The organism is Vogesella sp. XCS3 (assembly GCF_020616155.1).
Classification (GTDB): Bacteria; Pseudomonadota; Gammaproteobacteria; order Burkholderiales; family Chromobacteriaceae; genus Vogesella.
Window position 1 is genome coordinate 2247858 of the sequence record NZ_CP085530.1, and the last position, 114308, is coordinate 2362165.

Below are 114308 nucleotides of genomic sequence, written 5' to 3' on the forward strand. Positions count from 1 at the left end.
AAAGCGATACGCGGCACTTTGTACTTGTTAGCCTGACGCCATACGGTTTCAGACTGAGGCTGTACGCCACCTACCGCGCAGTAAACCATTACCGCGCCATCCAGAACACGCATGGAACGCTCAACTTCGATAGTGAAGTCAACGTGCCCCGGGGTGTCGATGATGTTGAAGCGGTGTTCCGGGAACTGCAGGCCCATACCTTTCCAGAAGGTAGTGGTTGCAGCGGAAGTGATGGTAATACCGCGCTCTTGCTCTTGCTCCATCCAGTCCATGGTGGCTGCGCCATCATGCACTTCACCGATCTTGTGGTTTACACCGGTGTAGAACAGGATACGTTCGGTGGTAGTGGTCTTACCAGCATCAATGTGAGCAGAGATACCAATGTTACGGTAGCGCTCAATGGGGGTTTTCCTAGCCATGGCCAGAATCCTTTCGCAGGATGAATATTAGAAGCGGAAGTGCGAGAACGCCTTGTTGGCTTCTGCCATACGGTGAACTTCGTCACGCTTCTTCATCGCGCCGCCACGGCCTTCAGCTGCATCGATCAGCTCACCAGCCAGACGCAGGTCCATGGATTTTTCGCCACGCTTACGCGCAGCATCACGCAGCCAGCGCATTGCCAGCGCCAGACGACGGGAAGGACGTACTTCAACAGGAACTTGATAGTTTGCACCACCTACGCGGCGGCTTTTTACTTCAACGATCGGCTTGGCGTTGGAGATAGCAGTGTTGAACACTTCTACCGCGTTTTTGCCGGTCTTTTTCTCGATTTGAGCGAGAGCGCCGTAAATGATGCGTTCAGCAACAGACTTCTTGCCGTCGATCATTACAACGTTCATGAATTTGGTCAGATCCTGGCTACCAAACTTCGGATCCGGCAGGATGTCGCGCTTAGGCACTTCTCTGCGTCTTGGCATTTCAATTCCTTCACTATATTCAGTTGAGCTTATGCTCGCGACTACTCAACAAAGCAGCCACTTACTCGACGGACGTATCCGCCGCTTAATGCCCTAAAATTACTTAGGACGCTTCGCGCCGTACTTGGAGCGAGCTTGCTTACGGTCTTTAACGCCAGCAGTATCCAGCGAACCGCGAACAGTGTGGTAACGCACACCTGGCAAGTCTTTTACACGACCGCCACGGATCAGCACTACGGAGTGTTCCTGCAGGTTGTGGCCTTCACCACCGATGTAGGAAATCACTTCGAAGCCATTGGTCAGACGAACCTTGCACACTTTACGCAGAGCGGAGTTCGGTTTCTTCGGGGTAGTGGTGTATACACGGGTGCACACGCCACGCTTCTGCGGGCAGGCCTCCAGTGCAGGCACCTTGCTCTTCGACAGAACCGCAGTGCGGCCTTTGCGAACGAGTTGGTTAATAGTTGGCATTACTATCAGTTCCTAGTTGATTCTCTTGGCGGCACCATACCACCAAGAAAGACGTGGATTATATTTTAGTCAACCACTTAGCGTCAATGAAATAACGCTGCCCTACCAACGTTAGACGTTGATAGGACAGCGTTTTTTGGGTTTAGTACAACTTAGTGTGTACTAGAGCCAGCGTCGATCTGCTCTTCCAGCGGTGCAAACTCGACATTCAGATCACCTGTGGCGTTCTGACGGCGACGGTTGCGGTGGTAAGCCAGACCCGTACCTGCCGGGATCAGACGGCCAACGATCACGTTTTCTTTCAGACCACGCAGATCGTCTTTCTTGCCCATGATCGCCGCTTCGGTCAGCACGCGGGTGGTTTCCTGGAAGGAAGCCGCCGAGATGAAGGAGTCGGTGGACAGCGATGCTTTGGTAATACCCAGCAGTACGTTGTCGTACTGTGCCGGGATCTTGCCTTCGGCAGCCATCTGGTCGTTGGTCTCCAGCACTTCTGCGCGCTCTACCTGTTCGCCGGTGATGAAATCGGTATCGCCGGAATCGGTGATCACCACACGACGCAGCATCTGGCGAACAATCACCTCGATGTGCTTGTCGTTAATCTTCACGCCCTGCAGACGGTACACTTCTTGCACTTCCTGGCCAATGTAGCGGGCCAACGCTTCGATACCCTGCAGACGCAGGATGTCGTGCGGGTCGACAGCGCCGTCGACGATCAATTCGCCGCGGTTTACTACCTGACCATCGTGCACCAGTACGTGTTTGTCTTTCGGGATCAGGCTCTCGTAGGCATTGCCGTCCAGATCGGTAATGATCAGACGTTGCTTGCCCTTGGTGTCCTTACCGAAGGAAACAGTACCCGTTACCTCTGCCAGCATGCCGGCATCTTTCGGCGAGCGGGCTTCGAACAGCTCGGCCACACGTGGCAGACCACCGGTAATATCGCGAGTCTTGGACGATTCTTGCGGAATACGTGCCAGCACTTCACCCTTACCGACTTCCTGACCGTCACGCACGGTAATGATCGCGCCAACCTGGAAGGTAATCGATACGGATGCATCGGAACCAGCCAGTTTCACTTCGTTGCCGTTCTCGTCCAGCAGCTTCACCAACGGGCGCAGCATTTTGGACTGTGCACTGGCGCGACGCTTGTTGTCGATCACCACCAGGGTGGACAGACCGGTTACTTCGTCGGTCTGCTTGGCAACAGTTGCGCCCTCTTCCACGTTTTCGAACTTCACGCGGCCAGAGTACTCGGTGATGATCGGACGAGTGTGCGGATCCCATGTTGCCAGCACTGCACCGGCCTTGATGGTCAGACCGTCGGTCACCATCAGGGTCGCGCCGTACGGCACTTTATGGCGTTCGCGCTCGCGGCCAACGTCATCGTGAATCACCACTTCACCGGAACGGCTGATCACGATCAGCTCTTCCTTGTTGTTCTTCACATAACGCATCTGGCTGGAGAAGCGTACGGTACCGTTGGACTTACCTTCTACCTGGCTGGCAGCGGCATTTCGCGAGGCTGCACCACCAATGTGGAAGGTACGCATGGTCAGCTGGGTACCCGGCTCACCAATCGACTGCGCAGCGATCACGCCGACAGCTTCACCAGCGTTAACACGCTTACCACGCGCGAGGTCGCGGCCGTAGCACTGTGCGCACAAGCCGTAGCGGGTGTCGCAAGTGATGGCGGTACGCACTTTGACTTCGTCGATACCACGCTCGTCGATCAGGTCTACCAGTGCTTCGTCCAGCAGGGTGCCGGCTTCGATCACCGTTTCGCTGGTGGACGGATCCACGACATCGCTAGCAGTCACACGGCCCAGAATACGGTCGCGCAGGGCTTCGATTACGTCACCACCCTGAACCACGGCCTTCATCACGAAGCCATTGGAGGTGCCGCAATCGTCCTCGATCACCACCAGATCCTGCGTCACGTCTACCAGACGACGAGTCAGGTAACCGGAGTTGGCGGTCTTCAGTGCCGTATCCGCCAGACCCTTACGTGCACCGTGGGTGGAGATAAAGTACTGCAGAACCGTCAGGCCTTCGCGGAAGTTGGCGGTAATTGGTGTTTCGATAATGGAGCCATCAGGCTTGGCCATCAGACCACGCATACCGGCCAGCTGTTTGATCTGCGCTGCGGAACCCCGAGCGCCCGAGTCGGCCATCATGTAAATGGAGTTGAACGACTCTTGATCGACTTCCTTGCCTTCGCGGTCGATAACCTTCTGCTTGGACAGCTCGTCCATCATGGCCTTGGCGATCTTGTCGCCGGTACGGCCCCAGATATCCACTACCTTGTTATAGCGTTCGCCCTGGGTAACCAGACCTTGACGGTATTGCTCTTCGATCTCTTTGACTTCTTTCTGTGCTTCGCCCAGCAGGTCGAATTTCTTCGCCGGGATTTGCATGTCGTCCACGCAGATGGAAATACCACCACGGGTAGAGTAGGCAAAACCGGTGTACATCAGCTGGTCAGCAAAGATCACCGTGTCGCGGATACCGCAACGACGGAAGGAGCCGTTGATCAGACGGGAAATTTCTTTCTTCTTCAACGCACGGTTGATGAACTCGAACGGCAGGCCTTTTGGCAGGATCTCGGACAGGATCGCGCGGCCAACAGTGGTGTTGTAACGCTTGGTTACGGCCACGAATTCGCCTTGATCGTCCTTTTCCCACTCTTTCAGGCGCACGGTAATACGTGTACCCAGTTCCACCTGACGGGTTTCGTAGGCGCGATGCACTTCAGCGGTGTCAGCGAAAGCCATGCCTTCGTTGCGGCCGTTGATCTTGTCGCGGGTCATGTAGTACAGACCCAATACGATATCCTGGGAAGGAACGATGATCGGCTCGCCGTTAGCTGGGGACAGCACGTTGTTGGTAGCCAGCATCAGGGTGCGGGCTTCCATCTGCGCTTCCAGCGACAGCGGCACGTGAACAGCCATCTGGTCACCATCAAAGTCGGCGTTAAATGCCGCGCAGACCAGCGGGTGCAGCTGAATGGCCTTGCCTTCGATCAGCAGTGGTTCGAAAGCCTGGATACCCAGACGGTGCAGTGTAGGTGCACGGTTCAGCAGTACCGGATGCTCGCGGATCACGTCTTCCAGGATGTCCCATACTTCCGGCACTTCCTGCTCTACCAGCTTCTTGGCAGCCTTGATGGTGGAGGCCAGGCCCAGCACTTCCAGTTTGTGGAAGATGAAAGGCTTGAACAGCTCCAGTGCCATTTTCTTCGGCAGACCGCACTGATGCAGACGCAGGGTCGGGCCTACGGTAATCACGGAACGACCGGAGTAGTCCACGCGCTTACCCAGCAAGTTCTGACGGAAACGACCGCCCTTGCCCTTGATCATGTCGGCCAGCGACTTCAGCGGGCGCTTGTTGGCGCCAGTCATGGCCTTGCCGCGACGGCCGTTATCCAGCAGCGAGTCAACCGATTCCTGCAGCATGCGCTTTTCGTTGCGCACGATGATGTCCGGGGCGCGCAGCTCAAGCAGGCGCTTCAGACGGTTGTTACGGTTGATCACGCGGCGGTACAGGTCGTTCAGGTCGGACGTGGCGAAGCGGCCACCATCCAGCGGCACCAGCGGGCGCAGCTCGGGCGGCAGTACCGGCAGCACTTCCATGATCATCCATTCCGGCTTCATGCCGGAACGCTGGAAGGCCTCAAGCACTTTTAGGCGCTTGGCGATCTTCTTGATCTTGGTGTCAGAGCTGGTAGCTTCCAGTTCGCGACGCAGGGTCTCGATTTCGGAAGTCAGGTCCAGCTTTTTCAGCAGTTCGCGCACGGCTTCGGCACCCATCAGGGCAACGAACTCTTCACCGTACTCGTCCAGCTTGTCCAGGTAGTCTTCTTCGGTCAGCAGCTGACGTGGTTGCAGGCTGGTCAGACCAGGCTCGGTCACCACGAATGCTTCGAAGTACAGCACGCGTTCGATGTCACGCAGGGTCATGTCCAGCACCATACCCAGACGGGACGGCAGGGACTTCAGGAACCAGATGTGCGCAACAGGCGACGCCAGTTCGATGTGACCCATGCGCTCGCGGCGCACTTTGGACAGGGTAACTTCCACGCCGCACTTCTCGCAGATCACACCGCGATGCTTCAGGCGTTTGTACTTACCGCACAGGCATTCGTAGTCCTTTACCGGGCCAAAAATGCGTGCGCAGAACAGGCCATCACGTTCCGGCTTGAATGTCCGGTAGTTGATGGTTTCTGGCTTTTTAACTTCACCGAACGACCAGGAACGGATCTTGTCCGGGGAGGCGATGCCGATCTTAATCGCATCAAACTCTTCTTCTTGCGTAACTTGCTTAAAGAGATCGAGCAGAGCTTTCATTGCGTCTCCATTCAGGAGGAAGCCTGCGGCCAACGTTGGCCGCAGACTGCCTTACCTAATTAATAACGTTCCAGGTCGATATCCAGGCCCAGCGAACGGATTTCCTTCACCAGCACGTTGAAGGATTCCGGCATGCCGGCATCGATCTTGTGTTCGCCCTTGACGATGTTCTCGTAGATCTTGGTACGACCGGTCACATCGTCCGACTTCACAGTCAGCATTTCCTGCAGGGTGTAGGCGGCACCGTAAGCTTCCAGTGCCCACACTTCCATCTCACCGAAACGCTGGCCACCGAACTGCGCCTTACCACCCAGCGGCTGCTGGGTAACCAGCGAGTACGGGCCGGTGGAACGGGCGTGCATCTTGTCGTCTACCAAGTGATGCAGCTTCAGGTAGTGCATGACACCCACGGTAACCTTGCGGTCGAAGGCTTCGCCGGAGCGGCCATCGTACAGGGTCATCTGGGTTTTGCTGCCATTGAAACCCAGCTGCTCGGTATGCGGATCTTCGCTTGGGTAAGCCAGATTCAGCATGTGCATGATTTCCGACTCTTTGGCACCGTCAAATACCGGTGTCGCGAAAGTCATACCCTTGCGCAGGTTTTCTGCCAGCAGTTTCACTTCAGCATCGGACATATCCACCAGCTCGACTTTCTTGCCGGTGTCGTTGTAGATGCGTTCCAGGTAGCTGCGCAGTGCTTCCATGCCTTGCTGTTGCTTCAGCATACGGTCGATACGTTCGCCGATACCTTTGGCAGCCCAGCCCAGGTGCACTTCCAGAATCTGACCGATGTTCATACGCGACGGTACACCCAGCGGGTTCAGCACGATATCTACCGGGCGACCATCTGCCATGTACGGCATGTCTTCCACTGGCAGAATGCGCGATACCACACCCTTGTTACCGTGACGACCGGCCATCTTGTCACCGGCTTGCAGGCGACGTTTCACGGCGATGTACACCTTGACCATCTTCTGCACGCCCGGTGGCAACTCATCGCCCTGGGTCAGCTTGCGCTTCTTGTCGTCGAACTTCAGGTCAAACTCTTCGCGTTTCTGCGACAGGCTTTCCTTGATCAGTTCCAGCTGCTTGGCGATGTCTTCATCAGCCATGCGGATATCGAACCAGTCGTGCTTGGTCGGCAGGCCGGCCAGGTACTCGGTGTCGATCTCGGTGCCTTTGGCCAGACGCTTAGGACCGCCGTTGGCCACCTTGCCCACGATCAGACGTTCGATACGGCTGAAGGCATCGTTGTCGAAAATACGCAGCTGGTCGTTCAGGTCCAGGCGATAGCGCTTCAGTTCGGCATCAATGATGGACTGGGCACGCTTGTCGCGCTCGATACCTTCGCGGGTAAACACCTGCACGTCGATCACGGTGCCAGTCATGCCGGTAGGCACGCGCAGCGAGGTGTCTTTAACGTCCGAGGCTTTCTCACCGAAGATGGCGCGCAGCAGCTTCTCTTCCGGTGTCAGCTGGGTTTCACCCTTCGGTGTTACCTTGCCCACCAGCACGTCGCCAGCTGTCACTTCTGCACCGATGTACACGATACCGGCGTCGTCCAGACGGCCAGCCATACGCTCGGACAGGTTCGGGATATCGCGGGAGATTTCTTCCGGCCCCAGCTTGGTGTCACGGGCAACAACCGACAGCTCTTCGATGTGAATCGAGGTGTAGCGGTCGTCAGCTACGACTTTTTCGGAGATCAAAATCGAATCTTCGAAGTTGTAGCCGTTCCACGGCATAAAGGCGATGGTCATGTTCTGACCCAGTGCCAATTCGCCGATATCGGTCGAGGCGCCGTCAGCCACCACATCACCGCGGGCAATCAGGTCACCTACCTTCACGATAGGACGCTGGTTGATGTTGGTGTTCTGGTTGGAGCGGGTAAATTTGGTCAGGTTGTAGATATCTACACCGACTTCACCGGCCATGGCTTCTTCGTCGTTCACACGCACCACAACACGGTTTGCGTCAACGTAATCCACCACACCACCACGACGTGCGATCACGGTAGTACCCGAATCGACAGCCACATCGCGCTCGATACCGGTACCCACGAACGGTTTTTCCGGACGCAGGCAAGGCACGGCCTGACGTTGCATGTTGGCGCCCATCAAGGCACGGTTTGCATCGTCATGCTCCAGGAACGGAATCAGCGAGGCCGCAACCGATACCACCTGGCCGGTAGCCACGTCCATGTACTGTACGCGGTCTGGGGTGGCCAGAATGGTTTCGCCTTTTTCGCGGCAGGTAACCAGCTCGTCGATCAGGTTGCCGGCTTCGTCCAGCTCGGCGTTAGCCTGAGCAATCACGTAGCGGCCTTCTTCGATAGCAGACAGATAGTCAATCTCGTTGGTTACCTTGCTGTCGATCACCTTGCGGTACGGGGTTTCCAGGAAACCGAACTCGTTGGTACGTGCGTACACGGACAGCGAGTTGATCAGACCGATGTTCGGACCTTCCGGTGTTTCGATCGGGCACACCCGGCCGTAGTGGGTCGGGTGTACGTCACGCACTTCGAAGCCGGCGCGTTCGCGTGTCAGACCACCAGGACCCAGGGCCGATACACGGCGCTTGTGGGTCACTTCGGACAGCGGGTTGGTCTGGTCCATGAACTGCGACAGCTGGCTGGAGCCGAAGAATTCCTTGATCGCTGCCGAAACCGGTTTGGCGTTGATCAGGTCATGCGGCATCAGGTTGTCGGATTCAGCCTGGTTCAGACGCTCTTTCACGGCACGCTCAACACGTACCAGACCAGCGCGGAACTGGTTCTCGGCCAGCTCGCCTACCGAACGCACACGACGGTTACCCAAGTGATCGATATCGTCCACTTCGCCACGGCCGTTACGCAGTTCGCACAGGATGGCAATCACGGAAACGATATCTTCGGTCGCCAGCACGCCATCGGTTACATCACGACGGTGGCCGAACTTTTCACCGACCAGGGTCTTGAACCACTCTGGCGATTTTTCGTCGAATTTGTACTGGAAGGTACGGGTGTTGAACTTCATGCGGCCAACACGGGACAGGTCGTAGCTGTCCTCGTTGAAGAACAGGCGCTGGAACAGCTGCTCGACTGCGTCTTCTGTTGGCGGCTCGCCTGGGCGCATCATGCGGTAGATGGCCACGCGCGCGGACAGCTGGTCGGCAGTATCGTCACCACGCAGGGTTTGCGAGATGTATGCACCGTGGTCCAGGTCATTGGTATACAGCACGTCCACTTCGGAAACGTCCTGGATATCCATTTTGGCCAGCAGATCGTCGGTGATTTCCTCGTTGGCACGGGCGATGATCTCGCCGGTTTCCGGGTTCACTACGTTGTTGGCCAGCACTTTGCCTACCAGCACGTCAAACGGTACTTCGATACGGTCCAGGTTGGCCGCAACGATGTCGCGAATGTGCTTGGCAGTAATGCGCTTGTCTTTGGCAACGATCAGTTTGCCGTCTTCGCCCACGATATCGAACTTGGCCACTTCGCCTTTCAGGCGCTCGGCAACCACTTTCATGAACACGCCGTTGCCGGTGAGGTAGAAAGTATCGGTATTGTAGAACTCGGACAGAATGCGTTCGTTGGTGTAGCCCAGTGCCTTCAGCAGGATGGACACCGGCATCTTGCGACGACGGTCAATACGGAAGAACAGCTGATCCTTGGCATCGAACTCGAAGTCCAGCCAGGAGCCGCGGTAAGGAATCACGCGAGCGGAGAACAGCAGTTTACCGGAAGAATGCGTTTTACCGCGATCGTGCTCGAAGAACACGCCCGGGGAACGGTGCAGCTGGGAAACGATGACACGCTCGGTCCCGTTGATAATGAACGACCCGTTCGAAGTCATCAGGGGGATTTCACCCATGTACACTTCGTTTTCGCGCACTTCTTTTACAACAGGCTTGGACGATTCTTTGTCCAGAATGGTCAGGCGGATACGTGCACGCAGTGGCGATGCGAAGGTAATGCCGCGCAGCTGGCATTCCTGAACATCGAACGGCGGGTCGCCCAGTACGTAATGCACAAAGTCCAGACGTGCAAAACCATTGTGACTGTTGATCGGGAAGATCGACTTGAATGCAGCCTGCAGGCCTACATCCTTGCGCTGATCAAACGGCACACCCAGCTGGAGAAACTCGGTGTACGAATCGATCTGGGTCGCCAACAGGAATGGGACGTCGAGAACAGTATTACGCTTCGCAAAACTTTTACGAATACGCTTCTTCTCAGTAAACGAATAACTCATAGAGTCTCCATCATGGGGGGGTGGCGCAAGAAACCAAACGTCAGCAACCACGCACAACTTGAATGCTGACCTTTGCCATCTTGCAAAGCATCACAAGCGCAACAAGGCTGGCGGATTACTCCGCCAGCCTGACTAATCTTCCCTAAGGAAGATTATTTTACTTCAGCCTTAGCACCGGCTTCGGTCAGTTGCTTCAGAACGTCTTCAGCTTCAGCTTTGGAAACGCCTTCTTTAACTGCTTTAGGAGCGCCGTCTACCAGGTCTTTGGCTTCTTTCAGGCCCAGACCGGTGATAGCACGAACAACCTTGATCACGTTAACTTTGTTGTCGCCAGCAGCGGACAGGATAACGTCGAATTCGGTTTTCTCTTCAGCAGCAGCAGCGCCAGCAGCCGGGCCAGCAACGGCAACAGCAGCAGCGGATACGCCGAACTTCTCTTCAAACGCCTTTACCAGGTCGTTCAGTTCCATAACAGTCAGACCAGCAACTGCGTCGAGGATATCTTCTTTAGTGATAGCCATTTGTATAACTCCTGAATACTATTGATTTCGAATGAATTAAGCGGCTTCGGATTGCTTTTGCTCGGCCAGAGCGGCCAGAGCGCGGGCAAAACCGGATACCGGAGCCTGCATAACGAACAGCAGCTTGGACAGCAGCTCTTCGCGGCTCGGGATAGATGCCAGTTCGGCTACTTCGGCAGCATTCAGCAGCTTGCCGTTGTAGGAACCTGCCTTGACAACAATCTTGTTGTCTTCTTTGGCAAACTGGTGCAACACCTTGGCAGCAGCTACCGGGTCAACAGATACACCGTATACCAGCGGGCCAACCATTTGGTCAGCCAGCGCTTCGAACTGGGTACCAGCAACCGCACGGCGTACCAGCGTGTTCTTCAGAACACGCAGGTACACGCCATTCTCACGCGCTTTAGCGCGGAGTTTGGTCATGCTGCTAACCTCGATGCCCCGATATTCAGCGATAACGAGAGTCTGTGCATCTGCCAGTTGAGCAGATACTTCAGCTACGACCGCCTTTTTATCTTCGATATTGAGACTCAAGGTCCACCTCCTAGACTGAAATGAAGCAGGAAATCCTGCCCCTCTTTGCAGCGGCGACCTAATCAGGAGACATAACAAACGGATGGTGCTCATGGGCGGAATTGAACCGCCGACCTCTCCCTTACCAAGGGAGTGCTCTACCCCTGAGCTACATGAGCGTAAACGTTGAAAAGCCTTCTAAGGGTACACCATCTGCGTAGGCTACTCTTGCGAGCATTAAGTTATGCACACCTACGGTCTTTGATAATCTGGCGAGCCGAAGCCCGCCAGCCCAAAGCTTGGTGCTCATGGGCGGAATTGAACCGCCGACCTCTCCCTTACCAAGGGAGTGCTCTACCCCTGAGCTACATGAGCGTGTGCACTACCACCGGCAATTAAGCCTGAGCAGCAGCCACATCTACGCGTACACCAACACCCATGGTGCTGGATACGGCGATTTTCTTCAGATACTGACCTTTGGCAGCGGCCGGCTTGGCTTTCACCAAGGCATCTACCAGAGCAGCAAAGTTTTCACGCAGGGCTTCAACTTCGAAAGAAGCGCGGCCGATGGTAGCGTGAATGATACCTGCCTTGTCGGTACGGTACTGAACCTGACCAGCTTTAGCGTTTTTCACAGCTTCAGCTACGTTAGGGGTAACGGTACCAACTTTCGGGTTAGGCATCAGGCCACGAGGACCCAGAATCTGACCCAGTTGACCTACAACGCGCATTGCATCCGGGGAGGCAATCACTACGTCGAAGTTCAGGTTACCAGCTTTAACTTGCTCGGCCAGGTCGTCGAAGCCGACAACTTCAGCACCAGCAGCTTTAGCTGCTTCGGCGTTAGCACCTTGAGCAAATACAGCAACACGTACCGACTTACCGGTGCCGCGTGGCAGCACTACGGAGCCACGAACAACCTGGTCGGATTTACGTGGATCCACACCCAGGTTAACGGCGATATCGATCGACTCGTCGAACTTGGCAGTAGCAGCACCTTTAACCATCGAAATCGCTTCTTCAACTGCGTACAGTTTGTTGCGATCTACTTGAGCTTTCAGCGCTTGAACGCGCTTGGACAGCTTAGGCATTTACACACCCTCCACTTCGAGACCCATGGAACGGGCGGAACCGGCGATAGTACGCACGGCTGCGTCCAGATCGGCAGCGGTCAGGTCAGGAGCTTTGGTTTTAGCGATTTCTTCCAGCTGGGCGCGGGTCACTTTACCAACTTTGTCCACGTGAGCTTTAGCACTACCGGACTTGATGCCAGCGGCTTTTTTCAGCAGGATAGTTGCTGGCGGGGTCTTCATCACGAAAGTGAAGGACTTGTCCGCGTAAGCAGTGATCACCACAGGAATCGGCAGACCTGGCTCAACGCCTTGAGTCTGGGCGTTGAACGCCTTGCAGAATTCCATGATGTTCAGACCGCGCTGACCAAGAGCCGGGCCGATTGGCGGCGACGGGTTGGCTTTACCAGCGGGCACTTGCAGCTTGATATAGCCTACAATTTTCTTTGCCACGATTTAGCTCCTAGATTTGGGTATAACGCACTGCACATGCAGCGCTTCCCACACGAAGGGCGTAAGTATACGCAAAACCTTCTTTAAAAACAATAGTTACAGCTTCTCGACCTGGGAAAAATCCAGCTCAACCGGCGTATCACGACCAAAAATCTGCACAGAAACACGCAGCTTGTTACGCTCGTAATTGACCTCATCCACCGAACCATTAAAGTCGGTAAACGGACCTTCATTCACACGAACGCGCTCGCCTACTTCAAACAGCACTTTTGGCTTCGGCTTTTCCACGCCATCCTGCATCTGCTGCATGATGGACTCCACCTCTTTGGCAGAGATAGGCGCCGGACGATTGGCCGTACCACCCACAAAACCGGTAACTTTAGGCGTGCTCTTCACCAAGTGCCAAGTGTCGTCGGTCATTTCCATCTCGACCAACACATAACCCGGGAAGAACTTGCGCTCGGAAATGGAGCGCTTGCCATTCTTGATATCCACCACCTCTTCGACCGGCACCAATACCTGACCAAAGAGATCTTGCATGCTTTCGCGCTCGATACGCTCTTTCAATGCCTTCTGCACACTCTTCTCGAAACCCGAGTAGGCGTGCACTACATACCAACGCTTAGCCATTATCAACCTCGACGAAGCAATACATCATAGAAGAGCCAGGACAACGACGAGTCAACCAGCCACATAAACAAGGCAAGCACGAATACAAAGACAAACACCATCATGGTCATTTGACTTGTCTCTTTACGCGTCGGCCAAACCACTTTGCGAGCCTCTACAATCGACTCTTGCGCATACGCCACAAACTCGCGCCCTGGTGCAGAAAACCAGAATACCCCAGCCGCAGCCAAAACAGCAGCAACAAAAACCAGCGCACGCAGCATGCCCTGGGTTTCCGGCAGCAGATAAAAGCCGACAACACCTGCAATAACCAGCAGAGCAACCAAGCCGAGCTTAAGCTTATCTTGCATTTCCATATGAATTCTCGCGTTGCTTATACGTGAAAAGACTAACCGGCGTAAACGCCGGTTAGTCTTATTTGGCAGGCCAGGAGGGTCTCGAACCCCCAACCCTCGGTTTTGGAGACCGATACTCTACCAATTGAGCTACTGGCCTAAAACCTTCATCAAGCGATAATTTTTGCTACCACGCCGGCGCCAACAGTGCGGCCACCTTCGCGGATCGCGAAACGCAGACCTTCTTCCATAGCGATCGGAGCGATCAGTTCTACGGTGATTTCTACGTTATCGCCTGGCATAACCATTTCCACGCCTTCTGACAGGCTAACAGCACCAGTCACGTCAGTAGTACGGAAGTAGAACTGTGGGCGATAGTTAGCGAAGAACGGAGTGTGACGGCCGCCTTCGTCTTTGCTCAGTACGTATACGGAAGCAGAGAACTTGGTGTGCGGGGTGATGGAACCCGGCTTGGCCAGAACCTGACCACGCTCAACGTCTTCTCGCTTGGTGCCACGCAGCAGCACGCCAACGTTATCGCCAGCTTGACCTTGGTCCAGCAGCTTACGGAACATTTCCACGCCGGTGCAGGTGGTTTTTACGGTGGCTTTCAGGCCAACGATTTCCAGTTCTTCACCAACTTTAACGATACCGCGCTCTACACGACCGGTAACCACAGTGCCGCGGCCGGAGATGGAGAATACGTCTTCGATCGGCAGCAGGAACGGCTTGTCGATAGCACGTTCTGGAGTCGGGATGTAGGAATCCAGGGCATCAGCCAGACGGAAGATGGCTGGTTCGCCGTATTCGGATTGGTCGCCCTCCAGTGCCAGACGAGCGGAACCGGTAACGATCGGAGTGTCATCGCCTGGGAAGTCGTAGGAAGACAGCAGATCGCGCACTTCCATTTCAACCAGCTCCAGCAGCTCAGCGTCATCCACCAGGTCAGCCTTGTTCAGGAAGACGATGATGTAAGGAACGCCAACCTGACGGGACAGCAGGATGTGTTCGCGAGTCTGTGGCATTGGGCCGTCAGCTGCGGAGCAAACCAGAATAGCGCCGTCCATCTGGGCAGCACCGGTAATCATGTTTTTAACGTAGTCGGCGTGACCTGGGCAGTCTACGTGAGCGTAGTGACGTGCTTCGGTTTCGTATTCTACGTGAGCGGTGTTAATGGTAATACCGCGAGCTTTTTCTTCTGGCGCGCTGTCGATCTGGGAGTAGTCTTTAGCTTCGCCGCCGAATTTCTTGGACAGAATGGTGGTGATAGCTGCAGTCAGAGTGGTCTTACCATGGTCCACGTGACCGATGGTGCCAACGTTTACGTGCGGCTTGGTCCGCGCAAACTTTTCTTTTGCCATGGCAAATTCCCTGATAACGAATAAAGTCTACATTTAAATGATGGTGCTCATGGGCGGAATTGAACCGCCGACCTCTCCCTTACCAAGGGAGTGCTCTACCCCTGAGCTACATGAGCTTCACATACAAACCATTCAACAACTTGGAGCGGGTGAAGGGAATCGAACCCTCGTCGTAAGCTTGGAAGGCTTCTGCTCTACCATTGAGCTACACCCGCCTACGATCCGGACGACTTCACAATCTTGCCGCCAAGATGCATAGCAACTGGTGGGGGGAGAAGGATTCGAACCTTCGAAGGCTGAGCCGTCAGATTTACAGTCTGATCCCTTTGACCGCTCGGGAATCCCCCCGTGAAGAAGCCCGAATAGTATAGACACCTTGCCAATGCGTCAATAGCTTTTTCGAGAATTTTTCTAGTTTTCCAAGAAAAAGCCCCGCATGGCGCGGGGCTTTGTTGCAAATCAGTCACTTAGCTTTAGGCCTTGCCTGTGATGATCAGGTATTTTTTATGCAGCTCTTCCTGAGTTTCCGGGCGATCCGGGTCCAGCGGGATGCAATCGACCGGACAGACTTGCTGGCACTGCGGCTCGTCATAGTGACCAACGCACTGCGTGCACAGGTTCGGGTCGATCTGGTAGATCTCCTCGCCCTGCGAGATCGCGTTATTCGGGCATTCCGGCTCGCAAACATCACAGTTGATGCACTCGTCGGTAATAATCAAAGCCATAGTAATTTCCTCAAGTATTCCACATTGTGAATTCTGTCACTCACCCCTCGCACAAGCAAGTTCGCGGGGTTATATCTTTATTCGTGCGATTCTGCACGCAACAACCATGAGTGCACCTTGCCCGCGCGCAAGCTACGCTCGATCTGCCAGCCTGGGAAGTCGCACGACTGCGGGGTTTCGATGTACAGCTTGCCACCAGGCGCCAGAATGGCGGCCAACTGCGGCAAGACCTGCTCGAGCAGTGCACTCTGGTAAGGCGGGTCAACAAAGATAACGTCGAACTGCTCGCGGCAGTTCTTCAAATACGTCAGCGCATCCTGCACCAGAATCTCGATCTCATTGGCAGCCAATAGCTGCTTGTTCTTTTGCAGGATGGCAGCAACCGGGCGCATCTTTTCAACCAGCACGACACGTGGCGCCTCGCGCGAGGCGGCCTCGAAGCCCAGCGCACCGCTGCCGGCAAACAGATCCAGACAACGCTTGCCGTACAACTCCTGCCCCAGCCAGTTAAACAACGTCTCACGCACGCGATCAGGGGTTGGCCGCAAACCTTCTGCTTCTGGCACATCCAGCAAGCGTCTGCGGTATTTTCCACCAATGATACGAACCTTGTTGCGCTGCTGCGTCATGCATCCTCCTGAATTCAAGGGCAGAATTCTACATCGTCAACGTCGTGCCGTCCCAACTGTTGATGCAGCAGCCCGCTTCCGATTTATTCCTTATATATAGATTCTGGCGTTTTGCTATTTGTTGACACTTCATTCCCCCGTACACAATGGTTTTAAGGCTACAATCTGGCTTTATTTTGTGTGCAGATTCAATAAGCATGTTCAGCTTCTTCAAGAAAAAGACTCCGCCAGCCGAGACCACCACTACCGAGAAGGTAGCGGAACCTGTTGCCATCGAACCCAGCGCCCCTATCGCGCCACCAGCACCGGAGGCACAGGCGGATGTTGCAGTCGCCCCCCACGCAGCTGCTGAGCCGCCACGCAAAGCTAGCTGGACCGAGCGCCTGAAAGCCGGCTTGTCCAAAACCCGCGACAAGCTAGGCAAGCAATTGGCCACGCTGTTCGGTGGCGGCAAGATCGATGAAGATCTGTACGAAGAGCTGGAAACGGTACTGCTGACCGCCGATATGGGCGTGGATGCTACCAACCACCTGCTTAAAGATGTACGTGATCGCGTAAGCCTGGGCGGCCTAAAGGACGCCAGCGAGCTGAAGGGCGCACTGAAGTCGTCGCTGGGCGAGCTAATCGGCCCGCTGGAAGTGCCACTGGATACCGCAGGCAAGAAACCATTCGTGATCATGATGGTGGGCGTGAACGGCGCCGGCAAAACCACGTCTATCGGCAAACTCGCCAAGTACTTCCAGAGCCAGGGCAAGAGTGTGCTGCTAGCCGCTGGGGATACTTTCCGTGCTGCTGCTCGCGAGCAACTGATGGCCTGGGGTGAGCGCAATAACGTGACCGTTATTGCCCAACAGAGCGGTGATGCCGCAGCAGTCTGTTACGACGCCATCCAGGCAGCCACGGCGCGTGGTATTGATATCGTGCTGGCGGATACCGCCGGCCGCCTGCCCACGCAGCTGCACCTGATGGAAGAAATCAAAAAGGTAAAGCGCGTTATCCAGAAAGCCATTCCGGATGGCCCGCATGAAGTCATGCTGGTACTGGATGCCAATATCGGCCAGAACGCCATTAACCAGGTAGTCGCGTTTGATGATGCGCTGGGTCTGACTGGCCTGGTGCTCACCAAGCTGGATGGCACCGCCAAAGGGGGTGTCATTGCAGCCATCGCCAAGCAGCGCCCGGTACCGCTGCGCTTTATTGGCGTGGGCGAAAGCATCGATGACCTGCGCCCGTTCCAGGCCGGCCCGTACATCGACGCGCTGTTTGACTAGTCACCCGCTTGCTGCGGCCAACCTTTGCCCTTGATGAGGAGGCGCAATGATCCAGTTTGAACAGGTGAGCAAACGCTACCCGGGCGGGCACGATGCGCTCAAGAACCTGTCGTTCACCATAGATAGTGGCGAAATGCTGTTCCTGGCCGGCCATTCCGGCGCAGGTAAAAGTACCCTGCTGAAGCTGATTTCCGGTATAGAACGCGCCACCAGCGGCAATGTACTGGTGAACGACCAAAACCTGAGCCGCCTGCGCCCCAGCCAGCTACCCTATGTGCGCCAACACATCGGCATCGTGTTTCAAGACCACAAGATCCTGTTCGATCGCAGCGTATTCGACAATGTAATGTTGCCGCTGGACATTATCGGCTTTGACCGCCGCGATGCTGCGCGCCGCGTACGCGCAGCACTGGACAAGGTAGGCTTGCTGGGCAAAGAAAAGGTGATGCCGGTACGGCTATCCGGCGGTGAGCAGCAGCGGCTATGCATCGCCCGGGCCGTAGTGCACCGCCCCAGCATCCTGCTGGCTGACGAGCCGTCGGCAAACCTTGACCGCGCTTACGCACTGGACATCATGGAGCTGTTCAAATCGTTTCATCAGGTAGGCGTCACCGTCATTGTGTCTGCACACGATGAAACCCTGATGGAAGACTACGGTCGCCGCATTATCCGCCTGCGCGAGGGCCAGTTTGCCTCATGAAACACTACTTCTACCTGCACTGGCAGGATGCCCGCCTTGCCCTGCTGAAAATGCTGCGCCAACCCGTGGGCAGCTTGCTGAACCTGCTGATGCTGGCCATTGCCCTGTCGCTGCCTGTTTCGCTATACCTGGCAGCAACCAGTGTGCAAACGTGGGTGGGCAAGCTTACCGCCACACCACAAATCACGCTGTTCATGGAGCTGTCCACCGAACAAGCCGACCTGGCTGCCGTACAAGCCAGCCTGCAAACCCACCCGCGCGTGGCCAGCTTCAGCTTTGTCTCGAAGGATGCCGCCTTGCAACAGCTGGAGCAGCGCAGCGGTATGAGCGGTATTGGTGAAGGCCTGGGCAGCAACCCCCTGCCCCACGCCTTTGTGGTGCAACCCAAAGCCGATGCCACACCAGAAGCACTGGAAATGCTGCAACGCGAGCTCTCCGGCCTTCCCATGGTAGAGCAGGCCCAGTTTGATGCCGCCTGGGCCAAACGCCTGCACGGTTTACTGGAGCTGGCCATGCAGCTGGCCTGGTTTCTGAGCATCAGCTTTGGCCTGGCGCTGGTGCTGATTACCCACAACAGCATACGCATGCAAATACTGGCGCGGCAGGAAGAGATCGAAGTCGCCAAACTGATTGGCGCGACTGATAGCTTTATCCGCCGTCCTTTTATGTATTACGCCGTATGGCAAGGCCTGCTCAGCACCCTGTGCTGCTGGGCACTATGCAGTGTGTTTGTTGCCCAAGCCGCGCCAGCATTAAACGGTTTTGCCCAGCTCTACAGCGAAAGTATTATGCTGCGTAGCCTGCTGCCGACCGAGCTGCTGATGTTGGCCGCAGCCAGTATTGGCCTGGGCATTGTCGGCGCCCGCCTGGCGGCAGACCACTACCTGCGCAAACTGCGCGCCCGCTAAGCCGCTATCACCATCATAAATAAATGCCATCGCCGGGAACCTGTGCACTTCTGGCACTCTCCTACCGGGAGTGCTAAGATCAGCTCAGGTTTCCACAAGGATAATCAGCGTATGACCACGATTGCTTTGCCCGTACTCTCTGCCAACGGCAGCCTGGAACAGTATATCCAGACCGTCAACAGCATCCCCATGCTCACGCCGGAAGAAGAGTTCGAGCTTGCCACGCGCCAGCAGGAACAAGGCGACCTGGAGGCAGCCAAGCGCCTGGTGCTATCGCATCTGCGCGTAGTGGTATCGATTGCCCGCGGCTACTCTGGCTATGGCCTGCCGCAAGCCGACCTGATTCAGGAAGGCAATATCGGCCTGATGAAAGCGGTAAAACGTTTTGAACCTACCCGCGGTGTACGCCTGTTCTCGTTTGCCGTGCACTGGATCAAGGCCGAGATTCACGAGTTCATTCTGCGCAACTGGCGCCTGGTGCGCATTGCCACAACCAAGCCACAACGTAAACTGTTCTTCAACCTGCGCAGCATGAAGCAGGGGTTTTCTGCCTTGTCAGAAAAAGAGGCGCAAGCCATTGCCGAACAGCTGGGTGTCAAACCGGAAGAAGTGCGCGAAATGGAAACGCGCATGAGCGGCCAGGATATGGCGCTACTAGCGGATGAAGGTGACGACGAAGGCTTTGCACCCATCGACTGGCTGGCTGACAGCCACCACGAGCCGACCCGCGCCATGGAACGCCGCGCGCTGGACACGCTGCAAGGTGAAGGCATCGAACACGCGTTGGCCACGCTGGATCCGCGCAGCCGCCGCATTATCGAAGCACGCTGGCTGGCCGATGACAGCGGCGCCACATTGCACGACTTGGCTGCCGAATTTGGCGTATCTGCAGAACGCATCCGCCAGATCGAAGCCAAAGCGCTAGGCAAAATGAAAACCGCGCTGAGCCACGGTGTTGTAATAGACGCCTGATCTCTCTCGGAGAGCTAGGCAAAACAAAGCCCGCTTGCATCACAAGCGGGCTTTCTCATTTGCAGCAGGCCACCTCACGCCAGCTGGGCTTTTTTTCGCTAGCGGTACTGCGGCGGCAGCTTGTCTGTAGCCGCCTGTGCCATGGCGCGCAGGCGAGCCCAGGCCGGCTCGCCTTCGTCCAGCTCGGCCAGAAAATCCGGCGCGTATGTCGGGAATGACGCCAAAGCCAGGCTAAAGGTATGCGCCGCCTTTTCCTGCTCGCCAGCCAGTGCTTCCATCTGTGCCTTGCGCCGCAGCACATCCGGGTAAGGGCGGAACGCTGCCATCAGCTCCAGCCAATGCCGCTGCGTTTTCAGTGCCTGCGGCGTCGGTGTAATGACATCATCCAGCAAACCAAGCGCGTGGGAGGCGAACATCGGTTCATGGCGGATAATCTGCTCCAGACGCTGCTGCTGGCGCTGGGTCGTCGGGTAATACAGCCCTTGCATCTCGCGATAACGCCAGCTGCCATACGCCGCCAAAACCAGCAATGCAATAGCCAGCACCGTATACAGCGGCGTTAGCCAAACGATGGGTGCCTCATCCGCCTCGGGTGCCAGCGCCAGCATCATCACCATCACGGCGGGAAAGTACAGGTACCACAGCGGGTACTCCAGCATGCTATGGATCAGCGTCACCGCCATGATGGCCAGCGGCACCAGATGTACCGGCTCGACGCGACGGCCAAAGTAAGGCCAGGCCGCCCAGGTAAAACCCAGCACCGCACACAATGTACCAACCAGCCCCATTTCGGCCAGCAGCTGAAACACCAGATTATGGGCATTGGCAAACAGCCCGCTATTGACGCCGGCATTGGCAAACTGCGGCAGCATCTGCAAGCGCACACTCTCGGAGGCATATTGATACCAGCCAAATCCGTAGCCCGGATGCTCGGTAAACACGATCCAGGCTTTGCCCCATTCCGCCAAGCGCCGCGCGCCCATGCCATCACTGTTTGCGGCCAACCTTTCCAGGCCACTCGCAGCAACCGGCCCATGCAGAAGGGGGGCGAGCAGCTTCTCTGCCAACGGCAAGGCAAACTGCATCGCCACAATCAGTGCCACAGCCAGCCACATCACACGCATCATTTTTGCCGACTGCGACACGCGCAAGCGCCAATGCCACCAGCCTGCCATGATCGCCAGCGCAAACGCATACAACAGCACGGTACGGGAACCGGCAAAGGCAATGGACAAGGAAAGCCAGGCGATAGCGCCCCAGAGCCAGCGTCGCGCCGGTTGGCCACTCACCAATAGCCACGCAGCCGCAATTACCCCCCAAGTCAGGTAATGCGCGTACTGGTTACGTTGGCCGATATGACCGAATACATTGGTCGTTGGGTGGCTACTGTCGTAGAACAGCACACCACCCATGACCTGCGCCAGACCAGTGACTTGCGCCAAACCGATCAGGGATTGCAGTAGCGTGCCGATCAGGATCGCTTTGCACAAATAGGTAATCAGCGCTTCCGCTCCCCAGCGCAGACGCAAGCGTATGACAACAAGCGCCAACACCGACAAGGCAACAAAGGCCAATGCCGTGGCCTGATTCAGGCCAGGGAATAACACGGGTAGGAACCACGGCTGCAATGCCCACACCAGTGCCAAGACCATCATCCAGATGCTGGCCCTTGGCCACGCCGAAGGGGTGCCGGGCAACAACAAGCCGGCTAGCGCGGCGCAGCAAACCACGGTGATTTCGCCCCACCACTGCGGCAAAGGCAGAAAGTGGAAACGCGACAGAAAAGGAAAAATAGTGATCGCGGCCAACAGCAAGGCAGCAATACGGACACGCTTGGTGTCATCCATCAGAGAAGCAGACATGAATCACGCTCACAGGCGCTAGCAAAGGCCGAAGCATAGCCGATGCCAGGCCAGCGAGCAAAAACAGCTAGTTAAAGTGCGGTAAGCGCGGCGGGCGCACTGGTAAACCGGTGGTAACCTGGCGTACCAAGGCTGCATCGCCCTGACGCTGTTGTGTTACAGCCCCCATAGCCGCTTTATCCAGTAGTGGCTGTAGGCGAGTATCGCTACTACTGGCAATCACCATGGCACAACGCGGTGCATCGTACGGATACGCAGCTTGCAACATACGCAAACTCTCTTGCGCTGCAACGGGCTGGCCAGACCACTGGCGCAGCATGGCCAGCTTGCACAGCAGCATGGGGTAAGGCCGGTAAGCAACCAACTCCTCGTGGTGGCGCAGTTTGATCGCCAGCTGGCTAGGCGACGGCACCAGGAAGTTGCTCAACATCAGCTCGGACTCGAAACGCCAGAAAGGGTTGGCCGACAGGCTAATAAGCTGCTCGATCTGCTGCTGGTTCTGCTTGATATCGCGCGATGGGTTCTGGCTAGCTACCAGCAGCGGGAACACCATGGCACCCTTGGCAACATACAACAGCGTGGCCACACCCAGGATGACAGCGCCCACCCTGCGCATACTGGCACGCAGCGCCAGCTCTACCCCTGCTTTCGGCGACAATGCCAACACCACAAAAAAGGCAAACAGAAATGGGAGATACCATAGCGGGTACTCAAACATCGAGTGCCCCAGTGTAATCGCCCCCATCAAGAGCAAGAATGCATTCTCGGCTGTAGCATGCTGGCGCTGCAGGTAGGGCCATAAGGCTGCGGCGGCGACGCTCGCAGCCAACAGCGTAGCCGGGATGCCCGTTTCTGCGGCCAACTGCGTGATAAGGTTATGGCTGTGGGTAAACAGGCTGCTTTCCGGTACCTTGGTCAAACCGCCAAATGTCTCCAGCCAGACCGACTGATAGCCATAGCCGCCATAACCGGTACCCAGCCAAGGATACGCCTGCACGATCTCCCAACACTTAGCCCATTCCACGCGGCGGCGGGCACCAAAACCGGCATCACCAAGGCGGTCCAGGCCAGAGCCAATGTCCAGCCCAAACAGCCACAGCGCCAAAGGCTTACCGGCTAACTGAGAAAGTACCACCACCACCGCAGCCCATAGCAAAGCCTGACCGATACGCAACTGCGGCTCGCGGCGGTGCCATAAGGCCCCAACCACCAACATTGCACCCGCATAAGCCAGCGGCAAACGTCCACTAGACCAAGCTGCAAGTAGTGACAAAAACATCACCAGTACGACAGCCAGGCCAACGTGCAACCGCTGCCGGCTCCACAGGTAGGCAGCAGCCACTACGCCCCAGCTCAGCACGTGGGCAAACTGGTTACGCTGGCCGGCATTACCCATCACTTCGCGCCCACCAAATACCACCCACCCCTTGGCCAATGGCGCCCAGCCTGCTATCTGCACCACGCCGATCAACGCTTGCAACAAGGCACCGGCCAGCACCGCATAAGCCAGCCAAGCAACCAGCCGCTCCCGCCCCCAGCGGTCTTGCTGCGCAGCCAGTAAGCTGGCTCCGAGTACTACCAGCAACACGCCAAACAGCTCGAACGGCAACATCCCCGCACTATGCTGCTGATAACGCCACAAGCTGCCAAGCCATAGCAGCAGCCACCACATGGCAAAACCCGGCAAGAACCATGGCACAGTGGTAAAGCGGGCTTGATCACGACGCGCCTGCCAGCTGGCCAGTAGCAAGGGAACCGCCACCAGCACCAACGTGAGCGCATTCGTCCACCAGTCCTGTACCGGGCTGTAGCGGGCAAAATTCAACAACGGCAGAATGTAGACCAGCAGGAGAGGAAGCAGAATCGCGGTAGGTAGCATGGGCTTTGGTAATGAAAAAAGGAGTGTTTGCACACTCCTTTAATTAAATCAGACTGCTGTATTAGCGGCAGTTGGACGGTACGTATTTGGCGTCAACGTTTGCAGCAGAATCCAGCTTGGTAACACCAGTTGTTGGTGCAGAAGCGCATGTCCATTGCAGGGATCCGTTATTAATAGTTGGGTTCAGCCAAATTGCAGAACCGCTGGTTACTTTAGCATTATAGGTAATCTGCACTACACCACTAGCAAGTACAGACACTTTATCAACCGCATTACCTTTGATATCAGTATTTGTTGCCACACCGTATGAAGCATTAAGCGGAGCAGTACCTGTAACAAATGCATTATTAGTAGCGTAGTACTCAGTCACGGCAGTCTTTGCCGCTGCTGCCAGTGTCAAACCTTCCGAGACGTGAGCCCGCTTGGTGTAGTCCTGATAAGCCGGGATAGCGATAGCAGCCAGGATACCGATAATAGCTACAACAATCATCAGTTCGATCAGGGTAAAGCCCTGTTGTACACGTTTCATAATGAACACTCCATGGTTATATACAAGGCTATGCCTTGAAAGATAGCCGCCTATTAACGGCAGTTAGATGGGACATACTTGGCATCAACGTTAGCTGCACTATCAAGCTTTGTTACACCAGAGGTCGGCGCTGCAGCACACTTCCATTGCAACGAGCCATTATTAATGCTTGGATTAAGCCATATGGCAGAGCCACTAGTCACTTTGGAGTTGTAAGTAATTTGTACCACACCATTAGCAAGTACAGATACTTTGTCGACAGCATTGCCCTTAATGTCAGTATTTGTTGCCACACCGTAAGAAGCGTTAAGCGGGGCCGTACCACTGACAAAAGCGTTATTAGTAGCATAGTACTCGGTTACTGCGGTTTTAGCTGCAGCTGCTAGAGTCAAGCCTTCCGACACGTGTGCTCGTTTGGTGTAGTCCTGATAAGCCGGAATAGCGATCGCGGCAAGGATACCGATGATGGCCACAACAATCATCAGTTCGATCAGGGTAAAACCCTGTTGTACACGCTTCATAGTGAACGCTCCATAGTTATAAACATGTCTAGGCTTTGGTGGGTTACTGCTACTCAATTACGGCAGTTGGATGGCAACAGCCGCGTCAAATCGCTATCGCCACTGCACACCCAGCGGTAACTGCCGGAGGCTGTGGTTTGCGGAGTCAGCCACACGCGGGCCCCGCTAAAAATCTTGCTGCTGACTTCTACGCTGATGACGCTCACCGAACCAGAAGCCTGCACATCCAGACGGGCGATACTTCCACCGCGCGAGGCGGTGGCATCGGCAATGCCGGCACTGGTGTTACTGGCTGGCCAGCTACCGTTGGCCGCATGGTATTCCTCTACAGCAGTTTTAGCGGCGCTGGCAGCTACCAGCACCTCGCTGATGTAAGCGCGCCGGGTGTAATCCTGGTAAGCCGGGATAGCGATCGCCGCCAAGATGCCAGTGATGGCCACTACGATCATCAGTTCGATCAGCGTAAAGCCGGACTGTCTGTTCTGCATTTCATACTCGCTGCGCACTGTATCGCAGCAAGTTAGAGCAATATTCAGGCCAGCCAAGCAACGATCATGCCAATAAAATTTAAAATGGCAGTTTCCTTTATTATCAACATCATGGCACCACTGAAAACCACATTCTGCCAAACTAGTACTGACCATTTTTTGTCATAAGTGACAATTTTTGTCAGTTCGATAGCGCACTCTCAGTCGTGCTAGCATCTGCTCTATATTTCCGAGCAGACCTTACCATGACGCAACACTCCCAGGACTGGCTGGCCCGCAGCCGAGCCGCCGTTTGGCACCCTTGTACTCAAATGAAACGCCACGAAACCCTACCCATTGTGCCTATCGCGCGGGCGGATGGCATCTGGCTGGAAGATTTTGACGGCAAGCGTTACATCGATGCCGTGAGCTCCTGGTGGGTAAACCTGTTTGGCCACAACCAGCCCCGTATCAAGCAGGCCATCAAAGACCAGCTCGACACATTGGAACACGTGATCCTGGCGGGTTTTACCCATCAGCCGGTCGTGGCACTGTCTGAAAAGCTGGCAGCGCTGTCTGGCCTGGGGCATGCGTTTTATGGCTCGGATGGGGCCAGTGCGACTGAAATCGCCCTGAAGATGAGCTTTCACTACTGGCGCAATATCGGCCAAACCGGCAAGCAGCGCTTTGTCAGCCTGGAGAACAGCTACCACGGTGAAACTGCCGGCGCGCTGGCAGTCACCGATGTGCCACTGTTTTCCACCACCTATGCCCCGCTGCTGAAAGAAAACTACCGCGCGCCCAGCCCGGACAGCAGGTTGGCCGCAGCAGGTGAAAGCGCAGAAGACGTGGCGCTGCGCGCCGCGGATGCCCTGGCCGCCTTGCTGCACGAAAAACACCATGAAATTGCCGCCCTGATCGTCGAGCCGCTGGTACAAGGCGCTGCGGGCATGGCCATGTACCACCCGGCGTATCTGCAGCGTGCGCGCGCCCTGTGCGATCAATACCAGATACACCTGATTGCCGACGAGATTGCGGTAGGCTTTGGCCGTACCGGTACGCTTTTTGCCTACCAGCAAGCAGGTATCACGCCGGACTTTCTGTGCCTGTCCAAGGGCATAACCGGGGGCTATTTACCGTTATCGTGTGTCCTTACCACCAACACGGTCTATCAGGCTTTTTACGATGACGACGTCACCCGTGGTTTTCTGCACTCGCACAGCTATACCGGCAACCCTCTGGCATGCCGTGCCGCGCTGGAGGTGTTAGCCATCTTTGAAGAAGAGTCGGTACTGACCCGCAATCGCGATACCGCAGCGCGTTTCAGCCAGTACCTGGCACGCGTGGCGGCCCACCCTGCCGTGCGGCATTTCCGCCATCAGGGCATGATTTGGGCCTTCGACGTTGACTGCACGCGACACGACTTCGCCGTGGCATTTTTCAGCGGCATGCTCTCGCGCGGCTGCCTGGTGCGGCCTATTGGCAAAACGGTGTACTTCATGCCGCCTTACATTATCGAGGAGGCGCATATGCTGCAGCTGGTCGAGAGTACCTGCACCGTGCTGGACGATATCCTTGCGGGTACCGACGCCTACGAACGACAAGAAAGCCCGCTACCGTAAATGTTGCTGGCGGTACAACTGATCAGTTCAATATACTTACGTCATTAATATAGGGGCTATACTGCTTTAATAATGTTGAACCTGTCGCTCAATACGCCGCACCTTGACCCGGTCATGGTCATGTGTGACCCCGATCAGCTAGAGGCCTGGCTTCACCACCTGCCCTATGCCCAGCCTTTTGACTGTGCACAGCTGATTCGCGACGCCCTGGCGCAGCTCAACTGTATCAAGCTCCCCCCGGCTACCCGCCTGCAGCTGCTTCGGCTCTACCTGCTGGCGCAAGACAAACTATTGCCCGTACTGGAGGCAGAGGCACGCCCCGGCGACCTCACCAGCTACAGCCGGGCACGCGGTGCTGCCCTGCTTGCCCAGCACTTGTCCATCCTGATTCACAATGGTTTCAAGCGTGTCCTGCTCGACCGCAGCCAGGAACACGGGCTGTTTGCCCTGGACCGGCACAAGCTGGAGGCACTGAACCTCGCCATGCTCAGCGCCCGCCAGCTAGCCTTGCTGTATGCCAGAACCTACACGCCGCTTCCGGCCGGCTTCTGGCACGACTGCCACCAGATCTTTCTTTATGTGTTACAGCAGGGTTGGGACAGCAAAGCGCTCAACGACAAAGAAGACAGCCTGGGTTCCCTGTACCGCCAGCTACTGCTCCTGGGGCTCACCGCCTGCAACCGCATGGAGCCAGCGCTCATCGATTACACCCTGCTGCTGATACGCAAATACGCCAAATGCCTGCACCTGGTACAGATAGATCGTTTACCAGAGCGCCATGGCGCATTTCTGTACCAGCCAGAAGCCGACAGCCCACCGCGCTTTCACAGCGAGCTGCCCGCCAGCCAGATGCCATCGCACTGGTGGGTTATTGATACACAGGCACTACAGCACGAGCTGATGGAAAAACTGCTCAGCCTGCAGCGACTGGCGCAAAGCCATAACGAAGATACCCGGCTGGCCGAGGAAATCCGCCGTGTCTTGCACCTGATGCAAGCTTGGCAGAGCGCCCCGCAGCGCCGCCATGCCCGGCATGACAGCCAGCAACAAGTCGAGCTGGTTACCCTGCTCCCCACCTGCTGGTTTATTGCCAACCAGGCCAGCTGGGACTTCGCCACCCCGGCAGAAGCAGCGTTGCCGCCACTGGCTAACCACACAGATGGCGTAGAAGTGCATGGCTCAGATGAGAGCAATAGCACAGCGGCCAAACACACCAGGCCGCTGCCACCAGCCCCGGCGACGGTCACCATGCATAACCTCAGCGCCTCGGGCATGCTGCTGCGTGGCGAATCGCCGCAACACCCGCTGCGTACCGGCGAGCTAGCCATGCTGCGCCTGCCAGGCAAGCTGTGGCACCTGGCGGTGATCCGCTGGGTAAACCTGCGCGGCGAGGGCATGGAGGCCGAATGCGGGCTGGAGCAGCTCGGCCCGATACCGGACGCAGTGATGCTGATGCCGGTGATTACCCACCCCAACGACCACTTCCAGATGGCGCTGCACTTGCCTGCCCTGCCGCGCAGTGGCCGCGCTGCCATGCTGGTGATACCCGGGCGTCAATACCAGAAGCTACGCGAGTTCCGCATGCTGACCGCCCAGGGCGAGCAACTGATTCGCACCACTACGCTGGACTCGCAAACCGCCTATTACCAGTTTGTCGAATACCGCCCCAGCAGCGACTTCTGACGCAGCGCACCATCCGCACGGAATGCGTTACACTGGCACTCCGTTTTTTGTCGAACAGGAAGCAGTGCGGATGCAATCGGTGATTCATACAGCCACGCGTATCGTGGTGAAAGTGGGCTCCAGCCTGGTAACCAACGACGGCAAAGGCCTGGACCACGCCGCACTGGCGCGCTGGGCCGCCGAGATCGCCGAGCTGCGCCGCCGTGGCAAACAGGTGGTGCTGGTTTCCAGTGGCGCCATTGCCGAAGGCTGCCAGCGTCTGGGCTGGGCCAAGCGCCCGAAAGCGGTACACGAGCTGCAAGCTGCGGCCGCCGTAGGCCAGATGGGCTTGTGCCAGGCCTATGAAAGCGCGTTTCGCGAGTACGGCCTGCAAACGGCGCAGGTACTGCTGACCCACGAAGACCTGTCCGACCGCCTGCGTTACCTCAACGCCCGCACCACGCTATCCACGCTACTAACGCTGGGCGTGGTGCCCATCATCAACGAAAACGACACCGTGGTGACCAGCGAGATCCGCTTTGGCGATAACGACACGCTGGGCGCGCTGGTGACCAACCTGATCGAAGCCGACGCGCTGGTCATCCTCACCGACCAGCGCGGCCTGTACAGCGCCGACCCGCGCAAACACCCCGACGCCGAGTTCATCCACGACGCCGAAGCCGGCAACCCGGCGCTGGAAGCCATGGCCGGCGGCGCCGGCTCCAGCGTGGGCACCGGCGGCATGTACACCAAGATCATCGCTGCCAAGCGCGCCGCGCGCAGCGGTGCCGCCACCGTGATTGCCAGCGGCCGCGAAGCCAGCGTGCTGTCGCGCCTGGCCGACGGTGAAGGCATCGGCACCCAGCTGAATGCGCCCACCACCCGCCTGGCCGCGCGCAAGCAATGGCTGGCCGACCACCTGCAGCTGTCCGGCAAGCTGGTGCTGGACGCCGGCGCCGCGCTGGCGGTACGCGAAAAAGGCACCAGCCTGCTGCCGATCGGCGTTATCGCAGTAGAGGGCAGCTTCCTGCGCGGCGACGCCGTAGCCTGCGTGGACGAGCAGGGCCAGGAAGTGGCACGCGGGCTGGTGAACTACAGCTCGGAAGAAGCCCGCCTGATCATGCGCAAGGCCACCCGCGATATCGAAGGCGTGCTGGGCTATCTGGTAGAGCCAGAGCTGGTCCACCGTGACAATATGGTGACGCTGTAAGCGCCAGGGGGCAGCCGTTGCGGCCAACCTTGATGCCGTCCCCCTCGCGGGGGGCGGCATTTTTCATAGCCGTCTCTACAGGCTGTCCACGTCCTGCAAATAGGCCTCGGCCTGCGCCAACAACGCCTGGCGGGCACCCTCGTCCATCTTGCGCCAGCTGGCGTACGGCATCGCCAGCCGGGGGTTGGCCGCAAGCTTGGCCTCGTGCCGCGCCAGAAAGTGCCAGTACAGGCTGTTGAACGGGCAGGCACCGGGGCCGGTTTTCTGCTTTACCACGTAGCGGCACTGCGCACAGTGGTCGCCCATGCGTGCCAGGTACGCACCGCCCGACACGTACGGTTTGCTGGCCATGAAGCCGCCGTCCGCCCACTGGCTCATGCCACGCGTATTGGGCTGCTCCACCCACTCGAAGGCATCGATGTAGATGCCCAGGTACCAGGCGTCTACCTCGTCCGGATGGCAACCCAGCAGCAGCGCGATATTGCCGGTGACCATCAGGCGCTGGATATGGTGGGCGTAAGCGTGCTGCAGGCTACCCTGCACTGCCTGCGCCACGCAGGCCATGCCGGTATCGCCGTCCCAGAACCAACGCGGCAGCGGCCGCTGATGCTGCAGCGCATTAACGCTACCGAAATCCGGTCGTGCCCAATACACGCCGCGTACGTATTCACGCCAGCCCAGAATCTGGCGGATAAAACCCTCTACGCTAGAGAGCGGCAGCGTCGGGTCGCTACGCCAGGCGGCTTCCGCGGCGTGTACCACCTCGTGCGGTGACAGCATTTTGGTATTCAGCACAAAGCTCAGCCCGCTGTGAAACAGCCAGGCCTCGCCGTGCACCAGCGCGTCCTGGTAGCGGCCAAAATGGCGCAGCCGCTGCTGGAGGAAATCGGCCAGCCAGGCGCGCGCCTCGCGCCGTGTCAGCGGCCACGGCAAGGCGTCTGGCCGGGGGGCACCTAGCGTCTGCACGCCGGCATCGACCATCTCTTGCCACAACGCGCTCAGGTCATGGGCGGCAAACGGCCACGGTGCCAGCGCCACCTCGCCGCGGTAAGGCTCGCGGTTGGCCGCATCGTAGTTCCACTGCCCGCCCTCCGGCTTGCCGGCGGCGTCCAGCAGCACGCTGTGCTGCTGGCGCATGCGCCTGTAGAAGGTTTCCATGCGCCAGCCCTTGCTGCCGAACAGCCGCGCCGCCTCGTCACGGGTGGTGTAGAAATGCTCGCTGTCTACCTGCGTCAGCGGCAGGCCAAGCTGTTGCGGCAGCGCGGCCAGCAGCGCATCGACACGGCGCTCGTCGGCCAGCTGGCAGGCCAGGCTGGTGGCGCCATACTGCGCGGCCAACCACGCCAGGTTGGCGGCAAAATCGTGGCGGTTGGCCGCATCGCCAATGTGCAGGTAGTGCACACTGTGGCCAGCCGCCTGCAGCGCCTCGGCAAAGCGGCGCATGGCGGCAAACACGGCCAGCACCTTCTGCGCGTGGTGACGCACGTAGTCGGTTTCGCTGCGCGTTTCCATCAGCACGTACACCACGTCGTCGCGGCGTTCGCGGTACCAGCTGTGGGCAGCGTTGAGCTGGTCGCCCAGAATCAGGCGCAGTTGCATGGCAGGCTCCAAAACAAACGGCCCGCCTGCGTGGCGAGCCGTGTGGTAACGAATAAAGGGGCTTACACCGCTTCGTCGTCTTCCTTGCGCTGGCGGCGCTGGTCGCGCGTGCTTTCGGCTACGCGCACAATCACGTAAGCCACCATGGCGCACAGGAAGAACAGCAACATCACCCAGGAAATCTGCGACAGCGTGTCGATCACGGTGCGGTAGATTTCGATCGTCCAGCGCGGGCCGGTCAGCTCGATGGTCTGCTCGCGGCCGGTTTGCAGGTATTTCTGGATTTCATAGGTGCTGACACCACCGGACACGCCCACCACCACGATGGCAAAGCTCATGTACTTGCGCCAGGCGTCGGCCAGCTCAGGCCCGATGATGCTTTTGAGGATTTTCAGCACGGCGTCGCTGAAAAAGCGCGCCACCAGTACCGAGGTCAGCAGCGCAACGGCCAGCGTGACAACGAGCAAGGCGTAAAACATGGTTTCTCCCTTTTGGTATGCCTATGGTTGGCTTGGCTGCATTCTACGCCGTAGCAGGCCCGGCCAGCAAAACGGCGAAGCGGCGCAGCAAGCTGGCCGCCTCTGGCGTGGGGCAAACCTGCTGTGCCAGCTGTGGTGGCTGCAGGCCGGCTTTTTCCAGCGCGGGTGCGGCTAGCTGGATAAAGTGGCGGGTGGAGTCGGCGTCGAATTCCGGGTGGAATTGCAGGCCCCAGCTATTGCCCAGGCGGAACGCGTGGTGCGGCTCCATCTCGTTACTGGCCAGCAGCGTGGCCCCCGGCGGCAGGCGCAGCACCGTTTGCCAATGGAAAGCGTTGGCCGCAAAGCGTGGCGGCAAGCCGCCCAGCAACGGGTCGGCAGCGGCGTGCTCGTGGCGCTGGATCTCTACCGAGCCGACCTCCGGCCCTTGCGGGTGGTAGCCCACCTCGCCGCCCAGCGCGTGCGCCAGCAGCTGGTGGCCAAAGCAGATGCCCAACAGCGGCAGCTGCGCGGCGTGGGCTTGGCGTAGCCAGGCGGCGGTCGCCTCGCTCCACGGCAGCCGGTCGCTCACCATCGCCAGCGAGCCGGTAATCACGGCACCGGCCACCTGGTCTACCGGCGGCAGCGTCTCGCCCGCCGCCACCCATACCACGCGCCAGCTACCGGGCTGCTCGCCCATTTCGCGCACGATCCAGTCTTCGAAACGGCCACGGTGGTCACGTACCGGGGTGCCCGGCTCGCCGGTCTTGATGATGAGTTTCTGCTTCATGCTTACTCTTTTACCGGCAGACCAAAGTGCGTGTACGCCAGCGCGGTGGCCATACGGCCACGCGGGGTACGCTGCAAATAGCCCTGCTGGATCAGATAGGGTTCGATCACGTCTTCGATGGTGTCAGTGGATTCGCCAATCGCCGCGCCCACGTTGTCCAGGCCTACCGGCCCGCCACCGAATTTGTCCAGTATGGCCTGAAGCAATTTGCGGTCCATCACGTCCAGCCCGGCCGGGTCCACGTCCAGCATCGCCAGCGCGGCGTCGGCCACCTCGGCGCTCACGACACCGTTAGCGCGCACCTCGGCGTAATCGCGCACGCGGCGCAGCAGGCGGTTGGCGATACGCGGTGTACCGCGGCTGCGGCGGGCGACTTCGAACGCCCCGTCGTCGGCCAGCTCTACATTCAGCAAGCCGGCCGAGCGGCTGACGATGCGCGTCAGTTCCTCGGCGTTGTAAAACTCCAGCCGCGCCACGATGCCGAAACGGTCGCGCAGCGGGTTGGTCAGCATGCCGGCGCGGGTGGTGGCGCCGATCAGCGTGAACGGCGGCAGGTCGATTTTTACCGAGCGCGCGGCCGGGCCTTCGCCGATCATGATGTCGATCTGGTAATCCTCCAGCGCCGGGTAGAGGATTTCTTCCACCACCGGGCTCAGGCGGTGGATCTCGTCGATGAACAGCACGTCGTGCGGTTCCAGATTGGTCAGCAGCGCCGCCAGGTCGCCCGCGCGCTCCAGCACCGGGCCGCTGGTCTGGCGCAGGTTCACGCCCATCTCGCGCGCCACGATGTGCGCCAGCGTGGTCTTGCCCAGGCCCGGCGGGCCGAACAGCAGCACGTGGTCTAGCGCCTCGCCACGCTTTTTGGCGGCTTCGATGAAGATTTCCAGCTGCTCGCGCGCCTTTTTCTGGCCCACGTACTCGTCCAGCATCTTGGGGCGCAGCGCGCGCTCCAGCGCCTCTTCCTGCTCGGAAGCGCGTTGCGGGGTAACAATGCGGCGCTCGGGTGCGCCGCCGATCAGGTTATCGGTCTGGATCATGACGAAATCGCTAACAGGCAATGGGCTGATGTTACCACTGCAGGCCGGCTGCTGCGGCCAAGGTTGGCCGCAGAGCGGCGCCGGTGGCGGCCGGCGCCTAGCGCCCGCCCTTGCGCCCCGGCTTCAGCCGGATGGACACACCACCACGGCCGCTGCTTGCCTTGTGTACCTCGAACCAGCCGGACTTCACCACCAGGTCGGATAGCTTGGCAAAGCCGTAGTTACGCGGGTCGAAGTCCGGCATCCACTGCCCCAGCAGGCTGCCCACGCCGCCCAGGTCGGCCCAGCCTTCGTCGTCGTCCATGCTTTCAATGCCCTTCTGGAACTGCGCACGCAGCTTTTTATCCAGCGGGCGCAGTACGCGGCTGGCCTGCGCGGCCTTGCCACTGCTGGCGGCCTCCTCCTTGCCGCCGGCGTCGTCTGCTTTACCCGCCTCGTCGGCCAGCGCCAGCACTTCCACGTACACGAACTTGCTGCAGGCGTTGACGAAGGCGGCCGGGGTTTTCTCCTCGCCAAAGCCCCACACCTCCAACCCGTCTTCGCGCAGGCGGGTGGCCAGGCGGGAAAAATCGCTGTCGCTGGAGATCAGGCAAAAGCTCTGGTAGCGGCCGGAGTGCAGCATGTCCATGGCGTCGATCACCAGCGTGATGTCGGACGCGTTCTTGCCCTTGGTGTTGGGAAACTGCTGGATGGGGTGGATGGCAAAGCGCGCGCACAAGTCGCGCCAGGCTTTGTCGTGGCGGCTGAAGTCGCCGTACACGCGCTTGAGCGCCAGCACGCCCAGCTTGCCGGCTTCTTCCAGCACGTCTTCTATCCAGGCGGGCGACACATTGTCGGCGTCGATCAGCACAGCTACGTTGGGCATGGGGTGTCCTTGCAGATAATCGTTGAATGTTCAGCGGCCGCCGGCCACGTCCAGCAGGTGGCCGGTGGTAAACGAGGCCTCGTCGGACAGCAGCCACAGGATGGCGGCCGCCACTTCTTCGGGTTGGCCGCCACGCTGCATCGGGATGCCAGCCTTGACGCGGTCCACGCGGCCCGGCTCGCCGCCGTCGGCGTGCATGTCGGTGTAGATAAAGCCAGGGCGCACGCCGTTGACGCGTATGCCTTCGGCGGCGACTTCCTTGGCCAGGCCCAGCGTCAGCGTGTCCAGCGCGCCCTTGCTGGCGGCGTAATCGACGTACTCGCCGGGCGAGCCCAGCCGCGCCGCCGCCGATGACACATTGATGATGGCGCCGCCCTGCCCGCCCAGGCGGGTAGACAGCCGGCGTACCGCCTCGCGGCAGCACAGCAGCGGCCCCAGCACATTAGTGGCCAGTATGCGCTGCCAGCGCGCTACGTCCATGTCGACCAACGGCATTTGCGGCGCCAGCACGCCGGCGTTGTTCACCAGCGCCGACAAGGGCCCCAACGCGGCCTCGGTGTCGACAAACAGGCGCAGCACGTCGGCCTCGTTGGCCACGTCGCCAGCCAGTGCCACTGCGCGGCCGCCGTCGGCGCGGATGGCGTCCACCACCGCCTGCGCGGCATCACGCTGGCGGTGGTAGTTGACCGCCACCGCCCAGCCACGGCGTGCGGCCAACTTGGCAGTAGCCGCGCCAATGCCACGGCTGGCACCGGTAATCAGCAGCACTTTCTGCATGACAAGCCCTAGCCTTTCATCAGGTTCTTCAGCGCCAAGCGCACGCCGTCGCTGACAGTCACGTCCAGCGGCAGGCCCTTGGTGGCGGCGGCGGCTTCCTTGTCGTTGTAACCCAGCGCCAGCAGGGCGTTGACGATATCGCTCTTGTCGTCCGGCGTGGCAGCAAACGGCAGGCCACCGGGTACGGTGAGCGTGCTGCCGCTGGCCAGCTTGCCGCGCAGCTCCAGCACCAGGCGCTCGGCGGTTTTCTTGCCGATGCCGGGCACGCTGGACAGGCGCTTCAGGTCCTCGCTGGCCACGGCCACCGCCAGCTCGTCGGTGCTCATGCCGGACAGAATCGCCAGCGCGATCTTGGCGCCGATGCCGCTGACCTTGATCAGCTGGCGGAAGGTTTCGCGCTCGTCACGGCTGGCAAAGCCGTACAGCAGGTGCGCGTCTTCGCGCACCACCAGATGGGTGAACAGCGTGGTTTTCTGGCCCAGCGCCGGCAGCTGGTAGAAGGTAGTCATGGTGACATCGACGTCGTAACCAACGCCGTTGACGTCCACGGTGATTTGCGGCGGCAGTTTTTCGATAAGCGTACCGCTGAGTCGTCCGATCATGGGCTGTCTTTCACAAAGTTGGCCGCAGCCACAGGCTGGCAGCCAGCAACAAAGGGTAGAGGTTGGCCGCCATGATAGTGGGAATGATGGCGGCGCGCAGTTGCCGTTGCTGCAAGGCACGCCAGGCGCGCAGGTACAGCGGCAGCAGGCACAGCTGCCACGGCTGCCCGGCGGCCAGCGGCAAAGCCAGCGCCAGCACCGCCAGCAGCAGGTAGCCGCGCACCGCAGCCGGGTGACCCAGGCGCACCACCCAGTGGCGCTTGCCGGCCAGCGCGTCGGCGTCGCGGTCGGGAAACTGGTTGGCAAACAGCAGCAAGGCAGCGGCCACGCCGTAACCGGCGGCCAGCCACGGCAGCCCGGCCGGCGCTGGTGCCTGCAATACCTGCAGCACGCCCAGCGGCAGCAGGGCAAAACACAGCGCCACCGTCAGCTCGCCCAGACCACGGCTGTTCAGCCGCAACGGCGGGGCGGAATAGCCCCAGCCCAGCACCACACCGATCAGGCCGGTATAGAACAAACCCGCGCCGGCTTGCCACACCAGCCACAAACCGCCCGCGCTCACCAGCGCAAACAAACCACCTGCCAGCCACGCCATCTGCCGCCGGCTCAGCACGCCGGCCTGGATAAAACGGCTACCGCCGGTAAACGGGTATTCGCGCTGCAGGTTGGCCGCATCGCTGCCGTTGTCGTGGTCGGCCACGTCGTTGATCACGTTCACCGCCGCGTGGCACAGCAAAGCCAGCAACAGCGCCAGCAGCGCCTGCGGCCAACCCTGCACTAGCGCCTGCGGGCCCGCCAGCACCATGCCCAGCAACACGCCGCCCAGCGTCAGCGTCAGGAAAGCCGGGCGCGTGGCCAACAGCCAGCGCGCCGGGTGCGCCAGCAGCGCGGACAGGTCGGTTTCAGTGGCATGAGGTGTAGACAGGTGCATGGCGGGGCCTCGGACGATTCATCCTTTCAGCATACGGCAAGGGCGCTGCCAGCGTCAGCACGGGCGTCAAACCAGGCGCCAGCCGCCGTGGGCGCCCGCCACGCCGGCCAGCACCGCCGCCAGGCTCAAGCCCAGCAGCGCCACGTGCAGCCACTGCACCCGTGCCATGGTGCCCGCCGGGTCGCGCTGCGCACGCTGCTTCAGCCAGCGGTGGACAATAAACGGCTCCAGCACGAACAGCATCAGGAAGAACGGCAGCCAGGCGGCGATCATCAGGTGCAGCCAGCCGGTATCGCGCAGCCGCGCCCAGCTATCGGTGCTGTGCAGCATCCAGCCGGCACTGGCCAGCGCCAGCAACACCCAGAAGCGCGCCTGCGCGACGAAGCGGTGCTCCACATCCTCGAACATGGCGTATTGCTGGTCAGCAGGAAAACGGCGGCGGATGGCCGGGATCAACACCGTGGTGACAAAGCCGACACCGCCCACCCACATCACGATGGCAAGGACGTGCAGCGCACGGGCAATGGCGTAGTCGTTCCACATGGCAGGCTCCGGTCAACAAGAAAGGTTGGCCGCAGTATGCCGCCAGCGCGCCGCGCCGGCCTTGGCCTGGCTCAAGCCCAGGGCAACTACACCAGCCGCCCGCCGCGCACTTTGTAGCCCAGCTTGGCCAATTTGCCGACCGCGCCGCCGCTATGGTTGGCGTGGGTCAGCGCTACCGCCAGCGCGTCGGCGGCGTCGGCCTGCGGCGTGCCGGACAGGTTGAGCATGGTCACCACCATGAACTGCACCTGCTCCTTGGGCGCCTTGCCCTGCCCCACCACCGATTGCTTCACCTGCAGCGCGGTGTACTCGGCCACCGGCAGGTCCTTGATCACCAGCGCCGTCATGCAGGCGCCGCGTGCCTGGCCCAGCATCAGCGTGGCGGCGGGGTTGACGTTGACGAACACCTGCTCCAGCGCGGCCTCGGTGGGCTGGTAGGTGTCGATGACCTGATGGATGCCGTTCACCAGCACCTTCACCCGCTCGGCGAGGCTGGCGCCCTGCGGTGTGCGGATGGCGCCGGACGCCACGTAATGGCGCTGGTTGCCGACGATGTCGATGACCCCGAAGCCGCAGATGCGGCTGCCGGGGTCGATGCCCAGAATGCGGCGCTTCACGGCTGCGCCCAGCGGCGGGCGATGGCGTCGGCCTCGGCCAGCCGTTCCGGCGTGCCCACGTCCAGCCACAAACCGAGGTGCGCCTGGCCGCTGACCTGCTGCTGTGCCATCGCCGCGCGCAGCAGCGGTGCCAGCTTGGCCGGCTGGCCGGCCGGGGTATGCGCAAACAGCGCCGGGTGATACAGGCCGATGCCGGAAAAGGTCAGCCCCTCGCCATCGGCCGCACTGGCGCTGACGCCACCCTCCGGCAGCAGGCCGAAATCGCCGGCCGGGTTGTGCGGCGGGTTATTCACCAGCAGCAGGTGCGCCAGACGGTGGCTGCCGTCCAGCGCGGCCAAGGTTGGCCGCAAGGTGGCGAAATCCACGTCGGTGAGCACGTCGCCATTCACCACCACAAACGGCGCGCTACCCAGCAAGGGCAAGGCAGTGGCAATGCCGCCGGCGGTTTCCAGCGCCGTGCTTTCTGCCGAGTAGGCCAGGCGCACGCCGTAGCGGCTGCCGTCACCCAGCGCTGCCTCGATCTGGCTACCCAGCCAGGCGTGGTTGATGACGATATCGGTAAAGCCGGCAGCGGCCAGGCGGCGGATATGCCACACGATCAGCGGCTGGCCGCCCACGTCCAGCAGCGGCTTGGGGGTGTGGTCGGTCAGCGGGCGCATGCGTTCGCCGCGCCCGGCGGCCAGGATCATCGCGCGCATGGCTTACTGGTCCGACGCGATGCGGGTGTGGCTGAACACCGACTGGATGCTGTCGTCGTTGTCTTCTTCGTCCAGCCCCACCAGATCGGCCAGCAGCTGGAACAACGGCAGCAGCTCGCCGTAGCGGCGGGTGGCTTTCTTGAGGTAGCGCAGGATGCGCGGAATCTCGGCCAGGTACTGCGTCTTGCCGTCGCGGTGCGCCAGGCGGGCAAACAGGCCGACAATCTTGAGGTGGCGCTGGATGCCGGCCCACTCGAAGTCGCGGTAGAAGTCGTCGATCTGCGCCGGTACCGGCAGGCCGGCGGCGCGGGCTTTTTCCCAGTAACGCACCACGACGTCCAGCACGAATTCTTCGTCCCAGCCGATGTAGGCGTCGCGCAGCAGCGACACCAGGTCGTAGGCGATAGGGCCATATACCGCGTCCTGGAAGTCCAGCACTGCCGGCTGGCCAGGGGTAAGCATCAGGTTGCGCACGGTGAAGTCGCGGTGCATGAACACCTTGGCCTGGGCGTCGATAGCGGGCAGCAGCACGTTGATGCCGGCGTCCCACAACTTGCGCTGGGCAAAAGTCAGCGGCTTGCCCAGCTCTTTGCTGGCGTACCACTCCGGCAGCAGGTTGACTTCGCGCAGCTGGAAGGCGCGGTCGAATTCGGGCAACACGCCCGGCTGGCTGAGCTTCTGGATGGCGACCAGGGTGTCTACCGCCTCCAGCAGCAGGTGCTTGTGCACCAGTGTGCGTTCATCGTGCTGCAGCGCGGCCAGATAGGTGATCTTGCCCATGTCCTGCAGCAGCATAAAGCCTTGCGCGGCATCGCGGGCATAAATGGCCGGCACGTTGGCCGCAGGGGCAAACAGCTCGCGCACGCTGACGAAGCTGTCGGTGTTCTTGTGCTCGGGCGGGGCATCCATCACGATGCGGGTGCTGCCGTCGGCCAGTGTGGCGCGGAAGTATCGGCGGAAATCGGCGTCGGCTGCGGCAAACTCTACCGCCAGCTCCTGGCCGGGAAACTGCGTGGCCAGCCACGCCTTCAGGGCTTCTAATCGCTGCATAGTCGCGTATACCAGTAAATTGGGTACAATGCAGCGATTGTAACCGCTTTGCCCGGCCCCAACACGCGCCGGGCCGACACTGCCCGATGCCGCCACGCTTCCGCCTATCGCCGCTCGCTGCGGCCATGTTCCCGCTGTTCCTGTGCACGCCGGCACTCGCCGATGCCTTGCCCGCCGGGGTTTTGCACGTCGAGGCCGACCGCATCGACGGCCAGATGGAGGTTCAGCTCAAAGCCGAAGGCAATGTCCGCGCCGAGCGTGATGGGCAGCAGTTCGAAGCAGACTGGCTGGAATACTACGTCGACAAGCAATACGTCCGGGCCGGCCAGCGTGCCACCATGCGCCAGACAGGCAGTACGGTAGAAGGCGATAACCTGGAAAGCTACCTGGATACCCAGACCGGCAGCGCCAGCAACGCCGACTTTGCCTTCCAGGAAAACGGCCGCGCCCTGCGCGGCAAGGCCGATACCCTGCGCATGCAGGGCAAGGGGCTGTACCAGCTGCAAGGCACACGCGCCAATACCTGCGAGCCGAACGACGATTCCTGGTACCTGAAAGCCAGCACCATCGACCTGGATTACGGTCGCAACGTGGGCGTGGCGCGCAACGCCCGTATCGAATTCCAGGGCGTACCCATCATGTACACGCCGTGGATCGACTTCCCGCTGGACGGCGGGCGCAAGAGCGGCCTGCTGTTCCCCACGGTGAAAACCGGTAGCGACGGCCTGCAGCTGGCCGTGCCCTACTACTGGAACATCGCGCCCAATATGGACGCCACCCTTACGCCTACCTATATGGCCCAGCGCGGCCTGATGCTGGGGGTGGAAGGGCGTTACCTGCAGCCGGACTATAGCGGCAAAATCACCACCGAACAGCTGGAAGACAGCAAGGCGAACAAACAGCGCTCGCTGTGGCAGCTAAGCCATACCCAGCGTTTTGGCAGCCAGATCAGTGCCGGCCTGAACGGCACCCGGGTATCGGATAGCGATTACTTCAAGGATTTTGGCGATCGCAACAGCGCTGCGGCCAACGTAAACCTGGTGCGCGAAGCCTGGCTGTCCTACAACCCTGGCTGGGCCAGCGTTACGGTGAAAGCCCAGCGCTACCAGACCCTGCAGGACAGTACCGGCAGTGTGGACGAGCCTTATGCCCGCTTGCCGCAGATCGTCGCCACCAGCAACCAGCAGCTGGGCGATTTCCGCCTGGCGCTGGAAAGCGAAGTCACCCGCTTTGATCACCGCACCAAGCTGGAAGGCTGGCGCACGGTAGCCTACCCCAGCGTAAGCTGGGCACTGGAACAGCCATGGGGGTTTTTCCGCCCCAAGATTGGCCTGCACCATACCCGTTACCAGCTCGATAGCTATAAAGGCCAGGCGGGCTACACCCTGGACCGCACCCTGCCGATTACCAGCCTGGACAGCGGCCTGGTATTCGAGCGCGACAGCACCCTGCAAGACCGGGCGGTTAGCCAGACGCTGGAACCGCGGTTGTACTACGTCAACATCCCCAGTACCGAACAAAGCAACCTGCCCAACTTCGATACCTCGGAAAACGACTTCAACTTTGCCCAGCTGTTCAGCGAAAACCGGTTTTCCGGCTACGACCGTATCAATGCGGCCAACCAGATTACCGCCGCCTTGACCAGCCGCCTACTGGATAACGATAGCGGGCTGGAACGACTGCGTGTGGCCGTAGGTCAACGCTTCTATCTGGATAAAAGTGATACCACACTGGCCGGCAATACCACCCAGCGCAGCGAAGGCGGCTCCGACCTGTTGCTGACCCTGGGCGGCGACCTGAGCCGCGCCTTGCGCCTGGATGCCAGCTACCAGTACAACCAGACACTGGATAAAACCGAGCGTTACAATGCCCAGCTGCGCTACAACCCGGCGCCGGGTAAAGCCATCAGCGTGCGCTACCGCTATGGCCGCGACGAAATCGTGGGCACCAGCAGCCAGCGCGATGTATTGCGCCAGCTGGATATCGCCGGGCAGTGGCCGATTGCACGCCAGTGGTACGCCGTCGCGCGCCAGAATTACTCGCTGCGCGACAAAAAGGCACTGGAGCAGCTAGCCGGCATCGAATATCAGCACGGCTGCTGGAGCACACGCCTGGTGGCACAGCGCTACGTGACCGACCTGACCAAGACCAAGAACGCTTTCTTCCTGCAGCTGGAGCTCAAAGACCTCAGCAGCATAGGGAATAACCCACTGGAAACGCTGCGCCTGGCCATCCCGGGCTACAGCAAAATCAACGAGACTGCAGACAAATAATGAAAAAGCTTTTTCTTGCCGCCTTTGCCTCTGCTTGCCTGGCCACCCCGGCGCTGGCCATCTCCACCGTAGACCGCATCGTTGCCGTGGTGAACAACAGCGTCATTACCCAGTCCGAGCTGTCGCAACGGGTACAAAACGCCCAGGCCAACCTGCAACGCCAGAACATCGAAGCGCCGGCCGCCGAGGTGCTGTCGCGCCAGGTGCTGGACATGATGATCAACGAACAGCTGCAACTGCAGTACGCCAACAATAACGGCCTGCGTATCGGCGAGCTGGAGCTGGACCAGGCACTGCAAAGCATTGCCCAGCAAAACAAGACCGACCTGGCCGGCCTGCGTGCCCTGCTGGAAAAAGACGGTAGCAGCATTGCCAAGCTGCGCGAGCAGCTGCGCAGCGACCTGCTGCTGGAGCGCATCAAGGAACGTGAAGTCAACAGCCGTGTGAACGTCACCGACCAGGAAGTCGCCCAGGTACAGCAAACCACCACCGGCCTGAACCGTATCGAATACCGCCTGGCGGCCATTCAGGTCAATATCCCGGAGCGTGCCACCCCGGCCCAGGTAGAAGAACGCCGCCAGAAACTGATCAAGGCAGAGGCAGAGATCAAAGCCGGTAAATCGTTTGCCCAGGTAGCGGCGGCTTACTCCGAAGCCAGCAACGCCCTGCAAGGTGGCGATCTGGGCTGGCGTAATGCCAGTGCCCTGCCGCAAGATTTCATCCAGCTGCTGGATACCCTGCCGGTAGGCGGCGTCACCGAGCTGGTGCGTGCCAGCGGCAGCCTGTACCTGTTCAAGCTGGTAGACAAGCGCGACACCAGCGGCCCGCAATACGTGAAACAGCACAAGGTGCGCCACATCCTGGTGAAAACCAACGAAGCCACCTCCGACACCGATGCCTACGCCCGCATCCTGCAGGTGCAAGACCGCATCAAGCGCGGTGCCAAGTTCGAAGACATGGCGCGCCAGTTTTCCGAAGACGGCTCTGCCTCGCTGGGCGGTGACCTGGGCTGGGTAAACGAAGGCGATACCGTACCGGACTTCGAGCGTACCTTCCGCCAGCTGCAGGCCAAACAAGTCAGCGAACCGGTAAAAACCCCGTTCGGCTGGCACCTGATCCTGCTGGAGGATGTGCGTAGCCAGGATGTGTCTACCGACCGGGAAAAACTGGTCGTCAAACAGCAGATTCGCCAGCGCAAGATCGAACAAAGCTACATCGACTGGCTGGAACAACTGCGCGCCAGTGCCTTTATCGAAGACCGCCTGGTAGAAAAATAAGCCGGGCTACGCCCCCCATGCCAAGCCGATCCCTGCATCGGCTTTTTTTACGGAAGCCGCCATGCCCTCTTCCCGCCCCGTATTGGCCATTACCGCCGGCGAGCCTGCCGGCATCGGCCCCGACCTGGTCCTGCGCCTGCCCGAGCTGGGGCTACCGGCCCGTCTGGTGGTGATTGCCGACAAACACCTGCTGGCCAGCCGCGCCGCCCAGCTGGGTTTGCCGACAGCGCTACACGATTACCATCCCGGACAAGCCGCCCCGGCAGACGCGCTAGAGGTGTGGCACGTACCGTTGGCCGCAGCCACCGAGGCAGGGCAGCTGGATGCGGCCAACGGCCGCTATGTACTGGCTACGCTGGATGTGGCGATAGACGGCTGCCAGAGCGGCGAATTTGCCGCCATGGTGACGGCGCCGGTACACAAGGGGGTGATCAACGATGCCGGTATCGCCTTTAGCGGCCATACCGAATACCTGGCGGAGCGCACCGGCACGCCCAAGGTGGTGATGATGCTGGCCGGGGCCGGCATGCGCGTGGCGCTGGCCACCACCCACCTGCCGCTGCGTGCCGTGGCCGATGCCATTACCCGCGACAGCCTGCGCGAGGTCATCACCATCCTGCACGCCGACCTGGTGGCCAAATTCGGCATCGCGGCACCGCGCATCCTGGTGGCCGGGCTGAACCCGCACGCCGGTGAGGGCGGCCATATGGGGCACGAGGAAATCGACGTGATCGAGCCAGTGCTGCGCGAGCTGCGCGCCCAGGGCATGCAGCTTGTCGGCCCGCTGCCGGCCGACACCCTGTTCAACCCCGACAAGCTGGCCAGTGCCGATGCCGTGCTGGCCATGTACCACGACCAGGGCCTGCCGGTGCTCAAGCACGCCAGCTTCGGTGCCGGTATCAACATTACGCTGGGCCTGCCCATCATCCGCACCTCGGTAGACCACGGTACCGCGCTGGATCTGGCCGGTAGCGGCCGCGCCGACCCCGGCAGCCTGTTTGAAGCCTGCCAGCTCGCCTGCCAGCTGGCGCAGCACCATCACTAACAGAATCTGTGGTGGCATTGGCCTGCGGCAAAACACTCGCCCCGGCACGATGCCACCCCATAGCCCGCCATCGCGGCATAATGCACCGGTTTTTGTAGCCACTGCGCTACATTGATGCGGGTAGGTGGCGATTTATCGTATCCAAACTACATTCTCCCTATAACCCTGACGTTAGCGGCATTTTTCGCGGCGCAACATTTCGGCTACTATTTCGGGAATTATCCAAAACTTGCCGAAGTTCAGGGACATATGAGCAACACCACCCAGCAGCGTGTACGGGAAATACCGTACAACTACACCTCGTATTCGGATCGCGAGATCATCATCCGCCTTTTGGGCGCACCCATGTGGCAACTGCTTGAAGAACTGCGGGCAGAGCGGAAAACAGGCCGCTCTGCCCGTATGCTTTTCGAGGTACTGGGTGATATCTGGGTGGTAGACCGCAACCCCTACCTGGTAGACGACCTGCTGGATAACCCGCAGCGCCTCTCCGCGCTGGTGGGTGCCCTGCGCCACCGCCTGGGCGAAGTGGAAAAACGCCGCGATGGCAACGACAAGGTTGGCCGCATGATTACCGCCGCCTACGCCGCGGTAGACAGTTTCGAGCAACAGTTTGGCGAAACGCGCGAGCTGCGCGCCGCCATCCTCAAGCGCCTGGGCAAGATCACCCGCCGCGACAATATCCTGTTTGACGGCCTGGCCCGCGTGTCGCACGTGACCGACGCCACCGACTGGCGCGTGGAATACCCGTTTGTGGTGCTGTGCCCGGATACCGAAGCCGAGATCGCCCCGCTGGTAAAAGCCTGTATCGAGCTCAAGCTCACCATCATCCCGCGGGGTGGTGGTACCGGCTACACCGGTGGCGCAGTGCCGCTGGACCGCCGCAGTGCCGTGATCAACACCGAAAAAATGGACCGCCACCTGGGCGTGGAATTCGTCGAGCTGCCCGGCCTGGACGGCAAGCGTGCCACCATCCAGTGCGGTGCCGGTGTGGTCACCGCCCGCGTAGCCGAAGCTGCCGGCGCGGCCGGCCTGGTATTTGCCGTGGACCCGACCTCGGCAGAGGCGTCCTGTATCGGCGGCAACATCGCCATGAACGCCGGCGGTAAAAAAGCCGTGCTGTGGGGCACCACGCTGGACAACCTGGCCAGCTGGAAGATGGTCGACCCGAACGGCAACTGGATGTTCGTGGAGCGCATCGGCCACAACTACGGCAAGATCCACGACGTGGACACCGCCACCTTCCGCGTGACCCGCCTGCAGGACGACGGCAAGACCGTGATCAGCAGCGAAGAGCTGGTAATCCCTGGCAGCGCCTTCCGCAAGGTGGGCCTGGGCAAGGACGTCACCGACAAATTCCTGGCCGGCCTGCCCGGCGTGCAGAAGGAAGGCACCGACGGCATCATCACCAGCGCGCGCTTCGTGCTGCACCGCATGCCGGCGCACATCCGCACTGTCTGTCTGGAGTTCTTCGGCACCGTAGCCGAAGCCACCCCGGCGATTGTGGAGATCACCGACTACTTCAAGCCCAATGGCGCAGGCCTGGCCGCCGGCGTACAGCTGGCCGGCCTGGAGCACCTGGACTGGCGCTACGTGCGCGCCGTGGGCTACGCCACCAAGGCCAAGGGCCGTGGCCGCCCGAAAATGGTGCTGATCGCCGACATCGTGTCGGATAACGAAAACGCCGTGGCCGAGGCCGCCAGCCAGGTGGTGCGCTACGCCAACGCCCGCCACGGTGAAGGCTTCATTGCCGTCACCCCAGAAGCGCGCAAGACCTTCTGGCTGGACCGCAGCCGCACCGCCGCCATCGCCCGCCACACCAACGCCTTCAAGATCAACGAAGACGTGGTGATTCCGCTGGACCGCCTGGGCGACTACAGCGACGGTATCGAGCGCATCAACATCGAGCTGTCCGTGGCCAGCAAGATCAAGCTGCTGGACCAGCTGGCCGAGTTCTTCCACGGCCGCCTGCCGGTAGATACCGAAGGCGGCACGCTGTCGGCCGACGAGCTGATCGGTGACCGCCGCGAAAGCGCGCTGGAGCTGATTGGTGCCGTGCGTACCCGCTGGCAGTGGCTGCTGGACAACCTGGACACGCCGCTGGCCGAGTACACCCAGGGTTGGCCGCAAGCCCCGCTGGAAGACACTGCGGCCAACCCTGCCGCCAGCGTGTTCATCGCCATGCGCGACTTCAAGCTGCGCGTGAGCTGGAAGCGCGAGCTGCAAGGCGAGCTGCTGGCGCTGTTTGCCGGCAAGGCCGACAGCACCATTACCGAAGCCATCGGCCTGATCCAGCAAAAAGTGCTGCGCGGCCGTGCTTTCGTGGCGTTGCACATGCACGCCGGCGACGGTAACGTACACACCAACCTGCCGGTAAACTCCGACGACTACGAGATGCTGCAAACCGCGCACCGTGCGGTAGAGCGCATCATGAAACTGGCGCGCAGCCTGAACGGCGTGATCTCCGGCGAACACGGTATCGGCATCACCAAACTGGAATTCCTCACCGAAGAAGAAATCCAGCCCTTCCGCGACTACAAGGCGCGCGTGGACCCGAACGGCCACTTCAACAAGGGCAAGCTGCTGCCGGGTGCCGACCTCAGCATGGCCTACACGCCATCGTTCTCGCTGCTGGGTGCCGAATCGCTGATTCTGGAGCAATCCGACCTGGGCGCCATCAGCGACTCGGTGAAAGACTGCCTGCGCTGCGGCAAGTGCAAACCGGTGTGCTCCACCCACGTGCCGCGCGCCAACCTGCTGTACAGCCCGCGTAACAAAATCCTGGGCGTGGGCCTGCTCACCGAAGCCTTCCTGTACGAAGAACAAACCCGTCGTGGCGTCAGCCTCAAGCACTTTGAAGAGCTGTCCGACGTGGCCGACCACTGCACCGTGTGCCACCGCTGCGTGAAGCCGTGCCCGGTGAAGATCGACTTCGGCGACGTGTCGGTCGCCATGCGTAACTTCCTGCGCAAGACCGGCAACAAGAAGTTCAACCCCGGTACCGCGCTGGGCATGGCCTTCCTTACCGCCAAAGACCCAGCCACCATCAAAGGCATCCGCGCCGGCCTGGTGGGCGGCGCCTACAAGCTGCAACGCCTGGGCAACAGCCTCGGCAAGAAGCTGGGCCTCACCGGCAGCCAGACCGCGCAGCCGCCGGCCACCATCGGCAAACCCGAGGTGAAGGCGCAAGTCATCCACTTCATCAACAAGCCAATGCCGGGCGGCCTGCCGAAGAAAACCGCGCGCGCGCTGCTGGATGTGGAAGACGCCAACGTGATTCCGGTGATCCGCAACCCGAAGGTGAGCGAAGACGCCGAAGCGGTGTTCTACTTCCCCGGCTGCGGCTCGGAACGCCTGTTCAGCCAGGTGGGTCTGGCGACCCAGGCCATGCTGTGGCACGTGGGCACCCAGACCGTGCTGCCGCCGGGCTACCTGTGCTGCGGCTACCCGCAGACCAGCGCCGGCTACAAGGACAAGGGCGACGAGATCACCACCGAGAACCGCGTGCTGTTCCACCGCATGGCCAACACGCTGAACTACCTGGACATCAAGACCGTGGTCGTCAGCTGCGGCACCTGCTACGACCAGCTGGCCAACTACCGCTTCGAGGAGATTTTCCCCGGCTGCCGCATCATCGACATCCACGAATACCTGATGGAAAAAGGCCTGAAGCTGGACGGCATCGGCGGTCAGAAGTATATGTACCACGACCCTTGCCACACCCCGATGAAGGCCTACCAGCCGATCAAGGTAGTCAACGAGCTGATGGGCGGCGGTGTGGTGCAGAACGACCGTTGCTGCGGCGAATCCGGCACCTTTGCCGCCAGCCGCCCCGACATTGCCACCCAGGTGCGCTTCCGCAAGGAAGAGGAAATCAACAAAGACCTGGCCAAGGTCGGCGCCAGCGACAAGCCGGTGAAAATCCTCACCTCCTGCCCGTCCTGCCTGCAGGGTCTGAGCCGCTACAGCGACGACACCGGCACCCAGGCCGACTACATCGTGGTGGAGATGGCCAAGCACATCCTGGGCGACAACTGGATGAAAGAGTACGTGGACAACGCCCGTAACGGTGGCGTGGAGCGCGTGCTGCTGTAACAGCCACGTTGGCCGCAAAGCGGCGTGCCGGTGCTTTTCAGGCCGGCACGCCGCTTTTTTGCTATGCTGCGGCCAACCTTACCCGCCAGCGGAGCCCGCCATGCAAACCCCTACCCTTGTGACCCATCCCGCCTTCCGCGTTATCGGCATGGCCTGGACCAGCCCGGCTGACGGCACCATTCCCGAGCTGTGGCAGCGCTTTGTACCGCGCATCGCCGAGGCCAAACCACTGAGCGAAGCCAGCTACGGTATCTGCCAGGCGCAGGCCGACGGCCAGTTCCGCTACATCGCCGCCGTAGCCGTGGCCGCCGACACCGCCGTGCCGGACGGTATGGTGGCGCTGGACGTGCCCGAGCAAGACTACGCCATCGTCGAGCACCGCGGCCCGGTACGCGGCCTGCCGGACACCTTCCGCGCGGCCTACACCGAATGGCTGCCGGAAGCCGGCCTGGCCGCCGTGGCCGGTATCGAGTTCGAGTACATGGACGCCCGCTTCCTGGGCCCGGAGCACGCCGACAGCGTGGTGGAGCTGTACATCCCGGTCAGCGCCGACGACAGCGACGAAGGCTAAGCACTACAGCCCAAGCCATAAAAAAGCCTGCAGCACACGCTGCAGGCTTTTTTATGACGATCACCGCGGCCTTACACCAGCTCTTCTACCCGCAGCTCGGCCGGCCGGCCCAGATAAAAACCCTGGTACAGCTCCAGCCCCAGCGCTTGCATGGCAGCCAGCTGCTCGGCAGTTTCCACCCCCTCGATCAGCATGCGGCTGCCGATTTGCCAGCCCTGCTCCAGCACGCGCTGCAAGCGGCCGTTATCGCCCTTCATGTAGTCCAGCAACAAGCTTCGATCAATCTTGATGATATCCGGGCACAGCGCCTTCACCCGCCCCTGGCTGGAAGACACGGCACCGAAATCATCCAGCGCCACACCAAAACCCGCCGCCTTGGCCTCGCGCAGGCTGCCGGCCAGCTGCAGCGGGCTTTGCTCGATCTCGTACTCCAGCACCTCCAGAATCACCTGCGAGGTCTCCAGCCCCAGCTCGACACAGCGTCGGGTCATCAACTCAAAATTGTTACCGTAGCCCTTGTCGTGCAACAACGTATTGGGGATCAGATTCAGGTTAAGGCAACTGGCCACCCGCGCCTGGGCAAAGTTGCGAAAGTGCAGCACCCGCGACAAGCGGTCGGCGTCGATCTGATCATCGGTATCCAGGCTGTGGAAAAACAGGTCTGGCCGCAGCTGCCGCCCCTGCGGGTCGAATACCCGCAACAAGGCTTCGTAGCCAAAAATACTGCCGCTACGATAAAACAGCGGTTGAAACACGCTCTGCAGGCGATAGTCGGCGAAACGGGCGCAATAGCGGCCATCAGCGTCGCGAAATAGCAGGCGCTCAAACGCTTGCTGGGTAGTTAACTGCACCATCTTGTATCCTGCCGTGAGCTTGGTTTTTTCAGCATAGCAAGCACTGCTGGCGGACTGGAAAAAAAGCACGGATTTATTGCCAAACCGTGACATCTGGCCCAGCAATTACACACAAACAACTATAGAAACTTACAAGATTTGCACCAACCCTCTATAGATTTGCCAAGAGCATATCATGCCGTTTCAGCTAGTTATCCCGGACGACTACCAATACGCCAGCCGCTTGCTGCCCGCCTTGTTCCGGCACCCGGCCATCCAGACCACGGTGCTGGGCGACCTGCAACGCGACCCGGCAGCGCCTGCTGCGCTGGCCAGGGCAGATGGCTTGTTGCTGATACGAGAGCGCACGCAAATCGACGCGGCCTTTCTGGCACGCTACCCGCAGCTCAAGTTGATCAGCCAGACCGGCAAGCTGGCGCGTAACGTAGACGTGGCGGCCTGCCGGCAAGCCGGCGTGGTACTGATGGAAGGCAACGGTAGTCCGATCGCGCCGGCCGAGTTGGCCTGGCTGCTGATGATGGCCGCACGTCGCCAACTGCTGCCGGCGGTACAAGGGCTGTACGCCGGCCAGTGGCAAACCAACCTCGGCCGCGCCATGCACGGCGACACACTGGGCATTCTGGGCTTTGGCAAGATCGGCCAGCGTGTGGCGGGCTTTGCACGGGCTTTTGGCATGCAGGTGGTGGTATGGGGCAGCGAGCGCGCCCGCCAGGAGGCAACCGCCCTGGGCTACCAGGCGGCTGGTAGCCGGGCAGACTTCTTTAGCCGCTGCGACATCATCAGTGTGCACCAGCGCCTGGTGGCGGCCACTGCGGCCAACATCGGCGCCGACGATCTGGCGCGGATGAAGCCGGACGCGCTGTTCGTCAACATCAGCCGTGCCGAACTGGTGGCAGAGGGCGCACTGTTGGCCGCACTGCAAGCCGGGCGGCCCGGCTTTGCCGCGCTGGACGTGTTTGAACAAGAGCCGGTGTACGACCGCGCCCACCCGCTGCTGCAGCTACCGAACGTGCTGTGCACACCGCATCTGGGTTATGTGGAGCAACACAGCTACGCCCAGTACCTGGGGCAGGCTTTCGACAATGTGGTGCGCTACCTGGGCGGCGAGCGCAGCCATCTTGCGGCGGCATCATGACGCTCTGACCGCAGGCTACCGGCGCTACTTGGCCGGGCGCCAAGAGGTGCCACGCCGAGCCGGGGCGAACTCAAGCACGTCGAACAAGCGCTAGCGCAGTTGGCCGCAAGCGGCGTGCAGGCCAGGCTGAGCCTGTGCCACGGCTTGCGCTACCCTGGCAAAACGGCCAACTGGCCAGACTACCCGTGGCATCTGCCGTAAACTGTGTTTGCTGCCGCCCTGCGGCCAACCTTTCGCGAAAGCCTACCCCATGTCTGCTACTGCCCTGCTTGTGATCGACTTCCAGTACGGCCTGATCGATATGCCACCGCTGGCCACGCGCGGCCCGGAAACCCTGGCCATGCTGAACCGGCTGATTGCCCACGCCCGCCAGCAAGGGCACGAGGTGATCTTCATCCAGCACTACGCCGACGACCTGCCACGCGGCAGCGAAGCCTGGCAACTGCACCCTGGTCTCGCGCGACGCGACAGCGATGTGGTCATCGAGAAAACCGCCTGCGACAGCTTCCTCGACACCAGCCTGCGCCAGTACCTGGATAGCCGCGGCATCGAAAACCTGTGGGTAGGCGGCTACGCCAGCGACTTCTGCGTCGATACCACCGTGCGCCGCGCGGCGTCGATGGGCTACGCCGTCACCGTGGTGGCCGACGCCCACACCTGCAAAGACCGCCCCTACGTGAGCGGTGAAGCCCTGGTGGCGCACCTGAACTGGCTGTGGGGCAATATGGACGTGCCGGGCAATATGATCCGCGTGCTGCCGCTGGACGAGCTGGCCGCCGATGCGGGCTGACTGGCGCACGCTGCTACCCGACCTGGCGGCCAACCTGTTGCTGCCGTGGTGGGTGTACGACGCCTGCCTGCCGGCCTGGGGCGAGCGTGGCGCGCTATTGTGGTCTGCCTTGCCGCCGCTGCTGTGGAGCCTGTGGGAGCTGTACCGCTATCGCCGGCTGGACGCGCTGAGCATCGTGGTGCTGGCCGGTATCGGCCTGTCGCTGCTGGCGGCGTGGGGCGACGGCGACGCACGCTGGCTGCTGGTGCGCGAGTCGATGGTGGGCGGCGCCACCGGATTGGCGATGCTGGCCAGCGTGGTGTGGCGCAAACCCTTGCTGGCCGTGCTAGTCGCCGCGGCGGCACGACGGCAGCCAGATAGCCAGGCAGCGGCGCTGCTGGCCAGCCCCACGCCACGGCTGACGCGGCTGTGGCGCGACCTTACCCTACTGTGGGGTGGCGGCCTGATAGGCGAATGCGGGCTGCGCAGCTGGCTGGCTTTTCACTGGCCCATAGCGCGCAATGTGGCACTGGGCCCGTGGCTGAGCTACGGCTTGCTGGCCTTGCTGATGCTGGCCGGCCTGTTATGGGGCCGCCGCCTGGCGCGGCAGCCGCTGCCAGCCTGACACCGGCGTAAAAAAGCCTGCCGCTCGTAAGTGGCAGGCGGTGGGGGGCAGCACAGGCGCTTCAGCCCGCCTGATCCAGCTGCGGTTCACCCATGATGGTGGAGGCATCCACAATGCGGCCGTTCTGCACGCGGTAAATCATGGTCATGGCCACCTTGCCGCGCCCGGCCGGGAAGTTACGGGTCACCACTTCTTCGTCGATCACCACCTCGCCCACGACCACGCGGCGCAGCAGCTGTGCGTGCAGATCCGGCTCGGCAAAGCGCAGCTTCATGCGCTGGCGGATTTCATCCTGCCCCTGCGCCACCAGCGTGGCCGGGTACTGGTACATGCACGCGTCCTGCGCATAGCAGGCCAGCAATGCATCCAGATTCTTGGCGTTATAGGCGTCCAGCTGCGCCTGTATCACTTGTTCGGGGCTCATCTTTCCTCCAGGTGCAGGGCGGCGCGGGCGCGGATGTCGGCCAGGGTTTCGTCTACCAGCAGACGGCCGTTTTCCCACACCACGCGCATTTGCAGGTCGATATCGGAGACACGCTCCAGGGTATTTACCCCCCAGGCGGCGCGGCTGTCGCGCGCGGCCACCACACGGCCGCCCAGCGAGCGTTTGCCGGGGTCGGTGACCGGGTCTTTGAACACGTCGCGCCATTCGCCGTTAATACAGATAGCCGAGCACTTCAGTGCCATCTTGTGGGTGTCGCGGTCCAGCTTCTGCAGCAGCTCGGCGCCCATGCCGAAGGCCACGTTGTCGGCGCTGTAGCCCAGTTTGGCCAGGCGCGACAGGATGGCGTCGATACTGGCCAGATTCACGCCGTCGCCCTGGATCACCCGCACATGGTTCAGTACGCGGTAGCCCTTGCTATTGACCGTGGTGCCAAAGCTTGCGGCCAACCTTTCCACCACTTCGGCCACCACTTGCACCGGCTCGCCGGAATCGGGGCGAATCACCACGGTGGCGCCGCTGTCTATCACCTGCTGGCGCAGGCGTTCGCCCCACAGCTCGCTCACGGCGTGGAACACATCGTAGCTATCGCTCACCACCGCCAGCAGCGCGCCGGGCTTGGCAAAACGGGTCAGCATATTGGCAAAGGCTTCACCTTCCTGCGGGCGGCCCCAGGCCGTGATGGTGGAGTGCTCGGCCGCCGGTATGGAAAACGCGGCACATGGCTCGTGGTAGTGGCGGCGGGCAGCCACCAGCGCGGCCAAGGTGTCGCTACCCTGGAAGTTCACCAGATGCGCCAGGCCGCCGATTTCCGAACTTTCGTAGCTGGACACGCCGCGGGCGCCAAAATCATGCAGCTTGAACGGCAGGCCGGACAGGTCGTCGGCGGTCTGTTGCAGGTAGCGGCGGATGATTTCCTTGGCGCGGAAGCTGCGCGTGGCCACGCTAATCGGGTACCACACGCGCAGCAAGGCGGTTTCCAGGAACGACACCACCCAGAACAGCTCGGGGTCGGTGGACTCGATGGTAATCATCGGAATACCGGTAGGGATCAGCTCGCCTTCAGCCACCGCGCGGATGCGTACCGGCCAGTAGCCATCGTGCTGCTGCACGATGCGTTCGAAACCGGCACGGTTGAACGGCAAGCCGTGCAGGGTCACCACCGCCTCGGCTTCATCGATATGCTCGCGGGTAATGCGCTGGCTGAGGTAGTCCTTCAGCAGGCTTTGCAGGCCAAAAAACAACACATGCGACGCCGTACCACCCCGTGCCGCCACGTAGGAGTACATACCCTGCGTACCGGGGGGGTACTGCGCCCAGTGGCTGAGTTTGTAGGAGTCGCTATTGAGGATGGGATTAATGATCATGGTATGGGCACAGCGTGGGTAAACGACCCCTAGCATACGCTGCCGAAACGGTAATGTCATAGTGCGTGGTTTGTAAGCGGATGGCGGGATGACATACCATCAGCCCATCGTCCTTTGGACTCGCGAAAGATCCGCCCCATGGCGCACCACCCGAACCAGTTTGACCTGCTACGTACGCGGCGCTTTGTGCCGCTGTTCATCACCCAGTTTTTTGGCGCGTTCAACGACAACCTGCTGAAAAATGCCGTGGTGGTGCTGATCAACTTTCACGGCATGCAAATGCTGGGGCTGGCGCCCGAGCTGATGATCCAGCTAGCCGCCGCGCTGTTCATCCTGCCCTTCTTCCTGTTTTCCGCCACCGCCGGCCAGCTATGCGAAAAGTACGACAAGGCGGCCATTGCACGGGTGGTCAAGCAAATGGAAATCGCCATCATGCTGGTGGCGGCGCTGGGTTTCTGGCTGCATAACGGCGTGATCCTGATGAGCACCATCCTGCTGATGGGCATTCACTCCACGCTGTTTGGCCCGCTGAAGTTCAGCGTGCTGCCGCAATACCTGAAGCCGCAAGAACTGGTAGGCGGCAACGGCCTGATCGAGATGGGTACCTTCGTGTCCATCATCCTGGGCCAGGTGGCCGGTACCGTACTGGTGAATGCCGACCCGAGCCGCATCACGCTGATCGCCGCCCTGCTGGCCTGCGCGCTGGCCGGTTATGCCTCGGCCCGTGCCATGCCACCGGCACCGCCCACCGCAGCCGGCTTGCCGATAGACTGGCACTTCGGCCGCCAGACCTGGGCCATTGTCCGCGAAGCCAAACAGAACCGCGCCGTGTGGCTGTCGCTGCTGGGTATTTCGTGGTTCTGGTTTCTGGGTGCCATTTATCTGTCCAAGCTGCCTACCTACGCCAGCGATGTGCTGGGCGGTGACGCCAGTGTGTATACCCTGCTGATGACGCTGTTTTCGCTGGGCGTGGGGGTAGGCTCGATGCTGTGCGAGAAACTATCCGGCAGCAAGGTAGAGCTGGGTCTGGTGCCCTTTGGCTCGCTGGGCTTGTGCCTGTTCGGTATCGACCTGTACTTTGCCACCCCGGTGGCCGCCGCACAGATGCTGGACTGGCTAGCCTTTGTGCGCGACATCGGCCACTGGCGGCTGATGGCAGACTTCACCCTGATCGGTATTTTTGGCGGTTTCTATATCGTGCCGCTGTACGCACTGATCCAGAGCCGCGCCGCGCCGGCGTTCCGCTCGCGCGCCATTGCGGCCAACAACATCCTGAACTCGCTGTTCATGGTAGCCAGTGCCGCCTTTGCCGCCATCCTGGCAGGCATGGGGGTGAGCATTCCTAGCGTGCTGCTGATTGCTGCGCTGCTGAACCTGCTGGTTGCCGCGTACATCTACAGCCTGCTGCCGGAATTCATGATGCGCTTCCTGGTGTGGATCGCCACCCACACGCTGTACCGCATCCGCCACGAAGGGCTGGAGCACATCCCGGAAGAAGGCCCGTGCGTGCTGGTCTGCAACCACGTCAGCTTCATGGACGCGCTGATTCTGGCCGGTGCCGTACGCCGCCCGGTGCGCTTCGTGATGGACCACCACATCTTCAAGGTACCGCTGCTGAACTTTGTATTCCGCACCGCGCGGGCTATCCCCATTGCCCCGGCCAAGGAAGACCCGCAAGCCAAGGCCCGCGCCTTTGACGCCGTGGCCGCCGCGCTGGCCGAGGGCGAAGTGGTGTGTATCTTCCCCGAGGGCAAGATTACCTACGACGGCCAGATCAACCCGTTCAAAAGCGGTATCGAAGAAATCGTGGCGCGCACCCCGGTACCGGTGGTGCCCATGGCGCTATGCGGCATGTGGGGCAGCTTTTTCTCGCGCCGTTACGGGCCGGCCATGCTGAGCTGGCCGCGCCGCGCCTGGTCGCGCATCGCCCTGAAAGCAGCGGCGCCGGTACCGGCCGCACAAGTCAGTGCCGCAGGGCTGCAACAGGCCGTGAGCCAGCTGCGCGGCGACTGGCAATAGCCACGCGGTGGCACCGCCCAAAGCTTGCGGCCAACCTTGGGCTGTGCCACAGTGTCAAACATAATCAACAGCTTGTACAAAGATACCAATACAGAGGAGTAGGGCCGTGTCGAGCGCTAATGATATTGTGTTATTTCACCATCAGGACATTACCCCGGATACCTTTGCCGCCCCGCTGGAGCGCCGTCTGAGTGGCGAATGCGAACAAAGTGTAGAGCTGCACTACAGCGATCCTACCGGCCAGTTTCATGCCGGCCTGTGGTCGGGTGGCGTCGGTGCCTGGCGCGTGAAGTACACCGAATGCGAATTCTGCACCTTGCTGGAAGGCCATGTCCGCCTGCTGGGCGACGACGGTAGCGTGGCCGACATCCGTGCCGGCCAGCACTTCGTGATTCCGGCAGGCTTTGAAGGCGTATGGGAAGTACTGGAGCCGGCCAAGAAAACCTTTGCCGTGTTCGAAGAAGACCGTCTGGCGCACAAGGAAGACTAACGCCATACCCCAGCAGGCCAAAACACAAGGCGCCCCACAGGGCGCCTTCTGCTTTGGCCAGACAGTAGCCGCCTCAGACGCAATCAGCGGCTATCCAGCATGGCTGCGCCAGCGTCACTTCATCGCAATTCCGCCCGGGCCCTGCATAGTCGATCACCAGAAAGTCGCTTACTGCCTGCAGTGCCAGCAACGGGTGATGCCACACGCCGCGCGCGTAGTTCACCCCCTGGTCGCCGCGCGCCACAAATAGCTGCAGCGCCTGTTCGTCCGGCACCGGGCCTGGCGGCGCCACCACCACCAGATAGGGTCGCCCGTTCAGCGGCATGAAAGCCTGGCTGCCCAAGGGGTGGCGCTCCAGCATGGCAATGCGGAACGGCAACACCCGGGGTTGGCCGCGAAACAGGCTCACAATGGGGCGGCCACCGTCGGCCACGTCGATGCACATCAGGTCGTGATAGCGCGTGGTATTGCCAGCATTGATAGCAAATTGGCACACCTGCGGCCCGGCCTCCACCACGTCGCCGTACGGGGCAAAAGCGGCAGCGGTGAGCGGCTGCGGCGATAGCACGCGTGCAACCATTACAGTGCCCTGCCCCACAAGCGCAAGCGCGATACGCCGCCGTCAGGGTGGATGTTCAGACGCACGTGCGTTACCGGCCCCAGTGCGGCCAACCCTTCAAACACGTGGATGCTGTCCATCGCCAGCGGCTGCTCCGGCAGCAGCTGCGGCCAGAACATGCTTTGCGTGATGAGCGACTGCTCGGTGCCGCCGTCCACCCACGCCGCCTGCAGCGAGCAGCGGTCGGGGAAGTTGCCCTTGAAGTGGGCGGTATCCACCTCGATGCGCGTCAGCGTGCCGGGGTGACCCAGCGCGATCAGGCACCAGTCGTGGCCCGGCTCGCGGCGGCGGCGCGTCTCCCAGCCATCGCCCATATTGATGCCGCGCCCTGGCAGCAGCAGGTTGGCCGGCACGCCGTAGTGGGCGTCGTTCCACGCCACCGCGCGGCCGCCGTTTTGCAGCGCCGCCAGGTCGTATAGCTCGCCGCTCACGCAGCTGCCCACCGGCTGGCCGTACACGCGCAGCCGCGCCACGCCGCCGTCGGGGTAGATGTGCAGGCGCAGGTGGGTCCACTCGCCGTCCTGGCACGCCGGCAGCAGGTGGTGGCGGTTGCCACCCAGGCTGGTGGCCGGCAGCAGCTCGGTCCAGCTGGCCGCCTGCAGGGCGGCCACGTCGTCGCTGTGGCAAACGGTGGCCTCGATCATCACTGCCGGCGCGTAGTTGCCGGTGAAATGGCTGGTATCCACGTCAAAGCCGGCAATGCGGCCACGGCGGCCCAGGCGCACGATGGCCCAGTCGTGGCCGGTGGTGCGCTTGCGCCGTGTTTCCCAGCCGTCCATCCATTTGCCGTTGTCGTCGTACTTGCCGGGAATGAACTGCGCCGGCTGCGGGTCCAGCATGCGCGACAGCGGCGCAAAAAAGTCGTCGCTGCAGGCCAGGCCGGCGGCGCCCAGGCGCGGGTCGGCCAGGTTGATGCTGCGGGCGGCCCAGTCCGGCAGCTCGGCGGCCGGCGCGATGAGGATTTGTTGCATGGTGTGCTCCTGTCGTGGGCCGCTCAAAATACGGCGCCGATGAAATTGGCCAGCTCCGGCGTGCCCGGCCGGCGGAACAGCTGTTCCGGAGGGCCGTATTCGTGCACCCTGCCTTCGTGCATGAACACCAGCTTGTCGCTGACCTCGCGGGCAAAACGCATTTCGTGCGTCACCATGATCAGCGTCATGCCTTCGGCCGCCAGCTGGCACACCACGGCCAACACTTCGTTGACCAGCTCCGGGTCCAGCGCCGAGGTGATCTCGTCGCACAGCAGCACCTTGGGTGACATCGCCAGCGCACGGGCAATGGCCACCCGCTGCTGCTGGCCGCCGGACAGCTGCTCGGGGTAGGCGTCAAACTTGTGCGCCAGCCCGACTTTGTCCAGCATCTGCGTCGCCAGCGTACGGGCGTCGCTGCTGGCGGTTTTCTTCACCACCTTGCAGGCCAGCATCACGTTTTCGCCCACGCTCAGGTGCGGAAACAGGTTGAACTGCTGGAACACCATGCCCACTTTCAGACGCAGGGCGCGCAGGTCGGTCTGCCCGGCGTGCAGGCGCTCGCCGTCGACCTCCACCACACCTTCGTCTATGCTTTCCAGGCCGTTGATGGCGCGCAGCAGGGTGCTCTTACCGGAGCCGCTGCGGCCGATGATGGCCACCACCTCGCCCTGGCCGACCTTCAGGTCGATGCCCTTGAGCACGTGGTTGGTACCGAAATGCTTGTGAAGCGCATCAATGCGAACGAGCGACATGCAGTTTCCTTTCCAGTTTTCTGGCCAGCAGCGACAGCGGGTAACACAGCAGGAAGTAGCCCAGCGCCACCAGACCAAACACCAGAAACGGCTGGAAAGTGGCATTGGCCAGCGCGCTGCCGGTCTTGGTGAGTTCGGTAAAGCCGATGATGGAGGTGACCGCCGTGGCCTTCACCACCTGCACCGAGAAGCCGATGGTGGGCGCCACCGCCAGGCGTAGCGCCTGCGGCAGGATGACGTGGCGCATCTGTTCGTAACGGCTCATCGCCAGGCTGGCCGCCGCCTCCCACTGCCCACGCGGTACCGACTCCACGCAGCCGCGCCAGATCTCGGCCAGAAAAGCGCTGGTATACGCCGTCAGCGCCAGGCCTGCGGCCAACCAGGCCGGGATGTCGGTGCCGGCCAGCGACAGGCCGAAAAACACCAGAAACAGCTGCATCAGCAAGGGCGTGCCCTGGAACAGCTCGATATAGGCCCTGGCCAGCCGGCGCAGCACCGGCTGCGGGCTGATGCGGGCGTACAGCACCAGCCCCCCGGCACTGCCGCCCAGCACGAAGGCCACCAGGGTCAGCAGCACCGTCCAGCCGCCCGCCAGCAGCAGGTTGCGGACGATGTCCCACAGCGTGAACGACATCATGCTTTTCTCCCCGCGATGACACGCTGGCCGAACACCAGCAGCAGCTGGCGCACCAGTAGCGACAGCAACAGGTACATCAGCGCCACGCAGATATAGGTTTCGAAAGCGCGGAAATTGCGCGACTGAATGAAGTTGGCCGCAAAGGTCAGCTCTTCGGCGGCAATCTGCGAACACACGGACGAGCCCAGCATCACGATGACAATCTGGCTGCACAGCGCCGGCCACACCCGCCACAGCGCTGGCCGCAGCACCACGTGCAGAAAGATTTGCCGCCGGCTCATCGCCAGCGCGGCAGCGGCTTCCAGCTGGCCGCGCGGCGTGGCCTCGATACCGGCACGGATGATCTCGGTGCTGTAGGCACCCAGGTTCAGCACCATCGCCAGGATGGCGGCCTGCCACTCGCTGAGGGCCACCCCCAGCGCCGGCAAGCCGAAAAAGATGAAGAACAGCTGCACCAGAAACGGCGTGTTGCGGATCAGCTCCACGTAGGCGCCCACCAACGCGTCGAACGGTGCCAGCCGCCATGCCCGAGCCACGCCGCCCAGCACCCCCACCAGCCCGCCACCCGCCACCCCGGCGGCGGTCAGCAGCAAGGTGTGGCCGGCGCCGGCCAGCAGCTGGGTGCGGTACTCCCACACCGCAGCAAAATCAAACTGGTAAACCATGAGGCATCCTCCGTGCCGGGCGCAGGCCCGGCAGCGTGCAGACGGTTACAGGGTGGCCGGCAGCGGCGCTTTCAGCCATTGCTGCGCGATCTTGTTCAGCGAGCCGTCCTTCTTGGCCTTGGCGATGATCTCGTTCACCCGCACCTGCAGGGTCAGCTCGCCTTTGGGCAGGCCGATGTAGCACGGCGAATCCTTGATCAGGAACTTGGTCTGCAGCGGGCGCTTGCTGGTGTTCTGCTCCAGCGAGGCCGCCACCACGTTGCCGGTGGCCAGCAGCTGGGTCTGGCCAGCGTAATAGGCCGACACCGTGGCGTTGTTGTCCTCGAAACGCTTGATCACCGCGCTGGCAGGCGCGATCTTGCTCAGCTCCAGATCTTCCACCGAGCCGCGCGTTACCGCCACGCTCTTGCCGGCCAGGTCGGCCGCCGACTGTACTTTTTCGGCTTTGGGCCCGAAGACGCCGTTGAAGAACGGCGCGTACGGCACCGAGAAGTCCACCACTTTTTCGCGCTCCGGGTTCTTGCCCAGGCTGGAGATCACCAGATCTACCTTACCGGTCGTCAGGTACGGCACTCGGTTGGTGCTGGTCACCGGCACCAGCTCCAGCTTCACCGCCAGCGCCTTGGCCACCAGGCGCGCGGTATCGATGTCGTAGCCTTGCGGCTGCATGTCCGGGCCCACCGAACCGAACGGCGGGAAGTCTTGCGGCACCGCCACGCGCAGCGTGCCGGCCTTCTTGATGTCGGCCAGCGCGTCGGCGTGGGCCAGCGGGGCGGCCAGCAGGCCGGTGCACAGCAGGGAAGCAGCAATGTTACGCAGCAGGGAACGACGTTTCATGGGGCAACTCCTTCAGTCAGGGCAGGAACAGGGGGAAAACCGGGCAAGGCCAGCACAAAGCCGATACGGCGGGCGGCCTGCTGCAAGTGGGCAAACATCGCCGCCTGGGCGGCGGCTGGGTCACGACGGCACAGCGCGTCCAGCACGGCGCGGTGTTCGTCGGCGGTATCCCAGATGTGGCTGTGGTCGGCAAACGGCAGGCGCAGGCTGTGGGCAAACGGCTGCTCGAACTGCTGGATCACCATCGCCAGCGGCACGTTGCCGGACAGGCGGGCGATGGCCATGTGGAAGGCGAGGTCGTGTTCGGCGGCGGCCACCAGGTCCAGCTTGTGCAGCGCCGCTTCCATCTGCTGCTGCAGTGCCTGCAGGCTGGCTTCGGCATCGGCGTCCAGCTGGCTGGCCGCCAGCGCGGCAGCGGCCGGCTCCAGGATGGCGCGCAGCTGGAACACCTGCTGCAGCGAGTGCGCGGCCGGGCCATCGGACAAGGGCTGGCTAGTGCGTGGCAGGCCGGCGGTCACCAGCACGCCCTTGCCCGGCTGCGAGCGCACCAGGCCTAGCGCCTCCAGCGTGGAAATAGCCTCGCGCAACGACGCGCGGCTGATCCCCATCGTGACGGCTAGCTCGCGCTGCGATGGCAACAGTTCGCCAGGCAGGAACAGGCCCTGCTGGATTTGCCGCTGCAAGGTCTGCGCGGCGTAGCTGGAAAGTCGGGTCATGGCGGGCTCCTGGGGTTCGGCGGCCTGACTGGTCAGACCAGTCAGGCCAATTTTCCGTTCTTCAGCAAGCACCGTGCCAACGCATAAAAAGACGCGATTACCAATGAAAATCCGTCAATTACAGCAAAATTCAACCAAAACCCTACCCAGCAGATAGCACACACCCTGAACCGCCATGGTGCAGGTGCTGCCAGATGGTGCACATACTGCCCCATCCATGGCCCGGTAATGCTGTCGCATCAGGCCACACCACCCCGCTGCGGATGACGGCCGCAGCCAACCAGGTGATGCCGATCATCAGGCCCGGTCTGGTGTCAGGATTGATAGCGGGCAGCCATGTAGCACGCCCCCACCGCATTACGTATCTGCCAGCAGCGAGTACGGTGGAGGGCGATGCCGCTGGACGGAGGCGCTGATCGCGCACCGGTAACGGACAGGTGACCGATACCCTTCATTGTGTCACGGGCATGAAAAAACCCTGCCAGGCGGCAGGGTTTAAGACAGCGGGCTACACCCGGGTCAGTGCAGTCACCCACTCAGAACTTCTCGTTCTCCAGCAAGTAGCGCCACTGGCCCTGCTGCAAGTCGCCCAAGCGCACACGGCCGATGCGGATACGGTGCAGACGCTCGATTTCCAGGCCGACCGCAGCGCACATGCGCTGGATATGGCGGCGCTGCTGTTGGCGCAGCACAAAGCACAGCTGGCGGTCGCTCTGGCGGCTGACACGGGCAGCGTCCAGCGTGTCACCATCGGCCTGCACACCTTTGCCCAATGCGGCCAACTGTTCGGCCGTGGCGGGGGTTTTCAGCCATACCAGGTATTCCTGCTCGCACTCGCCGGCCAACAGCTTGCGTGCTACGCGGCCGTCCTGCGTCAGCACCAGCAGGCCGGACGCGTCAACGTCCAGCTTGCCTGCTGCCGCCAGCTTGTGCTGGTGCTTTTTCAGGAACATCACACCAGAGCGGTCTTGCTCGGCGCGGGTTTCCGGCTTGATCAAGAGCCAGGCCGGGCGATCGCCCTGCATTTCGGCCGGGCCGCTGACAAAGCCTACCGGCTTGTACAGCAAGATGGTAACGCGCTCGGCCTGCACGTTCAGCGCACCGCTTTCCAGGGTAACGGTTTGCTCCGGGCGCACGCGGCTGCCCAGTACGTTGACTACTACGCCATCTACTTTTACCAGCCCCTGCTCGATAAATTCGTCCGCTTCGCGGCGGGAGCACAAGCCCAGCTCGGTCATGCGTTTGGACAGGCGGATAGTGTTGTCGTCGCTCATGGCGCATACCTCTAAACATTCAAGCAGGGATTATCGCCGCTTTTGCCGCTGGCGCGGTGGGCAATACCGCCCTGGCGGCACCTGCAGCCGTAAAAAACCCCCTCGGTATACCCGAGGGGGTGGTCAGCCAGACTACTGGCGATCAGAAGGCAACCGCGACACCGGCATACGCGCCGTCGGCCAGCTTGATATTGCGGCGGCTGTCTTCACGCTTGACCTCTACCGTGCGGTAGCCCACTTCGACGCCCACCATTTTCAGCGGGCTCCAGCGTACGCCGGCCATGGTGTCGGTGACTTGTTTCACGGTGCCGCTGCTGGCACCGGCACCAGCGTAAAAGCCGTGCACAAACGCTTCGGCATTCATCGGCAGATCCACCGTCAGGCGGCCCCCGGCCATGGCGGCGGTCGCCGCGCCATCGGCTTCCAGATACACCAGCTTGCCACCCAGGTCGAGGCGCAGCAAGGTGGGTACCGGCAGGCCGATCATCACGCCGGCCGCGCCAAAGCTGGGTTTGTCGCCACGGCGATCCTTGTTGTCCGATTTAACGTAGTCCAGTGCCAGGCCAGGGCCGAGGCCGGTAGGCATGCGGGTAACAAAGCGGTATTCGCTGCCCGCAGCAATCGTGGTGTCACCGGCATGGGCGGCAAGGGGCATGGCCAGTATGGCTGCGGCCAACAGGGTGTAGCGTGTCATTATCGTTATCCGTTAATCATGAAGAGCGCGGCCATATTACGCGCTCGGCTGCTGCGCCTCCAGCGCTTCGATGCGCTGCAACATAGCGGCCAGCTGCGCCTCCAGCCCGGCGACGCGCTCCGCCAATGCGGCATCGCCGCCCTGTGGTGCCAGGTTGGCCGCCGACACGGCCAGGGCTGGCGGGTGCAACAGATGCACCCAGCGCGCTTCGCGCTCGCCCGGCTGGCGCGGCAGTTTTTCTACCAGTGGCGGGTATTTGTCGGCCAGCGCGGCCAGGGCGGTTTCCACCTCGTCCACACTGGCAAAACTGTAGACGCGGCCAGCACGGGTGCGCAGCTCGGCGCTGGTCTGCGCGCCACGCAGCAGCAGCAAACCCAGTGCGGCCAACCTGGCGCCATCGATATTCCAAGCGTAGTTCAGGCGGTGCTCGTACTTGGCCACGCGGCTGCCGGCCGGGATACGCTCGGCCACCAGTTTTTGCGCCATCAGCTCGTCCAGCGAACTGCTGATATCCGCCTCGCTCAGGCTGAGTACCGGGTCGCGGCTGGTGAGCTGGTTGCAGGCAGACTGCAGGGCATTGAGGGTGAGCGGGTAGCTATCGGGCGTGAGCGCCTGTTTTTCTATCAGTGCGCCCAATACGCGCACGGTGTGCGGATGCAAAGTCAGATTGTCCATACCGGCACCTGTGTGGGTGAAATGCAGGGTTGAAATGTCAATAAATGAATGCATCATCGCACTGCTACCGCGTGCGGCCAAGCCTGCCTTGACAGTACCCGGCAGATTGCGCACCCTTGCGCGGTTTTGTACTGGCAGCAAGGGGCGGGAATGAAGCGCGTGGATCTTCTTTTGGTAGAACAGGGCCTGGCCCCGTCGCGTACGGCAGCACAGCAGCTGATCGAGGCTGGCCGCGTCAGCGTGGCTGAGGGTGCCGGCACGCGCCTTATCGGCAAGGCCAGCCAGAAACTGCCCGACGATGCGGTATTCCATGTGGTGCCGGACGAAGCCGACCGCTACGTGTCGCGTGGCGGGCTGAAAATGGCCGGTGCGCTGGCGGCCGCCGGTCTGCACGATATCCAGGGCTGGCGTGCGCTGGACGTGGGGCAATCCACCGGTGGCTTTAGCGACTGCCTGCTGCAAGCCGGCGCGTGCCGTGTGGTGGGTGTCGATGTGGGCCACGACCAGTTGGCCGCACGCCTGCGCAACGATGCGCGCGTACGCTATTTCGAAGGGGTGAATGCCCGCGCCCTGGACCACGCGGCTCTGCTGGCGGCCAACGATGGCGAAGCCTTCGACCTGATGGTATGCGATGTATCGTTTATTTCTGTGGCGCTGATCTACCCGTCGGCTCTACCGCTGATCCGGCCGGGCGGCTATCTGCTCAGCCTGGTAAAACCGCAGTTCGAGGTTGGCCGCGAGGGGCTGGGGCACGGTGGTATCGTGCGTGATAGCTCGCTATACGCCGGTGTGGAAGACAAGATCAGCCGCTGCGTGGCCGAGCTGGGCTTTGACAAGCTGGGCTGGTTTGACAGCCCGATCAAGGGCGGCGACGGCAACCACGAATTTTTCATCCTGGCGCGCCGCCGCTAGCCACCGCCCCGGCTTGCCGGCCGGTTACGGTGGCGCGGGCGGCATCCTGGTTCAGCCTGCGCCGGGTGCGGCGCTGTCGTCGTCTTCCGGGTTACGCACCACCAGCAGCGGCAAGGTGCTCTTGCGCAGTACCGACTCGGCAAAGCTGCCCAGCAACAGGTGGCGCCAGCCGCGATGGCCGTGCGTACCGATTACCAGCAGGTCGGCCCCGGCCTGCTCTGCAAATTCGACCAGCTGCGCAGTAGCGGCTTCGCTACCTTGCGGTGCTTCCAGCAGCTGCTGGCTGATGTCTTTTACACCATGCTCGCGGGCATAGTTTGCCGCTTCATCCAATACCGCTTGCCCCTGTTTTCTGGCCTCGTCGTACAATGCCTGGGTATCCAGCAAGCCCGCACTTTCTACCGCAAAATCGTGCAGGCAGATAACATGTACCAGGGAAAGGTGGCTGTTGGCCGTAGCGGCAATACGGACGGCCTCGATCAATGCCGGGCGGGCGTTGTGGCTGCCGTCCAGTGCGATAGCGAGATGCTTGTACATGAAACTCTCCTTACCAGTGGGTGTCTGATGTTTATCCAGATTGTGCATTACCCACACAACTTGCCCCTATAACTGGTTCGATCTTGCTTGATCTGGTGCAAGTGCTATCGATTTAGTACTTCTACTAATAATCAAACCGTAGCAACTCATTTATCATGCCAAGCAGTTTATCTAACGGAGTCTGATGTGCTGGGAACGTTTATTTTTGTGGTCTGTTGTTTCTTTGTCGGGCTGGTAGCGTTTTTTTACTTCCAGGGCAAAAAGCATAAAAACAATCCACCCAGCCGCACCGTGTACGCCGCGCACACCCAGCGCCGCGTGCTGCCCCCTACCAACCACATGACGGGTGAGGCTTACGGCAAACTGCTGCGTGCCGCACAGGGGGACCGCCAGCAAGTAGAACTGTGGATTGTCGAAGCCCAGTGCAACCTGACCGGCCGCACACGCAGCGAAATCATCGAGCTGCTAGCCAAAGAGCGCTAGGCAGCCGCCGCTGCCCGCCGCAAACGCCCCGCCATGCGGGGCGTTTTGCATTGGTCTTATCAAGCCAGTACGCCAAGATAACGGCGCTCCCATGCGGTAATTTCGTTGTGGAAGCTGGCCAGCTCCACCTCTTTTACCGCAGCGTAGGCCTGACTGAACTCGCGACCAAACAGGCGCGTAGCGGCTTCACCTTGCTGCATGCACGCCAATGCCGCATCCAGCGTGCGTGGCAGCGCCTCGCTACTATCAGGCTGCAAGAATACGTTGCCGCTCACCGCCGGCGTAGGCTGCAAGCCTTGCTCCATGCCCAGCAAACCCGCGCCCAGGCTAGCCGCTAGCGACAGATACGGGTTGGCATCGCAGCCTGGAAGCCGGTTTTCTACGCGACGGGCCTGCGGTGCAGACAGCGGTACCCGCAAGCCCACCGAGCGGTTATCTACCCCCCAGCTCAGGTTCACCGGTGCGGCCAGGTTTTTGACAAAGCGCCGGTAGGAGTTGGGGCTGGGGCAATACAGCGGCATCAGCTCGGCCAGGTAGCGCTGCATGCCAGCGATAAAACCGTAAAACAGCTGGCTTTCGCTGCCATCGGGCTGGCTGAAAATATTGCGGCCGTCGCGGTCTACCACGCTTTGGTGCAGGTGCATGGAGCTGCCGGGCTCACCCGCCAGCGGCTTGGCCATGCACACCACATTCAGGCCGTGTTTGTTGCCGGTTTCTTTCAGCAGGGTCTTGAACAGGAAGGTCTGGTCGGCCAGCGCCAAGGCATCGCCATGCTTGAGATTGATCTCGAACTGGCTAGGCCCCATCTCGTGTACCCAGGTATCGGTAGCGATACCCAGCATCTCGCAGCCACGGTAGACATCGTCGAAGAAGGCTTCCAGATCATTGAGGGTGCTGAAGCTGAACGAGTCGAAGCCACGCTCGCGCCGGCCACTGCGCAAGGCCGGCGGCTGGAACGGCGCGTCGCTGTCCGGGTTAGCCGCAAACAGGTAGAACTCCAGCTCTGGTGCGACCACCGGTGTCCAGCCCCGTGCGGCGTAGCGCTGTAGTATTTGTTTCAACACCGTGCGCGGCGCCAGCGGAGACAAGCTGCCGTCGTGATCGACACAATCGCATAGCACCAAGGCCCGTGGCGTGGCCGCCCAGGGCAGCTGGCGCAGCGTGGCCATATCCGGCAGCAGCGTCACATCGGGGTCTTGCTCGCCGTAAAAGCGGTAATCGGGAAACTCGCCAACGCAGCTCTGGATAGCAACGGCACGCGCAATGCGCAGCTGCTGGCCATCGATAAAAGCTTGGCGTGGCAAGGTTTTACCGCGCGCAAAACCGGTTACGTCAGCAAACGCCAGCTCGACATCACGAACGCCCAGCTGGCTTAGCCATAGTGCCTGCTCGGGGTGTGGTACGGGGTGGGACATGCGGCATCTCTCCTGTTATGAGCCTGGCCAGGGTGGCTGGCAGGCATGCTATGCAAGGAGTATGCACGCGAACATTCCGCAATCAAGCACATGGTTCCGCAAGGCGGAACCGTTTAAAAAATTAAGCCAAAAGGACAGCCTGATCAGACAGCGACGCCACAGTAAGCCATCCCCCGGCTACCACGCGTGCCATTACTGCAAGGCAGAGCACTGGTTACGGCCCATGCGCTTGGACGCGTACATGGCCTGATCGGCACGGCGCAACCAGTCGTGCAATGTATCGCCCTGGCGCAGCTGGGTAATACCGAACGAGGCGGTGACCGGCAAGCTCACGGGCTGCCGCAACAGCGGTTCTGCGGCCAACTGTTCACACAGCCGCCGTGCCAGCTGGGCGGCATCGTCCAGCCGCATACCCGGCAGCAGGATGATGAACTCTTCACCACCAAAGCGGGCAAGCAGGTCGTAGGGACGCAATTGCTGTTGCAAGCGCAGTGCCAGCGCCACCAATACAGCATCGCCGATATCATGGCCGTGGCTGTCGTTGATTAGTTTGAAATGGTCGATATCCAGCATGATCAGGCTGCTGGGCTCTTGCTGTAGCGCCCATAAATCCAGCCTGTCATTCAGCGCCGCAAGAGCCGCCCTGCGGTTGGGCAGCTGGGTCAGCTCGTCCTGGTGTGCCATGCTGCGTATGGTCTGTAGCGCTTGCTGCAGGCGTAAGTGTTCATCCTGCAAGGCAGCCAACGAGAGCTCGGCGCGCACATTGGCGTCCAGCAACTCCTCGGTGAGCAGCTGGGCCTGCAAAGCAGAGCGCACCCCCAGCACCAGCTGGCGGTTGACCACGCCGCTATATACGGTCAGAAAAAAAGCATACAAGGCGCCGGCAATCGCTACGTACAACTCCAGCGCCTGTGGATAAAGAAGGGCGTGCAACAGTACCGGCAGGTAAATACTCAGCAGAAACACCACTACCGAGGTCCAGAAAATGGAGTGCACCAGCACCACCATGGCACAAATGCCACTGAGCACGATGTACAGCATCATGCCGAACACCGGGGTGGCAATCGGTAGCAGAAACCAGACGCTGATACCCCAGCCCAGGCCTAGCAGGCACTTGGTAAGCAGATACCTGCGTATCCAGCGCCGGCCATCAGCTGGCGGCTCGCCACGGAGCGCTTGCGGCAAGATCATCAACAGGCTGAGCACCACGATCAGGTTGATGCAGGCAAACCAGACGTAGAGTGGCTGCAGATTATGCAGGTGCTCGGCATGCCCCAGATACAGCAGCAAACCGGCGGCTACCGGGGTGGACAGGCTGGCAACAAAACTGCGCCGCGCTACCAGCCGGATACGCTCGTCGCGTACCTGCACCTCCAGCTGGCTGGTATTCATGCCTGCGTCGAGCTGCATATGCTCCCCTTCCCTGTAATAAGGCGAGCTGGCCTATGCCAGCCCGCCTTGCTATAGGCACATCACCTGCAGAGGCTGGCTAGCTGCGTACCTGGCCATCACCCAGCACGATCCACTTCTGGCTGGTGAGGCCGTGCAGCCCTACCGGGCCACGCGCGTGGATTTTGTCAGTGGAAATACCGATTTCGGCACCCAGCCCGTACTCGAAACCGTCGGCAAAGCGGGTACTGGCGTTGACCATCACGCTGGCCGAATCGACCTCGCGCAGGAACTGGCGCGAGCGGGCGTAATCGTCGGTAATGATGGCGTCGGTATGATGGCTACCATAGTGGTTGATGTGCTCGATGGCGTCGTCGATACCGCCCACGACCTTGATGGCCAGAATCGGCGCCAGATACTCGGTGCCCCAGTCATCCGCCGTCGCGGCTACCACCTTGTCACCCAGAATGCCGCGTGTGCGTTCGCAGCCGCGCAGCTCTACGCCTTTTTCCCAGTACGCTGCGGCCAACCTTGGCAGGATGAACTCGGCAAAGGCGGTATGCACCAGCAGGGTTTCCATGGTGTTGCAGGTGCCGTAGCGGTGGGTTTTGGCGTTCAGCGCGATATTGAAGGCTTTGTCCGGGTTGGCCGTGTCGTCGATATACACATGGCAGTTACCGTCCAGGTGCTTGATCACCGGCACGCGGGCATCACGGCTGATGCGCTCGATCAGGCCCTTGCCACCACGCGGCACAATCACATCGACAAACTCGGTCTGGGTAATCAGCTCGCCCACGGCGGCGCGGTCGGTGGTTTCCAGTACTTGCACCACGTGCTGCGGCAAGCCGGCCACGCGCAGGCCCTCGTGCACACAGGCGGCAATCGCCTGGTTGCTGTGGAAGGCTTCCGAGCCGCCACGCAGGATCACCGCATTGCCCGATTTCAGGCACAGGCCGGCGGCGTCGGCGGTGACATTGGGGCGCGCTTCGTAAATGATGCCGATCACGCCCAGCGGTACGCGCATCTTGCCCAGCTGTATGCCGGAAGGGCGGTAGCTGAACTCGCCCATTTCCCCCACCGGGTCGGGCAGCGCGGCAATCTGGCGCAGGCCTTCTGCCATGCCGTGAACGGTTTTTTCCGACAAGGTCAGGCGGTCGATCATGGCCTCTTCCAGGCCGTTTTTCCGCGCGGCCTCTAGGTCCAGCATATTGGCGGTTACCAAGCGCTCCAGATCGCGCTCGATGGCATCGGCCATAGCGTGCAGTGCCTTGTTTTTCTGGTTGGTATCCGCGCGGGCTATGGCGCGGCTGGCCTTGCGGGCAGCCTGGCCAACGACATTCATATAATGCTTAACGTCCATGGTCTTGTCCTGAAATACATGTGGTGTCCCTAGCTTTCAGAGTAATGCAAAGCAGGGGGATTCGGCCAGTGTTCATATCAAACCCGGGCCGCACTACCCGCCTGCCACTTTATGGCAAGCCTTGGTTTTATCGGTATTTATACAACGTTAGCCCATGCCCGGCGGGCAGATGGTGCACTGCAAGATTGACCACCGTAGTGCTTAGTCCTTACTTTGTCCGACAAGCAACCGCTTGACAGATGCGCAAGGCTTTCAGGAGACCGGCATGACCTCGTACCAGGCGTTTTACCAGCAGTCCATCAACGAGCCCGAAACGTTCTGGGGAAGAGAAGCCGCGCGCATCCACTGGCACAAGCCATTCGACAAGGTACTGGCCTACGATAAGCCCCCGTTCAGGGAGTGGTTTGCCGGCGGCCTCACCAACCTCTGCTACAACGCGGTAGACCGCCACCTGGCCGAGCGCGCCGAGCAAACCGCGCTGGCCTATGTCTCCAGCGAGACCGGCATCGAAACCGGCTACACCTTCCGCGAGCTGCACGCCGAAGTCGCCCGCTTTGCCGCCATCCTGCAGGCGCAAGGCGTGGCCAAAGGCGACCGCGTGCTGATTTACATGCCGATGATTCCGGAAGCCATTTTCGCCATGCTGGCCACCGTGCGGCTGGGCGCCGTGCATTCGGTGGTATTCGGCGGCTTCGCCCCCGCCAGCCTGGCCACCCGCATCGAGGACGCCAGCCCGAAAGTGATGATCACGGCCGACGCCGGCATGCGCGGCGGCAAGGTCATCCCCTACAAACCGCTGGTAGACGAAGCGCTGGGCTACGCCGGCGCCAGTGCACCGGCCAAAGTGATTGTGGTGAACCGCGGCCTGGCCGAAGCCCCGATGATGAAACCGGGGCGCGACCTGGACTACGACAGCCTGCGCGAAGCGTACCTGCACGAGCGCGCCGAGGTGGAATGGGTCGAGTCCGGCCACCCCAGCTACATCCTGTATACCTCTGGCACCACCGGCAAGCCCAAGGGTGTACAGCGCGATACCGGCGGCTACGCCGTGGCACTGGCCGCCAGTATGGATTACATCTACGGCGGCAAGCCTGGCGAATGCTACTTTTCCACCTCCGACATCGGCTGGGTGGTAGGCCACTCCTATATCGTGTACGGGCCGCTGATCAACGGCATGACCACGCTGGTTTACGAGGGCCTGCCCATCCGCCCCGACGCCGGCATCTGGTGGCAGCTGGTAGAAAAATACCGCGTCAGCGTGATGTTCTCTGCCCCCACCGCCATCCGTGTGCTGAAGAAGCAAGACCCGGCGTGGCTGCACAAACACGACCTGTCCAGCCTGCGCGCCCTGTTCCTGGCCGGCGAGCCGCTGGACGAACCCACCGCCACCTGGATCGCCGGCGAGCTGGACATCCCGGTGCTGGACAACTACTGGCAAACCGAAACCGGCTGGCCGATGCTGACGCTGTGCAACGGCGTGGAAAAGAAAGACGTGAAATTTGGCAGCCCCGGCCTGCCGGTATACGGCTTTAACGTGAAACTGTTCAACGAAAGCACCGGCCAGGAAGTCGGCCCGGGCGAGAAAGGCGTCATCGGCGTGATTCCGCCGCTGCCGCCAGGCTGTATGAGCACGGTATGGGGCCAGGACCAGCGCTTTGTCGATACCTACTTCAGCCTGTTCAAGGACAAACTGGTGTATTCCAGCTTTGACTGGGGCATCAAGGACGAGGACGGCTACTACACCATCCTTGGCCGCACCGACGATGTAATCAACGTAGCCGGCCACCGCCTGGGTACCCGCGAGATCGAAGAGGCCGTCAGCAGCCACAGCGCCATTGCCGAGGTCGCGGTAGTGGGCGTGGAGGACAGCCTGAAAGGCCAGGTGCCCAAGGCGTTTGCGGTGGTGAAAAACCCGGCCGTACTGGACGACCCGGCCAGCCGTGCCGCACTGGAAAAAGAAGTGATCGCCCGCGTGGCGGCGCAGCTGGGTGCCATCGCCAACCCGGCACGGGTGTACTTTGTGAATCAGCTACCGAAAACCCGCTCTGGCAAGGTACTGCGCCGCTCCATCCAGGCGCTGGCCGAAGGCCGCGACCCGGGCGACCTCACCACACTGGACGACCCGGCCGGTATCGAGCAGATCCGCCAGATCATCCAGCAGTAATAGCAAGCGCGGCTGCGGCCGCCGGCTCCCTTTGGCTCCCCCTGTGTCGAGGCAGCGGGAGCCTTTTTTACCGCCTGATACGCAAACACCCGGCCGTGGCCGGGTGTTTGCGTGGCAAATACGCCCGCGCCTTACATCTTGAACGTAGCCACTACCGCGCCCAGATCCTGGGCGTGTACGCTCAGCTGACCTGCTGCCGTGGCGGTCTGGTCTACCGTGCCCTGGTTGGTTTCGGTCATGGCCGAGATCACCTCGGCACGCTGCGCGATATCGCGCACCGCCAGTTGCTGCTCGCCCAGCGCCAGCGCTACCGACTCGATATGGCGGCTGATGTTGGCCGCATTGTCGCGGATGCCTTCTATCGCTTCGCTGGCCTTACGGCTTTGCTCTACGCCGTCTTGCGTGGCGGTGACACTGCCCTGCATGGTGCCTACCACCTCATGCATGCCATGGCTGAGGTTATCGATCTGGCGGCTGATATCCACTGTGGCCTGGCTGGTGCGCTCGGCCAGCTTGCGTACTTCGTCGGCTACCACGGCAAAACCGCGGCCGCTTTCGCCGGCGCGCGCGGCTTCAATCGCCGCATTCAGTGCCAGCAGGTTGGTCTGGTCGGCAATGTCGTGAATGGTCTGGGTAATGCTGGCAATGGTGCGGGTTTGCGTACTCAAGCCATCCAGCGCTTCTGCGGCACCGGAAATATGGCCGGCAATGCCGCGGATATCGTCGGCCGACTGGCGTATCAGGCCGGCGCACTCGCCCACAGCCTTATCGGCGTCATGCGCTTCCTGCTCTACGTAGCGGATCTGCTCGGCCAGCTGGCTGATGCTCTGCAGTACTTCTTCTACCGACACGGCAATCGCCCGCGATGCTTCACTTTGCGCATGCGAGGCATGCTGTACATCGCGCGCCGAGCGCGACAGATCGCCGGCATTGCCTTGCACCTGGCTAGCCAGGTCGCGGATGCGGCCGGTGATGTCTCGCAGCTTGTCCTGCATGTCCGATAGTGCACCCATCAGGCTGTTTTCGCGCCCCGCCGGTACCCGCAGCACATGGCTCAGATCCCCTGCCGCGATATAGCGCGTCTGGCGCATGGCTTCTACCGGCTCGCCACCCAGGCTACGGAATACGCGGCGGTACTGCAGCACACCGCCTGCCGCTACCAGCAGAATCAGCACGCTGCCACTAAGCAGCAAACTGGTTTGGGCCGAGGCGATCTGCGCTTCACTATCGCTCACAACCTGCTGCACATTCTGTTCTACGCGCTGCTGCAGCGCTTCAAGCTTTTTGGTCAGCGCCTCGGCCCGCTCGTCAAAACCGGTGCCAGGCGCCTTCATCAAGGTGTTGCCAGCCTCGCGCCCCTGATTGATGTAGGCGTCGGCCATTTGCTGGCCTACCTGGTAAAAGGTATCCAGTAGCTGCCGCGTCGCCTGGGCATCATCGCCATAAGCCGCATCCAGTTGCTTGAGCTCGTCCAGTTGCTTGACTGCAGCCTCGTAGTGCTCTTTAGCATCGCCAAAACCATCGCGGTCGCCGGTAGCGCTGGCGTCGGTAAGAAACTGCTGGATCTGCACCACATGGAAGCGCAGGTCGCCCATGCGGTCGGCCAGGCCATCTGCCACCTGATGCTCGTAGCGGCTATTGGCCATGATTTTATTGAGGCCGATTGTCACGATGGCAGTCTGGGCAATGGCCAGCAATACGGTAACCACGACAAAGCTGATCAGTAAGGGGCGTAATTTGCGGGAGGCAGGAATAGGCATGGGCAAGGCTTGTATAAGAATTAACCCTGCCATTTTGGCGGCTTTTGCCTGGAAGCGCTCGTGCTATAAGGCGAGTATTTGATCTGCGGCCAGATTTTATAAAGAGCGGCCATGGTTGGCCGCGGCCAACCATGGCGCAGCATAGGCAGACTCCACCCGCCACTGCACCATGGCCGGGTGGCTCGTGCCAAATATCTATAAAAATGCAACACGCCAATGGCAGCAGGCAGCCCACCTTGGCATCAGAGCCTGCCTAGCCGTGGTGCAATGTCTTTTTTACACGACGCATGCCCAGCCACACCAGCAAAGCCACCAGTGGAATGGCCAAACCGGTGAGCAGCTCGACATCCAGATGCAAGCCTGTGGCCTTGCCCGCCTTGAAGAGGTAACCCAGCAAGCCCACTGCGTAGTAGGTCAGCACGCCAACCGACAAACCCTCTACCGTTTCCTGCAGCCTGAGTTGCAGCTCGGCACGGCGGTCCATGCTGGCCAGCAAGGCACGGTTTTGCGCCTCGTGCACCACTTCTACCCGGGTACGCAATAGCGCCGTGCTGCGCTGTAGCCGTGCCATCAGCCGCTCTTGCCGCTGTGCGGCGGTTTCACAGGTTTCCATAGCCGGGGCCAGGCGGCGCTCCATGAATTCGTAAAACGGCTGCAGGCCGGATAGCCGCGTTTCGCGTAGCTCGGCAATGCGCCTGGCTACCAGCTTGTAGTACGCCCGCGCGGCGGCAAAGCGGTACTGGCTTTGCGCGATCAGCTGCTCGCCCTGGGCGGACAGGTCGGTAAGCTCGTCCAGCATGGCGGCGTCGTGCGCACTTTGTTCTGCCATATGCAGGGTGACGCTGCGCAGCCGGGTACCCAGGCGGTCCAGCTCGCGCATCTGGCGTTTGGCCTCGGGTAGCGCCAGCAGGGCCAGCAGGCGGTAGGTTTCCATTTCGAACAGGCGCTGCATCATGCGGCCAGACTGCGACGGGCCCATGGCGCGGTCGATCACCACGTAGCGGCTAAAGCCTTCTGCCAGCCGCGGGTCCGGGTGCAGACGCAGGTCGGTGTAGGCTACGCCGTTACCATCCCCGATTTCGGCACCGATCAGCTCCTGGCCGCCAAACCAGCGCTGGGCAATATCCGGTGCCGGTGCCTCTTGCGACGCCGGCAGCAGCACGGCGTGCATGGCCACCATGACGGCGCCGGGCAAGCTGCCCAGCCAGTCTGCCGGCAAGCGGTCCAGCGCGGTGCGCTCGAACGGCTCGACAAAGTCGCCACCCAGCACAAAGGTGTAGCGGGCAAACTCGGTATGCAAGGCCCAGCGTATGGTGAGGTCACCGGCCACGCCGGTATAGTGCATCTGACTATCGTCCGGCAGCGGCAGGCCCATGCGCTGCAGCAAATCCTGCAAGGCGCTGCGCTGCGGCGCTTCGGCTTCGTCGAAAAAAAGCGTCAGCGTGGTCAGCCGCGCCGGTGACGGTATGGCAATCGGCGGGCGCGCGTGCGCCTCGTCGTTCAGGCTGCGGCGAAGGGGGTGCGTATTGAGCGTGATCATCTGTTTGTGGAATCCCTGATTGCGAAGCTCTACGGCTTCTGCAAGGCAGCTTACCTGCTGCCACGCTGCCGGGCTAGCCAGGCCACACAATGCGGCACTGCCCGGGGCTATACCATGCAAGGATCACGCCAGGGTATGCGGCCAGGGGGCAGAAGGTTGGCCGCAACAGAAATCAGGAGGCTTTGTCGCTACCGCGATGGTGGCGCAGCAGCTTGCCCAGCGCTTCTTTCACCACCGGGTTGCGGATCTCGCCAGCCGCACGGGCAAAGGCGTCCAGCCCGGCATCCGACAGCTGGAACGATTTGCTGCGCACCGGTTTGGGCGGGGTGGGCAGTACCTTCACGCGCAGGGTCTGCACCGGGTAGCCCTGGCGGGTAAGCGGCGCTACCACGCTATTACCCAGCATGCGCAGGCGGGCCGCTACCGTACTGTTGTACGCATACACCACCAGCTCGCCATCGCGAAAGCACGCTACCTGGCAATGCTGGCCCAGCATACCGGGCAGCAGGCGCTTGAAGGCACGGTCTAGCTGCAAGATGGCTTGCGCGGCGGCGGTAAGGTCGGCCAGGCGCGCGTCGCGCTTGCTGAACTGGCTCAGTGGCTGGCTGCTCATGGCAAAAGACAAAAAAGGAATGGACGCAGAGTGTAGCCCATCTGCCGGCGGGTGACGGCCGAAAAAACAGCCAGCCCATACGGGCTGGCTGCAGGCGCATGGCTACTGGCTTAAGGCAGGACGGTTACCGACGGGCTGCCGGCGACTACCTCCAGCTTGGTGATGCTGCGTGTGGCGGGCAGTGCTGGCGCCGCACCGGCGCTAAGCGTCTTCAGGGTATGGAAGCTGCAGCTGAGCTTGGCCGGCGTGAGCGTCACCAGGGCGTAGCCCTGGGCGTCGGTATTGGCCACTTTCAGCCAGCTGTTGAACGTGGTCAGCGTGCTGTTGAATGTATTGGTGCGCACCCCGCCCTGCTCGGTGTAGATCAGCGGCTTGGTTTTGCCAAAGCTGGCGCTGCTGTCTACCACGCTCTCGAAATAGCTATAGAACGAGTTGCTGGAAATACCGGCGGTCACCAGGTCCACCATCACCGGCACCGGGCTGGCGGCGTCGTAGTCGTCCATCACGCTACCGGCAAAGAAGGCGTGGATGTCACCGGTCAGCGCCACTACGTTGGCGATGGCGTTGTCTTTCAGGTGCTTCATCAGCGCCTTGCGCTCGGCGTTGTAGCCGTCCCACTGGTCGGCGTTCAGCAGGAACACGTCAAAGAACTGGGCGGCAGGCAGCGCGGCGTCCAGCTGCGGCTTGATGGCGGCATCGAATACGGTGCCGTTAATGTTGGCGAAGTTGGTAAACAGTGTTTTGGTATTGGCATAGCTGGGTGCGGGCACCTGAGTCGCCTTGTTGGCGCTAGGCACCGCCGCGGCGGCGGTAGTGAGGTCGGTCACCAGTGCCGTCATCAACGCGCTTTGCAGCGCGGCCAGTGCACCGTTGGCCGCAATCAGGCTTTGCACCATCAGGCCGGCTACCGCCTGGGTACCGTTTACCTGCATGCGCAACAGCGATACCTCGTTACCCCACAGCTTCCAGGTGGTGTTGGCCGCGCTCATCTGGTCTTTCCACCACTGGCGCTGGGTACTGCCCAGAATGGATACCGGGTCCAGGCTGCCACTGGCCGCGCTCATTTTCTGGCCCTCTACCGTGGCCAGCGTGGACTTGGGTACAAAGTAGCGGCTGCCGATCTCGCTGCCGGCGCCTACTTCGGGGATAACGTGGTCGGCGCGGTACAGGCGCTGGTCGGTCATCACTAGCGTAGCCAGGTTGCCAAAGCTGAACTGGCGGTAAATCTGGATGTTCTGGAACGACGGGTTGGCCGTATCCAGGCTGACATCGGCCGGCATGTACTCGAACCAGGCCTGGTTGGCGTCGCGGCGGCGGCTGGTCACTTTGGCGGCGTCTTCGCCGGTGGCGTAGTTCTGGCGGTCTTGCCAGGCGTCGTCGCTGAACTCGTGGTCGTCCCATACCGCAATAATGGGGAATGCCGCGTGCAGCGCCTGCAGCCGGCTGTCGCTGCGGTAGGTTTTGTACAGCGTGCGGTAGTCGGCCAGCGTATTGGCGTAGGTGGCACCATCGCTACGCTTGATGCCATCCGGCAGCTTGATCTGGCTGTGGCGGGTTTCCACCTTGCCGGTCTGGAACGCGGCGCCCACGGTTTCGTAAATGTAGTCACCCAGATGCACGACAAAGTCCAGGTCTTGCTGCAGCAGCTCGTCAAACGCCGCCCAGTGGTTCACGCTCCAGTCCTGGCAGGAGATAAAAGCAAATTTCAGCTGCGATACTGGTGTACCAGCGGAGGGGGCGGTTTTACTGCGGCCAACCTGGCTCACGCTGCTGCCGGCGCGAAAGCGGTAGTAGTACGTGGTACCCGGCTGCAGCGCGGTGACTTTATGGCGCACGGTGTAGTCCCACTGCGCCTGGGCGCTCACCGTCACGCTATGCAGCACAGTGGCAAAACTCTGGCTGGTGGCGATCTCGATGGTCACCGGGGTGTCGGCCGCGGCATCGCCCAGGCGAGTCCACAACACCAGACTGGCCGGCTGCGTGAAGCGAGGCGCGAAAACTGAGCGCCATTTTGCGCGATAAATGGATGTTGGCAATTGTTCCACCATCTGCAAAGGAATTGCAAAAGGGCTGGTTATCCCAGCCCTTTTGCTTGCTCGTTTCCCATTGTCAGGAAGAGAGTGCCCCCGAGATTTCGTCAATCTGTGCTTCCAGCTCGGCCCGCTTCCGCTCCAAGGCTTCGCGCTGCTGCTGCATCTCCGTCACCAGCTTACGGCGCTCCTCCACCGTGGGCAGATCATCATTACCCCATTTGTTACCGATGCGCTCTTTCAGATGAGACATTACACGCTCATAGACTACATCCGGAAAGAAGAAGCACATCGAACGCAAGACTCCACCCTGCTCCGGGAAAAGGCACAGGTTAAATAGTTGGTCTGCCCGATGATCCTCAAAATGAGACCACGGTTGTTGATTGCGGCCAATTTGCTGGCGATGAGGGCTAGATTGAATCAATTCCTCATGTATATATGGCAGATGCGCCTTGGCCTTCTTATCAATTTCCGATTTGAGGTAACTGCCCCAGTCATCAAGACTGATCGGCATTTGTGACAGGTTGTAAATCCTGGCATTGAGACTGCTAATCTGGCTGTTGGTTTCCAGCAGCTCTTCCTTGAGCTTAACCAGCGTACCGTTAATGGTAGAAAGGGCTGCTTTCAGGTTCTTGGTGATGTCCATAGTGTTTCTCGATCAAAAAGTAATGGTTTTCGCGTGGCGAATAGCCTCGCTATAAGACAAAGACGGGCAAGCCCTTTGGTGTGCCAGCGCCAACCGGTGAAGCCGCATGCGCTCAGGATCAGCGGTGCACCCTTCTGCAAATTGCAGAGCCTGGGCATTGCCTTCGGTCATGCCTAAGCCTTGGGCGAAACATATGGCTCCCTCTGCCTCTGCAAATGCGAGCGGGGCCATCCCTTTCACTGCTGGTGGCTGTGCACCAAGGAATCCAACATGCTTGAGGTAATAAGCCCCGCTTACTGGGTTCTCATCGACGTAAGGGGTCAGGAAACTGGCAGAGACATTCTTGGCCCGCCCCGTCCGCACCAGTTCAACCAAGGCAGGGCTCACCTGTGCCTGTGCGTACAAATTCCCATCTTTCATAAACAAGCCACGAACCTGGCCGAATGCGGGCAGGTCGTCTTTCGGGTGTCCCAAGACTAAAGGTGCCGGACGGCGAGCCGGGTTGAATGCGGAAACCATCAGCTCCAAGTCTTGCTCGGAGAATGACAGCCTTGTCCCACTCATCGAGGTAAATGTACCGGGGCGGAAAATTTGAAAAACCTGTAGTTCTTCGTTCATTGCTTAACCCTCAGTTCTCGCGCTTCCACCGCTCATGCTCTTTAGCGCGTTGCGCTTCCCGTGCTTCATCACGTTCAGCTTTTCGTTTGGCACGTTCATCGGCAATCAGTTTGTAAATCCATTGGATGCTGTGCTGATATTCAAATGCCAGTTCCTCAATGGACGTTCCAGCCGAAAATTTGTCGAATAGTTCTGCGGCTTTTGCTTCCACTTTTTCATTTTTCCCTTGAGGGAAGTAAATATTCTGTCCGCCAAATTCCACGCGTAGATCACCCATGATGTTCAGCGCGATTTCGCTGGCCTTTGCTGAAGACACCCCCTCTTTCTCCAGGCGGTCCGCCAGGACAGCCCCAAGGTGCGCCAAAACCTCCGGGCCGCGTCTTCTCGCAAGGCCAGTTCTTGTGAATTTCCCCACTGTTGTCATCGCTTTTCCCTCCAACTGAATAATCCGCATTACATGCCGACATCGCTACTGCTTGCCTATCCTTGGTTCTACGGGCGCGGCCAGTGGCTACCACTTTCCTTCGTTGCGGGGCTGCTCTTAAGCCGCCGCCCGTACCCTTTCAGTGAACATCCTTGAACGCGTCATTACGGCGCGTTTTTCTTTTCCTGCACGAATGATCGGCGGGAAGGCTTAAACTGCTCTACTTAATCGCGTTTAAGAAAAGAAAAAGCCCCCGACATGGCGGGGGCTTTAATTGGGCAATGCTACAGGTCACAAGTCTGCTGCGCGATGTCCGGTATCGATCGGTTGTAAGTTACCGGATACATCACGCTGCCAACCATTCGCATGCATTAGGGTTTGGTTTTCGGTTTCGAGTCGTGACATTACGTCAGGGAGTGCCCACTCTGGGGTGTTATCCCCATTCGGGCTTTCTTTGATATCAAACTCACCACGCAGTTGATTTAGTGCCAGTTCGAGTTGGCAAATTACGCCTGACATAAACTCGCCATGCGGCATTTCGTGAGCGGCGGTATGATCTGCCAAGGCTTGCAGACCTGCACGCATGGCGCGGATACTGACTTCTGCCATGCTTGCCATTCGTACCACTTCCTGCCGGATTTCTTCACCGACTTGTGCCGGGGGAAGTGATTTCACCCGTTTTTTGACCTTTGCCATCTCTTCGGTAAGTTGGTCAATCTTGCCGTTCTTATCCTCCAACAGGCGGGAGCGTGCCTCCAGATCGGCTTCCGCATTCTCTGCACGCTTGGTCAATGCTTCCTTTTCTTTGGCGTGCTTGGTGATAATCTCTTCGGCCAGCTCAACGAAGGATTCCTTGTCACCCGACTTGGCCACCTCGATCAGCGCGGTCTTCTGGTCTTCCGGCAGCTTGCGAAACTGGCGCAGCTCGCGGTAGCCGGCACCAATCGCGGACAGGTGCTTCAGAGCCTCCTCTCCGAACGTGGTGAGATTGGTCAAATCCTCGTCAACCTTGGAGCGCGAAAGGCCGATGGCTTGGCAAAACCCGTCAAAAGTGCCAACGTCGGCAATCTCATTACCATCCGGGTCGACTCCCTTTTTGCCCGCAAGTGCCCGGTAGAGCTTGTTTTCCTTGATGTGCTTCAGCTTGCTCAAACTGACGACGTCGGCAAAACGCGCGAATGAGCGGGCCATCTGCACTTGGCCTAGTAGCTGATTAACCAGGTCGCGTTCTTCGCTGTAGTCTGCCTGGATGGAGGCCAGAACATTGGACACCTCGACTACATCGCTACGCAATTCGGCGGCGGGTGCGGCTTCGGGATTGGTGGTAGAAGGTTTGCGGGCCATGATTTCTCCTAACGCAGTTTGTCGGCTGGCAATGGTATGCATGCCATGCACGTATCGTCGGCTGAAAGCTTTAAACTGCGCTATGTAAAACAGTTTAAAAAAGTGTCCCCGACTTGGCGGGGGCATGCTGTTCAGTGACGTGAGGCCGCTTTTTTCCGCCGCGCAGGCGGAGTACTCGTAGAGGCTGAGGGGTGGTGCACTGCGCGCAGATAGGCGTCAAACTTGCGCTGGGCATGGCGTGCGGCTTGTAGCGATTCCGGCGTATGCACATCCGGGCGTGATGGCAGACCGTTGCCGAAATCCACCCAGACCAACAGCAAGCCGCGCTCGTTCAGCAGTGTGCAAAATGCCTGCCAATGGCGCTCGCCATCAGTCAGCAAGGCGGCGTTGTCGTAAATGGTGGTGGCGGCCTGCTTCATCTCCTCCAGACTCGCGCCGGGGCGTGCGGCCAACGCCATCGCGTCCAGCAAGGCGGTCAGCGCCTGTTGCTGGTGCATCAGCTTGCGCATGGTCTGGCGGGCGTCGGTGTCGAACTGGTCGATGTCGTCGAACGCCTCCCCGTCGTGGTCTGGCAGCGTGGACAAAGCCAGTTCAACCAGTGCCTCCACATCGCTAAGGCTGACGCCTTGGTGGTCGTTTACCAGCTGAAAATGCAGGCTGCGCAGCAGCGCTTTGCCACGCTGGCAGGCGTTGGCCAAGTCATTGCTGGCATGGGTCAGGTCAACCGGACTCAGGCGCAGGGCACCTTCCGGGAAGCCGAAGCGGTCGGCGGGCTGGGCGGCGATCATAGCGCACCCCCTTTCAGGCCGTAGCGGGCAAACACATCGTAGGCAGCGGCGTTCAGGCCAGGGCTGTAGCGGCTGGCCAGCTGATCGGCCACCACGTCTTCCAGCAGATGCGTCAGGTCGCGGGTTTCGGTCTCGCTGGCGTAGCGCAGCAGCACCCGGCACAGCTCGCGGCAGTATTGCTTGCGGCGTTCATGCTGGGGTGATACCAAGGGAATGACGTTGTTGGGTGGGGTGTTGGGCTTGGGCATGCCACCATCAAATGCGGCGTCAACGCCGCATTCGGCTTCATCTGGCGCCAACGCGACAGCGTCGGCAACTTTGGGTGGATTCGGCGTCTTGAGTTGCGCTCTCAACCCGCCGTCATCTAGCCAGCGCTTTAGCGCATGTGTTCTATCTGGCTTGAGCAATTCACACACCAAGCGAAGCCCAGCTTCATTAATGAATAGAGCTGCATTTCTACCAACAGGAAGGCGTAGTGTGAAACTGTAGAAATCGTACCCGTAATTCTCAAAAATCCGGCGGACAGCACCAGTCTGCAAACTCTTATATCCCAACACCGCATGAAGGTCGCGTAGCGCAACCCACGGCATACCACCCTGGAAAATCAGTCTGACAGTTAGGGAGCCTGATATGGTCGCTACTACGGGGAGTGATAAATCAGTGAGGGGTGTCGATTGCGACGTTTCTGTGATGTTGGAATGAGCAGCCATGATGGCCTCCTTAGGGTTTAGGAATTTGCCCTCCGATAAGCGGGGTGGGCGGAGCGCTCCTACGGCCTAAGACCGCCGGGTCCTCGCGGATACCCGACACTCCGCCCATTGAAAACGAGCAGAGTACAAACAACAATCCCGCCAGACTGGGCGGGGGTACAGCTTAGGCTTTAGGAGGTTTCAGTATTCCAGACGCGTCGCTAATTTGCAAGAGCTTTGCAGCCCGTAAAAATCACAGTCCGCCACGCAGCGTGCACCAGCCGCCTCCCTAATGCCTCGTCAACGCGGAATTTGGCGTGTCTCACGTACTTCCCGCGCTTCGGCCATCTCGCTGCACAGCCATTGCAGGGCGGCACGGGCTTCCGGGTCGATTTCCGGATTGTTCGGCCAGTGCTTCTTGCGCAGCTCGCTTTCCATGCGTTCCATGTCAATGCCGCATTGCATCTCTATGTTGGCCGCCAGGTACATGAAGGCTTGCGCCATGGCGTTGACTTGGGCTTCAAGGGTCAGGATACGGGCTTTCATCGGGTGCATGGTGCGGCTCCTTCGCTGGGGTTGATGCCTATCAGCGTAGGTTTTGCCTCCGGTCACGCCTAGATGCAGGATGGCTTTTTGTTTGGAAGGGGCGCAGTTGCATCTATTCCAAGTCTGGCGGTTTTTTGGCGTATGCTGCTTGCCATACTGCTGGCTGATTTTGATGTAATTTAGTGGGCAGCGTGCGGTTGCCGGGCCATGCTCGGGCTTTCTGTCTAATGGAGGCCGGTATGGCTAGATCATTTCGCGTGAGCGGGCTGCCGCCTGACATTCTGGCGCAGTTGCGGCAGCGGCTGATTGCCAGTCAGTTCAGCCAGTACGCACAGCACGCCGCGTGGCTACAAAAGCAAGGCTTCACGGTGTCCAAGTCGGCCATCCATCGCTTCGCTGTGGCGAATGCGGCCAACCTCCAAACGGTGGATGAAGGGCGCGGCAAAATGGATGTAGAAACGCGGCTGCGCTGCCTGGACATCGCCAGCCGCCAGACGGCCAACGAGGCCGAAACCCTTGCCCGCGCCGATGCTTTTTTGCGCTGGGTGCGCGGTGCGTGAGTGAGTTTCACAGGCTGCAAACTTGTTGCAGAAAGTTTCCCATCTCTTCCTAATTAGTCCCAGCTCTTCCCATAATTATCACGCCCCTCTACTGGGATTTATCTCACACCCCATCAGCTGCGGGTCACCCGAGGCCACGCCCTGCGGAAAGCTGTAGCTGCGGGCAGGCTCGCTCCCCCCGCCGCCACTGCCAAAACAGCCGGTCAGGCCCAGGGTGGCGGCAGAGGCCGTCAGGAAACTGCCGGCTTTCAGGAATTGTCTGCGATCCATGTGTTTCTCCTCGTGAGTGTTGTTATCTGTCGTTACAACAGGGCACAGCCAGACAGGCTACCCTTGCTGCATGACATGGCGTTTACGCTCATACGTTTGTTTAGAGCAATTAACCTAACATCACCAATCAGGCTTCAACACTGTTCCAATGCACAGGCACTTGATACCGGTCAGCAATGCCCCCATTAAAAGAAGGTTTGCCTGTGCTACACTTTTAGCCATTTTTATCGGCCCGCTGGCCGCTGGATGTCCACACGATGATTTCGACGCTTCTCAAGAAAGTATTCGGCAGCCGCAATGAACGACTGCTCAAGCAATATCGCCAGGTCGCCAACCGTATCAACGGTATGGAAGACGCCATGAAGGCACTGTCGGACGAACAGCTGGCGGCCAAAACCACCGAATTCAAAGAGCGTCACGCCAAAGGCGAAAGCCTGGATGCCCTGCTGCCTGAAGCGTTTGCCGTGTGCCGCGAGGCCTCGCGCCGTGTACTGAACATGCGCCACTTCGACGTACAGCTGATCGGCGGCATGGTGCTGCACCATGGCAAGATTGCCGAGATGCGTACCGGCGAGGGCAAAACCCTGGTAGGTACCCTGCCGGTATACCTGAACGCCATCGCAGGCAAGGGCGTGCACGTGATTACCGTGAACGACTACCTGGCCAGCCGCGACGCCGGCATCATGCAAAAGCTGTACAACTTCCTGGGCCTGAGCGTGGGCGTGAACCTGTCGCAAATGCAGCACGACCATAAAAAAATGGCCTACGCCTGCGACATTACCTACGGCACCAACAACGAATTCGGCTTCGATTACCTGCGCGACAACATGGTGTTCAGCCTGCACGAGAAAGTGCAGCGCGAGCTGAACTTTGCCGTAGTGGACGAAGTGGACTCCATCCTGATCGACGAAGCGCGTACCCCGCTGATCATCTCCGGCCCGGCCGAAGACAACGTGGACATGTACCGCGCCATGAACGCCGTACCGCCGCTGCTGAAAAAACAAGAAGCCGAAGACGGCGAAGGCGATTACTGGGTGGACGAAAAAGCGCACAGCGTGCTGCTGTCCGAAGCCGGCCACGAGCACGCCGAAGCCATCCTCACCCAGATGGGCCTGCTGGCAGAAGGCGACAGCCTGTACTCTGCGGCCAACATCACCCTGATGCACCACCTGAACGCCGCGCTGAAAGCACACGCCCTGTTCCACCTGGACCAGCACTACGTGGTACAGGACGGCGAAGTGGTGATCGTGGACGAATTTACCGGCCGCCTGATGGCAGGCCGCCGCTGGTCTGATGGTCTGCACCAGGCGGTAGAAGCCAAGGAAGGCGTACAGGTAAACCGCGAAAACCAGACCCTGGCGTCCATTACCTTCCAGAACTACTTCCGCCTGTACAGCAAGCTGGCCGGCATGACCGGTACTGCCGATACCGAGGCCTACGAGTTCCAGAACATCTACGCGCTGGAAACCGTGGTGATCCCGACCAACCGCCCGATGATCCGCCAGGACCACCAGGACAAGATCTACCGCTCGGCACGCGAGAAGTACAACGCCATCATCAGCGATATCAAAGACTGCGTCAGCCGCGGCCAACCTGTGCTGGTAGGTACTACCAGCATTGAAAACTCCGAGCTGATGTCGCAGCTGCTGACCCAGGCCGACATCGCACACAACGTGCTGAACGCCAAGGAACACGCGCGCGAAGCCGAGATCGTGGTACAAGCCGGCCGCCCCGGCATTGTCACCGTCGCCACCAACATGGCCGGCCGTGGTACCGATATCGTGCTGGGTGGTAACCCAGAGCCGGAAATCAAGGCCATCCAGGCGGACGACAGCCTGAGCGACGCCGAAAAAAACAGCCGCATCGCCGCCATCCGTGCCGAATGGCAAGTACGCCACGACGCGGTACTGGCCGCCGGCGGCCTGTACATCATCGGTACCGAGCGCCACGAGTCGCGCCGTATCGACAACCAGCTGCGTGGCCGCTCCGGCCGCCAGGGCGACGCCGGCGCCAGCCGCTTCTACCTGAGCCTGGAAGACCCGCTGCTGCGCATCTTTGCCGGCGATCGCGTGGCCATGATCATGGACAAGCTGAAAATGCCGGATGGCGAAGCCATCGAGCACCCGTGGGTATCTCGCTCTATCGAAAACGCCCAACGCAAGGTAGAAGGCCGCAACTTCGACATCCGCAAACAGCTGCTGGAATACGATGACGTAGCCAACGACCAGCGCAAAGTGATCTACCAGCAGCGTAACGAAATCCTGGAAGACCAGGACGTGGCCGCCATCATCACCCACATGCGCGAAGGCGTGCTCAGCGACGTGGTCGACCTGCACATGCCACCGGATTCCATGGAAGAACAGTGGGATCTGCCAGGCCTGGAGCGCACGCTGGAAAGCGAATTCCAGCTGCACGCCCCGGTAGCCCAGTGGATGCAGGCCGAACAGACGCTGGATATCCCCGACATCAAGCAACGCATTCTGGACCTGGCTGCTGCCGGCTACGCCGAAAAAGTGGCACTGGCCAACGAAGAATCCATGCGCCAGTTCGAGCACGGCCTGGTACTGCAGATGCTGGACAACCACTGGCGCGAACACCTGGCCGCCATGGACCACCTGCGTCAAGGCATCCACCTGCGCGGCTACGCACAGAAGAACCCGAAGCAGGAATACAAGCGCGAAGCCTTCGAGCTGTTCTCCGATATGCTGGAGCGTGTAAAACGCGGTGTGGTCAGCGTGCTGATGACGGTGCAGGTACGCAGCGAGGAAGACATGGAGGCCGTAGCGCCGCACGAAGTGGCCGGCATAGAAATGCACCACGACGACGCCCCGAGCGCCACCGAAGGCAACCCGTTCTCGCCGGAAGCCCTGGCCTCGCAAGGCCTGCGTGTGGGCCGTAACGACCCTTGCCCGTGCGGCAGCGGCCAACGTTACAAGCAATGCCACGGCAAGCTGGCCTGATCGGCCCCTGCCCTGCAAAAAACCGGCGCCCCGTGCGCCGGTTTTTTTACGTCTGCTCGCAACGGCCAGAACGCAATAAGCGCAAACCAGCCAGGCACTAGGTCGCGTTTCAGGCTACTGGCGCCGTGCGGGGCGAGTGGGTAGCGGCAAAGCCGTGCCACACCACACAAGCGTGAACCTGCAGCCCTACTGTCAGAAAAAACCGGTGCCAAGAAAAAGCCCGGACGTGTCCGGGCTTTTTTACACACAAGGTTGGCCGCATGCGGCCAACGCGGGCGCTTATACCAGCAGGCAGGATGTCTGCGTCGCCGCGGTAACGGCGTGCAGCTTGATCTCCTCTTTGCCGCAGCGATCTTGCGCTTTCGGGCAGCGGGTACGGAACACGCAGCCGGATGGCGGGTTGATCGGGCTAGGCAGGTCACCGTTCAGAATCTGGATGGTCTTGTTACGCTCCAGCTTCGGATCAGGGATAGGAATCGCCGACAACAGCGCCTGGGTATAAGGGTGGGCTGGCTTGTCGTACAGCGCGTACTTCTCTGCCAGCTCCATTTCGCGGCCCAGGTACATCACCAGGATGCGGTCGGAAATGTGCTTCACCACCGCCAGATCGTGCGCGATGAAGATCAGCGACAGGCCCATCTCGCGCTGCAGCTCTTTCAGCAAGTTGATGATCTGCGCCTGAATGGACACGTCCAGTGCCGATACCGGCTCGTCGCAGATAATCAGCTTGGGTTCCAGGATCAGCGCGCGGGCAATACCGATACGCTGGCACTGGCCACCGGAGAACTCGTGCGGATAGCGGTTGATCATCTGCTCGCGCAGGCCAACCTTCACCATCATGGCGCGTACGCGCTTCATCACTTCGTCGTTGGACAGCTCCGGGCGGTGTACGCGCAGCGGCTCGCCGATGATCTGGGCGATGGTCATACGCGGGTTCAGCGATGCCAGCGGGTCCTGGAAGATCATCTGGATATCCTTGCGGACGTTCAGCCAATCCTTGTCAGTACCCTTGCGCAGGTCATTACCCATCCAGACGATTTCGCCATCGGTGGCGGGAATCAGGTTGAGAATGGCACGGCTCAGCGTGGACTTGCCGCAACCGGACTCGCCCACCACACCCAGGGTTTCACCTGCGTACAGGTCGAAGCTTACGCCATCTACTGCTTTCAGCGTTTTCTTCGGGGTCCAGGGCCAGTCTTTGCCACCCGCTACCTTGAAGTGAACCTTGACGTTACGTACCGACAGAATCGGTTTACGGTTATCAGCCATTGGCCACCTCCGCATTGGCATTGACAATCAGCTCGCTGGCCGGCTTGTGACAGGCGCGCAGTACGCGGCTGTTGGCTGGCGATACGGCCAGCTGCGGCAGGGTATCCACGCACTGCTGGCTGGCGTGCTCGCAACGCTCGGCAAACGGGCAGCCTTTGGGCATATTGGCCATATTGGGCGGGTTGCCCGGAATACTCATCAGCGCTTCGCCATCGTGGTCCAGACGCGGCAACGCGCCCAGCAGGCCGATGGTGTAAGGGTGGCTTGGCTGATAGAAGATATCGTTGGCGGTGCCGTATTCCATCACGCGGCCACCGTACATCACCATGACGTTGTCACACAGGCCGGCAACCACACCCAGATCGTGCGTGATCATGACAATAGCGGTACCGAAGTCACGCTGCAGGTCTTTCAACAGCGTGAGGATCTGCGCCTGCACAGTCACGTCCAGCGCGGTGGTGGGTTCGTCGGCGATCAGTACTTCCGGCTCGCACAACAGGGCCATGGCAATCATCACTCGCTGACGCATACCGCCGGAGAACTCGTGCGGGTACATATCGATGCGGCGGGCAGCCTCGGGGATGCGTACTGCTTCCAGCAGCTCGATCGCGCGCTTTTTGGCCTGCTTGCGGGTCATGCCCTTATGCAGCTCCAGCACCTCGGTCATCTGGCGCTCTACTGTCAGGTAGGGGTTCAGCGACGTCATCGGGTCCTGGAAAATCATGGACAGGCGATCGCCACGAATGCCGTTCAGCTCTTTGGGGCTCATGGTCAGCAGGTTCTTGCCCTTGTACAGGGCTTCACCGCTAGGCTGACCGTTTTTGGCCAGCAGACCCATCATGGCCAGTACCGACTGGCTCTTGCCGGAGCCGGACTCGCCGACAATACCCAGCGTCTGGCCGCGGTCCAGCTCGAAACTCACGCCATTTACGGCGTTAACCATACCATCGTGCGTCGCAAAGCTGACGCCGAGGTTTTTCACTTGTAGCAAAGACATGGTGTCCTCCCCGGCTTAGCGATCTTTCGGGTCCAGCGCATCGCGCAGGCCGTCACCGACATAGTTGGCACAATACAGCGTAACGGACAGGAACAGGCCTGGCACCAGCAACATCCATGGCTGGCTTTCCATCACTTTCTGGCCTTCCTGCACCAGTACACCCCAGCTGGTATTGGGTTCTTGCACACCCAGGCCCAGGAAGGACAGTACCGACTCGGTCATGATCACACCAGGAATGGTGATCGTGGCATATACCACCACAATACCCAACAGGTTAGGCACGATGTGGCGGAAAATAATGGCGAATTGCGACACGCCAATGGCGTGTGCCGCTTCGACAAACTCCTTGGACTTCAGCGACAGCGTCTGGCCACGCACGATACGCGCCATATCCAGCCAGGAGATGGCACCCAGTGCCACGAACATCAGGTAGAGGTCGCGACCAAAGAAGGTCATCAGCAGGATGGCGAACAGCATGAACGGCAGTGCGTACAGAACATCGACAATACGCATCATCAGCGCATCTACCTTGCCGCCAAAGAAGCCGGCAATGGCACCCCAGGACACACCGATCACCACCGATACCAAGGTACCGACGATGCCGACCTGGAAGGTAATGCCACCACCTTGCAGCGTACGTGCCAGCAAGTCACGCCCCAGCTCGTCCGTACCCAGATAGTGGCCGTTGGCCAGCGTAGGCGCCAGACTCAAGGCGTTCCAGTCGGTAGCGTCATGCGTGTGCTGCAGCATGTACGGGCCAACAACAATGATCAGCGCGATCAGGATCAGGATCACCAGCGAAGCCACGGCGGCCTTGTTCTTCATGAAGCGGCGGCGCGCATCAGCCCACGGGCTGCGGCCTTCCACTACTTCACTGATATTGGACAGCGTGCTGACCAATTGATCGTTTTTGGTTTTGGTATTCATGTAAAGCTCCCGATCAGTAACGGATACGCGGGTCGAGCATCGCGTACACGATATCGACAATCAGGTTGAACACCACGGTAAACACGGCCACCAGAACCACCAGACCCAGTACCAGGGTGTAGTCGCGGTTTACGGCGCCGGTCACCAGCAGGCGACCCAGACCAGGAATGGAGAAGATGGATTCGGTTACCACCGCCTGCGCAATAGCCGATACAGCCATCGGGCCCAGCAGGGTTACTACCGGCAGCAGCGCAGGGCGCAGGGCATGGCGCACGATAATGACGCGCATCGGCAGGCCTTTTGCCTTGGCAGTACGAATGAAGTTGGAGTTCATCACCTCGATCAGGCTACCGCGCATCACACGGCCTAGCGTGGCCACGTTGACGATGGTCAGCAGGGCAACCGGTAGCAAGGCGAACTGCACAATGCTCCAGTTAGGATCGTCGTAAGACCAGCCACCGGCCGGCACGACCTTCATCCACAGGGCAAAGAACAGGATCAGGATAGGGCCGGTTACAAACGACGGCACAGCATGGCCGAAGTTACCCAGGAACATCACGAAATAATCCGCAATGCTGTTCTGGCGCAAGGCTGCAATCACACCCAGCGAGATACCCAGCACGATGGCAATCAGCAGCGCGGTGCCACCAATGGCCGCCGATTTGGGCAATGCCTGGGCAACCAGCTGGTTGACCGACCAGTCTGCGTAGCGGAAGGACGCGCCCAGATCGCCATGCAGCAGGTTATTGAGGTAGTAGCCAAACTGCACGTGCAGCGGCTCGTTCAGATGGTACTTGGCTTCCAGGTTAGCCAGCACTTCGGGGGCAATCTTCTTCTCGCCGTCGAAAGGACCACCGGGGGCGAGTTGAAGCATGATGAAACAGAGGGTGATAACGGAAAATACCGTTGGTACCGCTCCGAATACACGCTTAATAACGTAAGACCACATTGGGATAAAACTCCATGTACCTAGGACACGCGCATGCCCTATGACGCTGTAGGCGCTAGATAAAGCAATCCGGGCAGTGGGTAACTGCCCGGAGGCTGACCGTAGGCACGGTAATGCGTCAAAAACACTAGTGAAAAACCCGCCCGGCAGCCGAAGCCACCATGACGGGTTAACGACTAATTATTTCTTGATGATGTAGAAATCGCTAGTACGGAAGCGGTCAAAGCTGTTGGTGGTGTAGTAGCCGCCAACGTAAGGCTTCACGGTACGCGCTTGTACATACTGGTACAGCGGGATCAGCGGGTAGTCATCCATCGCCAGCTTGGAAGCCTGGGTCATCAGGGCTTTACGCTTGGCTTGGTCGGTTTGCTGGTTGCCTTGGGCCATCAGCTCGTCAACCTTCTTGTTGCAGTATTGCTGGTCGTTCTGGTCGCTATCGCAACGTACCAGGTCCAGGAAGGTGGTCGCGTCGTTGTAGTCAGCGTTCCAGCCGTTACGTGCAACCTGGTACTGGCCGGAGTGACGGGTCTTCAGGAACACTTTGAATTCCTGGTTTTCCATCGAGGTGCTCAGACCCAGCTTGGTTTTCCACTCGGAGGAGATGAACAGACCCACGCGTTTGTGCGACTCGGAGGTGTTGTACATCAGTTTCAGCGGGGTAGCGGAAGTCACGCCTGCTGCGGCCAACAGTTTCTTGGCTTCGGCAACGCGTTTTTCCATCGGCCATTTTGCCCATTCGTACGGGGTAACGTCAGCACCGGCAGTGCCTTGTACCATCAGGCTGTAAGCCGGAACCTGGCCTTCGCCCAGCAGCTTCTGGGTCAGGATGTCACGGTCGATCACCATGGACAGGGCCTGGCGAACGCGCTTGTCTTTCAGTACAGGGTCTTTGTTGTTCAGACCGTAGTAGTACAGCGCGATGTTGCGCAGTGCGCTCAGTTCTTTCGGCATTTCTGCCTTTAGTGCCTGGAAGGTACCAGCCGGGATACGCAGGGTCATGTCAACCTGGCCAGCTTTGTACATCTTCAGGGCAGCATCTTCGCTCTCGGTCGGGTCGAAGGTTACTTTGGTGATGACAGTGTTTTTGGCATCCCAGTATTTGGCGTTCTTTTCCAGCACGATACGGCTGTTCGGGATCCAGTCTTTCAGCACGTAAGCGCCGTTGGATACCAGGTTGCCCGGCTTGGTGAAGTCTTTGCCGAATTTCTCGAAGGAGGCTTTGTGCAGCGGGGCCATGGTGGAGTTGGCCAGCATGTCAGGCAGGAAAGCTACCGGAATCTCGGTTTTGATTTCCAGGGTGTTCTTGTCCAGAGCCTTGATACCCAGCTCGGATGGCTGCTTCTTGCCAGACATGATGTCTTTGCCGTTAGCAATGAACTCGTGGAACAGACCGTATTTGGTAGCGGTCTTCGGATCCACGGTACGGCGCCAGGAGTATACGAAATCGTCAGCGGTAACAGGATCGCCGTTGGACCATTTTGCGTCTTTGCGCAGGTTGAAGATCCAGGTAGTGGCGTCTTTCTGCTTCCAGGAGGTAGCCACGCCCGGCACGATCTTGCCGGTGTTTTCAACGGCGGTCAGGCCTTCGAACAGGTCACGGGCAATGTTGTTGGCCGTGGTGGTCTCGATCTGGGAAATATCCAGGGATTCCGGTTCGGAGCCGTTGCTACGTACCAGTTCCTGTTTCGGGTCCAGTTTTACGCCAGCCGGTACTTTTGCAGCGAAAGCTGCGCCGGAAGCACCAAAAGCGATAGCAACAGAGGCCGCTACTACGCTGAAAGAAATCGATTTTTTCATATTCTCCTGCTCTCCTTGAACAGAGGTGGCCCGTCTTGGTGCGGGCCCCCCGAGAAAAACAAACTGTGTGTATACAGTACGCAAAGGCGAGGCAATTATGCACAGCACACATGGCTACTACAAGCCCCGATTCGTCACTTCGGCGTCACATTGCCTGTGATGCGTAGCATTTCCTGCACTTATTCCTTTCACGTAAGCAATTTTGGACTAGTTTCATGAGCAATACTCATGGTACGCATCGCCATTGCACATACTCCCCTGCACGCAGGGGGACAAGCTCGTCATTTCCATAAGACAAAGCAGCAGGCACCTGCCACGCTTCGCGTACCAAGCTTAGTGTGTCTGTATTGCGCGGCAGTTGATAAAAATCAGGTCCATTGAAACTGGCGAAGGCTTCCAGCTTGTCTAGCGCACCGGCTGCGTCAAATGCTTCGGCGTACAGCTCGATGGCAGCGTTGGCCGTGTACATGCCGGCACAGCCGCAGGCGTTTTCCTTGGTGTTGCGCGCGTGCGGTGCGCTGTCGGTACCCAGGAAGAATTTCTTGCTGCCGCTGGTCGCCGCAGCCAGCAGGGCTTCGCGGTGCGTTTCGCGCTTGAGTACCGGCAGGCAGTAGTGGTGCGGGCGGATACCGCCGGTAAACAGCGCATTACGGTTCATCAACAGGTGGTGGGCGGTAATGGTGGCGGCAATATTGTCGCCTGCGCTGGCCACGTACTCGGCAGCCTGGCGGGTAGTAATGTGCTCGAACACCACACGCAGTGTGGGCAGGCGTTTCAACAACGGCTCAAACACAGTGTCGATGAACACCGCTTCTCGGTCGAACACATCCACCGCCGGGTCGGTGACTTCACCGTGCACCAGCAGCGGCATGCCCACTTCCGCCATGGCTTCCAGTGCCACCATGGCGTTATTCACGTCACGGACACCCGCATCCGAATTGGTTGTTGCGCCAGCAGGGTACAGCTTGATGCCATGCACAAAACCACTGGCCTTGGCCTTGCGTACTTCTTCGGCCGTCGTGGTTTCGGTGAGATACAGCGTCATCAGCGGCTCAAAGCTGCTGCCTGCCGGGCGCGCGGCCAGGATGCGCTCGCGATAGGCGGCAGCCATCTCGACCGTGGTTACTGGCGGTTTCAGATTGGGCATGATGATGGCGCGCCCCATCTGGCGACAGGTATCGGGCAGCACGGCAGCCAGTGCAGCACCGTCGCGTACGTGCAAGTGCCAGTCATCAGGGCGGGTAATGGTCAGTTTCATGTAGCAACCTTATGCAATCATCAATATAAAGAAAGGCGCCATACGGCGCCTTTATCACTTACGGCGAATCGACAGGGAAAAACGCCCGTCTTCCTGAACAGTAGAAGTCAGCAGCACATTGCCAGTCTGGCGGCAGAATGCCTCGAAATCCTTGGGCGCCCCGGGATCGGTAGCCAGAACGGACAACACCTTGCCACTTTCCATGGTTGCCAGTGCCTTTTTGGCTCGCAGGATAGGCAAGGGGCAGTTTAGCCCCGACAAGTCCAGCGCAAGATCTGGCTGCATAAACACTTCCTCCAAGCGTAGAGCGGTTACAATCAAAACATTATTTTAAAGGCCTTCGGCAAAATGCCCAAGGACAGCTGCCATGTGCATCATTGCCCTTGCCTACAAGACACCGGCGCTCGGGCCGCTGGTTTTACTGGCGAACCGCGACGAATACTACACCCGCCCGGCGCTGGCGCTGGACTTCTGGCCAGACTACCCGCAAATACTGGGGGGGCGGGATGTGCAGGCAGGCGGCAGCTGGATGGCTATCGATACGCGCGGCCGTTTTGCCGCGGTCACGCACATCCGCGAAGGCCGCGCCGTTGCCGCGGCACGTTCGCGTGGGGAACTGGTGCAGCGCTTTGTCAGTGGTGATGAAAGTGCCCTGGAGTACGCGGCCTGGCTCAAGGCGCACACAGGCGACTACGGCCCGTTCAATCTGATCTTTGGCCAGGTCAGTGATTTACTGCACTTCAACAGCAGAACCAAATCGCTCAACCGCATCGCGCCTGGTATCCACGTGCTCTCGAATGCCGACATGGATACGCGCTGGTTCAAGGCGGAACAACTACGCCAGAAGATGGCAACCTTGAAACGGCCACCCAGTGACAGCGAAGTACTCCCTTGGCTGATGAACCTGGAAAGCGCCCCGCCAGAACAGCTACCCAATACCGGCATTGGCTCGGCGCTGGAAAAAATGCTGTCGCCAGTGTTTATCGTTGGCCGCGACTACGGCACCCGCTGCAGTAGCATCGTGAACGTTTCCGCTCGCGGCGATGTCAGCTTTACCGAGGTAAGCTACGGTATCGGTGGGCGCGAAAGCGGACGCCGCCGCCACCAGCTTCGTATTGGACAACTCAGGAAAATACCGTGAAAACCCGCCTTATCATGCTAAGCCTGCTTGCTGCGGCCAACCTCGCCCATGCCGACTTGGCTGAAAAAATAAGCAATCGCAAACCTAACCGTTATCAACCTGACACCGCGTGGCAAGAACAGGCCTTGCCCCTGCCTGGTTACCCTGTAACCGCCCAGTGGATCGAGCTGGATGTTCCCGTTACAGTCAAACCACGTGTTTTTATCGACAGTAGTAGCCTGATATTGGCAGAAGATCGCACGGTACGCTTTGCTCTTCGCCAGCTCAGTAGCAGCGGCATCGACAATATCAGCCTGGAAGGCATGCATTGCGGAGAACGCACACAGCGCAGCTTTGCTTTTGCCGATACCGTAGGGAAACGCTGGATTGCCTCCAGCCGAGTCGAATGGCGCAGGCTGGATGGCAACAGTGCCTTGCTGCAAACTGTTATCAAGGCATTGTGCCCCGAAGACGCGCCACCATTAAGTGCAGAAGAGCTAGCAAACAATCTGAAGCAAGCGGCCAAACGCCGTTAAGCCCTGCTCTTGCAAAACACCCCCTGCTTGCCATACAAGCAGGGGGTGTTGTTTATTTCATGCCGTATCAGCCGACACGGGCTTTGTTAGCAGGCCTTAAACTCAGGCAACTTCCGGCAAACGGTGAAAGCTGCCTGGCGCATCTTCGGGGTTGTCAAAGGTGACAAATTCCCAGGCATCGGGCGTCTCCAGCATCACCCGCAGCAGCTTGTTGTTCATGGCATGCCCGGATTTATGGCCACTGAATGCGGCAATCAGCGGATGCCCTACGATATACAAGTCGCCTATGGCGTCCAGAATCTTGTGACGTACAAATTCGTCCGGGAAGCGTAGCCCCTCCGGGTTCAGTACGTATTCGTCGTCGATCACGATGGCGTTGTTGAGGTTGCCCCCCCGCCCCAGGCCGTGACTACGCATGTACTCGACTTCGTGCATGAAACCGAAAGTGCGGGCGCGACTGATCTCTTCGATATAGGAATGGCTGGCAAAGTCTACGCTCACCATTTGCGGCGCGCGATTGAATGCCGGGTGGTTGAACTCGATAGACAGCTGCACACTGAAGCCATCGTGGGGCACCAGCTTTACCCACTTGTCACCCTCCACCACTTCTATCGCCTGTTTGACGCGGATGAACTTCTTGGCGGCTGGCTGCTCCTCGATGCCCGCGGTTTGCAGCAGAAAGATAAACGGCGCCGACGATCCATCCATGATGGGCATCTCGGCGCCTGTTACATCCACCACCACATTATCGATGCCCAGCCCTGCAAAGGCAGACATCAGATGTTCGATCGTGCCGACACGCACACCGGTCTCGGTGACCAGTGTCGAGGAGAGGCGCGTGTCGTTCACGAGCGCAGGCCGTACCACCACCTCGTCCTGCGCGGGCAGGTCGGTGCGGCGGAACACAATACCAGTATCAGGCGCAGCCGGGTGCAGGGTCAGTTTGACCCGTTCGCCGGAGTGCAGCCCAACGCCAGTGGCGCTGATGGCCTGTTTCAGCGTGCGTTGCAGGATCATGACGAGCTTTCGGACATATCGAATGCAGACAGTTTAGCATAGCCGCGCCATGCGGCTAATTGATTACCATCCAACAGCCAATTGTCCTGAGCTATCAATCTGCCTGTTTACGCAGGAATGCCGGAATATCGTAAGACTCGCTTACTTCCGGGTCCGAAAAGTCGGTGGAAATCGGCGCACGACGACCACGGTTACGCATCACAGCAGGCGTATTCAGGTCGTTGAAGTCCATTTCCATGGCGACATTATCGGTACCGGTTTTGACGATCTTGATGTAATCCGGGCGCTCGTCACGATTGCTGGCGGGCTTCTGGCCCAGGCCGGTCGCGATCAAGGTCACGCGGATGGTGTCTTCCGGCATGTCTTCTACTTCGGCAGTACCGAACTTCACCTGGGCATCTTCGTCAGTGTACTGACGGATAATGCCCATGATCTCGCGGTATTCGCTCATGCGCAGGCAGCCCGGTGCGGTGGAAATGTTCACCAGCACGCCGCGTGCGCCTTCCAGGGTAATGTTGTCCAGCAGCGGGCTTGCGACAGCCTGCTCGGCAGCCACACGGGCACGGTCGATACCGGCGGCGAAAGCCGACCCCATCATGGCCAGACCCATTTCGCTCATCACGGCGCGTACGTCGGCAAAGTCGACGTTAATCAGGCCGGGGCAGGTAATCACTTCGGAAATACCGGCCACAGCGCCTTTGAGTACGTCATCGGCCGCGCGGAAGGCTTCGCGCATGGTGACGTCTTCGCCCAGCACGGCCATCAGCTTCTCGTTCGGGATCACGATCAGGGAATCGACGTGCTTTTTCAGCAGCTCGATACCATCGTTGGCCACACGCAAGCGCTTGCCTTCGTATTCGAATGGGCGGGTTACCACACCCACGGTCAGGATGCCCAGCTCCTTGGCCACTTCGGCCACCACTGGTGCAGCACCGGTACCGGTACCGCCACCCATGCCGGCGGTGACAAACACCATATTGGCACCGCGCAGCATTTCGGCAATGCGCTCACGGTCTTCCAGCGCGGCGTTCCGGCCAGTGTCCGGGTTGGCACCTGCCCCCAGGCCCTTGGTCAGATTGTTGCCCAGCTGCAGCTTCTGCGGCGCCTTGTTACGCTTGAGCGCCTGGGCATCCGTATTGGCGCAGATGAATTCCACGCCTTGCACCTGGTTACTGATCATGTTGTCGATGGCGTTGCAGCCGCCACCGCCTACACCGATCACCTTGATGACTGCCTCGGTAGCAGTCTCCTGCATTACTTCGAATACCATGCCGCTCATTTTTCCTCTCCTGTAAAAAGATGAGCTATTGTCGGAATATTCCGTTTTGCCTTAGAAATTACCGGCAAACCAAGCCTTCATACGCTGGAACACTTGCCCCACGCCGGCGCTTTCACTTTTCTGGCCAACACGGGGATGCATCTGGTCCTTGCCATACAGCAGCAAACCTACGCCCGTCGAGAAGCGCGGGTTTTTTACTACCTCGGACAAGCCACCTACATACTTGGGTACGCCGATGCGCACCGGCAGATGGAAGACCTCTTCGGCCAACTCCACCATGCCAGGCATCAGGCTGGCACCACCGGTAATCACAATACCGGTAGACATTTCTTCAAAGCCGCTACGACGCAGCTCTTGCTGCACCAACTGGAACAGCTCTTCCACGCGCGGCTCGATCACTTCGGCCAGCGTGGCACGCGACATCTGACGCGGGCCGCGTTCGCCAACGCCGGGCACTTCGATCATCTGCGAAGCATCAGCCAGACCTACCAAAGCCACACCGTGCTGGATCTTGATGTCTTCGGCTTCCTTGGTAGGGGTACGCAGCGCCATGGCGATGTCGTTGGTAATCTGGTCGCCTGCAATCGGTATCACCGCGGTATGGCGGATAGCACCGCCAACCAGCACCGCAATGTCGGTAGTACCACCACCGATGTCGATCAGACACACGCCCAGCTCTTTTTCGTCCTCGCTCAGCACAGCACTCGCGCTGGCCATAGGCTGCAACACCAGGTCGGTCACTTCCAGGCCGCAACGGCGCACGCACTTGGCCACGTTTTGCGCAGCGGAAATGGCACCAGTCACAATGTGCACCTTGGCTTCCAGGCGTACACCGCTCATGCCCAGCGGCTCGCGCACTCCTTCCTGACCATCGATGCTGTACTCCTGCGTGAGGATGTGCAGTACCTGGTGATCGGGCGGAATGGATACCGCACGCGCGGTTTCAATCACGCGGTCGATGTCCATCTGGGTCACTTCACGGTCCTTGATGGCCACCATGCCGTGCGAATTCACACCCTTGATGTGGCTACCGGCGATACCGGTGTACACCTCATTGATCTTGCAATCGGCCATCAGCTCGGCCTCTTCCAGCGCCCGCTGGATGGCCTGCACGGTGGATTCGATATTCACCACCATGCCGCGCTTGAGGCCGCGCGAGGGCACTTGCCCCATGCCCACGATGTTGATCTGGCCTTCTTCCAGCACTTCGGCGACGATCGCGACGATCTTCGAGGTGCCGATATCCAGGCCCACCAGCATGTTTTTGCTTTCCTTAGGTTTGCTCACCTGTCGCTCCAACGCTTAAAGCTTGTTTGTTGCCGTAGGCGGTGCCTTGTAATCGGGCATCCGCACAGCGAATCCATTGGGGTAACGCAAGTCCACATACGTAATGCGGTAAGGCAACGTGGCCAGGCTACGCGGCCAGTGGTCAACAAAACGCGTCAACCGCTCAGCCACCGGGCCACGCCCCAGTTCCAGCGTTACTCCGTTGTCCAGTTCCATTCGCCACGCCCTTCGCTCCGATAGCCACAAACGCAGCGGCTGCAGGCGGGCGGGCTGCAAACGCTGCCGGAACTGCTGCAGTGCTTGCGTCATTTCTTTTTCACTTGCTGCTGGCCCGTACATCACCGGCAGCGGCTGGTCGCTGGCTGCATCGAACCAACGGCCTTCAGTACTGATCAGCCCCTGGTCTCCCCAGCGCGCCAGTGCTACGTGCTCGCTGACTGTGATGTCCAGCCGGTCAGGCCAGGCTCGTCTTACCTGCACCTGGCTTACCCAGGGCAGCTTTTCGAAGGCATGGCGCGTCTTGGTGATGTCCAGCGTAAAAAACGTGCCGGTCAGTTCGTTTTGCGCGATGTACTTCAGCTGCACCGGGGTCACCTTGGCCACCTGGCCAGCAATGTGAATCCGCTTTACCGGGAACAGGGGCGAGTGTGTCAGCCAGTAGCCCCCGGCATACAACAACATCAATAACGAGGCAGTCAGCAGCAAGTTGGCTACTGCCCGCAATACCGCATGGTTATCCCACATGAGCCGCTGCCAGCACCTTGACGCACAGGTCCTCGTAGCTCAGGCCTTCTACCCGTGCAGCCATCGGCACCAGACTATGGCTGGTCATGCCAGGGTTGGTGTTGGCTTCCAGCAGGTAAATACCGTTCTGCTCGTCCATCAGGAAGTCAATCCGCGCCCAGCCTTGGCAACCCAGTACCTTGAATGCCTGCAGTGCCAGCTCGCGGGCACGTGCTTCCACTTCGGGTGCCAGGCCGCTAGGGCAGCGGTATACCGTGTCATCACGGAAATACTTGGCCTGGTAGTCGTAGTACTCGGTGGCCGGCTCGATCTTGATGGTGGGGTAAGCCTGGCCGTCGATCACGGCACAGGTGTACTCGCCACCGCCGATAAACTGCTCGGCAATCACGATACTGTCGTACTGGCGCGCTTCTTCGTAGGCGGCTTTCAGGCCACCATGGGTCTTCACCTTGGTCACGCCGATACTGGAGCCCTCGGTAGACGGCTTCACGAAAATCGGCAGCCCCAGCGCCTGCTCGATGGCGTCGAAATCGCTATCGTCATGCAGCAACTCAAAGGCCGGAATGGGCAGGCCCGCGCCTTTCCACAGCAGCTTGGTACGCCATTTGTCCATGCAGATGGCCGAGGCCATCACGCCGCAGCCGGTATAGGGCACGCCCAGCGCTTCCAGCGCGCCTTGCAGGGTACCGTCTTCGCCAAACGGGCCATGCAGGATGTTGAATACGCGGGCAAAGCCCTCTTCCTTCAGTGCCGACAGCGGTTTTTCTGCAGGGTCGAACGCATGCGCATCCACACCCTTGCTTTGCAGGGCGGCCAGTACACCGCTGCCGCTCATCAGCGAGACTTCACGCTCGGCGGAGCTGCCACCCATCATTACTGCTACTTTGCCAAACTGCTTCATGCTGTCCTCACTACCGCCCCCGGTCGGGGCGGAATACTCTCTGTCAGGCCTTGGCGGCCGCTACCAGCTTGGCGGGGATACCGCCAATCGACCCGGCGCCCATGGTGATCACCACGTCGCCGTCACGCGCCATATCGGTAATGGCTTGCTGCATATCGGTAATCTGCTCTACAAACAGCGGCTCTACCTTGCCGCCAACGCGCACGGCACGCGCCAGCGCGCGGCCATCGGCGGCTACAATCGGTGCCTCGCCCGCGGCGTACACTTCAGCCAGCAGCAGGGCATCCACGCGGCCCAGCACTTTCACAAAGTCTTCGAACAGGTCGCGCGTGCGGCTGTAACGGTGCGGCTGGAAAGCCAGCACCAGGCGTTTTTCCGGGAAAGCGCCACGCACTGCGGCCAACGTTGCTGCCATTTCCACCGGGTGGTGGCCGTAGTCGTCGATCAGGGTGTAGCTGCCACCATCCTTGGCCGGCAGCTCGCCGTAACGCTGGAAACGGCGGCCTACACCGGCAAACTCGGCCAGGCCTTTCTGGATAGCGTCGATCTCGGCACCGCACTCCAGGCCGATGACGGTTGCAGCCAAGGCGTTCAGTACGTTATGGCGACCGGGCATATTCAGAGTGACCGGAAAGCGCAGGCCTTCTGCTTTTACCACCACGTCAAAGTGCATCTGGCCGGCATCGGCCACCAAGTTGGCCGCATACACGTCGGCGCTGTCGTCCAGACCGTAGGTGGTTACCGGTTTTTTCAGCTGCGGCACAATGCTGCGCACGTGTTCGTCATCTACGCACAGCACGGCACGACCATAAAACGGCAGATGGTGGATGAAGTCCACAAACGCCTGCTTGAGCTTGTCAAAGCTGTGGTCGTAGGTGTCCATGTGGTCGGCGTCGATATTGGTCACCACCGACATCACCGGCTGCAGATACAGGAAAGAAGCGTCCGATTCGTCGGCTTCGGCCACCAGGTACTCGCCGCTACCCAGGCGGGCGTTGGTGCCGGCGGCAGTCAGCTTGCCGCCAATCACGAAGGTCGGGTCCAGGCCGGCTGCGCCCAGTACCGATGCCGTCAGGCTGGTGGTCGTGGTCTTACCGTGGGTACCGGCAATAGCGATGCCCTGTTTGAAGCGCATCAGCTCGGCCAGCATCATGGCACGCGGGATCACCGGGATATGCAGCGCCTGTGCTTCACGCACTTCCGGGTTATCTGCTTTTACCGCCGTAGAGGTCACCACCACATCGGCGCCCTTGATATAGGTCGCATCATGGCCAAAGTAGATATGCGCGCCCTGCTCGGCCAGGCGTTTGGTCGCCGCGTTGTCAGCCATGTCAGAGCCGGACACGGTATAACCCAGGTTCAGCAACACCTCGGCAATACCGCACATGCCCACGCCGCCGATACCGACAAAATGAATGTGTTTGACTCTATGTTTCATCGTTCTTCTCACCCACTGCACGCCACACGGCGGCAGTTACTTAATCCTGATCAGCCAGGGCCTGGCACAAATCGGCTACGGCACCCGCCGCACCGGGCTTGGCCAGCCCCTTGGCGCGCTCGGCCAGCTGTTGTAGCTGGCTGCGCTGCAAACCGCCCAGCAGTGCTGCCAGCTGGGTCGGGCTCATGTCTTGCTGTGGCAGGTGAATCGCTGCCCCGGCAGCCGCCATCCAGGCGGCGTTATCGCGCTGGTGCGAGGTGGTAGACACCACCAGCGGCACCAGCACACTGGCCACACCGGCAGCACACAGCTCGCTAACCGTAATGGCGCCGGCACGGCACACAATCACGTCGCAAGCAGCCAAGCGCGCCGGCATATCATCAATAAACGGCAGCAGCGTCACGTCGCGGCCAACTTGCAGCCCGGCTGCTTCGTATGTGGCCTGTACTGCGGCAAAATTCTTGTCACCGGTCTGGTGCACCAGTTGCGGGCGCTGACCTGCCGGCAACAAGGCCAGCGCGGCGGGCAAGGTGTCATTCAGTACCTTGGCACCCAGGCTGCCACCTACCACCAACACCTGCAGCGGGCCGCTTCGGCCAGCAAAACGCTGGGCGGGTTCCGGCAGGGCTTCGATTTCGCGGCGCACCGGATTGCCGGTGACCACCGATTTCTTCACGCTACGCGCGGCTTCACCATCAAAGCCGCAGGCCAAATGATCCGCGAAAGGCAGCAAAGCCTTATTGCTTAACAACAAGCCTGCATCGGCATTGACCATCACCAGCGGCTTCCACAGCAGGGCAGCAGCCAAACCGGTAGGCAGGCAGACATAACCGCCCATCCCCAGTACCACATCCGGGCGATGCTGGAACATCAGCACCAGGCTGCGCACAAACGCCGCCAGCAGCTGGAATACCCCCTTTACCGAACCCAGCGCCCCTTTGCCACGAATACCGTGGAAAGCCAGGCGAATCAGCTCGAAGCCGGTAGGCGGCACCAGCTTGTTTTCCATGCCGCGCTCGGTACCCACCCACAGTACTTTCCAGCCACGGCTTTCCAGCTCGCGTGCCACGGCGATGCCCGGGACAATATGCCCACCGGTACCTGCTGCCATCACCATCACCATACGCTTTGGCATCTTTCCACTTCTCTTCTTACCGGGCTCACTGCCCACACAGTCTTGCCTTGCGGCCAACCTTGACCGCCCTTGCCAAATATTTGGCGATTTACACCTTAAAGCCGCGCATCAGCCGGCGATTTTTCCTTCGCCGCCCTGCGGCTCGGACTGCTACACCGGCTACGCTGCATCGCAGCGTGCTGCCCGAGGGCAGCGGATACCCGGCTTTAAACCTTAAAGCCACGCATCAGCCGGCGATTTTCATAATCCACGCGCAACAACACCGCCAGCGACGCCAAATTGCACAGCATGGCCGAGCCGCCAAAAGACATCAGTGGCAAAGTCAGGCCCTTGGTAGGCAGCAAACCCATGTTCACGCCCACGTTAAAGAAGGTCTGCACCCCCAGCCAGATGCCGATACCCTGCGCCACCAGCGACTGGTAATACCGCTCCAGCTGCTTGGATTCGGTACCGATATGGAAAGCGCGGCGCACAATCCAGGCGTACAGGCCCAGCACAACGCAAATCCCCACAAAACCGAACTCTTCCGAAATCACCGCCATGATGAAGTCGGTATGCGCCTCCGGTAGGTAGAACAGTTTCTCCACACTGCCGCCCAGCCCCACGCCAAACCACTCGCCACGGCCAATGGCTATCAGCGAATGGCTCAGCTGGTAACCTTTGCCGTAGGGGTCATCCCACGGGTCCAGAAAACCCAGCACCCGCTTCAGGCGATAAGGCGAGGTGATAATCAGCAGCACCACTGCACACACCGCCATCACGGCCAGCCCGGCAAAGATGCGCAGGTTGATACCGCCCAGAAACACGATGCCCATGGTGATGCTCATCACCACCATCAACGCGCCAAAGTCCGGCTCCAGCAACAACAGCAAGGCCACCACCACAATGGCGGCCAAGATGGGCAAGAAACCTTCGCGCACACTGTGCAGCTTGGCCGCCTTGCGCACCGTGTAGTCGGCGGCATAGATCGCGGCAGCCAACTTCATTACCTCGGAAGGCTGCAGGTTCAATACCACCAGATTGATCCAGCGCCGTGAGCCGTTCACCACCTTGCCAATACCCGGTATCAGCACCAGTACCAGCAGGAAACCGGCAAACAGGAAAAACTTGCCCGCGTATTTCTGCCAGATGCTGGTAGGCACCTGGAAGGTAATCGCTGCCCCTGCCAGGCCAATGGTCATGAAGATCATGTGGCGAAACAGGTAGAAGTAGCGGTTATTGGTGGCGGCATCCGCCTCGGCGTACGCAATCGACGCCGAATACACCATCACCAGGCTGATGGACAGCAGCAGCGCGATGGCCCACATCAGTGCTTCGTCCAGCACGGTGACGGGGGCTGTATGGTGATGGCGCCGGCTAATGCTGCTCATCAGGCTGTGATCTCCGCCTTGACTGCCGCCACCGTATCGACAAATACCTGGGCACGGTGTGCATAGTTCTTGAACATATCCAGGCTGGCGCAGGCGGGCGACAGCAATACCACGTCACCGGTTTGTGCCAGGCTAGCCGCCAGACGGGTTGCTTCTTCCAGTGTGCTGCAGCGGTGCAGCGGTACGCGGCAGCCGGCCAGCGCGGCATGGATGGCCGGCGCGTCACGGCCGATCAGCACCACGGCGCGGGCAATGCGCTGGCAGGCCGGCGCGAGCGGCGCAAAATCCTGGCCTTTGCCATCGCCACCGGCAATCAGTACTACTGGCCGGGTCATGCCGTTCAGTGCCGCCTCGGTGGCACCCACATTGGTACCTTTGGAGTCGTCGATGAACATCACACCACCGAACTCGTCCACGTATTCCACCCGGTGCGCCAAGCCACGGAAACTGCGCAATGCGGCCAACAAGGCTTCGCGCGGCAACGCGATGGCTTCGGTCAGCGCCAGCGCTGCCAGCGCGTTGGCCGCATTGTGCAAGCCTTGCAGCTGCATGTCGGCGCTATCGAACACCGGCGAGCCGGCGATAGTAAGCAGATAGCGGCCATCCGTCTGTTGCAGTGCGTAATCTGCGGCCTCGCGCAGCGAGAACCAGGCCACATGGCGGCCGGCGCGCACCATGGCGCGGCAGAACACATCGTCGCGGTTCAACACCTGTACACCGCTACCGGCAAAAATGGCGGTCTTGCTGTGCGCGTAGTCCAGCAGATCGTGGTAACGGTCCAGATGGTCTTCGGAAATATTCAGTACCGTGGCCGCGTCGGCGCGCAGGCTGGTGGTGGTTTCCAGCTGGAAGCTGGACAGCTCTACCACCCACACGTCGGGCTGTTTGCCGGCGGCTTCGCGTTCGGCCAGCGCAGACAGCACCGGCAGGCCGATATTGCCGCACACCACGGTGTCCTGGCCGGCGGCCTCGCACAGGTGGCCTACCAGGCTGGTGACGGTGCTCTTGCCGTTGGAGCCGGTAATGGCGATAACCTTGGCACCGCTGCCGGCGATGGCGCGCGCCCACAGCTCTACATCCCCCACTACCTCGCCACCACGGCGGGCAAAGTCGGCAATGGCCGGGGTACGGATGCTGACGCCGGGGCTTACCATCAGCATGTCGGCGTCGGCAAAGGTCTGCGCATCAAAAGCACCCAGGCGCAGGGTCACGCCCAGCTCGGCGGCCACGTTGGCCGCATTGGCGGGGTTGTCGCGGCTATCGGCAATGGTGACGCGCGCGCCATGCGCCAGCAGCCAGCGCGCGGCAGAAACGCCGGTGTCGCCCAGGCCGATAACGATGATGTGGCGGTTGTCGAATCGCATCACGTGGTTTCCTTAACGCAGTTTCAGGGTGGCCAGACCGGCCAGCACCAGCATCATGGTGACAATCCAGAAGCGCACCACGACCTGGGTTTCTTTCCAGCCCTTCAGCTCGTAGTGATGGTGCAGCGGCGCCATGCGGAACACGCGCTTGCCGGTAAGCTTGAACGATGCGACCTGGATCATCACCGACAGCGCTTCCATCACGAACAGGCCGCCCATGATCAGCAGCACGATTTCCTGGCGCACGATCACGGCCACAGTACCCAGCGCGGCACCCAGCGCCAGCGCGCCGACGTCACCCATGAACACTTGCGCCGGATAGGCGTTGAACCACAAGAAGCCCAGGCAGGCGCCGCAGATAGCGGCGCAGAACACCACCACCTCGTGCGCACCCGGCACAAAGGGCATGCCCAGATATTTGGAAAACACCGCGTGGCCGGCTACGTAGGCAAAAATCGACAAGCCGGCTGCCACCAGTACCACCGGCAGTGCGGCCAGGCCGTCCAGGCCATCGGTGAGGTTGACCGAGTTGGACGTACCCACGATCACGAAGTAGGTCAGTACGCAGAAGCCGATACCACCCAGCGGGTAGATCACGTTCTTGAAGAACGGCACGATGAATTCGGTAGAGGCTGGCAACTTGGCGGTAGTAATCAGGAACACGCCTGCCGCGATGGCGATAGTGGACTGCCACACCATCTTGAAACGGGCAGAGACGCCGTTCGGGTCTTTGTACACCACCTTGCGCCAGTCGTCGTAAAAGCCCAGTGCGCCGGTGCCCAGGGTGACGGCCAGCAGCAGCCACACGTACTGGTTGGACAGGTCGGCCCACAGCAGCGTAGTGACGGTCATGGCCAACAGGATCAGCGTGCCGCCCATGGTCGGGGTACCGGTTTTCACCAAGTGGGTTTGCGGGCCGTCCTTGCGCACGGCCTGGCCTACCTTCAGCTCGGTCAGCTTGCTGATTACCCACGGCCCCATCCACAGCGAGATGGTCAGCGAGGTGAGCGCAGCCATCACCGCACGCAGGGTCACGTAGTTCAGTACATTAAAAGCGCGGATATGTTCGCGCAGCAGATCAGCCAGTAGCAGCAGCACCGGTCAGCCCTTTCCTTGTTCTTGTTGTTGAGGTGTTACCAGTGCGGCAACCACACGCTCCATCTGCATGAAGCGCGACCCTTTCACCAGCACGGTGCTGGCTGGCGATACCACACCACCCAGCCGCGCCAGCAAAGCGTCGAAATCGTCAAAATACTCGCCGCCCTCGCCATAAGCGGCAGCGGCGTGGCGCGCCAGCTCGCCATGGCACAGCAGGTGTTCGATACCACGCGCACGGGCGTGGGCACCGACCTCGGCGTGCAGCTGCGGCGCGGTATCGCCCAGTTCGCCGATCTGGCCCATCACGAACACGCGCGGTGCCGGGTAGGCAGCCAGCACGTCGATACCGGCTTTCATGGAATCCGGGTTGGCGTTGTAGGTGTCATCGATCACGGTGGCGCCGCAGGCGGCCTGCTTCAGCTGCAAGCGGCCCTTCACTCCGGCAAAAGCGGCCAGTCCGGCAGCAATGGCTGCCAAAGGTACGTCCAGCGCCAGCGCCACGGCGGCGGCGGCCAGCGCGTTGCGTACATTGTGTTCGCCGGCAGCCGGCAGGCGGATAGCCTGCTCGCCTTGCGGGCAAACCAGTACAAAGCGGCACTCGCCCACACCCAGCTCGATATCACGGGCGGTCACGTTGGCCGCAGCACCCAAGCCAAAGCGCAGCTGCGCGTGGCCAGCTGCAGCAGCGTCGAAAATAGCCAGCTGCGCGTCGTCAGCGTTCAGTACGGCCACACCATCTGCGACAAGGCCTTCAAAGATTTCGCTTTTGGCACGGGCGATATCATCAGTGCCGGTAAAGTGACCGGCATGGGCACGCAGGGCATTGTTGACCAGCGCCACCTGCGGCTGGGCCAGCCCGGTGAGATAGCGGATCTCGCCATGGTGGTTCATGCCCATCTCAATCACCGCGTAGCGATGCGCGGGGCTCAGGCCCAGCAGCGTCAGCGGCAGGCCGATATCGTTATTGAAGTTGCCAGCGGTAGCGTGCACGGCAGCGTCGCCAGCGTGCGCACGCAGAATGGCCGCCACCATTTCCTTCACCGTGGTCTTGCCGTTGGAGCCAGTAATGCCGATGCGCTTCACGTCCAGGCGCGCGCACCAGTCTGCGGCCAACTTACCCAGTGCCAGACGGGTATCGGCTACGCGAATCACACTACCCTGCCCTGCCACGTCGCGGCTTACCAATGCGTAGGCGCCTTTGGCCAGCACCTCGGGCACGAAGTCGTGCGCGTCGAATTTCTCGCCCACCAGCGCCACAAACAGGTCGCCGGCTTGCACGGCACGGCTATCGGTGACCACGCGCTGGAAGCGGGCGTCGCTGCCGATTAGCTGGCCACTTAGCACACGGGCGGCATCAGAGAGCATCAGCATGCGCAGCCCCCCACAATGTCAGCGCGTCTTCGGCGACGCGGAAGTCGGAAAACGGCTGCTTCACGCCGCCGATGTCCTGGTATTCCTCGTGGCCTTTGCCGGCGATCAGCACCACATCGCCCATGCGAGCTTGCAGTACTGCCCAGTGGATAGCGGCCTCACGGCTGATTTCTACATGGCCTGGCTGCTGCATGCCGGCCAGGATGTCGTCCAGAATGGCTTGCGGCGCCTCCAGGCGCGGGTTGTCGCTGGTCACTACCGCTACGTCGGCGATCTTCTCGGCGATGCCGCCCATCAGCGGGCGCTTGCCCTTGTCGCGGTTACCACCGCAGCCGAACACGCAAAACAGCTTGCTGCCCTGCGGACGGATCTCGGCCAGTGTGGCCAAGGCCTTTTCCAGCGCATCCGGCGTGTGGGCGTAATCCACCACCACCAGCGGCTCCAGGCCATTACCAATGCGCTGCATGCGCCCACGCGCCGGCTGGATTTTGCCCAGCACGCGTACGGCGTCGGCCAGCGGTACGCCACCGGCGCACATTACGGCCAGGCAAGCCAGCATGTTGGCCGCATTGAAGCGCCCCAGCAGCGGGCTCTTGATGTCGGCATCGCCCCATGGGGTGGTGACACTCAACTGCAGGCCGTCCAGGTTGGCCACCAGGCTGAGCGGGCGCACATCGCCCTGCTCCAGGCCGTAGGTAATCACGCGGGTACGGCTAGCGTCGATACCGGCAGCCAGTTGGCGGCCAAAGGCGTCATCTGCATTGATAACGGCGTGTTTCAGGCCTTCCCAGTGGAACAGCTTGGCCTTGGAGGCGCCGTACTCTTCCATGCTGCCGTGGTAGTCCAGGTGGTCGCGGGTGAGGTTGGTGAATACCGCGGTAGTGAACTCCACTCCGTTGACGCGGAACTGGTCCAAGCCGTGGCTGGATACTTCCATGCTCACCACGCTGGCGCCCTGACGACGGTACTCGGCCAGCTTCTGCTGAACGGTAATCGGGTCAGGCGTGGTGTGGGTGGTTTCGGTCAGCTGACCGTAAAAGCCGTTGCCGACGGTACCGATCAGCGCAGCTTTCTCGCCCAGCAGCGCGTAGGCTTGCGCCAGCCAGTGCGAGATGGAGGTTTTGCCGTTGGTACCGGTAATACCGACGACCTGCATATCACGGCTGGGGTAGGCGTACACGTGCGCTGCCACAATGCCGGCGCGCTCGCGCAGGCGGGCTACCGGCAGGTTCGGCACGGCCCACTCCGGGTGCCATTGGAACGCATCGTCCTGGTCCCACACTACGGCGGCAGCCCCTTTTTCGATGGCCGCCGCAATAAAATCACGGCCATCCGTGTATTCGCCACGACATGCCAAAAACACGTCGCCGGGAAACACGCGGCGGCTATCCGCCTCCACGCGCGCTACGGCAACGCCAAGACCCGCCAAGGCGGCGGGGTCCCAATCCGGCAGATCGATCAAACTGGTCTTCATGTTTCTTCCCGCACATCCGAAATCTTGTGTTCCGGAATCAGAGTGTTATTGGAGGGAGCATCAGGCTCGACCCCCAGAATGCGTAAACTGCCTGCCATGATGTTGGAGAAGGCAGGACCTGCTACCGTACCGCCGTAGTAGAAACCGGCGCCCGGCTCGTCAATCATTACCGCCACGATGAGTCGCGGGTTGGTTGCCGGTGCAAAGCCGACAAACAGACCGATGTGCTTGTCTGCGGCATAACGCCCGCCAACCAGCTTGCGTGCGGTACCCGACTTGCCGCCCACGTGGTAACCCAGCACTTGCGCCCGCACCGCGGTACCGCCCTGCTCGGTAACGGTTACCATCATGTCGCGCATTTTCTTGGCTGTTTCCGGGCGAATCACCGGGCGGCCAGGGTTGGCCGCGGCCAACTTGGTAAACGACAGCGGCAACAAGGCGCCATCGTGCGTAAAAATGGTATAAGCCCGGGCCAGTTGCACCAGGCTTACCGTCACACCATAACCAAACGACATGGTGGCCTGCTCGATCGGCCGCCAGCCTTGCCAGTCACGCAGCCGCCCGGCACTTTCGCCCGGGAAGCCCGACTGCGGGCTCTGGCCAAAACCTGTCTTGCGATAAAACGTCCACATGTCTTCCGGTGAAAACATCGCCGCAATCTTGGACGAGCCTACGTTGGAAGACTTCTGGATGATGCCCGTTACCGTCAGCGCCGCGTTCGGGTGCGTATCGCGCACCGTAGCCGGGCCAATCGTGTATGGCCGGGTATCCAGCACCGTATTCGGCGTGATCTTGCCTGCATCCAGCACCATGGATACCGGGAACGGCTTCATGGTGGAGCCTGGCTCGAACATATCTACTACAGCACGGTTGCGGCGCATTTCCGGCTCCAGCACCGCACGGTTATTCGGGTTGTACGATGGGGTATTGGCCAGCGCCAGTACTTCGCCGGTTTGCGCGTCCAGTACCACAACCCCGCCAGCCTTGGCCTTGTTGGCTACCATCGCAGCACTAAGCTCGCGATAGGCCAGATACTGGATGCGCTTGTCGATGGACAGCGTGAGCGTCTGGCCATCGCGCGGCGGCTCGATCACTGCTAAATCTTCTACGATATGGCCACGGCGGTCTTTCAGCACCGTACGGCTACCGTGCTTGCCGGCCAGCATCTTTTCGCGGGTCAGCTCCAGGCCTTCCTGGCCTTTACCATCCACACCGGTAAAACCAATCACATGCGACAGCATTTCACCAGCCGGATAGTAGCGGCGATACTCTTGCTGCTTGGCGACGCCCGGAATCTCCAAGGCCATGACCTGCTGCGCCAATTGCGGGCTGATCTGGCGCTTCAGGTAGACAAACTCGCGCTTCTTGTCGGCAAATTTCTCTTGCAGCTCTGCCACCGGCATTTCCAGCAAGCGCGACAAAGCAGCCAACTTGGCAGGCGGCACCGGGCTCATGTCTTCCGGGCTGGCCCAGATGGACTGTACCGGCGTACTGATGGCCAATGGCTCGCCGTTACGGTCGGCGATCACGCCACGGTTGGCTTCCAGCAGCAGCGTGCGGCGAAAACGTGCATCGCCCTGATTCTGCAAAAAGTCCTGCTGCACTACCTGCAGGTACACCGCGCGTGCCAGCAAGGCCAGCAGCAAGCTACCCAGAATCACCAGCACCATGGTGACCCGGCCTGGCGCCAGGCGCATGGGCTGCTTCAGGTGCTGGCGCATCGGTGGGGTATAGACACGGCTCATCGCACCCCCTCCGGTGTAATCACGTGCACCTGACGTTGTGTCGGTGTCAGCATATCCATTCGTGCCACCGCCGATTTCTCGATCAAGGCGTGGGCACCCCAAGTACTTTGCTCCAGGGTCAGCTGGCCGTATTCCACGTTGAGCTGACGCTGAAGCTTCTGTTCTTTTTCCAGTTCGCCATACAAACGGCGAGACACGTGCTGCGATGTCACTACCGACATCGCACAGCCGATGACCCCCAGCAGCAGCACTGCATTGAGCTTGTTAAGGCTCACACGCCCCCCTGCCACTGCCCGCCGGTACGCTCGGCGATACGCATGATGGCGCTACGGGCACGCGGGTTGGCCGACACTTCGGCCTCGCTGGCCCGCACGGCCTTGCCTACCGGCTTGACGGCCGCCTCGGCAATATCACAAGCGCGCACCGGCACCCACGACGGCAGCGTGTCGGTCGTACTGGCATCACGTACAAAATTCTTCACGATGCGGTCTTCCAGCGAATGGAAGCTGATTACCGCCAGGCGGCCACCTTGCGCCAAGCGCGAGATAGTTTGCGGCAGCACATCCTTGAGCTCGTCCAGCTCGCGGTTGATGAAAATCCTTATCGCCTGGAAGGTTCGCGTCGCGGGGTCTTGACCTTGTTCGCGAGTACGGACGTTTTTCCCAACGAGGACAGCGAGCTCACGCGTCGTTTCGAGGGGCTGTTCAAGCCTTTGCGCAACAATGGCTGCTGCAATCTTGCGAGCAAACCGCTCTTCACCATATGTCTTGATAACCTCTGCTATGTCCGCCTCGTCAGCACTGGCCAGCCACTGCGCTGCCGTCTGGCCGCGGGTGGTGTCCATGCGCATGTCCAGCGGCGCGTCAAAACGGAAGCTGAAACCGCGGCGACCGTCATCAATTTGCGGGGACGAAATCCCCAGATCCATCAGCACGCCATTGACCTGCTGCACGCCCAGGGCATCCAGCTCGCGGGCAAAGTGGGCAAAACCGTTATGTACAATGCTGAAACGCGGGTCTTCTGCGGCCAGTGCAGTGGCTACCGCAATGGCTTCCGGGTCTTTATCAAAAGCAATCAGCCGGCCCTGCGGGCTCAGCTGCTGCAAAATCAACCGGCTGTGGCCACCGCGGCCAAACGTGCAGTCGACGTACACGCCATCAGGCTGAACGGCCAGTGCCGCCACGGCCTCGTCGAGCAACACCGTGCGGTGAGCAAATACTGCGTCGGTCAAAGTGTGAAATCTCCAAGGTGCTGAGCCAGCTCAGCAGGATCAATATCCAGTGCGGTGTTCGTTTGGGCATCCCATTCAGGGGCATCCCACAGTTCAAAGCGGTTGCCGATCCCCACCAAAGCCACCTCTTTATCCAGGCCGGTCAGCTCGCGCAGCCGGGCAGGCAACAGAATGCGGCCGGCACCGTCCATTTCCAGCGTTTCCGCATGGCCTAGCACCAGGCGCTGATAGCGTTTCAGCGTGGGGTTGCCGGTGGGCAATGCCAGCAAACGCTGCTCGACAGGCTTCCAGTTCGGTTCGGGGTAGATCAGCAGGTGATCGGAGGATTCGAGAGTAACGACCAAGCGGTGGCCAAACGCAGACAACAGGCTCTCCCGG

Annotated in this window: 107 protein-coding genes and 6 tRNA genes (2 of these 113 cut by a window edge); 24 read left to right on the forward strand and 89 right to left on the reverse strand. The window is 60.6% G+C overall.

Annotated elements, in window-relative coordinates:
- The 20 genes from fusA to rsmD all read right to left on the reverse strand — a co-directional run.
- On the reverse strand, positions 1 to 419 hold the 5' portion of the coding sequence (gene fusA / locus LCH97_RS10740; protein WP_227301691.1) for an elongation factor G. The gene continues 1681 nt to the left of window position 1, outside the view; 419 of the gene's 2100 nt are visible here — the first part of the coding sequence; its start codon is at positions 417 to 419; the stop codon falls past the left edge of the window.
- A 27-nt stretch (positions 420 to 446) separates the two neighbouring features.
- The gene (gene rpsG, locus LCH97_RS10745; RefSeq protein ID WP_017507380.1) at positions 447 to 917 is read right to left on the reverse strand and encodes a 30S ribosomal protein S7; all 471 of its coding nucleotides are present in this window, start codon (positions 915 to 917) and stop codon (positions 447 to 449) included.
- 99 nt (positions 918 to 1016) lie between these two features.
- Positions 1017 to 1388 carry a 30S ribosomal protein S12 gene (gene rpsL / locus LCH97_RS10750; RefSeq protein ID WP_017507381.1) on the reverse strand — a complete coding sequence of 124 codons (372 nt, stop codon included), beginning with the start codon at positions 1386 to 1388 and terminating at the stop codon, positions 1017 to 1019.
- 152 nt (positions 1389 to 1540) lie between these two features.
- Entirely contained in the window at positions 1541 to 5734 is a 4194-nt protein-coding gene (gene rpoC, locus LCH97_RS10755; RefSeq protein ID WP_017507382.1) for a DNA-directed RNA polymerase subunit beta', read from the reverse strand.
- Positions 5735 to 5793: 59 nt separating this feature from the next.
- A complete protein-coding gene (gene rpoB / locus LCH97_RS10760; protein ID WP_227301692.1) occupies positions 5794 to 9969 on the reverse strand; it encodes a DNA-directed RNA polymerase subunit beta in 4176 nt (1391 codons plus the stop codon).
- 152 nt (positions 9970 to 10121) lie between these two features.
- Positions 10122 to 10490, reverse strand: coding sequence for a 50S ribosomal protein L7/L12 (gene rplL / locus LCH97_RS10765; protein ID WP_017507384.1), 369 nt, complete (start codon positions 10488 to 10490; stop codon positions 10122 to 10124).
- Between the two features lie 36 nt (positions 10491 to 10526).
- Entirely contained in the window at positions 10527 to 11024 is a 498-nt protein-coding gene (gene rplJ, locus LCH97_RS10770) for a 50S ribosomal protein L10 (protein WP_026107681.1), read from the reverse strand.
- Between the two features lie 83 nt (positions 11025 to 11107).
- Positions 11108 to 11182 (reverse strand) — tRNA-Thr (locus LCH97_RS10775).
- A 121-nt stretch (positions 11183 to 11303) separates the two neighbouring features.
- A tRNA-Thr gene (locus LCH97_RS10780) sits at positions 11304 to 11378 on the reverse strand.
- A gap of 20 nt (positions 11379 to 11398) precedes the next feature.
- The gene (gene rplA, locus LCH97_RS10785; protein ID WP_017507386.1) at positions 11399 to 12094 is read right to left on the reverse strand and encodes a 50S ribosomal protein L1; all 696 of its coding nucleotides are present in this window, start codon (positions 12092 to 12094) and stop codon (positions 11399 to 11401) included.
- Positions 12095 to 12526 carry a 50S ribosomal protein L11 gene (gene rplK / locus LCH97_RS10790; protein WP_017507387.1) on the reverse strand — a complete coding sequence of 144 codons (432 nt, stop codon included), beginning with the start codon at positions 12524 to 12526 and terminating at the stop codon, positions 12095 to 12097.
- Positions 12527 to 12622: 96 nt separating this feature from the next.
- A complete protein-coding gene (gene nusG / locus LCH97_RS10795; protein WP_026107682.1) occupies positions 12623 to 13156 on the reverse strand; it encodes a transcription termination/antitermination protein NusG in 534 nt (177 codons plus the stop codon).
- Between the two features lie 2 nt (positions 13157 to 13158).
- A complete protein-coding gene (gene secE / locus LCH97_RS10800; protein WP_370630729.1) occupies positions 13159 to 13506 on the reverse strand; it encodes a preprotein translocase subunit SecE in 348 nt (115 codons plus the stop codon).
- A gap of 69 nt (positions 13507 to 13575) precedes the next feature.
- A tRNA-Trp gene (locus LCH97_RS10805) sits at positions 13576 to 13651 on the reverse strand.
- A 10-nt stretch (positions 13652 to 13661) separates the two neighbouring features.
- A complete protein-coding gene (tuf, locus tag LCH97_RS10810; RefSeq protein ID WP_017507378.1) occupies positions 13662 to 14852 on the reverse strand; it encodes an elongation factor Tu in 1191 nt (396 codons plus the stop codon).
- A gap of 41 nt (positions 14853 to 14893) precedes the next feature.
- A tRNA-Thr gene (locus LCH97_RS10815) sits at positions 14894 to 14968 on the reverse strand.
- A 25-nt stretch (positions 14969 to 14993) separates the two neighbouring features.
- Positions 14994 to 15067, reverse strand: a tRNA-Gly gene (locus LCH97_RS10820).
- A 48-nt stretch (positions 15068 to 15115) separates the two neighbouring features.
- A tRNA-Tyr gene (locus LCH97_RS10825) sits at positions 15116 to 15200 on the reverse strand.
- Between the two features lie 125 nt (positions 15201 to 15325).
- On the reverse strand, positions 15326 to 15577 hold the full coding sequence (locus LCH97_RS10830) for a YfhL family 4Fe-4S dicluster ferredoxin (protein ID WP_017507390.1): 252 nt from the start codon (positions 15575 to 15577) through the stop codon (positions 15326 to 15328).
- Between the two features lie 77 nt (positions 15578 to 15654).
- On the reverse strand, positions 15655 to 16206 hold the full coding sequence (gene rsmD / locus LCH97_RS10835) for a 16S rRNA (guanine(966)-N(2))-methyltransferase RsmD (protein WP_227301694.1): 552 nt from the start codon (positions 16204 to 16206) through the stop codon (positions 15655 to 15657).
- Between the two features lie 197 nt (positions 16207 to 16403).
- Here rsmD and ftsY point away from each other — a divergent pair, with 197 nt between their 5' ends.
- The 4 genes from ftsY (at position 16404) to rpoH (ending at position 20057) form a co-directional block, all read left to right on the forward strand.
- Positions 16404 to 17477, forward strand: a complete 1074-nt coding sequence (gene ftsY / locus LCH97_RS10840; protein WP_227301695.1) for a signal recognition particle-docking protein FtsY — start codon at positions 16404 to 16406, stop codon at positions 17475 to 17477.
- A 46-nt stretch (positions 17478 to 17523) separates the two neighbouring features.
- Positions 17524 to 18177 (forward strand): cell division ATP-binding protein FtsE, encoded by a 654-nt coding sequence (ftsE, locus tag LCH97_RS10845; protein WP_017507393.1) that lies wholly within the window; start codon positions 17524 to 17526, stop codon positions 18175 to 18177.
- Entirely contained in the window at positions 18174 to 19085 is a 912-nt protein-coding gene (gene ftsX / locus LCH97_RS10850) for a permease-like cell division protein FtsX (RefSeq protein ID WP_227301696.1), read from the forward strand. Before ftsE ends, ftsX begins: the two co-directional genes overlap by 4 nt.
- 111 nt (positions 19086 to 19196) lie before the next feature.
- Positions 19197 to 20057, forward strand: a complete 861-nt coding sequence (gene rpoH / locus LCH97_RS10855; RefSeq protein WP_227301697.1) for an RNA polymerase sigma factor RpoH — start codon at positions 19197 to 19199, stop codon at positions 20055 to 20057.
- Between the two features lie 98 nt (positions 20058 to 20155).
- Here rpoH and LCH97_RS10860 read toward each other — a convergent pair whose 3' ends face one another.
- From LCH97_RS10860 to LCH97_RS18795, 5 genes are all read right to left on the reverse strand, one after another.
- A complete protein-coding gene (locus LCH97_RS10860) occupies positions 20156 to 21919 on the reverse strand; it encodes a PglL family O-oligosaccharyltransferase (RefSeq protein ID WP_227301698.1) in 1764 nt (587 codons plus the stop codon).
- 67 nt (positions 21920 to 21986) lie between these two features.
- A complete protein-coding gene (locus tag LCH97_RS10865) occupies positions 21987 to 23798 on the reverse strand; it encodes a PglL family O-oligosaccharyltransferase (protein ID WP_227301699.1) in 1812 nt (603 codons plus the stop codon).
- A gap of 61 nt (positions 23799 to 23859) precedes the next feature.
- Positions 23860 to 24327, reverse strand: coding sequence for a pilin (locus tag LCH97_RS10870; RefSeq protein WP_227301700.1), 468 nt, complete (start codon positions 24325 to 24327; stop codon positions 23860 to 23862).
- A gap of 53 nt (positions 24328 to 24380) precedes the next feature.
- Complete coding sequence (locus LCH97_RS10875) at positions 24381 to 24848, reverse strand: pilin (RefSeq protein ID WP_227301701.1); 468 nt, start codon at positions 24846 to 24848, stop codon at positions 24381 to 24383.
- 53 nt (positions 24849 to 24901) lie between these two features.
- Positions 24902 to 25336: a pilin gene (locus LCH97_RS18795; protein WP_304956710.1), complete on the reverse strand. Its 435-nt coding sequence runs from the start codon at positions 25334 to 25336 to the stop codon at positions 24902 to 24904.
- A 311-nt stretch (positions 25337 to 25647) separates the two neighbouring features.
- On the opposite strand from LCH97_RS18795, the gene bioA reads away from it, so the two are divergent.
- From bioA to proB, 3 genes are all read left to right on the forward strand, one after another.
- Entirely contained in the window at positions 25648 to 26937 is a 1290-nt protein-coding gene (gene bioA, locus LCH97_RS10890; RefSeq protein WP_255619203.1) for an adenosylmethionine--8-amino-7-oxononanoate transaminase, read from the forward strand.
- 120 nt (positions 26938 to 27057) lie between these two features.
- On the forward strand, positions 27058 to 28620 hold the full coding sequence (locus tag LCH97_RS10895) for a PilZ domain-containing protein (RefSeq protein WP_227301703.1): 1563 nt from the start codon (positions 27058 to 27060) through the stop codon (positions 28618 to 28620).
- Positions 28621 to 28690: 70 nt separating this feature from the next.
- Entirely contained in the window at positions 28691 to 29809 is a 1119-nt protein-coding gene (gene proB, locus LCH97_RS10900) for a glutamate 5-kinase (RefSeq protein ID WP_227301704.1), read from the forward strand.
- A 75-nt stretch (positions 29810 to 29884) separates the two neighbouring features.
- On the opposite strand, the gene LCH97_RS10905 is transcribed toward proB, so the two are convergent.
- The 12 genes from LCH97_RS10905 to amgK form a co-directional block, all read right to left on the reverse strand.
- The gene (locus tag LCH97_RS10905; RefSeq protein WP_227301705.1) at positions 29885 to 31408 is read right to left on the reverse strand and encodes a cryptochrome/photolyase family protein; all 1524 of its coding nucleotides are present in this window, start codon (positions 31406 to 31408) and stop codon (positions 29885 to 29887) included.
- 62 nt (positions 31409 to 31470) lie between these two features.
- Complete coding sequence (locus LCH97_RS10910; protein ID WP_017507404.1) at positions 31471 to 31887, reverse strand: hypothetical protein; 417 nt, start codon at positions 31885 to 31887, stop codon at positions 31471 to 31473.
- A gap of 43 nt (positions 31888 to 31930) precedes the next feature.
- Positions 31931 to 32653, reverse strand: a complete 723-nt coding sequence (locus LCH97_RS10915; RefSeq protein ID WP_227301706.1) for a glutamine amidotransferase — start codon at positions 32651 to 32653, stop codon at positions 31931 to 31933.
- A gap of 2 nt (positions 32654 to 32655) precedes the next feature.
- The gene (ruvB, locus tag LCH97_RS10920) at positions 32656 to 33690 is read right to left on the reverse strand and encodes a Holliday junction branch migration DNA helicase RuvB (RefSeq protein WP_017507406.1); all 1035 of its coding nucleotides are present in this window, start codon (positions 33688 to 33690) and stop codon (positions 32656 to 32658) included.
- Positions 33691 to 33787: 97 nt separating this feature from the next.
- The gene (locus LCH97_RS10925; protein ID WP_227301707.1) at positions 33788 to 34555 is read right to left on the reverse strand and encodes an NYN domain-containing protein; all 768 of its coding nucleotides are present in this window, start codon (positions 34553 to 34555) and stop codon (positions 33788 to 33790) included.
- A gap of 30 nt (positions 34556 to 34585) precedes the next feature.
- Positions 34586 to 35332 (reverse strand): SDR family oxidoreductase, encoded by a 747-nt coding sequence (locus LCH97_RS10930; protein WP_227301708.1) that lies wholly within the window; start codon positions 35330 to 35332, stop codon positions 34586 to 34588.
- Positions 35333 to 35340: 8 nt separating this feature from the next.
- Positions 35341 to 35934 (reverse strand): Holliday junction branch migration protein RuvA, encoded by a 594-nt coding sequence (ruvA, locus tag LCH97_RS10935; RefSeq protein ID WP_227301709.1) that lies wholly within the window; start codon positions 35932 to 35934, stop codon positions 35341 to 35343.
- Positions 35935 to 35944: 10 nt separating this feature from the next.
- Positions 35945 to 36865: a prenyltransferase gene (locus tag LCH97_RS10940; protein ID WP_227301710.1), complete on the reverse strand. Its 921-nt coding sequence runs from the start codon at positions 36863 to 36865 to the stop codon at positions 35945 to 35947.
- Between the two features lie 66 nt (positions 36866 to 36931).
- The gene (locus LCH97_RS10945) at positions 36932 to 37408 is read right to left on the reverse strand and encodes a hypothetical protein (protein ID WP_227301711.1); all 477 of its coding nucleotides are present in this window, start codon (positions 37406 to 37408) and stop codon (positions 36932 to 36934) included.
- An 86-nt stretch (positions 37409 to 37494) separates the two neighbouring features.
- Positions 37495 to 38025 carry a crossover junction endodeoxyribonuclease RuvC gene (ruvC, locus tag LCH97_RS10950; RefSeq protein ID WP_017507413.1) on the reverse strand — a complete coding sequence of 177 codons (531 nt, stop codon included), beginning with the start codon at positions 38023 to 38025 and terminating at the stop codon, positions 37495 to 37497.
- A complete protein-coding gene (gene murU, locus LCH97_RS10955) occupies positions 38022 to 38723 on the reverse strand; it encodes an N-acetylmuramate alpha-1-phosphate uridylyltransferase MurU (protein ID WP_227301712.1) in 702 nt (233 codons plus the stop codon). Before murU ends, ruvC begins: the two co-directional genes overlap by 4 nt.
- A 3-nt stretch (positions 38724 to 38726) precedes the next feature.
- Positions 38727 to 39773: an N-acetylmuramate/N-acetylglucosamine kinase AmgK gene (gene amgK, locus LCH97_RS10960; protein WP_227301713.1), complete on the reverse strand. Its 1047-nt coding sequence runs from the start codon at positions 39771 to 39773 to the stop codon at positions 38727 to 38729.
- Positions 39774 to 39859: 86 nt separating this feature from the next.
- Here amgK and LCH97_RS10965 point away from each other — a divergent pair, with 86 nt between their 5' ends.
- The 5 genes from LCH97_RS10965 (at position 39860) to LCH97_RS10985 (ending at position 49034) form a co-directional block, all read left to right on the forward strand.
- Entirely contained in the window at positions 39860 to 42046 is a 2187-nt protein-coding gene (locus tag LCH97_RS10965) for an LPS-assembly protein LptD (RefSeq protein ID WP_227301714.1), read from the forward strand.
- Entirely contained in the window at positions 42046 to 43323 is a 1278-nt protein-coding gene (locus LCH97_RS10970; RefSeq protein WP_227301715.1) for a peptidylprolyl isomerase, read from the forward strand. Before LCH97_RS10965 ends, LCH97_RS10970 begins: the two co-directional genes overlap by 1 nt.
- Before the next feature lie 61 nt (positions 43324 to 43384).
- On the forward strand, positions 43385 to 44368 hold the full coding sequence (pdxA, locus tag LCH97_RS10975) for a 4-hydroxythreonine-4-phosphate dehydrogenase PdxA (protein WP_227301716.1): 984 nt from the start codon (positions 43385 to 43387) through the stop codon (positions 44366 to 44368).
- Positions 44369 to 44617: 249 nt separating this feature from the next.
- The gene (locus tag LCH97_RS10980) at positions 44618 to 48463 is read left to right on the forward strand and encodes a DUF3683 domain-containing protein (RefSeq protein WP_227301717.1); all 3846 of its coding nucleotides are present in this window, start codon (positions 44618 to 44620) and stop codon (positions 48461 to 48463) included.
- A 100-nt stretch (positions 48464 to 48563) separates the two neighbouring features.
- Positions 48564 to 49034, forward strand: coding sequence for a GyrI-like domain-containing protein (locus LCH97_RS10985; protein WP_227301718.1), 471 nt, complete (start codon positions 48564 to 48566; stop codon positions 49032 to 49034).
- 71 nt (positions 49035 to 49105) lie between these two features.
- Here the strand turns inward: LCH97_RS10985 and LCH97_RS10990 are convergent, their stop codons facing one another.
- Entirely contained in the window at positions 49106 to 49888 is a 783-nt protein-coding gene (locus tag LCH97_RS10990) for an EAL domain-containing protein (protein ID WP_227301719.1), read from the reverse strand.
- 175 nt (positions 49889 to 50063) lie between these two features.
- Here LCH97_RS10990 and LCH97_RS10995 point away from each other — a divergent pair, with 175 nt between their 5' ends.
- The 3 genes from LCH97_RS10995 to LCH97_RS11005 all read left to right on the forward strand — a co-directional run bounded on the left by LCH97_RS10995 (position 50064) and on the right by LCH97_RS11005 (position 52417).
- Positions 50064 to 51023, forward strand: coding sequence for a D-2-hydroxyacid dehydrogenase family protein (locus LCH97_RS10995; RefSeq protein ID WP_227301720.1), 960 nt, complete (start codon positions 50064 to 50066; stop codon positions 51021 to 51023).
- 250 nt (positions 51024 to 51273) lie between these two features.
- Positions 51274 to 51813: a cysteine hydrolase family protein gene (locus tag LCH97_RS11000; protein ID WP_227301721.1), complete on the forward strand. Its 540-nt coding sequence runs from the start codon at positions 51274 to 51276 to the stop codon at positions 51811 to 51813.
- Positions 51803 to 52417 (forward strand): VC0807 family protein, encoded by a 615-nt coding sequence (locus tag LCH97_RS11005; protein ID WP_227301722.1) that lies wholly within the window; start codon positions 51803 to 51805, stop codon positions 52415 to 52417. Before LCH97_RS11000 ends, LCH97_RS11005 begins: the two co-directional genes overlap by 11 nt.
- Before the next feature lie 61 nt (positions 52418 to 52478).
- Here the strand turns inward: LCH97_RS11005 and LCH97_RS11010 are convergent, their stop codons facing one another.
- Complete coding sequence (locus LCH97_RS11010) at positions 52479 to 52841, reverse strand: nuclear transport factor 2 family protein (RefSeq protein WP_227301723.1); 363 nt, start codon at positions 52839 to 52841, stop codon at positions 52479 to 52481.
- Positions 52838 to 54226, reverse strand: coding sequence for a nicotinate phosphoribosyltransferase (locus tag LCH97_RS11015; protein ID WP_227301724.1), 1389 nt, complete (start codon positions 54224 to 54226; stop codon positions 52838 to 52840). Before LCH97_RS11015 ends, LCH97_RS11010 begins: the two co-directional genes overlap by 4 nt.
- A 138-nt stretch (positions 54227 to 54364) precedes the next feature.
- On the opposite strand from LCH97_RS11015, the gene LCH97_RS11020 reads away from it, so the two are divergent.
- Positions 54365 to 56245, forward strand: a complete 1881-nt coding sequence (locus tag LCH97_RS11020; RefSeq protein ID WP_227301725.1) for an MFS transporter — start codon at positions 54365 to 54367, stop codon at positions 56243 to 56245.
- 106 nt (positions 56246 to 56351) lie between these two features.
- Entirely contained in the window at positions 56352 to 56735 is a 384-nt protein-coding gene (locus LCH97_RS11025) for a cupin domain-containing protein (RefSeq protein ID WP_227301726.1), read from the forward strand.
- 73 nt (positions 56736 to 56808) lie between these two features.
- Here the strand turns inward: LCH97_RS11025 and LCH97_RS11030 are convergent, their stop codons facing one another.
- From LCH97_RS11030 to LCH97_RS11075, 10 genes are all read right to left on the reverse strand, one after another.
- On the reverse strand, positions 56809 to 57315 hold the full coding sequence (locus LCH97_RS11030) for an ureidoglycolate lyase (RefSeq protein WP_227301727.1): 507 nt from the start codon (positions 57313 to 57315) through the stop codon (positions 56809 to 56811).
- Positions 57315 to 58325 (reverse strand): allantoicase, encoded by a 1011-nt coding sequence (alc, locus tag LCH97_RS11035; protein WP_227301728.1) that lies wholly within the window; start codon positions 58323 to 58325, stop codon positions 57315 to 57317. Before alc ends, LCH97_RS11030 begins: the two co-directional genes overlap by 1 nt.
- Positions 58326 to 58348: 23 nt before the next feature.
- Entirely contained in the window at positions 58349 to 59077 is a 729-nt protein-coding gene (locus LCH97_RS11040; protein WP_227301729.1) for an amino acid ABC transporter ATP-binding protein, read from the reverse strand.
- The gene (locus LCH97_RS11045) at positions 59058 to 59714 is read right to left on the reverse strand and encodes an amino acid ABC transporter permease (RefSeq protein WP_227301730.1); all 657 of its coding nucleotides are present in this window, start codon (positions 59712 to 59714) and stop codon (positions 59058 to 59060) included. Before LCH97_RS11045 ends, LCH97_RS11040 begins: the two co-directional genes overlap by 20 nt.
- Positions 59711 to 60379 carry an amino acid ABC transporter permease gene (locus tag LCH97_RS11050; RefSeq protein ID WP_227301731.1) on the reverse strand — a complete coding sequence of 223 codons (669 nt, stop codon included), beginning with the start codon at positions 60377 to 60379 and terminating at the stop codon, positions 59711 to 59713. Before LCH97_RS11050 ends, LCH97_RS11045 begins: the two co-directional genes overlap by 4 nt.
- Positions 60380 to 60424: 45 nt before the next feature.
- Positions 60425 to 61216, reverse strand: coding sequence for a transporter substrate-binding domain-containing protein (locus LCH97_RS11055; protein ID WP_227301732.1), 792 nt, complete (start codon positions 61214 to 61216; stop codon positions 60425 to 60427).
- Positions 61213 to 61932, reverse strand: coding sequence for a FadR/GntR family transcriptional regulator (locus LCH97_RS11060; protein ID WP_227301733.1), 720 nt, complete (start codon positions 61930 to 61932; stop codon positions 61213 to 61215). The genes LCH97_RS11055 and LCH97_RS11060 overlap by 4 nt, the downstream gene beginning before the upstream one ends.
- Positions 61933 to 62468: 536 nt before the next feature.
- The gene (locus LCH97_RS11065; protein WP_227301734.1) at positions 62469 to 63206 is read right to left on the reverse strand and encodes a pseudouridine synthase; all 738 of its coding nucleotides are present in this window, start codon (positions 63204 to 63206) and stop codon (positions 62469 to 62471) included.
- Positions 63207 to 63348: 142 nt separating this feature from the next.
- On the reverse strand, positions 63349 to 63900 hold the full coding sequence (locus LCH97_RS11070) for a YfaZ family outer membrane protein (RefSeq protein ID WP_227301735.1): 552 nt from the start codon (positions 63898 to 63900) through the stop codon (positions 63349 to 63351).
- A 36-nt stretch (positions 63901 to 63936) separates the two neighbouring features.
- The gene (locus tag LCH97_RS11075) at positions 63937 to 64575 is read right to left on the reverse strand and encodes a YceH family protein (protein WP_227301736.1); all 639 of its coding nucleotides are present in this window, start codon (positions 64573 to 64575) and stop codon (positions 63937 to 63939) included.
- A 150-nt stretch (positions 64576 to 64725) separates the two neighbouring features.
- Here LCH97_RS11075 and LCH97_RS11080 point away from each other — a divergent pair, with 150 nt between their 5' ends.
- Complete coding sequence (locus LCH97_RS11080; protein WP_227301737.1) at positions 64726 to 65487, forward strand: TlyA family RNA methyltransferase; 762 nt, start codon at positions 64726 to 64728, stop codon at positions 65485 to 65487.
- Positions 65488 to 65538: 51 nt separating this feature from the next.
- Here the strand turns inward: LCH97_RS11080 and LCH97_RS11085 are convergent, their stop codons facing one another.
- Positions 65539 to 66024, reverse strand: coding sequence for a universal stress protein (locus tag LCH97_RS11085; protein WP_227301738.1), 486 nt, complete (start codon positions 66022 to 66024; stop codon positions 65539 to 65541).
- A 186-nt stretch (positions 66025 to 66210) separates the two neighbouring features.
- On the opposite strand from LCH97_RS11085, the gene LCH97_RS11090 reads away from it, so the two are divergent.
- A complete protein-coding gene (locus tag LCH97_RS11090; RefSeq protein ID WP_227301739.1) occupies positions 66211 to 66507 on the forward strand; it encodes a hypothetical protein in 297 nt (98 codons plus the stop codon).
- A gap of 59 nt (positions 66508 to 66566) precedes the next feature.
- On the opposite strand, the gene LCH97_RS11095 is transcribed toward LCH97_RS11090, so the two are convergent.
- The 3 genes from LCH97_RS11095 to LCH97_RS11105 all read right to left on the reverse strand — a co-directional run bounded on the left by LCH97_RS11095 (position 66567) and on the right by LCH97_RS11105 (position 70671).
- Positions 66567 to 67922: a glutamine synthetase family protein gene (locus LCH97_RS11095; RefSeq protein ID WP_227301740.1), complete on the reverse strand. Its 1356-nt coding sequence runs from the start codon at positions 67920 to 67922 to the stop codon at positions 66567 to 66569.
- A gap of 192 nt (positions 67923 to 68114) precedes the next feature.
- Positions 68115 to 69332, reverse strand: coding sequence for a GGDEF domain-containing protein (locus LCH97_RS11100; protein WP_227301741.1), 1218 nt, complete (start codon positions 69330 to 69332; stop codon positions 68115 to 68117).
- 79 nt (positions 69333 to 69411) lie between these two features.
- The gene (locus LCH97_RS11105) at positions 69412 to 70671 is read right to left on the reverse strand and encodes a glutamate-5-semialdehyde dehydrogenase (protein ID WP_227301742.1); all 1260 of its coding nucleotides are present in this window, start codon (positions 70669 to 70671) and stop codon (positions 69412 to 69414) included.
- 265 nt (positions 70672 to 70936) lie between these two features.
- On the opposite strand from LCH97_RS11105, the gene LCH97_RS11110 reads away from it, so the two are divergent.
- Complete coding sequence (locus tag LCH97_RS11110) at positions 70937 to 72835, forward strand: propionate--CoA ligase (protein WP_227301743.1); 1899 nt, start codon at positions 70937 to 70939, stop codon at positions 72833 to 72835.
- Between the two features lie 131 nt (positions 72836 to 72966).
- On the opposite strand, the gene LCH97_RS11115 is transcribed toward LCH97_RS11110, so the two are convergent.
- The 11 genes from LCH97_RS11115 to LCH97_RS11165 all read right to left on the reverse strand — a co-directional run bounded on the left by LCH97_RS11115 (position 72967) and on the right by LCH97_RS11165 (position 83842).
- The gene (locus LCH97_RS11115; RefSeq protein WP_227301744.1) at positions 72967 to 74595 is read right to left on the reverse strand and encodes a methyl-accepting chemotaxis protein; all 1629 of its coding nucleotides are present in this window, start codon (positions 74593 to 74595) and stop codon (positions 72967 to 72969) included.
- A gap of 253 nt (positions 74596 to 74848) precedes the next feature.
- Positions 74849 to 76135 (reverse strand): DUF3422 family protein, encoded by a 1287-nt coding sequence (locus LCH97_RS11120; RefSeq protein WP_227301745.1) that lies wholly within the window; start codon positions 76133 to 76135, stop codon positions 74849 to 74851.
- A 172-nt stretch (positions 76136 to 76307) separates the two neighbouring features.
- The gene (locus tag LCH97_RS11125) at positions 76308 to 76748 is read right to left on the reverse strand and encodes a DciA family protein (protein WP_227301746.1); all 441 of its coding nucleotides are present in this window, start codon (positions 76746 to 76748) and stop codon (positions 76308 to 76310) included.
- 110 nt (positions 76749 to 76858) lie between these two features.
- Positions 76859 to 78712, reverse strand: coding sequence for an alkaline phosphatase (locus tag LCH97_RS11130; RefSeq protein WP_255619204.1), 1854 nt, complete (start codon positions 78710 to 78712; stop codon positions 76859 to 76861).
- Between the two features lie 145 nt (positions 78713 to 78857).
- The gene (locus LCH97_RS11135) at positions 78858 to 79424 is read right to left on the reverse strand and encodes a hypothetical protein (RefSeq protein WP_227301748.1); all 567 of its coding nucleotides are present in this window, start codon (positions 79422 to 79424) and stop codon (positions 78858 to 78860) included.
- A gap of 12 nt (positions 79425 to 79436) precedes the next feature.
- Positions 79437 to 80042 carry a hypothetical protein gene (locus LCH97_RS11140; protein ID WP_227301749.1) on the reverse strand — a complete coding sequence of 202 codons (606 nt, stop codon included), beginning with the start codon at positions 80040 to 80042 and terminating at the stop codon, positions 79437 to 79439.
- 10 nt (positions 80043 to 80052) lie between these two features.
- Positions 80053 to 80496 carry a Mor transcription activator family protein gene (locus tag LCH97_RS11145; RefSeq protein ID WP_227301750.1) on the reverse strand — a complete coding sequence of 148 codons (444 nt, stop codon included), beginning with the start codon at positions 80494 to 80496 and terminating at the stop codon, positions 80053 to 80055.
- A gap of 261 nt (positions 80497 to 80757) precedes the next feature.
- Complete coding sequence (locus LCH97_RS11150; protein ID WP_227301751.1) at positions 80758 to 81810, reverse strand: hypothetical protein; 1053 nt, start codon at positions 81808 to 81810, stop codon at positions 80758 to 80760.
- A 131-nt stretch (positions 81811 to 81941) separates the two neighbouring features.
- Positions 81942 to 82598: a hypothetical protein gene (locus tag LCH97_RS11155; RefSeq protein ID WP_227301752.1), complete on the reverse strand. Its 657-nt coding sequence runs from the start codon at positions 82596 to 82598 to the stop codon at positions 81942 to 81944.
- A complete protein-coding gene (locus LCH97_RS11160) occupies positions 82595 to 83308 on the reverse strand; it encodes a hypothetical protein (RefSeq protein ID WP_227301753.1) in 714 nt (237 codons plus the stop codon). Before LCH97_RS11160 ends, LCH97_RS11155 begins: the two co-directional genes overlap by 4 nt.
- Positions 83309 to 83587: 279 nt before the next feature.
- The gene (locus LCH97_RS11165; RefSeq protein WP_227301754.1) at positions 83588 to 83842 is read right to left on the reverse strand and encodes a hypothetical protein; all 255 of its coding nucleotides are present in this window, start codon (positions 83840 to 83842) and stop codon (positions 83588 to 83590) included.
- 230 nt (positions 83843 to 84072) lie between these two features.
- Here LCH97_RS11165 and LCH97_RS11170 point away from each other — a divergent pair, with 230 nt between their 5' ends.
- A complete protein-coding gene (locus tag LCH97_RS11170) occupies positions 84073 to 84393 on the forward strand; it encodes a phage protein Gp27 family protein (protein WP_227301755.1) in 321 nt (106 codons plus the stop codon).
- Positions 84394 to 84471: 78 nt separating this feature from the next.
- On the opposite strand, the gene LCH97_RS11175 is transcribed toward LCH97_RS11170, so the two are convergent.
- Positions 84472 to 84663: a hypothetical protein gene (locus LCH97_RS11175; protein WP_227301756.1), complete on the reverse strand. Its 192-nt coding sequence runs from the start codon at positions 84661 to 84663 to the stop codon at positions 84472 to 84474.
- A 257-nt stretch (positions 84664 to 84920) separates the two neighbouring features.
- Here LCH97_RS11175 and secA point away from each other — a divergent pair, with 257 nt between their 5' ends.
- On the forward strand, positions 84921 to 87623 hold the full coding sequence (gene secA, locus LCH97_RS11180; protein WP_227301757.1) for a preprotein translocase subunit SecA: 2703 nt from the start codon (positions 84921 to 84923) through the stop codon (positions 87621 to 87623).
- A gap of 279 nt (positions 87624 to 87902) precedes the next feature.
- Here secA and oppF read toward each other — a convergent pair whose 3' ends face one another.
- The 7 genes from oppF to LCH97_RS11215 form a co-directional block, all read right to left on the reverse strand.
- Complete coding sequence (oppF, locus tag LCH97_RS11185; protein WP_227301758.1) at positions 87903 to 88892, reverse strand: murein tripeptide/oligopeptide ABC transporter ATP binding protein OppF; 990 nt, start codon at positions 88890 to 88892, stop codon at positions 87903 to 87905.
- Positions 88885 to 89889 carry an oligopeptide/dipeptide ABC transporter ATP-binding protein gene (locus tag LCH97_RS11190; RefSeq protein ID WP_227301759.1) on the reverse strand — a complete coding sequence of 335 codons (1005 nt, stop codon included), beginning with the start codon at positions 89887 to 89889 and terminating at the stop codon, positions 88885 to 88887. The genes oppF and LCH97_RS11190 overlap by 8 nt, the downstream gene beginning before the upstream one ends.
- Before the next feature lie 15 nt (positions 89890 to 89904).
- On the reverse strand, positions 89905 to 90816 hold the full coding sequence (locus LCH97_RS11195; RefSeq protein ID WP_227301760.1) for an ABC transporter permease subunit: 912 nt from the start codon (positions 90814 to 90816) through the stop codon (positions 89905 to 89907).
- A 13-nt stretch (positions 90817 to 90829) separates the two neighbouring features.
- A complete protein-coding gene (gene oppB / locus LCH97_RS11200; RefSeq protein WP_026107692.1) occupies positions 90830 to 91765 on the reverse strand; it encodes an oligopeptide ABC transporter permease OppB in 936 nt (311 codons plus the stop codon).
- Positions 91766 to 91945: 180 nt separating this feature from the next.
- Positions 91946 to 93562: a peptide ABC transporter substrate-binding protein gene (locus LCH97_RS11205; RefSeq protein WP_227301761.1), complete on the reverse strand. Its 1617-nt coding sequence runs from the start codon at positions 93560 to 93562 to the stop codon at positions 91946 to 91948.
- A 226-nt stretch (positions 93563 to 93788) separates the two neighbouring features.
- Positions 93789 to 94820 (reverse strand): dihydroorotase, encoded by a 1032-nt coding sequence (pyrC, locus tag LCH97_RS11210; protein ID WP_227301762.1) that lies wholly within the window; start codon positions 94818 to 94820, stop codon positions 93789 to 93791.
- A 54-nt stretch (positions 94821 to 94874) separates the two neighbouring features.
- The gene (locus tag LCH97_RS11215) at positions 94875 to 95105 is read right to left on the reverse strand and encodes a sulfurtransferase TusA family protein (RefSeq protein WP_227301763.1); all 231 of its coding nucleotides are present in this window, start codon (positions 95103 to 95105) and stop codon (positions 94875 to 94877) included.
- Positions 95106 to 95187: 82 nt separating this feature from the next.
- Between LCH97_RS11215 and LCH97_RS11220 the strand changes: the two genes are divergently transcribed.
- Positions 95188 to 95961 carry an NRDE family protein gene (locus LCH97_RS11220; protein ID WP_227301764.1) on the forward strand — a complete coding sequence of 258 codons (774 nt, stop codon included), beginning with the start codon at positions 95188 to 95190 and terminating at the stop codon, positions 95959 to 95961.
- Positions 95958 to 96476, forward strand: coding sequence for a CNP1-like family protein (locus tag LCH97_RS11225; RefSeq protein WP_227301765.1), 519 nt, complete (start codon positions 95958 to 95960; stop codon positions 96474 to 96476). The genes LCH97_RS11220 and LCH97_RS11225 overlap by 4 nt, the downstream gene beginning before the upstream one ends.
- Before the next feature lie 102 nt (positions 96477 to 96578).
- Here the strand turns inward: LCH97_RS11225 and lpxC are convergent, their stop codons facing one another.
- The 16 genes from lpxC to mraZ form a co-directional block, all read right to left on the reverse strand.
- On the reverse strand, positions 96579 to 97490 hold the full coding sequence (gene lpxC / locus LCH97_RS11230; RefSeq protein ID WP_227305325.1) for a UDP-3-O-acyl-N-acetylglucosamine deacetylase: 912 nt from the start codon (positions 97488 to 97490) through the stop codon (positions 96579 to 96581).
- A gap of 97 nt (positions 97491 to 97587) precedes the next feature.
- Complete coding sequence (ftsZ, locus tag LCH97_RS11235) at positions 97588 to 98772, reverse strand: cell division protein FtsZ (RefSeq protein ID WP_227301766.1); 1185 nt, start codon at positions 98770 to 98772, stop codon at positions 97588 to 97590.
- Positions 98773 to 98823: 51 nt separating this feature from the next.
- On the reverse strand, positions 98824 to 100032 hold the full coding sequence (gene ftsA, locus LCH97_RS11240; RefSeq protein WP_227305329.1) for a cell division protein FtsA: 1209 nt from the start codon (positions 100030 to 100032) through the stop codon (positions 98824 to 98826).
- A 42-nt stretch (positions 100033 to 100074) separates the two neighbouring features.
- Positions 100075 to 100803 carry a cell division protein FtsQ/DivIB gene (locus LCH97_RS11245; protein WP_227301767.1) on the reverse strand — a complete coding sequence of 243 codons (729 nt, stop codon included), beginning with the start codon at positions 100801 to 100803 and terminating at the stop codon, positions 100075 to 100077.
- The gene (locus tag LCH97_RS11250) at positions 100793 to 101704 is read right to left on the reverse strand and encodes a D-alanine--D-alanine ligase (RefSeq protein WP_227301768.1); all 912 of its coding nucleotides are present in this window, start codon (positions 101702 to 101704) and stop codon (positions 100793 to 100795) included. The genes LCH97_RS11245 and LCH97_RS11250 overlap by 11 nt, the downstream gene beginning before the upstream one ends.
- A 43-nt stretch (positions 101705 to 101747) precedes the next feature.
- Complete coding sequence (gene murC, locus LCH97_RS11255) at positions 101748 to 103142, reverse strand: UDP-N-acetylmuramate--L-alanine ligase (protein ID WP_227301769.1); 1395 nt, start codon at positions 103140 to 103142, stop codon at positions 101748 to 101750.
- Positions 103143 to 103182: 40 nt separating this feature from the next.
- Positions 103183 to 104277, reverse strand: coding sequence for an undecaprenyldiphospho-muramoylpentapeptide beta-N-acetylglucosaminyltransferase (gene murG, locus LCH97_RS11260; RefSeq protein ID WP_227301770.1), 1095 nt, complete (start codon positions 104275 to 104277; stop codon positions 103183 to 103185).
- Positions 104278 to 104483: 206 nt separating this feature from the next.
- Entirely contained in the window at positions 104484 to 105647 is a 1164-nt protein-coding gene (gene ftsW, locus LCH97_RS11265) for a putative lipid II flippase FtsW (protein ID WP_227301771.1), read from the reverse strand.
- On the reverse strand, positions 105647 to 107011 hold the full coding sequence (murD, locus tag LCH97_RS11270; protein ID WP_227305332.1) for a UDP-N-acetylmuramoyl-L-alanine--D-glutamate ligase: 1365 nt from the start codon (positions 107009 to 107011) through the stop codon (positions 105647 to 105649). The genes ftsW and murD overlap by 1 nt, the downstream gene beginning before the upstream one ends.
- A gap of 12 nt (positions 107012 to 107023) precedes the next feature.
- Positions 107024 to 108106: a phospho-N-acetylmuramoyl-pentapeptide-transferase gene (gene mraY / locus LCH97_RS11275; protein WP_370630730.1), complete on the reverse strand. Its 1083-nt coding sequence runs from the start codon at positions 108104 to 108106 to the stop codon at positions 107024 to 107026.
- A 6-nt stretch (positions 108107 to 108112) separates the two neighbouring features.
- Positions 108113 to 109480, reverse strand: coding sequence for a UDP-N-acetylmuramoyl-tripeptide--D-alanyl-D-alanine ligase (gene murF, locus LCH97_RS11280; RefSeq protein ID WP_227301772.1), 1368 nt, complete (start codon positions 109478 to 109480; stop codon positions 108113 to 108115).
- The gene (locus LCH97_RS11285; protein ID WP_227301773.1) at positions 109464 to 110954 is read right to left on the reverse strand and encodes a UDP-N-acetylmuramoyl-L-alanyl-D-glutamate--2,6-diaminopimelate ligase; all 1491 of its coding nucleotides are present in this window, start codon (positions 110952 to 110954) and stop codon (positions 109464 to 109466) included. The genes murF and LCH97_RS11285 overlap by 17 nt, the downstream gene beginning before the upstream one ends.
- Entirely contained in the window at positions 110951 to 112699 is a 1749-nt protein-coding gene (locus LCH97_RS11290) for a penicillin-binding protein 2 (RefSeq protein ID WP_227301774.1), read from the reverse strand. The genes LCH97_RS11285 and LCH97_RS11290 overlap by 4 nt, the downstream gene beginning before the upstream one ends.
- Positions 112696 to 112974 (reverse strand): cell division protein FtsL, encoded by a 279-nt coding sequence (ftsL, locus tag LCH97_RS11295; RefSeq protein ID WP_017507467.1) that lies wholly within the window; start codon positions 112972 to 112974, stop codon positions 112696 to 112698. The genes LCH97_RS11290 and ftsL overlap by 4 nt, the downstream gene beginning before the upstream one ends.
- Positions 112971 to 113930: a 16S rRNA (cytosine(1402)-N(4))-methyltransferase RsmH gene (gene rsmH / locus LCH97_RS11300; RefSeq protein WP_227301775.1), complete on the reverse strand. Its 960-nt coding sequence runs from the start codon at positions 113928 to 113930 to the stop codon at positions 112971 to 112973. Before rsmH ends, ftsL begins: the two co-directional genes overlap by 4 nt.
- A protein-coding gene (mraZ, locus tag LCH97_RS11305) for a division/cell wall cluster transcriptional repressor MraZ (protein WP_017507469.1) crosses the window boundary here: on the reverse strand, positions 113927 to 114308 show its 3' portion. Its footprint extends 65 nt past the window's final position; only the last 382 of its 447 coding nucleotides appear in the window; the start codon falls outside the window, past its right edge; it ends in the stop codon at positions 113927 to 113929. The genes rsmH and mraZ overlap by 4 nt, the downstream gene beginning before the upstream one ends.

What these genes read in the sequence shown, in the direction of transcription:
- rpsG (WP_017507380.1), bottom strand. Translation starts at nt 917, where the DNA reads ATGCCAAGACGCAGAGAAGTGCCTAAGCGCGACATCCTGCCGGATCCG.
- rpsL (WP_017507381.1), bottom strand. Translation starts at nt 1,388, where the DNA reads ATGCCAACTATTAACCAACTCGTTCGCAAAGGCCGCACTGCGGTTCTG.
- rpoC (WP_017507382.1), bottom strand. Translation starts at nt 5,734, where the DNA reads ATGAAAGCTCTGCTCGATCTCTTTAAGCAAGTTACGCAAGAAGAAGAG.
- rpoB (WP_227301692.1), bottom strand. Translation starts at nt 9,969, where the DNA reads ATGAGTTATTCGTTTACTGAGAAGAAGCGTATTCGTAAAAGTTTTGCG.
- rplL (WP_017507384.1), bottom strand. Translation starts at nt 10,490, where the DNA reads ATGGCTATCACTAAAGAAGATATCCTCGACGCAGTTGCTGGTCTGACT.
- rplA (WP_017507386.1), bottom strand. Translation starts at nt 12,094, where the DNA reads ATGCCTAAGCTGTCCAAGCGCGTTCAAGCGCTGAAAGCTCAAGTAGAT.
- nusG (WP_026107682.1), bottom strand. Translation starts at nt 13,156, where the DNA reads ATGGCTAAGCGTTGGTATGTAGTGCACGCCTACTCGGGTTTCGAGAAG.
- secE (WP_370630729.1), bottom strand. Translation starts at nt 13,506, where the DNA reads ATGCAAGATAAGCTTAAGCTCGGCTTGGTTGCTCTGCTGGTTATTGCA.
- tuf (WP_017507378.1), bottom strand. Translation starts at nt 14,852, where the DNA reads ATGGCAAAAGAAAAGTTTGCGCGGACCAAGCCGCACGTAAACGTTGGC.
- LCH97_RS10830 (WP_017507390.1), bottom strand. Translation starts at nt 15,577, where the DNA reads ATGGCTTTGATTATTACCGACGAGTGCATCAACTGTGATGTTTGCGAG.
- rsmD (WP_227301694.1), bottom strand. Translation starts at nt 16,206, where the DNA reads ATGACGCAGCAGCGCAACAAGGTTCGTATCATTGGTGGAAAATACCGC.
- ftsY (WP_227301695.1), top strand. Translation starts at nt 16,404, where the DNA reads ATGTTCAGCTTCTTCAAGAAAAAGACTCCGCCAGCCGAGACCACCACT.
- ftsE (WP_017507393.1), top strand. Translation starts at nt 17,524, where the DNA reads ATGATCCAGTTTGAACAGGTGAGCAAACGCTACCCGGGCGGGCACGAT.
- ftsX (WP_227301696.1), top strand. Translation starts at nt 18,174, where the DNA reads ATGAAACACTACTTCTACCTGCACTGGCAGGATGCCCGCCTTGCCCTG.
- rpoH (WP_227301697.1), top strand. Translation starts at nt 19,197, where the DNA reads ATGACCACGATTGCTTTGCCCGTACTCTCTGCCAACGGCAGCCTGGAA.
- LCH97_RS10860 (WP_227301698.1), bottom strand. Translation starts at nt 21,919, where the DNA reads ATGTCTGCTTCTCTGATGGATGACACCAAGCGTGTCCGTATTGCTGCC.
- LCH97_RS10865 (WP_227301699.1), bottom strand. Translation starts at nt 23,798, where the DNA reads ATGCTACCTACCGCGATTCTGCTTCCTCTCCTGCTGGTCTACATTCTG.
- LCH97_RS10870 (WP_227301700.1), bottom strand. Translation starts at nt 24,327, where the DNA reads ATGAAACGTGTACAACAGGGCTTTACCCTGATCGAACTGATGATTGTT.
- LCH97_RS10875 (WP_227301701.1), bottom strand. Translation starts at nt 24,848, where the DNA reads ATGAAGCGTGTACAACAGGGTTTTACCCTGATCGAACTGATGATTGTT.
- LCH97_RS18795 (WP_304956710.1), bottom strand. Translation starts at nt 25,336, where the DNA reads ATGCAGAACAGACAGTCCGGCTTTACGCTGATCGAACTGATGATCGTA.
- bioA (WP_255619203.1), top strand. Translation starts at nt 25,648, where the DNA reads ATGAAACGCCACGAAACCCTACCCATTGTGCCTATCGCGCGGGCGGAT.
- LCH97_RS10895 (WP_227301703.1), top strand. Translation starts at nt 27,058, where the DNA reads ATGTGTGACCCCGATCAGCTAGAGGCCTGGCTTCACCACCTGCCCTAT.
- proB (WP_227301704.1), top strand. Translation starts at nt 28,691, where the DNA reads ATGCAATCGGTGATTCATACAGCCACGCGTATCGTGGTGAAAGTGGGC.
- LCH97_RS10905 (WP_227301705.1), bottom strand. Translation starts at nt 31,408, where the DNA reads ATGCAACTGCGCCTGATTCTGGGCGACCAGCTCAACGCTGCCCACAGC.
- LCH97_RS10910 (WP_017507404.1), bottom strand. Translation starts at nt 31,887, where the DNA reads ATGTTTTACGCCTTGCTCGTTGTCACGCTGGCCGTTGCGCTGCTGACC.
- LCH97_RS10915 (WP_227301706.1), bottom strand. Translation starts at nt 32,653, where the DNA reads ATGAAGCAGAAACTCATCATCAAGACCGGCGAGCCGGGCACCCCGGTA.
- ruvB (WP_017507406.1), bottom strand. Translation starts at nt 33,690, where the DNA reads ATGATCCAGACCGATAACCTGATCGGCGGCGCACCCGAGCGCCGCATT.
- LCH97_RS10925 (WP_227301707.1), bottom strand. Translation starts at nt 34,555, where the DNA reads ATGCCCAACGTAGCTGTGCTGATCGACGCCGACAATGTGTCGCCCGCC.
- LCH97_RS10930 (WP_227301708.1), bottom strand. Translation starts at nt 35,332, where the DNA reads ATGCAGAAAGTGCTGCTGATTACCGGTGCCAGCCGTGGCATTGGCGCG.
- ruvA (WP_227301709.1), bottom strand. Translation starts at nt 35,934, where the DNA reads ATGATCGGACGACTCAGCGGTACGCTTATCGAAAAACTGCCGCCGCAA.
- LCH97_RS10940 (WP_227301710.1), bottom strand. Translation starts at nt 36,865, where the DNA reads ATGCACCTGTCTACACCTCATGCCACTGAAACCGACCTGTCCGCGCTG.
- LCH97_RS10945 (WP_227301711.1), bottom strand. Translation starts at nt 37,408, where the DNA reads ATGTGGAACGACTACGCCATTGCCCGTGCGCTGCACGTCCTTGCCATC.
- murU (WP_227301712.1), bottom strand. Translation starts at nt 38,723, where the DNA reads ATGCGCGCGATGATCCTGGCCGCCGGGCGCGGCGAACGCATGCGCCCG.
- amgK (WP_227301713.1), bottom strand. Translation starts at nt 39,773, where the DNA reads ATGCAGCGATTAGAAGCCCTGAAGGCGTGGCTGGCCACGCAGTTTCCC.
- LCH97_RS10965 (WP_227301714.1), top strand. Translation starts at nt 39,860, where the DNA reads ATGCCGCCACGCTTCCGCCTATCGCCGCTCGCTGCGGCCATGTTCCCG.
- LCH97_RS10970 (WP_227301715.1), top strand. Translation starts at nt 42,046, where the DNA reads ATGAAAAAGCTTTTTCTTGCCGCCTTTGCCTCTGCTTGCCTGGCCACC.
- pdxA (WP_227301716.1), top strand. Translation starts at nt 43,385, where the DNA reads ATGCCCTCTTCCCGCCCCGTATTGGCCATTACCGCCGGCGAGCCTGCC.
- LCH97_RS10980 (WP_227301717.1), top strand. Translation starts at nt 44,618, where the DNA reads ATGAGCAACACCACCCAGCAGCGTGTACGGGAAATACCGTACAACTAC.
- LCH97_RS10985 (WP_227301718.1), top strand. Translation starts at nt 48,564, where the DNA reads ATGCAAACCCCTACCCTTGTGACCCATCCCGCCTTCCGCGTTATCGGC.
- LCH97_RS10990 (WP_227301719.1), bottom strand. Translation starts at nt 49,888, where the DNA reads ATGGTGCAGTTAACTACCCAGCAAGCGTTTGAGCGCCTGCTATTTCGC.
- LCH97_RS10995 (WP_227301720.1), top strand. Translation starts at nt 50,064, where the DNA reads ATGCCGTTTCAGCTAGTTATCCCGGACGACTACCAATACGCCAGCCGC.
- LCH97_RS11000 (WP_227301721.1), top strand. Translation starts at nt 51,274, where the DNA reads ATGTCTGCTACTGCCCTGCTTGTGATCGACTTCCAGTACGGCCTGATC.
- LCH97_RS11005 (WP_227301722.1), top strand. Translation starts at nt 51,803, where the DNA reads ATGCGGGCTGACTGGCGCACGCTGCTACCCGACCTGGCGGCCAACCTG.
- LCH97_RS11010 (WP_227301723.1), bottom strand. Translation starts at nt 52,841, where the DNA reads ATGAGCCCCGAACAAGTGATACAGGCGCAGCTGGACGCCTATAACGCC.
- LCH97_RS11015 (WP_227301724.1), bottom strand. Translation starts at nt 54,226, where the DNA reads ATGATCATTAATCCCATCCTCAATAGCGACTCCTACAAACTCAGCCAC.
- LCH97_RS11020 (WP_227301725.1), top strand. Translation starts at nt 54,365, where the DNA reads ATGGCGCACCACCCGAACCAGTTTGACCTGCTACGTACGCGGCGCTTT.
- LCH97_RS11030 (WP_227301727.1), bottom strand. Translation starts at nt 57,315, where the DNA reads ATGGTTGCACGCGTGCTATCGCCGCAGCCGCTCACCGCTGCCGCTTTT.
- alc (WP_227301728.1), bottom strand. Translation starts at nt 58,325, where the DNA reads ATGCAACAAATCCTCATCGCGCCGGCCGCCGAGCTGCCGGACTGGGCC.
- LCH97_RS11040 (WP_227301729.1), bottom strand. Translation starts at nt 59,077, where the DNA reads ATGTCGCTCGTTCGCATTGATGCGCTTCACAAGCATTTCGGTACCAAC.
- LCH97_RS11045 (WP_227301730.1), bottom strand. Translation starts at nt 59,714, where the DNA reads ATGATGTCGTTCACGCTGTGGGACATCGTCCGCAACCTGCTGCTGGCG.
- LCH97_RS11050 (WP_227301731.1), bottom strand. Translation starts at nt 60,379, where the DNA reads ATGGTTTACCAGTTTGATTTTGCTGCGGTGTGGGAGTACCGCACCCAG.
- LCH97_RS11055 (WP_227301732.1), bottom strand. Translation starts at nt 61,216, where the DNA reads ATGAAACGTCGTTCCCTGCTGCGTAACATTGCTGCTTCCCTGCTGTGC.
- LCH97_RS11060 (WP_227301733.1), bottom strand. Translation starts at nt 61,932, where the DNA reads ATGACCCGACTTTCCAGCTACGCCGCGCAGACCTTGCAGCGGCAAATC.
- LCH97_RS11065 (WP_227301734.1), bottom strand. Translation starts at nt 63,206, where the DNA reads ATGAGCGACGACAACACTATCCGCCTGTCCAAACGCATGACCGAGCTG.
- LCH97_RS11070 (WP_227301735.1), bottom strand. Translation starts at nt 63,900, where the DNA reads ATGACACGCTACACCCTGTTGGCCGCAGCCATACTGGCCATGCCCCTT.
- LCH97_RS11075 (WP_227301736.1), bottom strand. Translation starts at nt 64,575, where the DNA reads ATGGACAATCTGACTTTGCATCCGCACACCGTGCGCGTATTGGGCGCA.
- LCH97_RS11080 (WP_227301737.1), top strand. Translation starts at nt 64,726, where the DNA reads ATGAAGCGCGTGGATCTTCTTTTGGTAGAACAGGGCCTGGCCCCGTCG.
- LCH97_RS11085 (WP_227301738.1), bottom strand. Translation starts at nt 66,024, where the DNA reads ATGTACAAGCATCTCGCTATCGCACTGGACGGCAGCCACAACGCCCGC.
- LCH97_RS11095 (WP_227301740.1), bottom strand. Translation starts at nt 67,922, where the DNA reads ATGTCCCACCCCGTACCACACCCCGAGCAGGCACTATGGCTAAGCCAG.
- LCH97_RS11100 (WP_227301741.1), bottom strand. Translation starts at nt 69,332, where the DNA reads ATGCAGCTCGACGCAGGCATGAATACCAGCCAGCTGGAGGTGCAGGTA.
- LCH97_RS11105 (WP_227301742.1), bottom strand. Translation starts at nt 70,671, where the DNA reads ATGGACGTTAAGCATTATATGAATGTCGTTGGCCAGGCTGCCCGCAAG.
- LCH97_RS11110 (WP_227301743.1), top strand. Translation starts at nt 70,937, where the DNA reads ATGACCTCGTACCAGGCGTTTTACCAGCAGTCCATCAACGAGCCCGAA.
- LCH97_RS11115 (WP_227301744.1), bottom strand. Translation starts at nt 74,595, where the DNA reads ATGCCTATTCCTGCCTCCCGCAAATTACGCCCCTTACTGATCAGCTTT.
- LCH97_RS11120 (WP_227301745.1), bottom strand. Translation starts at nt 76,135, where the DNA reads ATGATCACGCTCAATACGCACCCCCTTCGCCGCAGCCTGAACGACGAG.
- LCH97_RS11125 (WP_227301746.1), bottom strand. Translation starts at nt 76,748, where the DNA reads ATGAGCAGCCAGCCACTGAGCCAGTTCAGCAAGCGCGACGCGCGCCTG.
- LCH97_RS11135 (WP_227301748.1), bottom strand. Translation starts at nt 79,424, where the DNA reads ATGGACATCACCAAGAACCTGAAAGCAGCCCTTTCTACCATTAACGGT.
- LCH97_RS11140 (WP_227301749.1), bottom strand. Translation starts at nt 80,042, where the DNA reads ATGAACGAAGAACTACAGGTTTTTCAAATTTTCCGCCCCGGTACATTT.
- LCH97_RS11145 (WP_227301750.1), bottom strand. Translation starts at nt 80,496, where the DNA reads ATGCGGATTATTCAGTTGGAGGGAAAAGCGATGACAACAGTGGGGAAA.
- LCH97_RS11150 (WP_227301751.1), bottom strand. Translation starts at nt 81,810, where the DNA reads ATGGCCCGCAAACCTTCTACCACCAATCCCGAAGCCGCACCCGCCGCC.
- LCH97_RS11155 (WP_227301752.1), bottom strand. Translation starts at nt 82,598, where the DNA reads ATGATCGCCGCCCAGCCCGCCGACCGCTTCGGCTTCCCGGAAGGTGCC.
- LCH97_RS11160 (WP_227301753.1), bottom strand. Translation starts at nt 83,308, where the DNA reads ATGGCTGCTCATTCCAACATCACAGAAACGTCGCAATCGACACCCCTC.
- LCH97_RS11165 (WP_227301754.1), bottom strand. Translation starts at nt 83,842, where the DNA reads ATGCACCCGATGAAAGCCCGTATCCTGACCCTTGAAGCCCAAGTCAAC.
- LCH97_RS11170 (WP_227301755.1), top strand. Translation starts at nt 84,073, where the DNA reads ATGGCTAGATCATTTCGCGTGAGCGGGCTGCCGCCTGACATTCTGGCG.
- LCH97_RS11175 (WP_227301756.1), bottom strand. Translation starts at nt 84,663, where the DNA reads ATGGATCGCAGACAATTCCTGAAAGCCGGCAGTTTCCTGACGGCCTCT.
- secA (WP_227301757.1), top strand. Translation starts at nt 84,921, where the DNA reads ATGATTTCGACGCTTCTCAAGAAAGTATTCGGCAGCCGCAATGAACGA.
- oppF (WP_227301758.1), bottom strand. Translation starts at nt 88,892, where the DNA reads ATGGCTGATAACCGTAAACCGATTCTGTCGGTACGTAACGTCAAGGTT.
- LCH97_RS11190 (WP_227301759.1), bottom strand. Translation starts at nt 89,889, where the DNA reads ATGTCTTTGCTACAAGTGAAAAACCTCGGCGTCAGCTTTGCGACGCAC.
- LCH97_RS11195 (WP_227301760.1), bottom strand. Translation starts at nt 90,816, where the DNA reads ATGAATACCAAAACCAAAAACGATCAATTGGTCAGCACGCTGTCCAAT.
- oppB (WP_026107692.1), bottom strand. Translation starts at nt 91,765, where the DNA reads ATGTGGTCTTACGTTATTAAGCGTGTATTCGGAGCGGTACCAACGGTA.
- LCH97_RS11205 (WP_227301761.1), bottom strand. Translation starts at nt 93,562, where the DNA reads ATGAAAAAATCGATTTCTTTCAGCGTAGTAGCGGCCTCTGTTGCTATC.
- pyrC (WP_227301762.1), bottom strand. Translation starts at nt 94,820, where the DNA reads ATGAAACTGACCATTACCCGCCCTGATGACTGGCACTTGCACGTACGC.
- LCH97_RS11215 (WP_227301763.1), bottom strand. Translation starts at nt 95,105, where the DNA reads ATGCAGCCAGATCTTGCGCTGGACTTGTCGGGGCTAAACTGCCCCTTG.
- LCH97_RS11220 (WP_227301764.1), top strand. Translation starts at nt 95,188, where the DNA reads ATGTGCATCATTGCCCTTGCCTACAAGACACCGGCGCTCGGGCCGCTG.
- ftsZ (WP_227301766.1), bottom strand. Translation starts at nt 98,772, where the DNA reads ATGAGCGGCATGGTATTCGAAGTAATGCAGGAGACTGCTACCGAGGCA.
- ftsA (WP_227305329.1), bottom strand. Translation starts at nt 100,032, where the DNA reads ATGCTGGTGGGCCTGGATATCGGCACCTCGAAGATCGTCGCGATCGTC.
- LCH97_RS11245 (WP_227301767.1), bottom strand. Translation starts at nt 100,803, where the DNA reads ATGTGGGATAACCATGCGGTATTGCGGGCAGTAGCCAACTTGCTGCTG.
- LCH97_RS11250 (WP_227301768.1), bottom strand. Translation starts at nt 101,704, where the DNA reads ATGAAGCAGTTTGGCAAAGTAGCAGTAATGATGGGTGGCAGCTCCGCC.
- murC (WP_227301769.1), bottom strand. Translation starts at nt 103,142, where the DNA reads ATGAAACATAGAGTCAAACACATTCATTTTGTCGGTATCGGCGGCGTG.
- murG (WP_227301770.1), bottom strand. Translation starts at nt 104,277, where the DNA reads ATGCCAAAGCGTATGGTGATGGTGATGGCAGCAGGTACCGGTGGGCAT.
- ftsW (WP_227301771.1), bottom strand. Translation starts at nt 105,647, where the DNA reads ATGAGCAGCATTAGCCGGCGCCATCACCATACAGCCCCCGTCACCGTG.
- murD (WP_227305332.1), bottom strand. Translation starts at nt 107,011, where the DNA reads ATGCGATTCGACAACCGCCACATCATCGTTATCGGCCTGGGCGACACC.
- murF (WP_227301772.1), bottom strand. Translation starts at nt 109,480, where the DNA reads ATGCTGATGCTCTCTGATGCCGCCCGTGTGCTAAGTGGCCAGCTAATC.
- LCH97_RS11285 (WP_227301773.1), bottom strand. Translation starts at nt 110,954, where the DNA reads ATGAAGACCAGTTTGATCGATCTGCCGGATTGGGACCCCGCCGCCTTG.
- LCH97_RS11290 (WP_227301774.1), bottom strand. Translation starts at nt 112,699, where the DNA reads ATGAGCCGTGTCTATACCCCACCGATGCGCCAGCACCTGAAGCAGCCC.